The organism is Photobacterium carnosum, assembly GCF_002849605.1.
GTDB lineage: Bacteria > Pseudomonadota > Gammaproteobacteria > Enterobacterales > Vibrionaceae > Photobacterium > Photobacterium carnosum.
Genome location: NZ_NPIB01000001.1, coordinates 461,372 through 576,714 on the forward strand (window position 1 = coordinate 461,372; position 115,343 = coordinate 576,714).

A 115,343-nucleotide genomic window follows, 5' to 3' on the forward strand; every position below is an offset into this window, starting at 1 on the left:
TGTAATAACACCACACGAGTAGAAGCTACGTTGAGAGCTAAACGTAATAAGGTTGCGATAAGTAATACGGTCGGGAAAGCGGCAAAATCGAGGGGGCGACGGGTGTAAACAGTCACTAACAACACCACTAATGACAACGCAATATTAAAGGTAAATGTCATATCCAATAATAATGGCGGCATTGGCAGAATAATCATCGCCAAGGTGGCTAACACCATCACCGGAGCGCCCATTGCAGGCATATTCTGTAAACGCGCTAACGGTAAGCGTGCAGCAAAAGGAATTGAAAGCTTCATTCTATTTTTATTACATCACGATTATTGGCATGAACGTGAAAGTTACAGATTGACGTTAATCTATAACTCATCACAAAGACATTAGCTTAAGCAATTATCATGCCGCATAATCCTGCCATTATTTTGACAGTAAATTTAGACTGTTAGTGTTCAGCTCTATTTTTATTAATGACGTAATTCTTCGGGGATATCCGTGGCAGCAGCTGACAATATTGGCTTTTGTCCTTTACCACGTCGATAGGCTTTTAATTGAAAAACGTAAGCAAGCACTTGCGCTACTGCAACAAACAACCCATCAGGCACTTGCTGATCTAATTCGGTAGTGTAATAAATCGCACGTGCTAATGGTGCAGCTGGCACAATATCAATATTGTGTTTATTGGCAATTTCACGAATTTTGAGTGCTAAATGATCACCACCTTTTGCGATCACTACTGGCGCAGCATCTGATTTAGGATCATAACGCAATGCCACTGAAAAGTGTTCAGGGTTAGTGATCACAACATCCGCCTGAGGGACATCAGCCATCATCCGTCGTTGTGCCATTTCACGCTGTAGCATTCGAATACGACCTTTTACTTCAGGTTTACCTTCTGAGTCTTTATATTCATCTTTAATTTCTTGCTTGGTCATTTTTAATTGATCACTAAAATGCCAAATTTGATAAGGTACATCAATCGCCACTACCACCAGCAACGAACAACAAATTAATAAAATAAAATTCAGCAGAATATCCAAGGCATGGAAGTAATTAGCCGGAAATATTTCTATACTGAGCTGAAAAAAATCATCTAAACTCGAATAAATTAAATAACCTGCCACACTGGCTACTAAGCCAACTTTAAGCACTGATTTAATTAATTCAACCCAACTTTGACTACCAAACATGCGTTTAAGGCCGCTCATTGGATTCATTTTTGATAATTTAGGCATCGCGGCTTCAGAAGAAAAACGTACTCCACCTAAACCAACTGCCCCGATCAAAGCGGCAGTAAATAAAAATACCAAAATAATCACTAATGGTAAAAACACCTGCCATACTGCATTAGAAATCACTGTTAACAATAAATGTACATCAAATACTTCTTCACGGCTTAGAGTAAACATTCTACTCATAACCTTGCCTAATGCCGTCCCTAAACCTTCACCGAACCACATTAAACCCACAGCACCGGAAACCAATACTGCTACGGAGGCTAATTCTCTTGAGCGCGGTACTTGACCTTTTTCTCGCGCCTGCTCACGTTTTCGCGCGGTGGCGTCTTCGGTACGTTCTTGACCGTCAGCATCCGACATGATAGTTCGTCCATGGTAAATTTCAGAAGAAATAAACAGCGAAATAAACCGCTATAAAACAGAGGATTCTCTTTAACAATCAAGCCTAACTAAACGACACACTTGATCTAATCCTGTTTGCCAGATCGCTTCATATTGCGGCACGATCCCCAGCACAATAAACCAACTTATTGCCAATCCAAGTAACAACGCAAATGAAAAACCTAACGAGAAAATATTTAACTGTGGCGCAGCACGGGTCATCACGCCAAATGAAAGGTTAACGGTCAATAATGCAATAACGCCAGCCAGTGCCATATCAACCCCAGCTTTAAATATATGTCCAAACCAACCCGCTAATTGATAATAGTCTGCTGCAACCAACATACTGTTTCCGATGGGGAAAGTAGTAAAACTCATCACCACCACATTGAGCATGGCTAAATGACCATCGGTAGCCAAAAACAATAATATTGCCAGAAACATATAAAATTGCCCCAGTACTGGCGTATTTTGACCATTAGCAGGATCGACCATAGAGGCAAAGCCTAAACTCGACTGCATACCGAGAATTTGTCCTAATAACACAAAAGTTTGTGTAATAAACTGCGTTACCAACCCCATCGCTACCCCAATCATTATTTGTTGGGTAGTAATAATAAACCCAGCCAAAGAGAACAATTCAATATCGGTCGGTACCTTAGGTAACATTGGCATTACAGTAAAAGTAATCGCTAATGCAAGGTATAGCCGAATTTTAGGTGACACAAAGCGCGCTCCAAAAAAGGTCATTGCCATCATCATTGAAGAGATACGAGTAAACGGCCAAAAATAATTGGCAATCCACTCTAATAACACGCTGGAGGTATAGTGCATAAACGGTTGTTACTCACGAAACAAACACGGTGACGTGCTGCTATCAATACAATTAGTACAATAGTTGTGGAATTTGATCGATGATACGAAAAAAATAATCCATCAACATCCGTGTCATCATATGACCAAAAAACATCAACGCTAATAACGTCACAATTAAGCGAGGTAAAAAACTCAAGGTCTGTTCGTTAATCGAGGTTGCCGCTTGGAATACTGCCACCACTAAACCGATTAATAAGCCGGGAATAACAATCACGCACACCATAATCAAGACCATGAACAATGCTTCTTGAAAAATACCGACAAAGGCTTCTGGAGTCATCTTCTGTTTATCCTTACCATTTCAGCTATCTTTATAAGACTCAAAAACTGGCCGCTAACGTAGAAAGAATCAAATTCCAGCCATCGACTAAAACAAACAACATTAACTTAAACGGTAACGATACAATCATAGGTGACAACATCATCATACCCATTGCCATTAATACCGATGCCACCACTAAATCAATAATTAAAAAGGGTAAAAACAACATAAAACCAATCTGAAATGCAGTCTTAAGTTCCGAGGTAATAAATGCTGGCACTAACACCGTAATAGGAACAGTTTGTGGATCTGTGGCGGTTGAGCCTGAAATATTGACAAACGTTTCCAGATCTTTAACCCGCGTTTGTTTTAACATAAATTGTCGCATCGGGGCTTCAGCTTTAGTTAATGCTTGCTGGGCGCTGATCTGCTCATTAATATAAGGCTGGACTGCATCAGTATTAATTTTATCGATAACCGGTGACATCACAAAGAAAGTCAAAAACATCGCGATGCCAATAATGACCTGATTTGACGGTGTTTGTTGTAATCCCATCGCTTGACGCAAAATCGACATCACCACCACAATACGAGTAAATGACGTCATTAAAATCACCACCGCAGGCAAAAACCCCAATGCAGTCATTAACGCTAATATTTGCAATGTAATTGAGTAGTCTTCACTACCATCAGGATTCATGGTGACCGATAATGCGGGAATACCACCATGGCCTGTTCCCGTAATTAAATGGGCGGTACTACTTTCCGCTGCCATTGCAGCTTGAGTAACACTTTCTGTCGCCCAAACGGGTGTTGTTATGATCCAACTGCTGGTCAACAACAGTAATAAGGCTATTTTTAAATACATTGAAGGGCTATTTTTTATCATTAGTGGTCATCAATCGGCTCAGCTGAGAAGCAAAATCCTTGGCTGGCACATCATCCATGATTAAAGGTTGTTCAAGCTTACTCAGCAACGAAATATTATGCTGCGTAATACCGACTAATAGTTGTTCATCACCCACCTGAATCAATGCAATTCGTTCCCGTTGTCCGAGAGTTAACTGCTTCACAATAGTGAGTCGATTATCATTACTATGCACACCCACTAAGCGCATTTTTTTTAGCACCCATGCCAAAAATAGTATAATGACAATGACCAATACCAGTGACGCTAAAGTAGTGGCTAAATTAAGATCGGGCGCTTGCCCTAATGCAACTGACTGATCCATTATTCACTCTTAACGTAATTTTTTAATGCGTTCGGTTTGGCTAATCACGTCGGTTAAACGAATACCAAATTTATCATTAACCACCACCACTTCACCGTGAGCAATTAAAGTACCATTAACCATCACATCCAATGACTCACCGGCAATACGATCAAGCTCTACCACTGAACCTTGATTAAGTTGTAGTAAGTTACGAATGCTAATTTGAGTACGACCCACCTCCATTGAAATAGTAACCGGAATATCCATGATGGTATCCAGTTTACGGCGTTCATCATCAGAGATAGGTGAAGTATCATCGGTTAACTCTTCCAGTGGTGCTGGTTGAACGTTATCTTGTTGCTCAGCAAGGGCGGTAGCCCAGTCATCAGCCATTTGTTGATCAGTTTGAGACATTATTATTCCTCCTAATGATTAGGTTTGTGGGTATTCTTATCGCTATTCATCTCTAATAAGGTCGCGATCTAAAAAAGCCAAGTCGGTTTTTACTATTTCTGGACGTTTCAATTTATCGGTAATTTTAAGTGCAACATTATCGCCACTACGCCCCATTTTGGCGCGATAAGTCGGTAAATCTTCAACGAAAATAGTTGCAGTTTCAGGCATGGTAATTGGAATGACATCGCCCGTTTGCAACTCCATTAAATCGCGTAGTGAGATATCAATATCTAATAATTTTGCCCGTAGATTTACTGGCACATCCATGATCTCATCACGCAAAGCATGACTCCAACGAACATCAGTATCCATCTTGTCGCTTTGCACACCCGCATCGAGTAATTCACGAATTGGCTCAACCATTGAATACGGCATCACCACATGAAAATCGCCACCGCCGCCATCGATCTCAATGTGAAATGAACTCACTACAATGACTTCTGTTGGGCTAACAATATTAGCCATGGTCGGATTAACTTCAGAATCGATATATTCAAACTCAACCGACATCACTGGCGACCATGCTTCACGGTAATCTTCAAATACCAGTTTCAACAGCATCTGGACAATACGGCGCTCAGTCGGAGTAAATTCACGGCCTTCAATTTTGGCGTGAAAACGGCCATCACCACCAAAAAAGTTCTCGACCAAAATAAACACTAATCGTGCTTCCATGGTAATCAATGCCGTCCCTTTTAGCGGCCTAAAGCGCACCATATTTAAACTTGTCGGCACATAAAGCGTGTTTTGATACTCACCAAATTTGATCATTTGCACGCCATTGATCGATACTTCAGCCGTCTTACGTAGCATATTAAATAAACTGATCCGCATATGACGGGCAAAACGTTCATTGATCAATTCAAGGGTCGGCATTCGTCCACGAACAATCCGATCTTGCGAAGAGAAATCAAAAGCCGTTATACCTGAACCTTGATCGTCATCATTCGCATCATCTTCAGGTTCATCCACACCATGTAACAATGCATCAATTTCATCTTGGGTTAATAAATCACTCACAGGGCACCTATTGCATTACAAAGCCAGTAAATAACACCCGTTCAACCACAGGCATATTCGTCATCTTATTCATTGTTGCTTGTACTGCAGTCAATGCCTGCTGACGTAACTGTTCACGTCCTTGTGGTTGGCGTAATTGCTCAACCGTAGTTGCCGCAAAAATCTGCAACAACACACTTTCAACTAATGGCACGTGTTTTTTGGCTAATGCTTCATTTTTTTCACCTCGAACCATCAGTTGTACTTTTATTTGAACCACTCGATCTCGTTCTTTACCACTAACATTAAAAATAAAAGGCTCAGATAATACGATGTAATAAGCCGACATTTTTAATGGTGTTTGGGTTGAGGAAACCTCAGCAGCTTTAACCTCTGTCGACGCTAAAGAAAAAAGCCAAATTCCACCGCCAATCGCTGCAATAACTAATAGAATCACTATGCTAATAACGATCTTTTTTCTATTTCCAACCACCATCATTTATCCTGCTCACTATTTATTACGGTTTTTATTACCACATGACATTGCTGCATGTTTTTCCTTATTGATTAAACGTGCGCTATTAATATGACCAAAAACGCTAAGCGTAATAATCAACTTGGTCTTTGTGCTTTGTTACGAGCATACTGATGGGTAAATCACCGGGATCACTCTCTGTTAGGGATGATCCATCCTCAGACATGACTCTCAAAGAAGATGACTGTCCTGAGTGTGACTGGGAATGCGTTGAATTATTACTTTGATGGCCTGATGATTGCTGACTATTGTCTTGCTGTACTGAACTTTGAGCTAATTGCAGCCCTTGCTGTTGTAGCATTTCTCTTAACCGTGGCATCGCTTGTTCAACAATGTCGCGCGTTTGATGGTTATTCACCGTAAATTGCACCGAGGCTTGATCTTGGTTAATACTCAATTTAATGTGAAGTTTGCCAAATTCAGGTGGATCTAACCGAATATCGACATATTTAAGATTCTTCGCCATCATCATATTAATTCGCTCATGAACCTCTTCGCCAGCTTGTTCACGCGTAAGGACTAAAGGTGATTGAAGAGATTGAGTAATGAGAGGCTGCTCAGGTTTCAGCATTGATGTTGTTGATGTTGGCGTTAATCCCGCCAGCTGTTGAGCCAACGAGTCACCCTGAGCATTACTATTAATACCTTGATGAGATGATCGATTGTCATCATTCAATAAAAGAGAACTATCAACCATAGATGGGTTAATTAACATCTCCGAATTGGATGTTGTCGCAGATAAAGGTCGTGCAGACGTTAATAGTGGCGAATTATTGACACTATCATTAGTAATGAGATTTACGTCACCATCTGCGTCAGATTTTTGTCCATCAGCATTATCAGTCACTTTTGTCGCCGATGACGTTAATATCGCAGTTGTTGTCGCTGATCCTGCCGTTGCAGGCATGATAAACGCAGCACTTCCATCTATAGTTTTAATTGTCGGTTGAGCTGATAACAATACATCCTCAGTCAACACAGCATCGATGGTGGGGATTGCAGAAGATGGCAAGCCATTGCCACTCGCATCATCGCTATTCGTTGCTGTTTTATATGAAGAATTAAGCTGCTGATTAGATTGCATTAGCTGCTGTAAAAACACATTACCAGCCGTAATTAACTCTACTGCATCATCAATCGCGATTACGCTGCCATCAGCACTCATCAACGATTTATCTATTGCTACATCATCTATTGTAGAATCATCTATTGTAGAATCATCAGCTAACGCTTCAGTATCTACATCAATAGTGTCAGGAACATTTGTTGCTGCAGGATTAGTTTTACTATCAATAGTCTGTAAAGTAGGTATTTCATCAATCGCTTGCTGATATTGTTCTGAAAACTCACCATTACTCAACGTTACCATTTCAGATGGTGTGCTAGAAACCGAGCCGACAGCGACGGGTTTTGCCGATGATGCAAATGACACATTAAATAGATTCATAGTAACTCTTTTAATACGTGTCGCAACAGACGACAAATAAATGAATAACTGTTTGATTAAAGCGTCAAAAAAACGTTTCATTCAAAGCTAATGTCTATCCTAATGCAAAAAACAAACCAGTTTTTTAATTCTAGCGTTGTTGACGCCGCGCAAATTGTAATGTCACAAATTCATCCATCATTTTTTGTTCTTGTTTATCCAAAAAAAGCTGTCGTTCACGCTGCTTTTTTTCCAATAACCATTCAATCCCGCGTTTTTTTTGCTGCATGGCTTGCCAGTGCTGGCGGCATTGTTCAATTTGATTAGCGAAGTAGCCACCCGCCTGTTTTTGCTTCTCTAATGTGGTATCAAGTTGGGTTAAGAATTTTTGTAAATGGCTATATTGACTCGCAGTTAACCCTTGTTGTCCACGTTCTGAAAGTTGACGACAATAATCTAATCGGTACTGTTCGATTTTGGCTAATTGCTGTAAATAATTTTGTTGTTCAAGTTGTGCTTGATTAAGCGCAAGGCTGGCTTGATGTTCTTGTTGTTGTGCTTGCTCTATTAATAATTCAAATGTTCTCAATGGCATACTATAACGACCTTGTCTTCGATTACCTTATTGTCGAATCCCGCTAACCGCTTAATGTGGATCGCAACATATTGACGCACATTTCATACGGTACGGCTTCTTTCATTTCTTGTTGTAAATAACTGTCTAACTTAGGTTTAAAGCTAAAAGCTTGATCAATGGTTGCATCAGTTCCCGGTTTATAAGCTCCAATCGCAACCAAATCTTGATTTTTACGACAAATAGATAAAATTTGACGGACGGCTTTAGACATCAGCATGTGTTCATCACTAACAATGGCAGGCATAACACGGCTAACGGAACGTTCAACATCAATCGCAGGATAATGCCCCGCATCCGCCATTTCGCGCGATAACACAATGTGACCATCAAGGATCGCACGTGAAGCATCCGCAATAGGATCTTGCAGATCATCACCTTCACTTAATACCGTGAAAAAAGCGGTGATCGAGCCTTGATTTTCATTACCATTACCCGCCCGTTCCACCAGCGCAGGTAACTTAGCAAATACCGATGGTGGATAACCTTTGGTTGCTGGTGGCTCACCGACGGATAACGCAATTTCACGTTGCGCTTGAGCAAAGCGGGTTAATGAATCCATTAGCAATAACACATCAAACCCTTGATCGCGAAAATACTCGGCAATGGTGAGTGAGGTTTGACAGCCTTTTAAGCGCATCAACGGCGAAGCATCGGCAGGAGCCGCAATCACTACTGCCCGTTCACGCCCTTCTTTACCTAAGATTTCATCAATAAATTCTTTTACTTCTCGACCACGTTCGCCAATAAGCCCCACCACCACAATTTGCGCACTGGTACCTCGAGTCATCATGCCTAACGTGACCGATTTACCCACACCAGAACCAGCAAAAAGACCAATTCGCTGCCCTTTACCTACAGTTAATAAACCATTAATGGCTTTAATACCGACATCAAGTGGTTCTTTAATAGGTTTGCGTGATAAAGGATTTATAGGTGTCGAAGTAAATGCAGCCCGCTGTTCAGTAATAATAGGTCCTAAGCCATCAAGAGGATTACCAATGCCATCAATAACACGCCCTAACAATTCAGGTCCGACGGGAATACCATTGTTATGCAAAATAGGGGTAACTTTAGCGCCCGGCATTACCCCTAATAATTGCTCACTTGGCATTAAAAAAAGCGTTTCTCCGGCAAAACCAACCACTTCAGCTTCTAACTCCCCGTTAAGGGTTTCCACTTTACACACACTACCAACGGGAGCGCGGCAGCCAATCGCTTCAAGGGTTAACCCTACAACACGATCCAAGCGTCCAGAGGCGACGGGTTTACAAGCGGTATTGGTCGTTTGATAGCGACCTAAACGTTCAGCAAGTGTCATAACGAAGGTTCTTTTAAGTTACTGTTCAACTCATTAAACATCGTGAGTGAATGTTGAATACGATCATCGATTAAATAATCAACACTAGAACTGCCGCACGCCAACTGTAAATCCCCTCGTTGTAAACTAGGCTCCGCAATCAATGACCATTTACGTTGTTGCAGATCAGCCTCATCAAAACTGGCATGAATTAACGCAACATCTTCTGGATGTAAATGCATTTTAATTTCTCGCTCAGCTATCGGTAGTGTTGCTACAACTTCGCGAACAGTATTGAGTAAGACTTGAGGATTAGTTTTAACTTCAACGCGAATCAATGCTTTGGTTAAGCCATTCACCAATAACAATAATTGTTGTTCTACTTCACTATCGACTTTGGCAATCGGATCAGTAAATTTATCCATCACCGCAACAAGTAACGCCACTTGTTGATCAATTTGTGCTTGTGCTTGTTCAAGCCCTTGCTGTAATCCTTGCGCAAGCCCTTCATCATGCCCTGCGGTAACACCTTCAGCATGACCTTGACTCAATCCCTCGCTATGCCCAGCTTGACGACCTTGTTCAACCCCTTCGTCATAAGCGGATTGCTGCATGGCTTCAAGTTCTGCAGCGGTTAATGGTGCAGGTACGGGTTCAAGCTCATGTTCTGTCTCGGGTTGTTGCTGTTCAAGATAATATTGATGATCATAATTAAGTGCATTTTCAAGCTCTCGATCACCATCTTGGCTGTAATCAGGATATGCCCAGCGTTCAAGCTCTTGCGCTTGATGTTCTGAGACTCGCATAAAACCACGACGACGTTCATTGCTCATGATAGACATTCACATCGAGTAGCGATGAAGAACATAACCACGCTATTATAAAAAGTCATCAGAGCCACCATTACCCGTTAGTACTAATTCGCCTGAATCAGATAAACGACGCGCAATAGATAAAATTTCTTTTTGTGCCGTTTCGACATCAGCCACACGAATCGGCCCCATGGTTTCTAAATCTTCTTGTAGCATTTCACCCGCACGTTTAGACATATTGCGATAGAACTTATCACGCAACATATCATCGGCCCCTTTAAGGGCTTTTTGTAATAGCTCTTGAGGGACATCTCGCAAAAGAATTTGAATACCGCGATCATCAACTTCAATTAAGTTATCAAATACAAACATGAGATCTTGAATTTGAATCGCTGTTTCTTCATCATTTTCACGAATTTGATCCATTAACAATCCTTCAACGTTATTATCGAGATAGTTCATGATTTCAGCTGCCGCTTTTAAACCACCAATTTTGGCTGCTTGTGCGCCCGCTTGACCCGCAAACTGTTTTTCCATAATGTCGTTTAATTCATGCAATGCTGCTGGCTGTACTTCTTCCAAATTAGCAATACGCATCATCAAATCTAATCGCACTCGTTCAGAAAATTGCGATAAAATTTCAGCCGATTGTTCTGGTTCTAAATAGGACAGTACAATAGTTTGAATCTGTGGGTGTTCATTAAGAATAATGTTGGCAACTTGACGTGGGTCCATCCATTTTAAAGAATCAAGTCCACGCGAACCGCTCCCCATTAGAATTTGATCAACCAAGTTATTGGCTTTATCTTCACCTAATGCTGCCACTAATGCATTACGAACAAAATCTTCACTACCCATACCAATGCTGGTGTATTTTTGAATTTCTTCCAAAAATGATCGATGAACACTAGAAACTTTATCTTGATTTAAGCTCTTCATGCTTGCCATCGATCCCCCCACTCGTTGCACTTGTTTTGGTTCAAGATGGCGAATAATACTAGCCGCATCTTGCTCATTGAGACTTAATAATAAAATCGCGGCTTTTTCCGTACCATTAAGACTTTTAATATCAAATTTATTATCCATTGTTGCTACGTCATTAGCCATCTTCATTCATCCAGCTTTTCACTACTTGTGCCGCAAGATCAGGTTCATTGGCAACCAATGCCCGCACCGCTTTAAGTAAATCTTCATCTTTATGTAAATTAGGTAAATCTAAGTTACTACTGCTTAATTCAAAACTTTCGTGAGAATCTAAATCACCACCAATTAAACTGGTGCCATCACTATGACTATTATGAGTTAAAATCGGTACTCCATTTTCATCTAACAGCGTGCCATTAGCCGTTTGATTTGGATATAACAGTTTATTCATTGCTGGACGCACCAATACCACAATCACAACGATAATAACTAACGCTGCCGCTAACCATCGAACCCAACTACTAAAATTAGGATTTTCCCAAATAGGTACATCCGTCAACAATAACTCTTCCGGCAAAGCAAATGGTACTGATAGCACTTCTAATAAATCACCACGCGCCTCTGAAAAACCAATCCCTCCCATTAATAAACGGCGGATTTTAACAATTTCAGCTTCAGATATTGGCACCCGTGTGATCTCGCCCGTTTTAGGATCAACAATCGATTTATAATCAATCGCAACCGAGACTGTTTGCCGATCAATAACACCAGTTTGAGCACGTTTATGGCTTATCGTGGTGTCTAACTCATAGTTACGGGTGGATTCACGGTGTATGCGACCATTGCCGCTGCTTGTACCAGCTTGCATGTCTTTTATATTTTCAGGAATAGCACTACTGACGGGAGGTTGGTTGCTTAATGCCCCTGGAATACCTGCCACCACTTGACCACTATTGCTATCTTCACGCGTAAACTCACTTCGAGTGGCAGCTGTTGCGGGATTATAACGTTTACGGGTTTCTTCTAGCGCAGAGAAATCCATCGCTATATCGACTTGGGATGTGTAATTACCTAAGCCTAAAACAGGCATTAAAATGGCGTCAATTTTTTCACGTAATGCTTGTTCTTGTTTATGCTCTAATTCGAATTCTTTACGTTTAGCCGTTGAGGAAGGATCTTCAGTACCAGAGCTTAATAAGCGCCCATGTTGATCAGTAACGGTGACACGGGTTGGCCGTAAACCGGGTACTGCGGTGGCTACCATATCAACAATAGAATCAACTTCTTGCTGACCAAGTGCAGCACCTGATGCTAAGGTCAGAAAAACAGTGGCGGTGGCATCTTGATTATGACGAACGAACACACTTTGTTTTGGCATCGCCAGCAGCACTTGTGCCTTGCGTACTTGACTGATTTGTTCAATTGCACGGGCTAATTGACGTTCACGACTTAATTTTAAACGCTCATTTTCGAGCCGCTGTGAAACACCAAACCCCATGTCTTTTAATAAAATATCATCGCCCTCAGCGGCACGACTATTTAGACCACTGCGGGTTAAATCTAATTTAATACTGCTATATTTATCCGCAGGAACACGAATAGTATTACCATCAAGTTGATAATTGATTTTCTTTTGATCAAAGTGATCCAAAATAGGGATCAATTCTTCAGTTTCATAGCTACCCAATGGGCGCATTTCTGGTTCTTTTATCCACACTATCATCATCACGATTAATGCAACACAAATCGCAACCGATAGCACTAAAATAACCTGCCGTAACAGATCAAGATTGCCTAAAATACTGTCAGTACGCGATGCTTTCTTTTCTGTAAGATCGGGATCCTGACCAGCATCGCGTAATATCGGCGAAGTATTACTATTTGCAATCGTAACTTGTTGATTAACAATTTGATCTGACACTTTTATTTCTCACACATATAACAAATTAGGCGCTATCACACCGACAGATAACGACGATACTTATACCGGCATATTCATTAATTCTTTGTAAGCTTGCACCATTTTATTTCGCACTTGTACAGTAGCTTCAAACGCAACACTGGATTTATTACGCGCAATCATGACATCAGATAACGACACACTACGATCACCTTGATCAAAGCGAGTGGCTAAATCACTCGATTGACCTTGAAGCGTATTCACCGACTTAATGGCATCATTTAATAAATTACCAAAATCAGCACTAACTTGTTGCCCCGTCGCAGGGCGAATACTATTTTGAGCATCTAAACGCATCGTCTGCATTTCGGCCGCTAATCCATTAACTTTCATACCAGAATCTCACTATTTTTATTGCTACTAAAAAGATATTCATTGTGTCTCACCAATCACTTTATGCTGGCAGTTCAATACCCGCATCGCGCATTTTGGCTAATTTATAACGTAGTGTTCTCGGACTAATACCCAACCTATCGGCCATGTTTTTACGGTTACCTTGGCAAGTCACTAGCGTGTCTAAAATAATGTTAAATTCTTGGCCGCGTAATTCATTACCTAAGCTATCTGTTGTACTTGATGCCACCACAGCCATCGTTGAAGTGTCGACAACCGCAGTTTTAGACGCTACAGCCATATTAGTCATCTGTAACCAATCAAGCCCTTCAATCAGAATATGTTGCTCAGTTATCATAAGGTTATCGTGAATGATTAACGCGCGTTGAATCACGTTATCAAGTTCACGCACATTTCCAGGCCATGTATATTGTAATAATTTATTGAGCGCACATTGCGCAATTACAGGGATAGCCATCCCTTGTTGACTTGCATGGCGTTGTAAAAATAACTGTGCTAATGGCACAATATCGCCTTTACGTTCGGTTAAGGCGGGCCATGTGATTGGAAAGACATTTAAGCGGTAATACAAATCTTCACGAAAAAGACCATCGGCAACATGATTTTTCAAATCACGGTTACTGGTCGCAATAATACGCACATCCAACTTAATGCTTTTACGTCCGCCTAAACGTTCAACTTCACGCTCTTGTAATACTCGCAATAATTTAGCTTGTAAGTTAACATCCATTTCACTGATTTCATCGAGTAAAATCGTACCAGCTTGGGCTTGTTCAAACTTGCCAGGACACGCTTGTACCGCGCCTGTAAATGCCCCTTTTTCATAGCCGAATAACATCGCTTCTAGCATATTTTCAGGGATCGCCGCGCAGTTAATGGCAACAAAAGGACCATTACTGCGTGAAGAGTGTTCGTGAATATAACGTGACAGCACTTCTTTACCCGACCCACTGGGGCCTAAAACCATTACGCTAGCATCTGTTTTCGCAACTTTTTCAGCCATCGCTAACAAATGCAGACTTTTAGGATCAGCAGCCACAGTATTGGTAGGGTTAGGTCTGATCGGCGCATAACGGCCCACCATATTGAGTAATACTTGTGGGGCGAACGGCTTCGCCATGTAATCAATCGCACCGTCTTTCATCGCTGCAACAGCATCTTCAATATTGGCGTAGGCGGTCATTAATAACACTGGCATTTTCGGCCACTGTAATTTAATACTGCGCAGTAAGGCTAATCCGTCCATACCCGCCATTTGCACATCCGAAATAACGATATCAACTGACTCAGATTTCAGTAGTACTAACGCGTGTTCCGCACTTTCCGCTTCGATCCATTGATAGCCAGCTAATGCTAACGTATCGACTAATGCTTCACGCAAACCTTCGTCATCCTCTACGACTAATACTCGCGTTTGACTCATGCTTTACTCTCCATAGTTAAATCGATTCATTATGCAGTTTAAGCGGATAAAACTAAGGGTAACTGCAAGGTAAAAGTTGCCCCAGATCCAAGTTGTGAACTTAATCTCAAGCTACCGTTATGGGCTGATACCACCATCTGTACAACAGCTAACCCTAATCCTGTCCCTTGTTGGCGAGTGGTATAAAAAGGCTCTAACACCTTTTGATGATCTTCTTCCGCAATCCCAGGGCCATTATCAGTCACACTCAGTAGTAACATTTGATCTTGTTGCTGACAGTACACTGCAACTCGACAACCTTTCCCTGCCATTTGAATTGCATTAGTGATCAAATTACCCACCGCGCTCGCTAACGCATTTTCATTGCCCATTAAGCGTAATGTTTCATCATCACAATCAATACTAAAATCGACATCATGGCTCAGAACTTGTGCTTCTATCATTGCTTCTAAACTGTTGAGTAAACTTTCAATCGTAAATTCACTCACCACTTTATTATCGCCACCCTTGGCAAATAACAGCATATCGTTAACTTGTTTTTCAAGATCGTACAGTCTATCCACTAGCTTAGTTTGAAAACGATGTCGAGTAGCGGAGGTTAACCCTGATGACGCTAAGTTAGCCGCATACAATAATGCACTTGCTAACGGAGTACGCACTTGATGAGCTAAAGATGCCACCATCCGCCCTAGTGATGACAACCGTTGCATTTCACTTAACCGTGATTGTAATTGCCGAGTTTCGGTTAAGTCAGTGATCACAATTAACTGTCCAGCCGCTGACGCTGAAATGGCTAATTTTACTTTACGGCCACTACGCAGGGAAACTTCATGCCCATCATCATCTTGAGGTGCAAAACTGCGTTGAATAATATCGCCCCAACGCTGCCCGATTAATGGCTCGCCAAGTAAGCGTAAGGCTTCTTGGTTAGCTTCACTAATCACGCCTTTTTCATCCAATAAAATGACGGCAACAGGCATCACTTGTAATACTTGTTGATAACGCTCAACTTGTTGGTTTAACGCCAATAATGTTATGGATGGCTCATTCATGATTAACCTACAACAGACAGCAACAACAACAAGATTTAAAGCAATTTACATGCCATTTTTAATCGTTGTTTATCATGTAGTTACAATTAGAAACAATAAAACATAGTGCCATTTTTATGACACCAGTGACATTTTTATGATTATGCGCAGTGTTTTTTATTTTTCAATGCTAATTTATTATCGTGTTAACCCATTAAATATAACTATCAACAATATTTCATCCGTACTTATATAAATATCTATGTTTAAAATGACATAAAAAAAGCCATCGTCAAATTAATGACGATGGCTTTTTTTATCAATATGGAATCTGTAAATTAACTGTCTTTTGATAACCCATATTTACGCATTTTTTCAACTAGCGTTGTACGACGCATACCTAACATATCTGCAGCACGCGCAACAACACCTGATTGCGCATCTAATGCTTGGCGGATCATTTCAACTTCCAACTCAGCCAGCATCTCTTTAAGGTTGAGCCCTTCTGGTGGTAAATCACTACCCAATACGGTGGTATCTGCATCGACAGCTGCAAACATATCAGCTAACGCTTGCTGCTCTTGTTCTTCAATTGAAACAATACTATTTTCAGGTACAAAATCAGGTAGCTGACTATGACGGTATTTCATTGGTAGATGATTAACATCCACCATTTCACCAGGATAAAGAATCGTTAACCGTTCAATTAAATTGGCTAACTCACGAATATTACCCGGCCAATCATGCAGCATTAATGAGGTAATCGCACGAGGCGTAAAGTGGATCCGTTTCGCACCTTCAGCTTCCATTCGAGTTAACAACTCTTGCAATAATAACGGAATATCTTCAATACGATCCCGTAAAGCAGGCATCTCTATTGGAAATACATTTAAGCGGTAATATAAGTCTTCACGGAATAATCTATCCGCGATCATTTTATCAAGATCTCGGTGCGTTGCCGCTACAATACGCACGTTAGCTTTAATGGTGTGATTGCCACCCACGCGCTCAAAACTACGTTCTTGCAATACACGTAATAACTTCACTTGCATCGAGATTGGCATATCACCAATCTCGTCTAAAAATAATGTACCGCCTTCTGCTAATTCAAATCGACCTTTACGGGTTGAAATAGCCCCAGTAAAAGCGCCTTTTTCATGACCAAATAATTCACTTTCAAGTAAATTAGCAGGAATAGCGCCACAGTTAACCGGCACAAACGGACCTTTGCCTCGTTCAGAATGATAATGCACATTACGCGCAACCACTTCTTTACCCGTACCCGATTCACCTAAAATCAACACACTCGCATCGCAAGCAGCCACTTGTTCAACCAAGCGACGAATATTACTAATATCTTTACTTCGCCCTACCATGCTTCTAAACAGCATGTTTTTACGACCTAACGACGGTACTTGATGGGTAAGCTTACCTAAATATTCTTGGCAATGACGAAAGGCATCAGCTAATTGATTATAATGTAACGGGAATTTAAGGTCGCCAATATAATTGGGTAATTCTACCAATAACTCATGGTGATTAGTTAATGCAACTACAGGGATCTGCGGATGCATTTTAAATTTTTCTATAATGCTATTGAGTTTTTTAGTATTGGTAATTGTTCCCAGCAGGCACACACCCCATGGCTGATCCCATAATGACATGGACAAATCTTGCGATGACAGCGCGCTATGATGCTCCCCCATAAAATTAAGAATGACACTTAAATCATGACATTGCTGTGGGTCGTCATCAATAACAAGCGTATTTACTAAACCGTCCATAGATGGATATTGCCTTTATAAGAGTACACCCTGACGGTATATTCAATGTAATGAATAGAACAACAATCAAGAAGAGAGTGGTTACATTGTAATTAATGCATATCATAAGGCAAGATTTGACATGTAAAAGCTGTGACACCAATACAAATAACAATGAAATTGATCATGTTTTATACCAATTTAAAGCTAAAAATACTAAAAAAAAGGGTTATCGATAACACTGATTATGGTTACCGACACCCAAAAACAGTTAATTTGTTTCAGTAAGATAGTGATATTCCGCTGGAATTTGATCCCAAGCTGACTTTATTTCACGTAGCATACCAATGACATCATCAATAGGCTGAGTGACATTTTCAGCATTAGCACGAGAAATTTCACTGCCCATAAAATCATAAAGCGCATCAAGATTTTTAGCGATATCGCCGCCATCTTCCATTGATAAACAATCACGCAGGCTTAATACAATATCTAACGCTTTCGTTAAACGTTCACACTTAACCGCAATATTACCTTGTTCCATTGCAGCCTTGCCCTGAATCAGGCGTTCTATCGCCCCAGCGTATAACATTTGAATGATACGGTGCGGAGAGGCGCTGGCGAGTTGTGCATTCACTGAAACTTGCTTATATGCCTGAAGAGAACCACGCATGTTGTTATCCTTTGTTTAGTTGCGAGACATTATCAATAAACATTGGGTTTAGAGGTTATTGTCCGTGTTGTTGAATATTGCTGTAGAGCGATAATGATTTTTGGCTTTTTTTCGAACGTACTAACTGCGCGCCAATACGATCTTTATGTTGTTGTAATAACGCTTTCATTGCTTGAGTACGTGCCACCACATCATCAAACACTGCCCGTGATAGATCTGCTTGTTTAAGCACAATTTCCACTTGTTGATGACGCAAGGCGACTAAGTTTTCAAGCTGCTGCGGAAAATCATCAGGGTAATCTTCTGCGAGTAATAATTGTTCGATTTGGTGCTCTAATTGGGTTAGTTGATCTAATGTCATGAGTGACTGCATTAATATCCTTAATCAAACGACATCATCAAACTCATCATACTACTGAGCTGATTGTTCATCTGACCGATGGCTTCATCCATCGCTAAAAACTGTTTATAAGTACGATCTTCATAAGCGACCATACGTTTATTAAGATCGGTCATATCATCATCTAATGATTTTTGGCGCTCTTTTAACGTGTCTTCTTTAACAGACAATGAACCATCGGTTTTATCAGTAAAACTGTCTAACAGCTTATCGGCTTTAGCCAGAAATCCGCTGTCTTCTTTGGCAAAAAACTGGCCGATAACCGCGAAATTTTCGCTGATAATGTCATCAAGTTTATCGCTGTCTTCTTCAAGCTCTAACGTGCCATCACGCTGAATCGAAATCCCAAAATCAGACATTTGATACAGCTTGCCATTAATCTCAATCGGCTCATTAAGTAAGTTACGCATTTGGGTGCTCACTGAACGCGTTAAGCTATCACCGTTCAATGCCCCGGCACGATTGGGATCATCTGGCTTCTTATCAGCATCGAAACCAGTTAACTTATCAATCGTTCCCGTCAAGCTGTTATAACTATCAACAAATGATTTTAATGAATCTTTGGTGCTTTTTTCATCACTTTCAATGGTGATTTTAACGGATTTAACATCGATATCATTGGTTCCATTAGGATCAGGAGTAACACCTGATGTGCCCGTAAGCTTTTTAAGATCTAATGTCACCCCTTCAATCACATCTTCAAAGGTATTATTACTGCTGCTAACGGTAGTGAAGTTATCGATCATGATTTGGGCATCTTGCGCTGCCTGCATCTCATCAACTTTACTGTCCACCATGCCGTCTTTATAAGCAAGTGATGCTAATTGCCCCGTCATGGCAGAGGTATCAATCTCAATGGTATTTTTCTCACCGGTTTCTTTGGTTGAAAATACTATTTTAGAGCCGCCATCGTCACCAGTATTGATTAAAGTTGCAGTAACACCGGGGTTATCATTGGCATTATTGATCGCATCTACCACTGACGATAAATCATCATTGTCTTCACCGATATTTAAGGTCATCGATTTATCACCGACCTTAATTACCATATCACCGCTACCAAGAGAGGCTTCTGGATCAGCGCTAAAGAATTCTTTACCCATTAATTTATGTGACTGTGCCATTTGCTGAATGTTAATGTTATACACCCCGCTTTTGGCTTTAGCAGTGGCTTTTATCGATAAATAATCACTGTTATCTGAAGTGGCTTTTTGACCATTAAAAGCTTCATCTTTGCCAAACTTTTCTAGCATTGATTGCATTGCGCTGACAGATGATTTGACCTGACCGTAAGCACTCAGAGAAACATTAACTTGCTTCTGCTGAGTGGTGATTCGATCCGATTTTGGTTTACGTTCAGCGGCAACTAATTGCTGTGTCATACCTGCAATATCTAGCCCAGATGCCATTCCGGCAGCACTTAACCCCATAGTTATGTCCTCTACACTGTTTTACTGATAGAGCCCAGAGCATGCTTGGCTAAATTTTTGTTTAACTCTAGCAATTCTTGTGCCGGAACTTGGCGAATCACATCACCGGTTTTATTATCAACAATGGTGGCAATCTGCTTGCCTGTTTCCTCATCTTGATGGAAACGTAAACTGCGATTACATTGTTGTAATACTTGTTCAATCTGCTTAATGCGTTCTTGCTCTGCAATAGGATCAGGCGTAAATGAATTAAGCGGATTGTCATCAAGAGGTTGATTAACATAACTAATATCATCAACATCCGTTAACGCTGTTATCAGTGGCAATGGCTTGCCGCTAGGTTGTAACTCACCATAAGTTGGATCAGATTTAAACTGATGAGCAGTATCAACCGTCGTAGAAGTGGTGCTATCTAATGGTGTTTGTAGCGCGGTATATTGTCCTGTTACAGCAGAAGTAGAAGTGATCGCCATAGCCAGTTCCTTGAGCATATTTGTTAGCGATTAAAATACAATAATGCCCTACTGATAGAATCAGCAGGGCACAACTTTAACAGCGAATTAGCCTAATAGACTAAGTGCTGCTTGTGGAATTTGTTTTGCTTGCGCAAGGATAGAAGTACCCGCTTGTTGCAGAATCTGACCTTTGGTCATGTTGATGGTTTCAGAGGCGAAATCAACATCTTTGATACGGCTGTTTGACGCATTAACGTTTTCGTTGATATTAGCCAAATTGCTCATGGTGTGGCTCATACGGTTTTGGAATGCACCGATTTCAGCACGCTTTGAATCTACTTGCTCCATTGCTGAATCAAGTACGTCAATCGCGTTTTGTGCGCCTTCTTGGGTTGATAGATCTAGGCTTGCTACAGATTCAGTGGTTACTTTAGTATCAATAGCCATTAACTTAGGTGCAGCAATACCATTGCCACCTAACGTTATATTCTTAATACCAACATCAGCCTTAACATTTGAAAAATCAATATTAAATTTAGCGGCAGCTTCAGCAACAGCGGCTTTACCATTATCAGATGCAATAGCTGCTTGTTTTACATCATCCTTAGCCAGAATATCTTTATTCTCAACAAAAGCACCACCAATCTTAACAGTACCTAAATCTGTTTTAGTAATTGTTGCACCAATATCTAGTGCTTCACCATCAGCTTTACCACTGATAACTAGTTCACCTTTTTCGTTAACTGATGCATTAACACCTTTTAATGTATCCTTGGTTCCTGCTGCATCATTTACAGTCTTAACTACTGCATTAATAGCCGTTGCTTGTTTTTCTGCTGTATCAGCTGTGGCAGTATCTATCTCTACTTTTTGACCTTCAATGTCTAAACTTACCTTTCCAGAAATACCAGAAATAGTCTGAGTTGCTTGCTTAGCATCAGCGCTAGCTACATATTTTGAGTTTTCACTCACTTTTATGTCACTTAAACCATCAATATTATTTAATTTATTTTGAAGAGCATCCGCGTCCATATTAGCTGTAACATCAATATTATGATTTTCACCATTAACATTAACTGTCATCAGGTTATTACCAGCTTGATTACCACCAGTAAATTCATTTGTTGCTGCTGCTTTAGTATCTGTTACTCCACTTGAATCACGACCAACAGCATGAGCAGATACATCCATCAAGCCAAGACTTTGCGTTTCATTTGAGTTAGCACCAATTTGGAATTTTGTCTCACCGTTTTTGTCACCAAATGAACCATCAAGTAGGTTTTGACCACCGAAACTTGTGGTATCAGCAATACGGTTCATTTCGCTTTGCAGATCGCTCATTTCTGTCTGCATTGCGTCACGGTCTTTGTCTGAATTTGAACCGTTAGCAGATTGGAGTGCCAACTCACGCATACGTTCCATGATGGTGGTTGATTCTGACATCGCACCTTCAGCAGTCTGTGCCATTGATACACCATCGTTAGCGTTACGCATAGCGACGTTTAGACCATTACTTTGATTGGTCAAACGGTTTGAAATTTGAAGACCAGCAGCATCGTCTTTCGCAGAGTTAATACGTAGACCAGATGATAGTTTTTGCATGCTGTCTGCAACACTGCTGCTTGCACTGTTAAGGTTACGCTGGGCAGTCATTGCTGTTACGTTGGTATTGATTGTAATAGCCATAAAGGTGACACTCCTTGATATGATCTTTCCCAGACGTAGTGCCGGGTTAAAAAGAGATTTAATTAACTTAGTGCTAAAGTTAACGGCACCTTTTGGCGAAGCTTTAGGATTATTTTTAGAATTTTAAATATGGGGTTAATACAGGAATCACTCCCGCGTCATTCCCCACAGTACGGTTACGAGGGAGATAAGAGATATACTGTTAGTACGTTGTAGAATTAATATTTTGAATACCTATTAAAAGGCTTCACTGGCTTCTTTAAGGCTCAAGCACGCGTGAATAGATCACGGATAGCCCTCGCCCCTAAACCTTAAATATAATTAAACAATGACAATTGCTTGGTTTGCCCAAACGCTTGCTGCGAGGCTTGCAGCGCCATCATTTGTTGATTCATATCCATGATTGCTTTGCTGTAATCGAGATCTTCTAACCCACTTTGGGCCTGCTTTAAGGTCAACTCAAAATCCAGATGCTGCTCTTGTTGGCGATCGACCTGCTGCATGATGGTACCGACTTCTGAACGCTGTTGGTTCATATGCACAAAACCACTGTCGAGATCATCAATCACTCGTTGTAAGTTTGCTTCTGCCGCAGGGGATGAGGTTGGACGCTCTGCGTTATCAATCGCACTCTGAATTGAATCAAAAATATTGATGGTTTGGGCGGGCTTTAAGCTAATATTATCGCCACTGCTGATATCACCAAATTTTAAATTAAGAGTGGCGCTATCGGCAACTGCAGGGTCTTTATAAACGATGCCTTGTTCTGAATCATAAGCTTGATTTGCAGCGACTACTTTGCCCCCAACGGTTAAATTATATTGCATCTCTTTGATTGTTGTACCATCCGCCGCTGCGACATCAACTTCATTGAAGCTCACTTCAATAGCTTTAACTGAACTAAAATCACTGGTAGTGGCAGAGAGTAAATGCAGTTTAGAACCATCGGTTAAGCCACCAGCAGTAGTGGTTTTATCACTAAATACTGGTCGAAAATCACCGTAACTATTAGGAACATCGGTAAATAATTGATCGCCGGGTAAACTGGTTTTTACGTTAACTGATTTATCTATTTGGGCATAACGCGACTGGCTATCACCGTGATAATCCATGCTGCCATCAGTGGATTCCATAAACGGCTTTGTATCAGATTGATTACCGGCAAACACATAGTTACCCGCTTCATCACGGCTATTAGCTAGTTCAAGTAAACCATCACGTAAGCTAATTAATTCATCTTTAAATGCAGTACGGTCGCTACTCGCCATTGCACCATTGATCATGCCGAGCACTTTTTGCTTAGTCGCACCAAGGTTGTCTTCAACCCCCGCAATCGCAGTTTCCATAGTTTGAAGGCGATTATTAGCTAAAGTTATCGCACCGTTATATTGATCGATTTGAGTAAGCTGTTGGCGGTAATTTTGAATCGTCACTGATGACACCGGATCATCCCCTGCGGTTTCAACCCGTTTACCACTGGATAGTTGACCATTAGTTTGATTAAGCTCGCCTTGCTTACGCATTAAGTTGGAGGTCAGATTTTGGTACTGACTGGCGGTTGAGACGCGATTGATCATAACAACTCCTCGTTATACTGCGCGCATTAAGGTATCAAAGGTTTCTTTCGCCACCGACATAATCCGTGATGACGCCATATACGATTGTTGGAACTTCATTAAATTGGCCGCTTCTTCATCAAGATTGACGCCTGATAAATTAGACACTCGCTCTGAGGCTGAATCAAAATCAAGCTGATTCACTTCACTTAATTTATCGGCATTTTTTTTAAGCATACCAACATCAGTGGCTAAGCCTTCAAATAAATCAATCACACTTGATTTACCATTGGCCATGGTTTTTTGATGCTGCACTTGCTGCATCGCTAAGAAATTGCCATTACCACCTTGAGCATTTTTAACGCCCAATTCAATTTCAAAACTATCGTTAGCTTTTGCACCAGCAGATAAGGTCATAACGGGAATTGACGAAGTAGTGCCCGTTTTAAAAGCAATGGTTGCACCTTTCTCCGCAGAGTATTGATTATCGGCTAATTCAACATTGGTGTTAGTTTTTAAATCGGTAACGGTAACTTGATCGCCAGCGGCGTTTAACTGTAGTTGATACCGACCTGCGGCATTATCAGACACAGCAGTCGCTTTGGTGATGGTTGCCGAGCCAAGATTGGATTCAGCCGCTATTGCTGTTAATTGACGGTGACCCGCCAGCCCACGTGGATCAGTTATCGCTAAACTAATATCTGCCGCACCTCGACGCAAAGGTTGAATAATAGTGGTTTCCGTTTCACCAACCATTAACGTCGGGGGTTTATTAATGGTAATGTCTAAACCATCAACCTTCGCTTCAAATTTGCCTTTTGCATTCACTGTTAAGGCTGTTTTATTACCTTGTTGATCAATCAGCGTATGGCTGGTCGCATCACTGACTAATTGATAATCACCGATTTTAAGCTGATTAATATCATCAATTTTAACGCTAATATCACTAGCACTACCAAACGGTTTAAGCGCCCGTTGTTGCATCGCATTAGGGCTATTAATATCATTGAACAACGCTTGCCCTTGCTGACCGTTAAGATCAACACCTTGCTGTTGAAGATCATTCATTTGCGACGCAAAGCCAATCGCCATTTGTCCGAGTTTATCCAAACTTTCATCAATAACATCATCACGCACTGTCAGCATCGCGCCTAAGCTGCCACCAATGGTGTCGCTTTTTATCGGTTTACTGTTATTGCCATTGATTAACGCGATTTGTTTATTGGCAATATCAGGATCGCCATCAACGAGTTTTAACTGTGAAGCACTCACGCCAGAGACTAAGGTATCCCCGCTACCAATTATTACCGTATTGGCTAAACTGCCTTTATCTGCCAAAACTGTCACTTGAGTATATTGGGCTAATTCATTAATCAGAGTACGTTGTTGATCAAACAAATCATTATTGCCATCGCTGCTAGGTTGTTGCTGCAAACTAGTATTCACTGCGGCAAGTTCTTGCCCTAATGCATTCACCCGATCTAAAGACACACTCAATTGCTGATTAACATCAGTGCGAATATTAGTCAGGGTTTCATGAGCATTATTTAAGTTAACCGCCGCTTGATTGGCATGCTCTAACACCGTTTGACGACTACCAAGATCGCTAGGATTATCAGCCAATGAGCGCACTGAATGATAAAAATCATTCATACTGTTAACGCTATTAACGGCACTTTTAGAGGTGAAATCATCTAACATTGCTAAGTGCTGTTGTTTAACGTTAGCTTCTTCTAATTGAGTGGTGGAAAGCGTCAGTTCACGGGCAGCGAATTGGTCATAAGCACGACTAACATTATCAATATAAGCACCTGTGCCATAGTAACTATTACCGTTCCATTGCGCATCATCTGCTTTTTGTTCAACAACTTGACGACTATAACCAGGAGTATTAACGTTGGTTATATTATGACTTGCCACATCTAATTGTTTTTGAGATGTGCGTAAGCCACTCACACCAATTTGCATCAAATCTAACGCCATCGCTTGTTGCTCCCCACTAAAATTAAAACCATTATCGGCAACAATCGTGCGATAACGCTGCTGCTAACAAGCAAGATCTGAACCACTTTTAAATAAATTCCATTTATAACGTCATTGTTTAAATAAATACTATTAATTGGCATTTATTTACTTATACTTTTGCCATTGCTGCCGATATAAATAAAACACCCACAAAAACAATGACAAAAAAGCCCTATAACAAAGGATATCGTTAATGAATATTTTACTTTCTGGATTAATTGGCTACGCAATAAAAGAAATCGTGGTGCCATTAATCACTGACAGCGACGACGATAAACAAGATAAAAAACAAGTCTCTGATAAGGAAGTAGATGGGGCGTTATTTGAGAGTAATGATCTAATTAAAATGGTTTCAAATTTAATTGATATTGTAGTGTGATAACTATTACTTCTTCCTGCTTTGTTCGCCCTGCTATTGTTACACCTTTTAGGTCACAATAAACTTTGCACTTTTTTCATTACCGCTAATACTTTATTGCTGTAATTGGGATCAGTGGCATAACCTGCTTGATGAATTTCACGAATAAATTGTTGTGGTTGATGACTGTGTGTTAATGCTTTTGAATAACGAGGGTTATGTTGTAAAAAGCTCACAAAATCATCAAAACTGTGCTGATAAGAATCATAAGAACGAAATGCCGCCTGCTCTTGTACGGCAATACCATTATGAAATTCCAATGTCTTAGTGGCAACCTTTTGCCCCTGCCAACGTGGATCTGCTTTAATATTAAATAAATTATTGCTGCAACCAAGGGCATTATTAATCACCTTCTTCCCCCAGCCTGTTTCTAATGCTGCTTGCGCAATCAATAATGCGGGATCAGTACCTAATGTACGTGCCGCCTTTTGAGCGTAGGGCTTCATATAACTAACGAAATCTTCTGCAGAAGAAAAACTTGTCGGCTTTTCTGACTTAGTAGGCAAGATTTCTTCTGTAGCCTCAGGGGCTATCTTTAGTGATAACTGCGATTGAGGCAATGGTGGCAGTATTAATGATCTATCTTCCGTACGGGTTAATAGCGGTAAAGCGATCATATCGGCATTTATAGGACGAATAGAGAACGGTTGCGACTGTTGTTGTGGGTACAAATCAGTTGTTGGTTGATGCTGACTAATATCTTGCTGCTCGCCCCCTAACTGCTTAACAATCATATCTGCCAATCCGAGACTACCGGTAGTACTTAACTGAGATGACATTTGTTCATCATGCATCTGTTGATAAAATTTGCCGTTATTGCTGCTCATTAAATCAGATTCAAATGCACTGTTTGCGTCACGCATCGATTTAAATAACATCTGTGTAAAAATAGATTCAAATTGAACCGCGGCTTCACGTAAAGAGCCTTTTTTATCCTTACTAATGCCTGCCCGTAGGCGATCAAGGCTACTTAAATCATGAATAAAACCAGGCTCTATCTGTTTCATTGCCGTTCTCTTAAATATTAGATAATAATAAGCTGGCCTTCAATGGCACCGGCTTGTTTTAATGCTTGTAAAATAGCCATTAAATCTGATGGGGCCGCGCCAACCTGATTAACCGCTCTCACCAATTCATCCAATGTCACTCCGGGTTCAAATTTAAACATGCGTGCATCTGATTCATTAACGGTGATCTGAGAGTTAGGTACCACCACCGTATCGCCACCAGCAAAGGCATTGGGTTGACTCACTTGCGGATTCTCTTTAATTGATACCGTCATGCCACCATGAGTGATTGCTGCTGGGCGTAATTTGACATGTTGCCCAATAACAATTGTGCCAGTCCGTGAATTAACTATAATTTTTGCCGAACCTTCAGCGGGATCAAATTCTAAATTTTCTACCGTAGATAAGAAGGCGACTCGTTGACTGACATCACGCGGTGCACGGACACGAATTGAGGTTGCATCAACTGCAGCTGCCATTTGTGGCCCTAAAAATTGATTAATTGAATCGGACATCCGTTGCGCGGTAGTAAAATCAGACTCATATAAATTAAAGGTTAGGTAATCACCACGACCAAAAGGATTTGAGACTTCTTGCTCAACCATTGCACCATTAGTAATACGACCAACAGTAGGCGTATTGCCAACGACTTTAGAACCATCAGCCCCATCAGCACTAAAACCGCCCACGACTAAACTACCTTGTGCAATCGCATACACTTTACCGTCAAGTCCTTTTAGAAACGTTTGTAGTAATGTGCCACCACGTAAACTTTTCGCCGAACCAATGGAAGACACTGTGATATCAATGGTCTGTCCTTGCTTAGTAAACGCAGGTAAGGTGGCATTCACCGCAACTGCTGCAACATTTTTAGTCTTAGGTTTAGTTCCAACGGGTAATTGAATCCCAAAATTTTGCAGCATCGCATTAAAAGTTTGCTCAGTGAAAGGGGTGGTCTCACCTGTTCCTGGTAAACCGACCACTAAGCCATAACCGACTAATTGGTTACTTCGCACACCTGCAACCGCTGCAACATCTTTAATGCGTGCCGCCTGTGCTGTCGAGGCAAATAAAATGACAGCCAATAAACATATTGTCGAAATTTTCAAGCAACTCTCCGAGACAAATTAAAACGATAAAGCAACCAACCTTATGCAAAGGCGATATGAATAATAAGATTAAAAATTCTATTAAAAAGCGACATTAAAAAAACGGGATAACCAATTTTGCTGCTGAACATCTTGGCGATCACCAGTGCCTGAATATTGAATGCGCGCATTAGAAATACGGGTTGAAGCAATGCTGTTATCTTGATCGATATCATCAGGTCGAATATTGCCACTCACGCGAATATATTCCTCACCAGTATTAAGCAGTAGCCATTTTTCACCTCGAATCACTAAATTACCATTACTAAGCACATCAACAACTTCAACTGAAATAGAACCTTTAATACTATTACTTTGATCAGCCGATGTTGACCCTTCAAAGGTATTATTATTTGCCATTGCATAAGACAGGGTGTAATCGCTTAAAGTAACAGGCTTACCCCCTAGTTCTATCGGCTTCATGTGAAGATCGGTTTTCTTATCAAGATCTGAACTGGCATTTTTCTTAGCGGTCATTTTTTCTTCAAGTAAAATCGTCACAATATCACCGATACCTCGCGGCTTAGTATCATCATATAAATCTTGTGCTTGATCTTGATTAAATAGCGATCCTGTTGCGGTAGCATAATGCTCAGGCTTATCTTGAGGGCGAACCGGATTCCATGCAGGATCATTCATTTGCGCATCTTCACGTGAGCGTAAACGATCAATTAAACTCTTCGATTCAGTCTGCTTTCCTTCAACAGCATCAATATTAGTGGTCGCTTTTTTAATATCACTGCCCACAGCATCAGGCGTTGACATACACCCCGTTAAACTACAAACAAGCGCAACCAACAGCCAGTGACCATAATGATTTGAATGTGTTTTCACAACGATTCCCTAGCCAATAAACTTATAATTGCTGATTAACGTAACTCAACATTTGGTCAACGGTTGAAATCACTTTGGAGTTCATTTCATAGACCCGTTGCGCTTCAATCATATTCACTAACTCTTCAGTCACATTCACGTTTGACGTTTCAAGCATTGATTGACGAATAGAGCCAAAACCTTCTAAACCCGGCGTGCCTTCTTGAGGATCACCACTGGCTCCCGTTGATAAGAATAAATTCTGCCCAATAGGCTCTAAACCTGCGGGATTAATAAAATCAGTGGTGGTTAATTGACCGAGCACTTCGTTCTCTTGTTGATCACGAATACGTGCCGATACTTCACCATCAGTACCCACGGTAATACCCACCGCATTATCAGGCACTACAATTTCAGGCTGAACGGGATAACCGCTACCACTGGTAACTAAAATACCTTGATCATTAATGGTAAATTGACCATTACGGGTATAACCCATATTGCCGTCCGGCAGTAACACTTGAAAAAAACCATCGCCTTCAATCATCATATCCATGGCGTTATTGGTGGTTTGGGTATTACCTTGAGTAAACACTTTTTGGGTCGCGACTACTTTGGCGCCCGCACCAAGCATTAAGCCACTCGGTAAGGTCGTATCTTGAGTCGATTTGCCCCCAGGCTGATTAATATTTTGATAGAATAAATCTTCAAAAACCGCGCGACTCTTCTTAAAGCCGATAGTTGATGCGTTAGCTAAATTGTTAGAAATAGTTGAAATATTAGCTTGTTGGGCATCTAAACCCGTTTTACTAACCCATAATGCTGGATGCATGCTGTTCGTCCTTTAATAATTAACTGATACGCATCAGTGAAGATGAGGATTTATCCATTTCTTCGGCTGTTTTCATTAACTTCACTTGCATTTCAAAATGACGCTGTAAGTCAATCATGCTAGTCATTTCAGCTACTGCATTAACATTACTGCCTTCAAGCATACCTTTCTCTAAGCTAACGCTGGCATCCGCATCTAATGGGTCACGATTGCCAATTACTTTAAATAAACCATCGGTATCTTTAAATAAACTGCGATTATCAGGCTTTACTAATTTAATCCGATCAACCGTTACCATCGTATCTGGCGGTGCGCCCTTAGGTAATACTGAAACCGTACCATCATGACTAATTTCAATTTTATTAACAGGCAGAGGAATAAAAATAGGATTATCGTTACGCCCTAAAACAAGCTGACCATTGCTATTTTGAAGCATACCCATTTGATCAACTTTGAGATGGCCTGCACGGGTATAACCTTCTTGACCACCAACATCTTGGACAGCTAACCAACCATTGCCTTGTATCGCAACATCAAGATCGCGCCCAGTACTGATCACTGAACCTTGAGCAAAATCGTTACCTGTTCGTTCCGCCATGGTAAATACACGACTCGGCACCCCTTCACCAAACACCGGCATACTACGTGCTTGCTGTAAATCAGCACGAAAGCCTGTCGTGCTAACATTAGCAAGGTTATTGGCATGAACTCGCATACCTTGCATATCTTGTTTTGCCCCGCTCATCGCGAGAAACAGCGCCCGATCCATTTTTTTGACACTCCTCTGTGCATTAACCGATTTAAAGCAAAAATTACGCCAAGATGTAGATAAAGAATAACAACTGATGAGAAATGAGAACTGGAGAAACAAAAACGCCACCAATAGCGGTGGCGTTGTTCAACTCACAACAATAATTAACGAATCTGAAGAATGTTTTGTTGAAGTTGATTATTAACATCCAATGCGCGTGAGCTGGCTTGGAAGTTACGCTGAGCACTGATCAAATCCACCAGTTCTTGGGTCATATCAATATTTGATTGCTCTAAGGCACCACTTTTTATTGCACCAAATGAACCTTGAGATGCATCACCCCAAACCACTTCACCTGATTCTTGAGTGGCATTCCACAGCGAACCACCAAGTTGAGTTAGCCCTTGTTCATTGGCAACTCGCGCCATTGCAACACGACCCACAACCAAATCTTTACCATTTGAATAAGACGCCATAATATTGCCATCAGGATCGATATCTACTTTCGATAAATATCCTGTTGAAGCACCATCAACATCTTGAAATTTGCGTACTTCAAACGCAGAAGCATACTGGGTTGGATCTTCATAATTCATAGTGATGGCTTGAGTACCATCAGCACCACCAACATCAATAGCCGCCTCTGCAAAACTTTCCATTTGAATATTTAGAGGTGTTCCTGAAATAGCAGCTTCAGGTGGTACTGCAGGTGTTCCTTTTAGTGGTTGTCCATTAGCATCAAACTTCATCATATAACCTAGATGACCATTTGAACCTGTCACTGAATACCCCGCTGGTAATGATCCAGCTTTAGCGTCTAATGCTTTTTCTTTACCATTATTATCAGTAACAGTTTGATAAACTTCCCATGAATTGGCATTGGTAGGAGTAGGCGTAACGGCATTAGGATCGTATTTAGCCACATAATAAGTGGTCATTTTATATGGCTTACCCAATGAGTCATAAATCGTTGAGGAGGTAGAACGACTAAATGATTCTGGCTTACTAAAATCAAATGGCTGCGTTTTAGGTACGGTTTCTTTATTGGGTAGATTAAGTGACACCTTAATATTTTTAGATGCCGTTGGCTGCCCAAAAACGTCATCAATTTTCAATGACTTAGCCTCATAAGAAGCAATGGTATTTGAATCTTTGTTGACGGGATAGCCAAGTAAAAACTTTCCTTCCGCATTGACTAATTCATTTTCATTGTTTAATTGAAACGCACCATTACGGGTTAAATTACTGTTCGAGGCTTCATTCTTATTATTTGCAACCGCAAAAAAACCAGCACCAGATACCCGTAAATCTAACGGGTTATTAGTATAAATGCTTGAACCTTCATGAAACTGTTGCGCCACGGTTGAGGTTTGTACACCGCCACCCGTGGTCGTTTTAGCATTAGAGAAAATAGAATTAGAGTACACATCACCAAACTCTGCGCGTGACTCTTTAAAACCAAAGGTATTGGCGTTGGCAATATTATTACTGGTGGTATTTAAGTCCTTTTGTGCAGCACCCAAGCCACTTAATGCGATATTCATACTCATGAGTTCAATTATCCTTGTTGTGTACTAAGTGGTGCCGCTGATTGTGTACTTTTACCAATTTGTAAGACTTCAGCTAAATTGACAGGTTTCGTAACACCCGCCAGATTTAGCATCACTTTACCGTCACTATTACCCAGTAAAACACTGTTAACATTGGCATGAGTTAATACTTCAAATTGTTGACTCTCACCGCCTACATTTCCAGATACCGAGAAATTATATTTGCCTTGGGGCATCACATTACCAGCATCGTCTTTACCGTCCCATGCAAACGGGTGTTCCCCTGCGGATTTTGCGCCAAGAGTAACAGTCTTCACTAATACTCCTTGCTCATTTTCAACCCGCAGAATAGCGTTATCAACCCCTTGTTGCATGCGTACCATACCCGCCATTTCACCATCATTAGTTTTCAATGCCGACGCACTTGGAATAAGCACATCTTGCCCAACCAACGATGAAGCTTGCAGCGCTTGGTTTGATGTCATAGCACTATTGAGTGAACCGAATTGTTCATTCATTTTATTGATACCATCAACGGTAGCAAAAGATGCCATCTGGGCGATCATTTGATCATTACCTACAGGCTTAAACGGATCTTGTTGCGCTAACTGTTTAGTTAACAAAGATAAAAAATCGTTTTGTTTTAATTGATTAGTACCCGTTGTAGGTTGTTCTTTTGCAATCTTTTTATCTTGCATACCCTTTAACTGGTCAAGATAAGAAAGAGATTGCCCTGCGCCATTAATGGTTGTCATAACACAAGCTCCTTAGCTTATTTGCCCATCTGCAAGGTTTTCATCAACATTTGCTTACTTGCATCTGCCACTTGAACATTATTTTGATAAGAGCGTGATGCCGAGATCATATTGGCCATTTCTTCCATTACATTAACATTAGGTTTATAAATATAACCGGCACTGTTAGCCAATGGATGCTCAGGGTTATATTCCGCACTTAATGGCTCATTACTTTCAACAATCCCTTGCAGTTGCACTGGCACGCTAGCATCGCCTTGATAAACACTATCAAGCGCTGCCGCAAAAATAGGATAACGCGCTTTATAGGTTTCTTCTGCTGAACTACTAATACTATTAGCATTGGCTAAGTTACTAGAGGTGGTATTAAGTCGTACTGATTCTGCACTCATAGCAGAACCTGTAACATTGAATATATTAAATAAACTCATCCATTATTCCCCTTTCAATGCTTTAGTTAAATTCTTAAATTTAGACCCTAAAAAATCTAACGATGCTTGGTATTCAATACTGTTTTGCATAAACAAGTTTTGTTCTAATTGCGCATCAACGGTATTGCCATCGCCAGTATCAGGTTGAGTTGGCACTCGATAAAGTTGCTCACCACTGGCGGCAGGAGAGGCAGTAATATGCCGCCGATTGGTACGACTAAGGCCAACGTTTGCCCCTGCAGTTGCCGATTGCAGGACGCGGCTAAAGTCGATATCTTTTGCCTTAAAGCCGGGAGTATTGACGTTAGCAAGGTTGCTCGCCAACGTTTCAGCACGTGTTGCACGTACGCCAACGGTATATTGATGAATACCTAATGCTTTATCAAAAGAGATCGACATGCTTTGCCTCTGCGTGAAATTCATTGTCACTATGACAACAACAGTAAAGCAAAGACAATGCCAAGATGGGAACGAGAGAGAAAAAGGTAGGGAAAGCAGGGAAAGCAGGGAAAGCAGGGAAAGAATATAGATATTGGAACAGGGTATCAAAACTCAAAACCTCGTCCCTCTTTCCTCTCCCCTTAATTTTGTTAATGAAATTATTTTAATTTGTAAATAATACCGGGATTACAACGTACCATTTCAAACCGATCACACAGCCCCGTTAATGATTCTGAAGCGCCAAGAAATAAATAACCACCAGGATTTAAACTGGCCGCTAATTGATTTAGCACTTTTACTTTGGTTTCTGGTGAAAAGTAAATTAAAACATTGCGGCAAAATATCACATCAAATTTACCCAATAGAACGTAGCTATCTTTTAAATTTTGAGTGCGGAAATTAACCAGTTGTTTTACGCGTTGATTAACTTGCATACCGCCACTGATATGCGCTTCAAAAAACATTCTTCGACGCTCAACCGATAAGCCGCGACTTAACGCAAGATTGTCATAAACCCCGTTGCGACACATATCAAGCATCGTTTGTGAAATATCTGTCGCAGTGATCTGAATGCTAGGTAATAACCCAGGTCGTTTCAATTGCTGCTCTAAAATAGTCATCGCCATTGAATACGACTCTTGCCCTGATGAACTTGCCGCTGACCAGATCTTTAATGGTCTTCTATTAGCTGCAAGCTCAGGCAATATTTTATCAGCCAACACAGTAAACGGATAACTATCGCGAAACCATAATGTTTCATTCGTTGTCATTGCATCGATTACTGCAACTCGTAATTCACGGTTTCGGCCTTTCAAGGTGTCTTGTAATAAATCGGATAAAGAAAGTAATCCAAACCGTTTAACCAAAGGACTTAAACGGCTTCGCACTAAATATTGCTTACTGTCTCCCAAAACGATGCCACACTGTGCTTCAAGGAAATGACAAAAGTCATAATAATCTTGATAATTTACCGTTAATGTTGTCATTAATCACTCTTTCTTATTTTTGTCATGTATTGCACGTCGACTATATTTATTATTAAGAGCTAACACTAACTGCTGTCACTGTGGTCATAGCATTTTTCACTGCACGTCCTAGCTCATCAGGATTAAATTTAGGAATAAAAGCATTAGCACCCACACGTTCAACCATCGCCTGATTAAATACCCCACTCAATGAAGTATGTAAAATAACATACAGATCTTTTAACACTGGATCGTTACGAATAGCGGCAGTTAAGGTATAGCCATCCATTTCAGGCATCTCAATATCTGATATCACTAAGGCTAATTGTTGATAAATACTGCCATTTCCAGCCATCGATTGTAGTGTTCTAAGTGCTTCTTTACCGTCTTTGACACAAATACAATCACACCCTATTGATTCAATCGCACGTTGTACTTGTTTACGCGCCACCATTGAATCATCAGCAACTAATACGGTTTTTACTGTGGGTATAATCAGGCTAATTTCATCCAGTAATTCAATCGACAAACAGGTATCTACTGGAGAAATTTGATCAAGGATCTTTTCTACATCAAGAATTTCTACTAATTCATTATCAATTTCAGTGACTGCGGTGAGATAATTACTACGTCCAGCACCTTGTGGCGGTGGTAAAATAGCTTCCCAATTTATATTCACAATCCGCTCAACCGCTGAAACTAAAAAACCCTGCACCGAACGGTTAAACTCAGAAATAATAATAAAACAATTACTGATATCGTCGACCGGCCGACCGCCCGTTGCAAGACTCATATCTATCACTGAAATTGTCTGACCGCGAATATAAGCGATTCCTTTAACAAACGGATGTAAATTCGGCATCGATGTTAACTTAGGGCACTGTAAAACTTCTTTAACTTTAAAGACATTAATCCCATATCGCTGACGCCGATTAAGTCGGAAAGTAAGTAATTCTAATCGATTTTGTCCAACCAACTGTGTACGTTGATTGACGGAATCTAAAATACCTGACATGTGAAAGGGTTCCCTGCCTAAAAATATTAACAAGACCAATACAAGCAATTTTTCGAATAATTACTTATGATAAGCCGCTTAATGACCAAATGACTACCACCAACAAAGAGTATAACGCCGTGATCACTCATCGATATTTAAACTTAATTTGCATTATTATCGGCAGTTTATTGCTGAACTTTAGTATTAATGTTCATGCCACACAAATCTCACAACAAAGTATTATTCAGCAAACGGCAGCAGATCATATAAAACACTCATTCACTCCATCTGATTTTGGTAGTGTCAATATTACTGCGGCGACATTAGATTCTCGATTACGGTTTCCAACCTGCTCTAGCCCTCTCGTTGCAACCACGCCGGGTAAACAAACGTTATCAGGTAATGTTACAGTACTGGTGCGGTGTAATAGTGAAGATTGGCAACTCTATGTTCCTGTCAATGTGCAACAAACACTGCCACAAGTGATCGCCACAACACACCTAGGCCGCGGCGCTTTACTCAGTGCTGCCAATATAAAAATTGCTATGATAGAAAACCGTTTTCAACGAGGGGTTAGCTTTACTGATCCACAACAAATTATCGGCTCAAAAGTAAAGCATACCGTGAAAGCAGGTGATGTCATTCAAGCAAATGATATCTGCTTAGTGTGCCGTAATGACAGTGTGTTAATTCGAGCAAGCCAAACAGGATTAGCCATTGTAACCACAGGCAAAGCATTATCAGATGGAGCAATCGGTGATGAGATTCGAGTACAAAACAGTAAATCAAAACGGATCATTGACGGGGTAATTACCGCGGTTGGAGAAGTGTCGGTAAAATATTAATTACCTTATAAAATCGGCTTACTAAACTCAAAATAATAAGCCATAATATTTTGGTGTTAGTAAACAAAAAAAGCTAAAGTTTATAGTCTATACGTCGATAATTGACTATAACTCTATTGGCATCAACAGGTACTAAATTATGACAAACATTAATCATCTTCGAGGTGGACAACCTCTGAATACAACCCGTACGGTTAACCACACCAAAACGGCAACTACGAATACTCCACAAACAACAATCGCTGAACCACAGCATGATGCTGTATCGTTAAGCTCTCAAGGTAAAGCTGTCGGTCAAATTCATCAGCAATTAGCAGCAGAAACCAGTTTTGACTCAGCAAAAGTAGCTGAAATAAAACAAGCTATCGCAAATGGTAGCTATACTATTGATGCCGACAAACTCGCAAGTAATATGATTAAATTTGAAGATGAACTTAATGGTCTTTAATGCTGTTGTTATTAAAAGCTGATGTCATTAACAACTAATGGTTATTAAAAGACGAATGTTATTGTGCATTCACTATAAGGGTCTTGGTTATGAAATACACTATTGAGCAATTGCTTGAGCTTCAACATACAGCTTTGGTATCACTTGCTGAATTACTCAACCAAGAGAAAACAGCCATCGCTCATCGACGTGCATTAGAAATAGAACAATTTGCAAAAGAAAAACTTACACTGATCAATAGTATTCAACAACATGATTATTTGATTGCTAATCACCCGCAACGACAACAGTTGCAAGATGATGAATTACTTAGTCAACATGTTGATGCGATTCAGCAATTAGTGACATTATGTAAACAACGTAATGACATCAATGGCGAAGTATTACAACGGGCACAATTAAGTTTTCATAAACTCAATAACCTGTTCCAACAAAGCCGAGGTCGCTACCAAATGACCTATAATTGTGATGGTAAAGCACAAAATGTTCGCTCATTAGGCACCAACCTTAAAGCCTAAGGATTAGAACATTATTTGCTGATTATTGGGCACATGAAACACTTCACCATGTTGCTTCATACGCTCCATCAAACCTAAATTTAATTCCATTTCAGTTACATAGCTATCACCCACAGGATAGCTACGGATCACTTTTGCACCACGAATAATACCATCAACCGCACCATCAGTATTTTCCGGCCCTAATTGTTGATTTGATAACGATGTCGTCGCAGATATCCGTAAGCCATAAATCTGCTCTGAAAGCTCTCGATAAGCATCAAGCTTTGATGCCCGCATTGCCCGTAAACTTTTCTCTTCTTGAGTACGACCATTTTGCTCACTAATAGATGCATAACCAACCGCAAACACCCTTTCATTACTACGCGTCAAATCGGGATTAGTCGCACTATTTGACGCTGAACACCCAGATATGACAATTAATAACATCACTGCTAGCCATTTACTCATGAAGCTTATCCTTAAGGTCGTAACACGATATTATTAGTGGTTTGCTGTTGTTGTTCAGTACGTATAATAACGCCATTACGTATTTGAATCTTATTCATAAAATCTAAATCACGCCCAATACGTTCAGCAGGTAAAAAGCCTTGCGCAGTGGCAATCACAACATGTGAACGCATTCCAATAATACGCGCATTCACTAACACCCCGCCGCTTTGACGCAACATCGTCCCCGTTAATACATAATCAACAGGTTGTTGTGCTGATAATTCTTGCCAATTACGACTAATACTAAAATCACCATTCTGAGTAACTTTAATCACGCCTGTTGACTTGTAATCAACCACCGTAAACCCGCGTTGTTGCATCTGAAACATAAAATTTTCACTGACTACATTTCCTAGCCAATTAGTCACACCCATATCTTGTAGGTCAACAAACGATGTCACAGCTAACGGCGTACTAGCAGTTAAATATTGATTTGATTCAATCAGCTGATTAGTCAACCCTTCAACGAAATAATCAACCGTATGACGCGGCGTCGTTGTTAACGAGTACCCAGGTAAAGAAAATTGCTCTTTACCGTTATAAACTTGGGGTCCAACACAGGCAGTTAATAGCAGCGCACACACCACTAATATAATTTTGTTCATTTTTAGCCACTCTTACTACGGGTGATAAAAGATATATAACTCACGAATACAATTTCTTTAATGAGAAATACCAATTGGGAACACTCTTTGCATTCCGTTATGGTTATGTCTCGATTAAAGCAAAAAACATACCTAAACTGGCCTTTTATGAATAAAAAATTATTACTCTGTTTAAGCGTCTTATGCCTATTCGTTTCACACTCCATCAATGCACAGTGGGTACAAGTGACGGGTGAGGCGACTATTCTTGAAAGTAAAGCTACCGCACGAGTCAATGCCTTAGAGAATGCGGTCTTCCAAGCGATGAGATTTACTGGCGGTGAGATTGCGAGCCTACCCATGCTTAAAACTTATCTACAAGAAAATCGGCAGCAATACCGTTTTAGCGGCAATGAAATTCGGCATATTAGTGTATTAGAACAGAAAGATATTGGCGGCAAGATGTATGTCACCGCCAGAATAGATATTTACCCATCGGCAAAAAGTTGCCACAAGATACAATATAAGAAAGGGTTATTGCTGGGTAAATTTTCACTGACAGAACCGCAACAAGCAGCAATGGGCAGTATTTATCAATTAGGTAATGATTTTTCAAAGGTTTTACAAAAAAACATTCAACAACGTTCACAAAGTTTTTTAGTGACGGGGGTCACTCAAGTACCGTTTAGTGTCAATCACGCTGATGCGATGATGATGCTAGCAGAAGATAATGACGCACAATATTTGGTTAGTGGTGAGATCACCGATATATCAACAACAATTGATAATCGCCAACACATTAATCGTCAATTTGCGATTACGTTAGATATTATGGATGGAAAAACGGGAGAGATAATCTATCAAAATAGCTACCGAGATATAGGCTTATGGCCTTTTTCTCGCACGAGTTATGTAGATACTAAAACGGCACGCTTTTGGGTATCCCCCTACGGACAAAGTATTCAACGTGTCACTCAAAATATGATGTTAGATATTGAAAGTGCTCTTTCATGCCGAGCAAGTTTACCTGAAATAGTTAATATCCATCAGGGAGTTGCTCAAATCAATGTTGGCCGTGTACATGGCGTTCACAATGGCGATCAACTTAAATTATGGCATAGTGCGGGATTTATCGATCAAAAAGGTATTCCACGCAACCGCATGGTCGAAACAGCAATTACACTAACCGTTGATAGAGTCTATGAAAAATCTGCTGAGCTTAGCGTTAACCAACCACAACTGGCATCTAGCATTCAACCTGGCGATTTACTGACCAAGCAGTTGAATCAATAACACTATTTTCTTAAACTCTGATGATTTTCGCGTATACTGTGCAAATGCTCTCTTAGCTCAGATGGATAGAGCGTCCCCCTCCTAAGGGGAAGGCCGCTGGTTCGACTCCAGCAGGGAGCACCATATTAAAAAAAAGCCAACCACTAGGTTGGCTTTTTTACATTTCATACTTGCATCTCAATTTAATTAATGACACTAATAACTGTGCTTTTTATTACGATAAAATCACGTTCACTTAGGCAATTAAAAATTATCAGTTGCATCATTAAATCAATATAAAACTAATGTATTAACGTCATCTTGAAACATAACGTTACAATATTTGAACATTGTTTTTTATGCACATTTGTTTATACTGCCTAAAATTTATAAATTTCTTCTTATACATTTATTTTGGATATTTTTATGAAAATCAAATTAGCATCTTTTATTGTATCAGCAGTACTTCTTGCCCCTGCAACTGCAATGGCTAACACACCCGTTCAACTTTCTGTACCAGGCGTAAATCTACCAGCAGGTAATGTTTCTGGCGTTCGTTTAAACGTACTTTACGGACAAACAAGTCAAGTTGAAGGTGTTAACTTTTCATTGTTAGGTTTATCGTCTATTAATAACTTTACTGGTCTTAACTTTGGTTTGGCATTTGGTATTAACCACACCACATCAAGCATGACAGGTTTAGAATTTGGTTTAGCTAACTGGAACGAAGGCAATGCTACAGGTGCTGACTTTGGTTTAGTTAACTACACTGGCAACAATTTCACAGGTGCTCAATTTGGTACCTTTAACTATGCTGGTTCTCTTAATGGCCTTCAGTTCGGTTTTGTTAACGCAACAGATCACATTAATAAAGGTGTGCAGATTGGTCTAATTAACTACGATAAGTCAGGTACTTTTGTAAGTAAAAACCTGCCAATCTTCCCAATTATTAATGCGCGTTTTTAATCGTTACTAAACGCAAAAAACCTCGCCAGTTAACTGACGAGGTTTTAAATTTGGTGGAGCTAAACGGGATCGAACCGATGACCTCTTCGCTGCCAGCGAAGCGCTCTCCCAGCTGAGCTATAGCCCCAATATACGGCTTATAATATTGATGTTTTTAAACAATGTCATTATCGTAAAACAAAAAATGTGATCAGCTTTACGTTCGTTATAAAAAAACGGAAGCATCAATGACGACACCTCCGTTCTTATTAACAATAAACTAATGTTTACGCGTTAGCTTCACGAGCTGCAATATAATCTAATGCCATCTTAATACGTGTAACCACACGCTCTTTACCAATCAATTGCATTACTGCATCAACTGATGGTGATTGACCTTGACCTGTAACCGCAACGCGTAGTGGCATACCCACTTTACCCATACCTAATTCAAGCTCTTCACAAACTTGAGCAATAACAGCATGTAGGTTTTCAGTTGTCCACTCTTCTAGAGCTTCGACTTTCACAAGTGCTAATGCCAATGCATCTTTAGCGACTGGGCGTAAATGCTTCTTAGCCGCACCTGCTTCAAACTCACTAAAATCTTGGTAGAAGTAGCGTGATTGCTCAGCTAATTCGATCAGAGTATGGCAACGCTCACCCACTAGAGTGATCACTTCAGTAATTGCAGGACCATTTTCAATTGATATTTGTTTTTGATCTAAATGCCATTGTAGGTATTTAGCAACATATTCAGGTGCTGCTGTTTTAATGTAATGGTTGTTTAGCCATAACAATTTATCAGTATTGAATGCTGATGCTGACTTGCTCACTGACTCAAGCTTAAAACAATCAATCATCTCTTGTAGTGAGAAAATTTCTTGGTCACCATGAGACCAACCTAAACGTACTAGGTAGTTTAATAGAGCATGCGGTAGGAAACCGTCATCACGGTATTGCATTACACCAACAGCACCATGACGCTTAGATAGTTTAGCGCCATCATCACCAAGGATCATTGCACAGTGTGCAAACTCAGGTACTGGAGCACCAAGTGCTTTATAAATATTAATTTGACGAGGGGTATTGTTAATGTGATCTTCACCACGAACAACTTGAGTAATGCCCATATCCCAGTCATCAATAACAACACAGAAGTTATATGTTGGGCTACCGTCAGTACGACGAATGATCAGATCATCTAATTCACTGTTTGAAATTTCGATGTGGCCACGGATCTTATCCTCAAAGATCACTGTGCCTTCTTTTGGATTACGGAAACGAATACAGAATGGAGAATCTGCTGTTGCTGCCGCATTTGCTGCAATAATTTTAGGATGATTAGCATCATAACGTGGCTTAACACCATCTGCCATTTGTTGCTCACGAATCTCATCAAGCAGTTCTTTCGGGCAATAACACTTATACGCTTTATCTTCTGCTAGTAGTTGATCAACCACTTCATTGTAACGATCAAAACGCTTAGTCTGGTAATAAGGACCTTCATCCCAATTTAACTCTAACCATTCCATGCCTTCCATAATCGCATCAATCGCTTCTTGGGTTGAGCGTTCGATATCTGTGTCTTCGATACGTAATACGAATTCGCCGCCCATATGCTTAGCAAATAGCCATGAATACAATGCTGTACGCGCACCACCAACGTGCAAAAAGCCAGTTGGGCTTGGTGCAAAGCGAGTTTTAACCGTCATTGAGATTACCTTATGAATGATGGATGACACAGTAAAAGCTACTGTGCTAAATCTATTGATAGGTATTCTAGCACTGTGAGGTAAATCTACAATAATCAGGAAGACGAGAGCGTAAAATAGTCATGACGAATAAGTAATAATAAAAAATTAGAGAGTCCATTCTCTACTCTCAAATCAAAAGTCGTATGACTCTCCACCATTCTGCTCACATATAAACCAAGGGACAAAAATTGTTTCATTATTTGATAAATGGCAGTATGTCTGACCAAAGCCACCAGCACCATTAGAACCGCCTGATGCAAAAGCTCCCGAGCTAACTGTTAAAACCATCGCAGCCATAATACCAATAATATATTTTTTCATATAATCACCTTCGCTAGTTGAGTTGCCTAACTCAATTGTAGGAAGAAGATGAATAATCCTGTTCTCTTTTTTAAGATAATAAAAAAGCCCATCGAAATGGGCTTTTAAATTCATACCTAACTAATTGTTATATTAGAAAGTATAAGGAATAATAACTTGGAAACGTAAATCTGTTTCATCTGCAGAAGCTGCACCAGCAAACTCATCACGCTCTAGCATTGTTGCGTGTAGACGTAATGTAGAACCTTTAAGTGCACCATTTTGTACTGAGTAAGATACTGTACCATTAACTGCGTACTCGCTTTCGTAATCCCAGTCACCCATAGCGCCATCAGCTGCTGACTTGCTGCCAGAACCGTAACCCAAGCCTAGGTAGTAGTTCCAACCATTGCCTTGGTCATATGATAAACGGTTGTAGATAGATACTTCACCAGATTTGTTCCAATCAGATAGTGCATCCCACCATAGTGAATATGTACCATTTGTCATACCGTAGGTGTAAATCATACGAGGGTTAACATCACGATCGTTATCACTCTTCGCGTACTGAAGATCTGTCATCCATGAGAACTGACCGAACTTAGCGTTGAATGATAGACCCGTGGTGTAACCTAGACCGTCATATTGTACGTCATCATTTACACCGTAGAAATCGTATGCAAGTGACATGTTTTCATTGATATTGTACTTAGCGTAAACCTTGTAACCTGTTGTATCAGTCTTATCATGGTAACTAGTTACCTTATCTGCACCCCAATCAATACCATTTGCATATTGAATATCAGTTACTTGACCAATACCGAATTGTAGATATAACGCGTCAGTTGCATTACCCTGTAAACCTAGAGAGTGTGCAATCCCCCAAGAGGTGTCAGACCATAATGCAGGTGCATAATCATTTTTACTTAGTAACCAAGGAGCAGTGAATTGGTCAGCAATAAAGTAAGTTGCTTTAAAGTTACCAATGTTTGCATTCAGTTCAGCACCACGGTATGTACCAGGAACGAAAGACCATACGTTGCCTAAAACACCATTACCATTTGATTGAGTAAAACCAAAACGACCATCTACATTTTCGCCAGCTTTAAATTTTAATGCTGCTTTAGTGATCTTAACTTGGTTACCTTCACCAGCACCCCAGTCAAGGTTATTTGATGTAGAGATTTCATTCGCTAAATATTCACCTTTAGCATTTTGAAGGCTATCATTGTATAAATCACCAGATAAATAACCACCGATATCGGCACCTAACCAACCGTTATGGTAACCAGAAGTAAAGTCTAAAATTAGGTTATAAGCAGAGTAATTTAGACGACTCCACGTATCGCCATCTTCACCGCCAGGCTCACCAGAAGTTCGAGTACGAGAACGCGTATCAACAACAGCAACACCAGCTAATGTTGAATCATCAAGAAACTCATTAACAGCTACCACATATTCTGGACCCGCGGCACTGTCTGCTGCTGCCATAACTGGCGCAGCAGATAATGCACCGATCATTGCTGCGGTTAAAGCCGAAACTTTAAAAAACTTTGATTCCATGGAATAACTCCTAAAAGATATTAGCTGTTTACTTGCCCCTGAAAGGTTGGCCGCCGAAGGTGGCAAGTAAATCTCCTATATGTCGGTCGAATCATTTCAACCAATTCATATTATTTCTTTTTAAATTGAACTTTTAAGTAACTTCGGTACTAAGACTACTTTCGCAGCGCAAAACATCAATAAGAACTTACTTTTTAATAGTGAAAATATGATTGAGTGCAAACTTTTGGCGCTATAGTGATCAATGTCATAGGTTTTCACTTTTGTGAAAAAAATAAAAATAAATCATTATAAAACAATTAGATATAAAAAATAAAAATGATTAATGTGAGTGGTGTCATATTTTATAAATAGTACAATTAACAAAGCTATAAATAATAAACTATGGCTATTAATTGAAAACTTTTTTCATTGTGACCATTAAATAAATACTAAAAATTAAGTTTTCTCTCGATAATCAGCACACATATTGGTTAAATAGCAGCCACAAAAAAGCCCCACAAAAGTGAGGCTTCAATATTAAATGGTCGTAATTTTATGCATTAGTCATTAAATCAACCAGCTGTTGTTCATCCCAAATTTCAATATTTAACTCTTGAGCTTTAGCTAATTTAGATCCCGCCGCTTCACCAGCAACCAATAAATCAGTTTTCTTAGAAACACTACCCGTTACTTTAGCACCTAAAGCTTGTAAGGCTGCTTTAGCGTCACCACGAGTCAACTGTGATAATGAACCTGTAAGTACTACCACCTTACCCTCTAATGGCAATTCAACCCCTGCTTGAGGCTTTTCAATAGTAGGCCAATGAATACCTTGCGCTAATAACTCTTCAATCACCGTCATATTATGTGGTTCACGGAAGAAATTAAACAAATGCGCGGCAACAACGTCACCCACATCAGGGACTTTAATCAGTTGTTCTTTAGATGCCTGACTGATCGCGTCTAAAGTTTCAAAATAATTAGCGACATTGGCAGCGGTTGCTTCACCCACTTCACGAATACCTAATGAATAAATAAACCGTGCTAACGTCGTTTTTTTCGACGCTGATAACGCATCAATTAATTTTTGAGCTGATTTAGGCCCCATACGCTCAAGTACCGTTACCTCTCCAGCACTGAACTTAAACAAATCAGCTGGCGTTGAAACCATTTCACGATCAACTAATTGCTCAATGACTTTTTCACCACAACCATCAACATCTAATGCTTTACGTGAGACAAAATGTTTAAGTGCTTCTTTACGCTGTGCTTGACAGAATAAGCCACCAGAACAACGCGCAACAGCCTCTCCTTCAACACGTTCAACTTTAGACTGGCACACTGGGCATTCTGTCGGAAACACTATCGCCACGGCATCAGCAGGACGACGAGACTCAACCACGGCAGCAATTTGAGGAATAACATCACCTGCACGACGAATGATCACCGTATCACCAATCATGACGCCTAAGCGTGACACTTCATCTGCATTGTGCAACGTCGCATTACTGACGGTAACTCCGCCAACAAATACAGGTTCAAGTTTTGCTACTGGTGTTATCGCCCCTGTGCGGCCAACCTGAAATTCAACATTATTTAAAATAGTCATTTCTTCTTGGGCTGGGAACTTATAAGCAATCGCCCAACGAGGTGCACGAGCAACAAAACCCAGTTGCTGTTGCAGATCTAATTGATCAACTTTGATCACCACCCCATCAATTTCATAACCTAAAGATTGGCGTTTTTCACCAATCATTTGATGATATTCAATCACCGCCTCAATGCTATCAACACAACGAATTTCTGGGCACATTGGCAATCCCCACGCTTTTAACTGACATAAACGTTGATATTGCGTATCAGCTAACTCTCGCCCTTCTACGACACCCACCGCATAGGCATAAAAACTTAGTGGGCGGGTAGCTGTAATCTTAGGATCAAGCTGACGTAAACTACCTGCTGCCGCATTACGTGGATTAGCAAATGTTTTAAGGCCTTTTTTAAGTGCGTTAGCATTGAGTTTATCAAAGCCTTTTTTGGGCATAAATACTTCACCGCGCACTTCTAGCCGTTGCGGCCAATCATCACCCCGTAACCGCAATGGAATAGCACCAATAGTACGTACATTATGGGTAATATTTTCCCCCGTAGCACCATCACCACGCGTTGCGGCTTGAATAAGCACCCCATTCTCATACAATAAACTAACCGCTAAGCCATCTAATTTAGGCTCACAACAATAACTAATACTGCTGCTGTCACGTAATCGATCTTGAAGTCGCTTTTGAAAATCACGTAAATCATCATCATTAAACGCATTACCTAATGACAGCATCGCAATTTCATGGGTAACTTGAGTAAAACCATCAAGCGCACTACCACCAACTCGCTGGCTCGGTGAATCATTGGTTATCCACTGCGGATGCTCCGCTTCAATCGCTAATAACTGTTGCATTAAACGATCATATTCAGCATCTGGGATCTCAGGGTTATCTTCAACGTAATAACGATGACCATGATAATCGAGTTGTTGTTTTAAGCTGGCAAGTTGTTGCTGAAGGTCGGTGCTCATTTCAATTCCTACCTGAAGAAAATGTCAATTAATGACTCTAAATAACAAAACTTCAAATCATTATGGTTATGACAATAAATACAATAAAATTCAGGCCCCCGAAGGAGCCTGAATTAGCATCACTAAATAATAATCTATTTGATTAACATTGATTATATTTTACTGATTTCTCTCGATATGCTGCGATACGATTAGGCGTTATCATGACCCGATCTTTATCCATCACATCGGCATTAAGTTGATCAGCAATTTGCTGTGCCGTTTGTAACATCATATTAAAATTACTTGATGCTTTTCCATGACATGGCAGCATTAAGAAAAAGCCAATGCCTGGAGTTTCAAAATGCTGGTAATTAATTTCAGGAAATGTACCAGGATTAAGCAAATTAGTTACCGAAAAAATAATTGGCCCTGTACCTGTTAAATCAGCATGGCGGTGAAACACTGAATTTTCACCAAAAATCAAACCATTACGTTCTAAACATGCAAATAATGATGGCCCACGCAATACCTTTCCTTTACGTGCGTGCACGCAAACAGATAAGTAACTTGGTGGTAGTTGTTCAGGCTCAGGTAATACTTCTGGCTCAAGAACCACTTCAGGTTCTGGAATAATTTCAGGCTCAGGTATTACAGTGGTGATCGTCTCAGTTGTCACTGATTCAACAACAGATTGCGACTTATCATCTTCAACGACAGGCGTAAAAATAGGGGTTGGAGCAGTTATAACTTGAGCTGCAACGGTTGGTTGAGCGGCAACGGTTGGTTGAGCGGCAACGACTGGTTGAGCTGCAACGACTGGCTGAGCTGCAACGACTGGCTGAGCTGCAACGACTGGCTGAGCTGCAACGACTGGCTGAGCTGCAACGACTGGCTGGGCTGCAACGACTGGCTGAGCTGCAACGACTGGCTGAGCTGCAACGACTGGCTGAGCTGCAACACTTGGCTGAGCTGCAACACTTGGCTGAACTGCAACACTTGGCTGAACTGCAACACTTGGTTGAGCGACAACACTTGGCTGAGCTGCAGATCCAATATGCATCTGTGGTTCAATACGCTCGTGAGCTACAATTTTTGAGATGGGATTTACACTTTGAGGTACGGTTTCACCTAATAAAGGATCATGTTGAGGACGTTCACCAAAACTAAAACCAGGCTCTTTACGCTTAGCTTCTGGTTTCGTTACAGTAACATCCGCTTGATTTACTTTAGTTTCTGTCACTTCCGATGCATGACTTACTACACGGACGTCACTAACACTCTCTTGGGCAAGATCTTGACTTTCAAGATTTGCTTCATCTATTTTACTTAGTGGTTTTTCACCAAATTTAGCTGGTTTTTCTTTTCTATTTGTCCATAGACCATGAAAAAGAAGCGCTGCAATAGCTAACGCACCAACAATAATAAGAACTAGACGCAATTCCTGCATATGAATACTCTAAATTAACTCGTTATCCCTTTACGGGGTTAATAATAGAAAAAAATCTACTAGGAAACTTAGTATCTAGTTAGAATTTCTCACCGAATGACTTACTGTACCAAAATTCACTTGACAATGAGAAGATGAATATTGAGATTCCATCAAGGATAGTGTCAGCTTGCAGTTTTTTGTACAGATTTACATCATTTTTGTATTGTGACTCATCATTTTTATTTTGTTGTTAAAGTAATGACAACAATTTTGTTATTTGATTCCATCCTACCTCTACCGTTAACATTGATAAAGAAACCTAAACAAATGAGCAGTAAAACACTAAAAAATGCTTGTTCCGGAGAAAGAAATGTCACAACAGCATAATATAAGATCAACGACCAGCGGTGCTGGTTATTTTTTTCAAGGCTTAAAACTCGCCTCTCAACCAGGTACGCGACGTTTTGTTCTCATTCCTCTGCTAATCAATATTGTATTACTTGGTACAGCTTTTGCTACATTATTAAATCATTTAGGCGGATGGATTAACCATTGGTTAAGCTATTTACCTAGCTGGCTGGACTGGCTTTCTTATCTTTTATGGCCATTACTTGCTATTGCCGCCCTCGTCTCATTCTCATACTTTTTCAGTACCATCGCTAACTGGATAGCAGCGCCGTTTAACGGACTGTTAGCTGAATATCTTGAAGCAAAACTTACAGGGCAAACACCACCAGATGATAGTTTCAAAGCATTAATAAAAGATCTACCTCGAACGATGGGTCGAGAATGGACCAAACTTAAGTATTATCTACCCAAAGCCATTGGATTACTCATTTTAATGTGGGTTCCAGTTATTGGCCAAACAGTTGCACCAATATTATGGTTCTTATTCAATGCTTGGATGATGACCATTCAATATGTTGATTATCCATTTGATAACCATAAAGTGCCATTCCCTACTATGCGAGATGCACTCAAACAAAAACGAGGACAAGCATTAAGCTTTGGCGCTGTCGTGATGCTATTAACGATGGTTCCTATTATTAATTTATTTGTCATGCCGATTGCTGTATGTGGAGCAACTGCAATGTGGGTTGATCATTATCGTACCCAATTTAAACGTTACTAGTCATTATTAATATTTCAAATATAAGGTCAATAGCTTCTCGCTGTTGACCTTTTTTATCTTTTAGCGTTACCAATAAATACGATTTCAATAGCAATAAAATGCAACAAATAATAAACAACAATATAAAAATAATAGCAACTATCACATAATAACAATAAGATATAACCATTAATTACTTTGCAAATATAAAGACAGGTATATGCTTAATCTATTCAACATTAAGTCTAATTTGTCACGAAGGAATGAAGTATGAGCAAAATATACGAAGACAACTCTCTCACTATTGGTAACACTCCGCTGGTACGTCTTAATCGTGTCAGTAATGGCAAAGTGCTTGCGAAAATTGAAGCTCGTAATCCTAGTTTCAGTGTCAAATGCCGTATTGGTGCCAATATGGTGTGGGAAGCAGAAAAAAATGGTCTCTTAAAAGAAGGCATTGAACTCGTAGAGCCAACCAGCGGTAATACAGGTATCGCACTTGCTTTTGTGGCTGCTGCCCGTGGTTATAAACTTACCCTGACCATGCCAGAAAGCATGAGTATTGAACGTCGTAAATTATTAAAAGCCCTTGGTGCGAAATTGATTCTCACAGAAGCTGCCAAAGGTATGAAAGGTGCTATTGATAAAGCAGAAGAGATTGTCAATTCAGATCCAAATAAGTATTTACTATTACAACAATTTAATAACCCTGCTAACCCTGCTATTCATGAAAAAACCACCGGCCCTGAAATCTGGGATGCTACCGATGGTGAAATCGATGTTTTTGTCTCAGGTGTTGGTACTGGCGGAACACTAACCGGTGTTAGCCGTTACATAAAACAACAACAAGGCAAAGCAATTACCGTTGTTGCCGTTGAGCCCACAGAATCGCCAGTAATCACTCAAACCGTAAATGGTGAAACGATTCAACCAGGGCCACATAAAATTCAAGGTATTGGTGCAGGCTTTATTCCTGGCAACCTTGACTTAACACTTATCGATGAAATTGAGCTAGTCAGTTCAGAAGATGCTATTGAGATGGCACGTCGTTTAATGAATGAAGAAGGCATATTAGCTGGAATTTCATCCGGTGCAGCCGTTGTTGCAGCAAATAATATTGCCGCTAGACCAGAATTTTCCGATAAAAATATTGTTGTTATTTTACCCAGTTCAGGTGAACGCTACTTATCAACAGCACTTTTTGCGGGTGTCTTTACAGAAAAAGAAACCCAACAGTGATCACACTTTGTGATGTTATATAGGTATATCTACACTCAAAAAGGCCCTTTGCGGGCTTTTTTGTTGCATTTTATTCTCAGCTTTACTATAAAGCTGATGCGCTTTATTTTTAGCATCAAAATAAAAGGACAATTATTAGTCAATTTTGATTAATACCCAAAAAAAAGTTTCTCATAAAACTTTGACTTGGATTAAAGCTAAGACAGCATGTTATTAGGTAGTTTATACTACTTGAACAATATGCTGAGACTATAATCACAGCGGTTATAGTGCATAGAGCAAACTATTAATATAACAATTATATCTAAATCGGGGTGACATATGTATCAGAAGCAAGTTGAAATCACTGCACCAAACGGCCTACACACTCGTCCAGCGGCACAGTTCGTTAAAGACGCAAAATCATTTGAAGCAGACATCACAGTAACTTCAAACGGTAAAAGTGCAAACGCTAAGAGCTTATTTAAGCTTCAAACACTTGGCCTAGTTAAAGGTGCTGTTATTACTATCGCGGCAGAAGGAGCACAAGCTCAAGAAGCAGTAGATAAGCTAGTAACTCTTACAGAGCTACACGACGGTGCTGAAATCGCAATGTTCCGCGAGATCTAAACTAAGTTTGTATACAAACGCGTTTCCAGTTTTTAGTTAATTTAAAGGTAAGGCTATGATTTCAGGTATCCTGGCGTCTCCTGGTATTGCTTTCGGTAAAGCATTGCTATTGCAAGAAGAAGAGATTGTTTTAAACAAAACTCCTATCGCTGCAGACCAGATCGATAACGAAATTCAACGTTTCTTCGACGCTCGAAAAAAATCTTCTGAGCAACTTGAAGTTATCAAAGAAAAAGCACGTGTCACCTTTGGTGAAGAGAAAGAAGCCATCTTTGAAGGTCACATCATGTTGCTTGAAGATGAGGAGCTAGAAGAAGAAATCATAGCCCTTATTAAAGATAAGCATTCAGCTGATTATGCCATCTATTCGATCATTGAAGAACAAGCACAAACCCTTGAATCTCTTGATGATGAATACTTAAAAGAACGTGCAAGTGATATTCGTGATATCGGTAATCGTTTTGTTAAGAACGCATTAGGCATTAATGTTATCAATCTAAGTGCTATTAATGAGCAGGTAATTCTAGTCGCTAACGACTTAACACCATCAGAAACAGCACAAATTAATCTAGAGTTCGTTCTTGGCTTCATTACTAATATTGGTGGTCGTACTTCACACACCTCTATCATGGCGCGTTCACTAGAAATTCCTGCTCTTGTAGGAACAAATAATATTACATCTTTAGTTAAGAATGGCGACATGCTTGTTCTTGATGCAATCAATAACCAGATTGTTATCAACCCAACTGATGATGAACTAAACAAATTTAAAGCTATCCGTGATGCTGATAAAGCAGAGCAAGAAGAATTAGCTAAGCTAAAAGATCTTCCTGCTATTACACTTGATGGTAAGCAAGTTGAAGTATGCGGCAACATTGGTACAGTTAAAGACTGTAAAGGTGTAAGCCGTAACGGTGGTGAAGGCGTTGGTCTATACCGTACTGAATTCTTGTTTATGGACCGTGATTCTCTGCCTACAGAAGAAGAACAGTACCAAGCATACAAAGAAGTTGCAGAAGCAATGCATGGCGAGCCAGTGATTATCCGTACTATGGATATCGGTGGTGACAAAGATCTTCCTTACTTAGATCTTCCTAAAGAAATGAACCCATTCTTGGGTTGGCGTGCAATTCGTATCAGCCTAGATCGTCCTGAAATTCTTCGTGACCAATTCCGTGCTATTTTACGTGCATCCGCTCACGGTAAAGTTCGTATCATGTTCCCGATGATCATTTCGGTTGAAGAAGTACGTACGTTAAAAGCAGCAATTGAAGCGTTTAAGGTTGAATTAACAGCAGAAGGCTTGGCATTTGACGCTGACATCGAGATCGGTGTTATGGTTGAAACACCAGCAGCTGCAGCGATTGCGCACCACTTAGCGAAAGAAGTTTCTTTCTTTAGTATTGGTACCAACGATTTAACCCAGTATACTCTAGCAGTTGACCGTGGTAATGAGCTTATTTCTCATCTCTACAATCCACTATCACCTGCAGTACTTACTGTGATCAAGCAAGTTATTGATGCTTCTCACGTTGAAGGTAAGTGGACAGGTATGTGTGGTGAGCTTGCTGGCGACGAACGTGCTACCCTACTGCTATTAGGTATGGGTCTTGACGAGTTCAGCATGAGTGCTATTTCGATTCCTCGCGTTAAGAAAGTTATCCGTAATGCTAACTTTGCTGACGTTAAAGCAATGGCAGAGTATGCATTAACTCTTCCTACTGCGGCTGAGATTGAAGAACACGTAGAAAAATTCATCGCAGAAAAAACCATCTGCTAATAATATAGTAGCAGATAAAATAACAACGCTTAGGAGCAATGATATGGGCCTGTTTGACAAATTAAAAAAAATGGTTTCTGACGATAGCAGTGAAGCTAGTGTAATTGAAATTATCGCACCACTTTCTGGCGAAATCGTTAACATCGAAGATGTGCCTGATGTAGTGTTTGCTGAAAAGATTGTTGGTGATGGTATTGCTATCAAACCAACTGGCAACAAAATGGTTGCACCAGTAAACGGTACTATCGGTAAGATTTTCGAAACTAACCACGCTTTCTCTATTGAGTCTGACGATGGCATCGAGCTTTTTGTTCACTTTGGTATTGATACTGTTGAACTTAAAGGCGAAGGTTTCACTCGCATCGCTGAAGAAGGCCAAACTGTTAAAGTTGGCGACACTATCATCGAATTCGATCTTGCACTTCTAGAAGAGAAAGCTAAGTCAACATTGACTCCAGTTGTTATCTCTAACATGGACGAGATCAAAGAGCTAATCAAGCTATCTGGTGCTGTAAACGTTGGTGAAACACCAGTATTACGCATCAAGAAATAAGATAACTAATATCTTAATAAAAAACGCAGCTTTCTAGCTGCGTTTTTTTATATCTGCTATAAAGCGACATAGCCTATAACAACCCACCAGATAGCCTCTGTAACACTTTGCTTATTTCACTTGAACAATGTATCTAATAGCAGTAGTTATACTAGCCAATAGGCATATAGGCTCTATTCGTTTTATTAATTAACAGTCATAAAAAAACGCCACTAAAAAATAGTCGCGTTTCTTAAGTATAATTGTCATAAATTATCAATTAATGGCTTATGCAGTCATCACCTCAACTTGTAATTTAACATGTTCACAATTAGGTCCAGCCGATTCAAATAACATTGGCATATTTAATCCAGTCGATAATGTCTGTGCTAGGATAGTCCGCCAACCACCATCGTCTAAGCGTTCTTGTACCTGTAATGCAATACTAACACTTTCAGCTGACACATCTAACAGTTGCGCACTGCCTACCACTTCACGATACAAATGATGATTATCTTGGCTTAAACCTTCAAAAAAGATAGTTTCTTCACCAGGTAACAATGACAATGATGTATTAACTGATTGACGTAATCGACAAGCACTCTGCATTTCAAAACTAACATCTAGTAGCCAATCAGCCATTGCTAATGGACTCAATAATGTACTTAAAAACAATTGCCCTTTACCTATTGCTAATGGTTCCATTACGACTACCTCTCTACAAGCTAATGTGCAAACACATCTTTTACTCGCGAGCTTCGAACTAGATATAATCCTAGCCAAACTGTTAATAACAAGCTTAATGCACCTATCCAAGAAAATGCACCCTGACTCAATACGAGATGATATATTTGCAAAACAAAATCGATGCTGTAAGCAGCTATTAATAATTTTTTTCCATGCTGCCACAGATAATGTATAACTTTATTATTGTTATTGCGCTGACCTGATAACCACATTAATAATAGGGATGGACTTCCCAACACCATGCCTACATAAAGAGTCTCTCGCAGTGGATAAATCAACTCAAGCAATTGTCCGCCTTGCGTTCGACTCACCCCTGCCATGATAAAAATCACCAATGCTTTCGCATTAAAAATCAGCACCAGCCATAGCATTTTATTTAATTTTAACTGCCCATGATCATCGTAGGCATTGATAGGATAAAGCAAACAACTTTCCTCATACGTGTTCAACTCAATACACATCAATCTAGATAACATCAATATACGATGGCTTATTTCGACTCTAATCGATCAATGCATATTTAGTACTATTTAAGCGTTGTTTTTGTGGAATACCGCACTTTTCATTTATGCATATTGCCATGTAAGTCACGTTTTTTGATCTAAAACCAACAAGATGTGGTCATTTATTAACCAATTCATCACGTAAAAATAGACAAGTAAATTCTTTCTAATCATAAAGTTACAATATGAACATAGCATTAATACTATATTCATCTAAAACTGGAATTTTCATACAAAAAACTATAAATATATAAATTCCAACATAAATAACAACAGCCACACATACAGTAACACTGCTGCTAAAATGAAGTAATCAGATATAATCACTCTTATTTATCATTCATCAATAAGGTCACTAGTGCGTATGACGACCATAAAAAAAAATGCAACCCCTTCAGCAGAAACACAAATAGAAGCATTACGGGTTGCGAAGGCCACGCAAAAAGAAGGTCAAACTAAAGAACAAACAAAACTGATCGCACAAGGAATTCAGAAAGGTATTGAGCTATATAAGAAACAACAAAAAGCCAAAGCCAGAGAGCGTGATAAATTAAAGAAAAAAAATACCCAAACTAAAAATAATCAATCAGAAACTATCGATATTTCGCTGCCAGCCCCACAACTTATCTACAAGCAACATTGGTTACCATGGGGTATTGTTATTATCTCTTGGATTGGTTTTGGTGCTTATTTAGTGTATGGCAGCCTACTATGATGAGAAAAAATATGAAGATTATTGGCTTTATAACCGCATTAAGTGGATTAATCAGTGGCTGTGCTGATCCACAATCAACGCCATGGCAGCGTCAAATAGACACACCATGCGATAATAAATCCCATTGTGTATCCACGCTTGAACAGCGTGCAAAATTTAAGCTAGCCCCTTTTACCCTTACTGCTAAAGGTATACAAAAATGGTCCGATATTGTTGCTATTGCTCAAACATTACCAGGGGCAAAACTGATCGAGCAGGATGACCATTATTTTCATATTGAAGTTCGCAGTGCGGTGTTTGGATTTATTGACGATTTTGAAGTGAAACAACAAGCCCAGCAGCTCCAAGTAAGATCTATATCTCGCAGCGGCTATTCTGATTTTGGGGTTAACCGTAAACGAGCACAACAATTTAGAACATTATTAATCGACCAACAATTAATACACGATACATCCACCAGCAACTGATTCACTAACCACAATAAGCATAACAAAAAGCCATGGCCGCCTTAGTGTTAACTATGGCAGCCATGGCTTGACGATCAGACTGTTATGACTATTTAATCCAATTTTTTATCTTTACCTAACGACAATAGCCACACACTTACCGCAGCTACAGCCACAAAACCAGACAAAATAATCATTGGCATCGCGATATAACCCAGCGTATGCCAAATTACCGATTCTAGCGTACTCATCGTTTCTCCTTAGCTTATTGCCATCCAGCTACATCTTTCATATCGGGTAACTTATGGGCAATCCCTTTATGGCAATCAACACAGGTTTTATCACCCGATGCTAATGCGGTTGAGTGCTGTTTTGCACTACGAGGGGCTTGCTCAGAAAAATCCATATAGTTGAACTGGTGACAATTACGACATTCTTGAGAGTCATTATTTTTCATACGTTGCCATTCTCGTTCCGCAAGATGACCACGACGAGCATTGAATTTTTCAGGCGTATCAATCGTACCCATCATATGTGCAAAGATTTCTTTTGATGCCTGTACTTTACGGACAATTTTATCGGTCCAATTATGAGGTACGTGACAATCTGAACAAATAGCTCTGACACCTGAACGATTTGAAAAGTGAATTGTTTCTTGAATTTCTTTAACGATTGGCGCATGACATCCAGCGCAAAATTCTTCTGAGTTGGTTTTTTCCATCACGGTATTAAACCCGCCCCAGAATAATAACCCACCCATAAATCCCATAAAAAGCACTAATCCAACCGCAACTTTACTGGGTGTTTTTAGCCGTAACCAAAATGTTTTTAACCACTTCATAGATAAACCCTTTTACTACTCAGTCACGATTAACGTAATGCGCTTACACGTTTAAAATCATTCTCAACTAATGGCTTAGCGTCGGCTTGAGGCACATGGCACTGCAAACAAAAATAACGGCTTGGCGATACATCAGACAATACTTGACCTTGTTGTGGTGACACGTAATGGGTCACACTGATCTTAGTTGCGCCCATCTCTTTGGCATTTTTCCAACTATGACACGCAAGACATTTATTGGCGTTAAGTGACACTTCATAATGGCGAATGGTATGTGGAATTAATGGCGGTTGGTAAACATAATCACTATCAATTACCCCTTGATCTCGAGGGTAACGTTTCATCAGATCTGCTGGGCGAGTTGCTTCTATTTCAGCAAGACCACGTAATGACTCAAGCCCACCAATACCACCGGGATTGTCTAATTTAGCTGCAGCAGTAATATTCGCTGTTGTCGTGGCAGCTTCAGTTGTTGCTGCTACATTGTTATCGTCACTATGTGCAATACCGCTAAGCATCAACCCTGCAACTAATGCTGCAAAAAATAATCGTTTCATGCTGTTCTCCGTCTCTAGGCATATTCTAGTCACAGTGAACGACCACTGTCGTTCACTGAATTAATGGATTAGATCTTGGTGATCTTAATCGGACATTTTTTAAAATCTGTCTGTTTCGACAATGGATCCGTCGCATCCAAGATCAACTTATTAACTAAAATATTAGCATCGAAAAACGGTACGAAAACGAGTCCAACAGGAGGACGATTACGACCACGGGTTTCTACTCGACAACGTACTTCACCACGACGAGAAGCTAATAACACTTCATCACCACGACGAAGATTTCGTTTTTTTGCATCTTCTGGATTGATATAACACCACGCATCAGGTACGGCTTTATATAATTCAGGAACACGACGCGTCATGGTGCCTGTGTGCCAATGTTCAAGCACGCGTCCAGTGCATAGCCACATATCGTAATCTTTATCTGGCACTTCTGGTGGTGCTTCATAAGGTGCTGAGATAATGAATGCTTTACCGTCAGGTTTACCATAAAAGTCCCAACCAGATCCTTTTTTAGCATAGGGATCAGTGCCTTCTTTAAAACGCCACTGAGTCTCTTTGCCATCAACCACAGGCCAACGTAAACCACGTACTTTATGGTAAACCTCATAAGGGGCTAGATCGTGTCCATGACCACGGCCAAAACTGGCATATTCTTCAAATAAGCCTTTTTGAACGTAATAACCTTGTGCTTGTGCATCATCATTTAATGGCTGCGCTTCGGTTAATGGGTACTTATCAACGTGGCCGTTAAGGAACAAAATATCGTACATTGTTTTACCGCGGTACTGAGGCATCTTATTAAGTAATGCTTCATCCCACACTTCTTCAACTTTAAAGCGCTTAGAGAACTCCATGATCTGCCATAGATCAGATTTAGCCTCACCCGGCGCTTTAACTTGCTGATACCAAACTTGCGTACGACGTTCAGCATTACCGTAAGCACCTTCTTTTTCAACCCACATTGCAGTCGGTAGAATCAAATCAGACGCTTGAGCAGTAACCGTTGGATAAGGGTCAGAACAGACGATAAAGTTATCGGGATGACGGTAGCCTGGTAAACGTTCTTGATTAATATTTGGGCCAGCTTGCATATTGTTATTACACATTACCCAATAAGCATTTAGTTTTCCGTCATTCAGCATTCGATCTTGCTGCACGGCGTGATAACCCGGTTTTGGTGGGATCGTACCTTCTGGTAGCTTCCAAATATTTTCAGCAATAGCACGGTGCTTAGGATTAGTCACAACTAAATCAGCAGGTAAGCGGTGAGCAAATGTACCCACTTCACGGGCAGTACCACACGCAGAAGGCTGACCTGTTAATGAAAACGGACTATTACCTGGTGTTGAAATTTTACCCGTTAATAAATGCAAGTTATAAACTAAACTTTGCATCCACACACCACGGGTATGTTGGTTCATTCCCATGGTCCACAGTGACGTTACTTTAAGGTTAGGATCAGCATAGTATTTGGCTAATTCAACTAATTTTTCAGGTTCGACCCCAGACATTTGTGACGCTTTTTCAAGGGTATATTCCGCTACTGATGCTTTGTATTCCTCAAATGTCATTGGGAATAATTCGCCAGAGTTAGGGTTTGCCGCTTGCTTTTGTAATGGATTATCATCACGTAAACCGTAACCAATATCCGTTTGAGCACGCTTAAAGTGGGTATGTTTATTAACAAAATCCCAATTAACCGCATCATTTTCAATAATGTAATGCGCAATATAATTCGCGATAGCTAAATCAGTTTGCGGGTGGAAAATCATGCCGTTATCAGCTAATTCAAACGAGCGGTGCTCATAGGTCGATAACACATTCACTTTGACATGAGGATGACTCAAACGACGATCAGTCAGTCGTGTCCACAATACAGGGTGCATTTCAGCCATGTTTGAGCCCCAAAGCACAAACACATCCGCATGTTCAAAATCATCGTAACATCCCATGGGTTCATCAATACCAAAGGTACGAATAAAACCAACCACTGCTGATGCCATACAGTGACGCGCATTAGGATCAATATTGTTTGAACGGAAGCCTGCCTTCATCATTTTAGAAGCAGCATAGCCTTCCATAACAGTCCATTGACCAGAACCAAACATACCCACACCCGATGGACCTTGCTTCTTCAATGCCGCTTTCCACTTTTCAGCCATCACATCAAAGGCGTGATCCCATGACACTGGGGTAAATTCACCTTCTTTATGATACTCGCCATCTTTCATGCGTAATAATGGCGTTTGTAAACGATCTTTACCGTACATTATTTTCGATAAAAAATAGCCTTTAATACAATTGAGACCTTTGTTCACCGGTGATTGTGGATCACCTTGCGTTGCGACTACTCGTCCATTTTTAGTTCCGACTAAAACCGAACAACCCGTACCACAAAAACGACAAGGCGCTTTATCCCATTTAATTTCAGTTTCATCAGAACTCACAATTAAATTCGTCGCTGATGCTGGTAACGAAATACCCGCTACCGCAGCAGCGGATGCTGCAGCATTTGCTTTCACAAATGCTCTTCTTGTCATTTTCATAGCTTACCCTCAGCGTGTGTATCGTAATACTCAATATGGTGATAGACCAAAAAAGTGATTAACACATGGTCTAAATTATTAATTTTATCAATTGCATCCGTTACGTAGCCTTGGTTCTCAGTCTCAAGTACTACGATAATTTTACCTTCTTCACTTGTCGCAGGGATTTCTGTATTTGGTATCGCTAAAATTTGTTGGCTAATCGTTGCTAAATATTGTGGCTTAACGTGAACGATAAGGCTTGAGGTATGCACTTCATTTAATGTCATGTTTACTCTCTAATAATTTTTTAAATTTAAGGCGTTATCATTTCAATCGCAGCCACAGGACAACCATTTATACACGCACCACAGCCACTACAATTAGCCTGATTAATAACGGGCTGGGCAACTTTTGCCACTTGCAAAGAAAAGGTAATTGCTTGTGTTTCACATTGATCGCCGCAACTACGACATTCAATGTTTTTCAATGCGATACAAGATGAATTAATGGTAGCGACTTGTGTCCATGGCAGCTGGTGCTGTGGTTCAAATAAAGGTTCAGGGCATATATCTGCACATTGATAACAAAAACTGCACTCACCTTCCCCATGATGAAAATCCACCACCGGAAAGCCACCATCACCTTTTACAATCACCTTTGTTTGACAAGCATCAACACAAGCACTGCAACGCAAACAATGATCAATAAAAGTGTTTTCGTCCTTTATCCAAGGCAAACGTTGTTGTTGAGAGGGCTGCTTACGCGTCAAAAAACCTCGACGTGAACGATTAATCACTGCCAACTCCTTATGCTTACCTATTAATGACAACAAATCACTTTGTTGATAGCCATTCACTTTCTATTAATTTTCTTTTACGTTATTTTTAAATATAGTCATAACTACGAACATACCCATTAAGGGGTAATTAACCCTATTTCTTGTTCTAGATCAAAAAAACGCCACGGATAATCTCTGATTTTTTATAATTTGATCGCATAATCACTCACAACATCATAAATGACGCTCATCTCTATTTATGTATAGCGGTTAAATCTCATTTTTACTCATAACTTTTCATATATTAGGTGGTTTATCATTAATGCAGCACCAAAAAGTAAATTCTGTTACCACTACCATTGGCCGTTCGATGGTTACAATTCTATTTTTAGTTGCAACAACAACTAGCTTAGCGTTATGTATGCTAGTTTCGAGCCTTAACGATGCTGCGGCAATCAACACTGCTGGCTCATTAAGAATGCAAAGTTATCGATTAGCCTTTGATATAGAAACTCAATCTCCATTACTTAATCCTCATACTATTGAGTTTGATCAATCACTGACATCGCCAACAATGCAGGAATTACATCGTTGGTATACCCCTCAAAAAATACAACACCATTACACTGAATTACTCTTAACATGGCAGGCGGTACGTTCAGAATTAGATCAAATAGATAAAGATGGCTATTTAATTCAAGTCGCCCCTTTTGTAGAACGTATCGATCAATTTGTCTTTGAATTACAACAATCATCCGAAAACAAATTACATCTTTTAGCGCTTATTAGTGCGGTAGGTTTATTACTTATTTTGATGGTGGTGTTATTTACGATTCACTTTACACAGCGTCAAATAGTGGTACCGCTCAATCAATTAATGGCAGGATGTAAACGAATTAAACAGCACCAATTTTCATTAACCATCAATAATAATAGTAATAATGAATTAGGTATTCTTGCGCGTACATTTACTCAAATGGCAGCAGATTTAAATAAGTTTTATGCGGATTTAGAACATAGTGTTCGAGAAAAAACACACCGTTTACGTCATGCAAATGAATCACTTAAAGTATTATATAACTGCTCACAACAGCTATCAGTCAGTCGTTTAACTCACCACCATTTTCAACAAATGTTAGAAACATTAATTGCGATTGATGGCTTAACTGCAGCCAAACTAATTATTGAAGAGGCTAATGGCACCACGACTGAAATTACTGTTGGTGAGTACCAATCAACAACGTGGCATCAACAGTCATTATTAATTGATGATGAAATAATGGGACAGCTATGGTGGCAATACCAATTACCTTGTCCTGATCTGGCTTTAATAGAAAATATCGCCAATATTTTAAGTCGTGGTATTTATTACAACCGTGCACAGAAACAAACTGAACAATTATTATTAATGGAAGAACGCGCGACGATTGCTCGTGAATTACATGACTCTCTAGCACAATCATTATCATATCTAAAAATTCAATTAACATTATTGAAGCGCCAACTTGCCACCAATATTAATGATAACCAACAACAAACGGTACAAACCATTGATGAAGAGTTATCAAATGCTTATACCCAATTACGCGAATTATTAAGCACGTTTAGATTAACTATCAAAGAAGCTGATTTTAGTGAAGCTCTCAATCAATTACTCGCACCATTGCGAGAGCAAACCTCTGCGACATTTAGTATTAATAACCAGTTACCCTCAATGGCACTAATTGCACATAACCAAGTCCATCTATTACAAATTATTCGTGAAGCCGTACTCAACGCAATTAAGCATGCTGATGCCAACCAAATTCAAATTCATTGCCACCAGCAACACGGCATTATTAATGTTGAAATTACTGATGATGGGATCGGATTTGATCCTTCAAACTCAAAACTTAATCACTATGGCTTAAATATCATGCAAGAGCGTACCTCTCGCTTAAAAGGGGAATTAATCATCCATTCTCAAATCGGTGTTGGCAGTCAAGTTAAATTACAATTCGCATTATTATAGGAAAATAAATATGACACCTTGGAAAGTAATGATCGTTGATGATCATCCATTAATGCGTAGAGGTATTGGACAATTATTGAGTTTTGATGCTGAGTTTGATGTCATTAGTGAAGCCAGCAATGGTAACGAAGCAATTGCACTTGCTCATAAAATGCCAGCAGATCTAATCTTGTTAGATCTCAACATGAAAGGTATTTCAGGTTTAGATACCCTGATTACATTGCGCAATGAAGGCATAGATGCCTGTATTGTGATCCTTACCGTTTCTGATAATCATGCTGATATTAAAATGCTTCTCGACGCAGGCGCTGATGGTTATTTACTTAAAGATACCGAGCCAGATGAACTGGTCGCATTATTAAAAACGGCCTTAACTGGCACGAAAGCATACAGTAGTGCAGTCGTTGAATTTCTCAACAACACCAGTACTGAAAATACAGTATTTTCGAGCTTAACCGAGCGGGAAAATCAAATACTACAAGAAGTTGCAAAAGGTCATAGTAATAAAGTTATTGCTGACTCACTGTTTATTTCAGAAGCAACAGTCAAAGTGCACATGAAAAGCTTATTACGCAAACTGCAAGTCAAATCACGTACAGCAGCTACGGTACTTTATTTACAAACCTTAGGTTATTAAGACAATAAAAAACCGCAGTAATAAACACACTGCGGTATTTAATCATTATGATAGTTCTAGCTTACAACGCTAAAGACGTAATCAAATCCTGCTCTCGCAATTCAACCCATTGCAGGTCAAACGGTCCCCAGTCACTTAATTTATAATAACCATCATTATGACGTCGCCCATCTTGAATAAAAGTCAATTCAATACCTAGCCCAGGTAAGGCTTTTAATACATCTTGAATTGTCCGTCGGGGCCAACCTGTTTGTTCGATCAAGCGAGGAACATTAGGACGTTCCGTATGCTCAACAAGTAATGCCAAGTAAAGTCTACGAGCAAAAACTGGATTCAGTTCCATTGGGGCCTCCATAATATACTATGCCTATTATTGCCCCTTCTCGTATTAGGGTGTTGCGTTTGATCAACGAGACATTCGGTTTCATCATTATAGATACAAATAAAAGTGAACTTGATCACGTTATTATTATAATTATCGTTCGAATACGTTACCGTAAGTAACACCAAATAAAAGTACAACGGTTGCGATAAGTTAATAATCTCGCTATAAAAGACACCTTACTTACTATAAAAAAAAGCAGTCATAATATGAATACAATTGCTTACGGTATAAAAAATTGCGATACCATTAAAAAAATGAAGCAATGGTTAGCAACCGAAAATATTGCTTACCAATTTCATGATTACCGTATCGATGGTATTGATCTTGCGTTATTAGAAACCTTTGAAGCCGCCTTAGGTTGGGAAGCGATGGTCAATAAACGTGGCACGACTTTCCGCCAATTAACCGCAGAACAAAAAGCCGACTTAAACCGTGAAACAGCGTTACAATTAATGCTAGAACAACCCGCAATGATTAAGCGCCCGTTATTACAGCATAATAATAATTACTACTTAGGTTTCAAACCTGACCAATATAACGCTATTTTTCTTACTAAATAACAAGGATACAAGGATGTCAGACAGTCCCGTTATTACACTAGCAAAAGACTTAATGTCTCGCCCTTCAGTGACACCTGAAGACGCGGGTTGCCAAACTGTAATGATCAAGCGATTACAGGCGCTAGGATTTATTATTGAAACGATGGTGTTTGAAGATACTACGAATTTATGGGCTCGTCGTGGCACCCAAGCGCCGTTATTTGTGTTTGCAGGTCATACTGATGTTGTGCCATCAGGTCCAGTAAACCAATGGCATACCCACCCTTTTGAACCAACGATTATTGATGGCTATTTGCACGGACGTGGTGCTGCTGATATGAAAGGTTCACTCGCCTGTATGATCATTGCGATTGAACGTTTCATCGCAAAAAATCCAAATCATAGTGGTTCGATTGCACTGCTCATCACCTCAGATGAAGAAGGTCCATTTATAAATGGCACCACCCGTGTTATTGATACACTTGAAGCCCGTAATGAAAAAATAGACATGTGTATTGTTGGTGAGCCATCAAGTACCCATGCCGTTGGTGACATTGTTAAAAATGGTCGTCGTGGATCAATCACGGGCGATCTGATTGTTAAGGGCATTCAAGGTCATGTTGCCTACCCGCATTTAGCCAATAACCCCATCCATAAAGCATTACCCGCATTGGCTGAATTAGCCACAACCCATTGGGATAACGGTAACGACTTCTTCCCGCCAACCAGCTTTCAAATTCCTAATGTCGCAGCAGGAACTGGTGCATCAAATGTCATACCGGGTCAATTTGAGGTGCAGTTTAATTTCCGTTTCAGCACAGAATTAACCGATGTTGATATTAAACGTCGCGTCCATTCAATTCTTGACGCGCATGATCTCGACTACGATTTAAAATGGACCTTAAGCGGTCACCCATTTTTAACCGACAGTGGTACATTAGTTGATGCCGTTGTAGAGGCTATTACTGAAATTAATCATACTCCACCACAATTACTGACCACCGGTGGCACATCAGATGGGCGTTTTATCGCATGTACTGGTGCTCAAGTAGTTGAACTTGGACCAGTTAATGCAACTATTCATAAAGTGAACGAATGCGTTAAAGTCTCTGATCTTGAAAAGCTAACGACAATGTATCAGCGTATCCTAAGTAACATTTTATAATCACTGATCATCTTTCTCCATAAAAATAGCTGTTTAGCTAACATCATTGAACAGCTAATCATGCAATATTTGATAGATAATTATGCATTGTTGTGATGCGTTAATCATCGCAGCCAACCCTTATTATTGATATTCTATCTACGTAGTTTGTGGTTCACGATCAATTGCATAAATCGCGGTTGGTAAGTTGAATAAATATTATCACTAGGAGGTGAGTATGGAATGGTTTTTTAATCCTTGGGTTATCTGCGTGATTATTATTGCCGTTATTGCCAGTAATATTGCCGCATTAAAGTACACGGCTTATATGCGAGCAGGACTGAAAAAACGCCAACCGCCTCAACCACCACAAGATGATCCTCAACAATCAGAACACTCGGATAATAGTGACAATCACAACAGCAATAACGCGCAGGATAAAAATGACTGATATAAAAACATTAGACAGCCGCATTGTTTATCAAAATAAATGGATGACGGTACGAGAAGATAAAATCCAGCGTCAAAGTGGTGCCGAAGGTATTTATGGGGTGGTAGATAAGCCTGATTGTGCCGCTATTTTGGCGATTGATAACGGTCGTATTCACTTAGTTCAGCAGTTTCGTTATAGCATTCAGCAACGATGTTGGGAAATTCCACAAGGAGCGTGGGAAGCAAATCCTGATGCGGATCACCTTGATCTTGCGAAAGGAGAACTGCAAGAAGAAACAGGATTAATCGCAGATAATATGGTCTACCTAGGTAGCCAATTTATCGCTTATGGCTTTTTAAACCAAACTTGCCATATTTATTTAGCGACCCAATTACACCCAGCATCAGAGCAACATCGAGACATTGAAGAAGAAGATCTCATTAGCCAATCTTTTTCTATTACTGAATTTGAAGCCATGATCATTAACGGTGAATTAAAAGATAGCGTCACCATTGCCGCTTATGGGTTAGCCAAGCTTAAACAAGCAATTTAAACCCTTAACTCATTATTTTACACAATAAAAAAGCTGCCATTTTGTAGCAGCTTTTTTATGTTTATCATCGTCTGATATCCATAATTTTTGAGTATTATTCAACTCGCGTCTTTTATTATGGACGGCTTAGATAATCAGCAATACCAACCCATTTATAACTGGTCAGTTCTTCTAACCCCATCGGGCCGCGTGCATGCAATTTTTGCGTTGATACCGCAACTTCTGCACCTAAGCCAAATTGCGCACCATCAGTAAAACGGGTAGATGCATTAACATATACTGCTGCGGAACCTGCCGCATTAACAAATCGCTCAGCGGCTTGCAAATTATTAGTTAAAATGGCATCTGAATGACTGGCATTATGTTTACGCATATGAAAAATAGCTTCATCTACATCAGCAACCACTTTAACGCCTAAAGTATAACTTAACCATTCAGTATCAAAATCACCCGCTTCCGCTTTACGTAATAAACTTGCTTTACCTTCAAATAAATTAAATGCCGCATCATCAGCAACTAATGTTACTTGAGCTTTATTCATCCGCTCAACTAAACGTGATAAGAACGTTGCTGCAACGTGTTCATTAACCAATAATGTATCCAGTGAATTACATGCAGAAGGACGTTGTACTTTTGCATTTTCAACCACATCTAATGAACGCGACAGATCCGCACTTTCATCAACATACATGTGGCTAATACCAAAACCACCAATGATCACAGGAATAGTGCTATTTTCTTTGCACATTTTATGTAAACCAGCACCACCACGAGGAATGATCATATCAACATATTGATCAAGCTTTAGTAGCTGCGATACATATTCACGATCCGGCTGTTCGATATATTGCACAGACGCTGCGGGTAAACCGGCTTTGGCTAACGCAGATTGAATCACTTTAACTAACGCCATATTCGAATGGAAAGTCTCACGACCACCACGCAAAATACTCGCATTGCCTGTTTTAAGGCATAACGCAGCGATATCTATAGTCACATTAGGTCGTGCTTCATAAATCACACCAATAACACCTAGCGGTACTCGACGGCGGCTTAAACGCATACCATTTTCAAGTACACGGCTGTCAAGTTCAGCACCAACAGGATCATTTAAGTTGATAACATTACGAACATCATTGGCAATAGCGCGAATACGTTCATCATTAAGTAATAAACGATCGATTAACGCATCAGACATACCACTCGCAATCGCAGCATCAGTATCTTGTTTATTTGCCGCAAGAATCACTGCTTGGTTTGCTTCTAATTCATCTGCAATAATCGCCAATGCGGTATTTTTTACTGCCGTAGCTGTCGTCGCTAATTCAAACGCAGCTTGTTGCGCTGCTTGTCCCATTATTTCAAGATTCACAATAATTCCTTACTTAAATTCGAATTCACTGATTGATAAGTGCTTAATGTGAATAATCACTGCAATTAAATAACAACCATATCATCACGGTGAATGGCAGCATGGCCGTATTCATAACCTAAAACCTGATGAATGTCATGGCTATGCTTACCCGCGATTTTAACCATGTCATCACTTGAATAACGGCTAATACCCCGTGCTAGTAATACATTTTTTCTATCAAAAATTCGAACGACTTCACCACGCTCAAATGTACCTTTAACTTGGGTGATACCTTTAGCCAGTAAACTACTGCCTTTTTGCTGCACCGCGATTACAGCACCATCATCAATCACAATATCACCAGCTGGCGGTGGACCCGCAAGAATCCATTGTTTACGCCCTTCAAGAGGGGATTCTAAAGGAAGAAAACGCGTTCCCACCGCTTTACCTGCAGCAAGATCAATAATCACATCAACCCGACGTCCCGCTGCGATAATTACTTCAATACCCGCCCGACAAGCTACTTCAGCTGCTTGTAACTTGGTCGCCATACCACCAGTACCTAATCCACCAACCGTACCACCCGCTAACTTACGTAACTTATCATCAATGGTATGCACTTCATGAATTAATTCAGCATCAGGATTACTACGAGGATCAGCGGTAAATAAACCCACTTGATCAGTCATTAATAATAGTTTGTCAGCACCACCCAAAATACCTACTAATGCAGAGAGATTATCGTTATCACCCACTTTAATTTCAGTGGTTGCTACCGCATCGTTTTCGTTAACAACGGGGACAATACCATTATCTAATAGTGCCACTAACATATCGCGGGCATTTAAATAACGTTCGCGATCGTTTAAATCAGCGCGAGTTAATAACATTTGACCAATGTTAATCCCATAAATGCCAAACAAGGTTTCCCACTCTTGAATTAAGCGGCCTTGTCCAACAGCGGCAAGTAGTTGCTTACTTGCCATGGTTTTGGGGAGTTCGGGGTAACCTAAATGCTCACGACCAGCAGCAATTGCGCCAGACGTAACAATGATAATTTTATGGCCTTGACTACGTAACATTGCGCATTGGCGCACCAACTCAACCATGTGAGCACGGTCAAGTTTTAGTGTGCCACCAGTTAGCACGCTAGTACCTAGTTTGACGACAATTGTATGTGTTGCAGCACCAGCGGCAACGTCTTGTTGGTGAGCGTTAGATTTTTTTGAATCAGCCATGAGATCAAATAGATTGAAAAAATAAAAGTCCTTTGTTGTATCAATCCCTATCGAAAAGCACAAGAAAAAAACAATAACAAAACCAATATTAACGGGCTTTAGGAGGTTGTTTAAGCATAAACACACTCAATTAATAATCATTGCACCACCTAGCGACAATATTCATACTTATTTATTATCTTTTCATAACAACACCATTCAATGTCGCCAGTGGTAATAATATTTACACTTAATAGTAATCAAATTTACTTAATAGATAATTCAGTCAACGGTGTTTGAGTTAACGTTACAGTAGGCACCAACGTTAAGTCACAGCCATCAATAATAAATGGTGTTAATTTAGCGTAGAAATCGACTAACGATTTTAAGACCGCCGCTTTATGTTTAGCGGGTAATTTACCCGTTGCCCACTCACCTGAAACATTAAAGCGACCAAAATCATACTTATATTCATAACCAGTATCGGTTGCTGTCATCACTAACCACCAGCCCCAAAACTCACGCAGCTCTGGCTCTTTATCCGCATTGATACAACTGGCTAAACAATCAAAAAAGAACCGTTGTGGTTGTGATTTTTTCTCTCGAAGATAAGGACCAATTGCGGTCAATTTAGACATTAAACGTCCATGTGGTGGAAAGCTTGTTGCTATAGTCATTATATTGTCCATCCATAGTCAGTGGTATTTGATACGCAAGTAATACTTACTACCTTTCATTATCCATAACGTATTTAAAAACACGCTTAGTACAATAACAATTGACTATAGTATGGATAACATTTAACAAAATAACAAACCAAACATACCAAATTTGATAACAATATCATGACAATATAGTAGATAAAAAAACGGAACCGTATTAATACGATTCCGTTATTATTCACAATCCTATCTCGCTGCGACAGTTACTTCATTTTGTCATCAAGCCATTCAACCACTTCAGTCATCACTCGGTGATAGCCATCATAGATAGGTTTTTCTGGTAATGTCATCGCCTTACCACCATAACTTGATAATGCAATCAGTTGATTATCTATTTCAGGGCAAACAGGATCATTTTTTAAGCCAATACCTAACATTGGAATATCAACTCGACGACGACCTAAAATACCCTGATTTTTTAATGACCACGCAGGTAAATGTGATTTAATACTCGCTTCTGCTTGACCGTTTTTACCCATGCGAGATGCCAATACATCCAAATACATTCGAGGGATTTTATCTAATAACTTTGGCTGAGTAAGAAAGCTATTGATCGCACCACCAATACTGACACAGGTTTTTAAGCGTGTAGGCTCCATAAAACCAAGTCGAATCGCGGCATTGCCACCCATACGTAACCCAAGCATCGCAACATTACGATTATCGACCCATGGCACATCACGAATTTGTTGTAATAGTGCTTGGTGTAAACGGCTAGTATCTTCCGTTAAATTCCAACGATCACTGTGACCTACCGATGGCATATCAAGTGTGACCATCGCATATCCAGCAGGACCTAAATAATCGGCATATAAACGCCACAAATCACTTTGTAATGTTGCTAAACCACCACTGACAATTACCGTTGGTAAAAGCTTATCAGTGCGCGGTAAATGAATGAATGCCTCAAAGGTCTTATTTTCATATTTAACATCAATTTTACGCATATCATGTGGGCGTAATTCAATCGCTTCACGATAACTTTGATTAGCTTGTAATTCCGCTTGATCAGCCAACTGATCACCTTTTATATAAGGATATGCGGCAATACTGTAGTGAGTGCTAGCTTTAAATAATAACTCTGATGCGGCTAATTTATCGCCATTATTAACTGCCGTACGGGCTAATTGCTGATAATTTGAAGCAAGCTGTGACCATTCATAAGTCCAGTTGCCAGGGCGATAACCAATAACAGTATCTAATAAGTGATCACTTGTACGTGGTGACGTTGAGCCTGCAATCCGCGCTAAAATAGCTTCTTGTTCAATCGGATCAACACCTTGCCAAATCCATTGTGGTCGACGTAATACACGATACCATCCAAGCTGACTTTCACCATCAAGTGCATTGTTTACATCACCACGACGGACATGTGCAATTTTAACAATATTCGATGTCTCTTTACTGGTTTGACGTGGAGCAAATAGCTTCTCTGATAAATTTTGTTTTAATGGTTCCGACATGGCTTCCTCCAACGTATATATCACTTTTATTAATAGACTTAGATAATATACCTAAACCGTAGTCAATAACTAAAAACCATAAAAAAAGACGCCAACAACGTGGCGTCTTCAATAAAACTTAGTTTCCAACTGCGATTATCATTACAATACTATTGTATTAATTGATCTGCATTTAGATAAGTTAATTACTTTTTAGCAATAGGATCAACGAAAGTAACCGCCATATCCCAAGGTTGTTCAATCCATGTATCTTGCGGAATGCTAACAACAAAATCATCAACTAAATGCTGGCCTGCAGGTTTAGCACATACCGTTACAAATTTAGCACGAGGGTACATTTCACGAATCTTTTCAGCTGTACCGCCAGTATCAACAAGATCATCAACAACGATAAAACCTTCACCATCACCGTCTGCTTTCTTGATCACTTTCATATCACGTTGATGATCATGATCATAGCTTGCGATACATACCGTATCAACATGACGAAGACCTAATTCGCGCGCCAAAATAGCAGCTGGCACTAAACCGCCACGGCTAACTGCAATAATACCTGTCCACTGCTCAGCCGGTAGCAATTTTTCTGCTAACTGGCGCGTGTACATTTGCATGTTATCCCAAGTGATGACGAATTTATTACTCATAGTAAAACAACCTCTGAAACAGCGATTTAAAACCGCATAAATTTATGTAAGCATGAAAAATTTCACGCTTATAAGAAAATGATCTTCGCAAGAAACAACGCTGAAATAGCCCAAACACTGATATTAACGTCACGTCCCTTGCCACTCAATGCTTTCACGACCGCAAACGTAATGAAACCAAGACCAATACCTTCTGCAATTGAGTAGGTTAAAGGCATTAATAAACACACAACAACTACAGGAGCCGCTTCCGTTAAATCTCGCCAATCAATCGATACCAAGCCTGACATCATCAAAATAGCGACATAAAATAACGCTCCCGCCGTTGCATACGCAGGTACCATTCCAGCCAACGGTGCAAAAAATAACGCTAATAAGAATAACACGCCAACAGTAACCGCGGTTAGGCCTGTACGACCACCAACTGCGACACCCGACACACTCTCAACAAAAGATGTCGTATTTGACGTACCTAGTAATGCACCAATAGAAGTGGCTGTACTGTCAGCTAATAAAGCACGATTTAAACGCGGTAATTTACCGTCTTCACCAATCAAATTAGCTTTCGTCGCGACACCGACTAATGTCCCTGCCGTATCAAACAAATCAACAAACAAAAAAGCAAATACAATTGAAATTAAACCCACTTCCATAGCACCTGAAAAATCAAGCTGCATAAAGGTAGGAGCAATACTGGGTGGCATTGACATAATACCGTTGTAATCAACTTCACCGACAATAATACTGATTGTTGTTACAACTAAAATCGCAATTAATACTGCCGCTTTAAAACCACGTTGTACTAAAGAAATCGTTAAGAAAAAACCTAAAGCCGCCATTATTGCAGGAAAACTGGTTAAATCACCCGCGGTGACTAACGTCGCAGGACTTGCAACCACAATGCCTGATGTTTGTAGTGCAATAAACGCTAAAAACAAACCAATACCAGCAGAAATACCAATACGTAATGAATGGGGGATCGCATTAATAATCCATTCACGTACTCGCATAACACTCAGAGCAATAAAGCAGAGGCCGGATAAAAATACCGCCGCTAACGCTACTTGCCAAGTATGTCCCATACCTAATACTACGGTATAAGTAAAAAATGCATTAAGACCCATACCTGGCGCTTGTGCTACTGGATAGTTAGCATAAAAACCCATCACAAAACAACCAATCATTGCCGCTAAACAAGTTGCAACAAACACTGCACCTTGATCCATTCCTGTACTGGCTAACATAGTGGGGTTGACAAAGATAATATAAGCCATTGTCAGGAAGGTAGTTACACCTGCCATAATTTCAGTGCGTACGGTCGTTCCATGTTCAGTGAGTTTAAATAACTTTTCTAGCATGCTTCTCGGTTCCTTAGAGAGATACAATAAAGTAACAAACAACGCCAACAAATAGAAAACGATTGCGCAATCCATTTCGGAGCTGATTATAATCATGCGATCACGCAATTTCCAGATTTTATCGCCGAAAAGTGTAAAACAATAACTCACACGATAAACACTACCGAATAAATAATCATATTAAGCTTATTTATCATGATATTAACAACATAATAGGTATGGTTGATTTTTGAACATTTACTTTTTGTAAGTATTAAATACGTGTTAATAAATACCGATAACTAAAGCAAAGAAATGAAGACAATATAAAAGCAGCTAAAAAAAACGCCACTTCAAATAGAAGTGGCGGCAGAATGTTATAGATAACTGGATAGCATTATCGAGATATTCTTAATATAAGGGGACGAACAAACTTGCATTTGTCTTGTTAAAAGCAACAAAACAATAAAATCTAATTAATAACGGTAAGGCGCTGGGTAATGGAAATTACTCGTATAAATAGCGCGGTTATTCCAAAAATGTGTCATCGAAGAAAATATTTTCATTTAAATCACCTTTATCATAAGCTCACCAACGTAATAGATGGTGGGTTGCCGTTATGGCTCACTTATTCTCGGTTCCTTGGAGGCGATATCTCGGGTTCATCCTGAACGTATCGTGTTAATTATTATGCCACTAAAATGGCCTGATCAAACTATAGCCAAAATGATATAAATTTACAACGTTTTTTTTAACCAGATCACACTTTTCACCTTTAATGCTTGAGAAATGGCTTTTACTGTAAATTTATTACATTATTTTTTGATTATTTTTCAATCTATCCGCTTTACATGTTTTTAGCATATTTAATTACATACAATGCATGACCATAGTAATAGCCGCGTATGGCATTAGCAGTAACGTAATAATCGCAGAAATCAGTGCTATAAGATTTTATTATTTGCGCTATCCCCCCTAAAGACAGAATGATATGCTAAAACCAAAGCGATAAAAATATTCGTTATCTATTTGTCATTTTACGGCTAACACCCTACAAAATGACACTAGCCCAATCTCGTATATAAAAAGGAAGGCTACCGTGTCTGAAATTACTCAACTATCACCAAAAGCTGTTTGGCATTTCTTTGATCAGATTTGTTCAATCCCTCACCCTTCTAAATATGAAGAGCAACTAGCACAATACATTGTATCGTTCGCACAAGCTGAAGGGTTAGATGTTCGTCGCGATAATACAGGTAACGTTATTATTAAAAAACCAGCGACTGCTGGCATGGAAAACCGTAAAGGTGTCGTACTTCAAGCACACATTGATATGGTGCCACAAAAAAATGAAGACACCGTACATGACTTTACTCAAGATCCAATTCTGCCCTTTATTGATGGTGAATGGGTAACAGCGACAGGTACAACACTAGGTGCAGATAATGGCATGGGCATGGCAACCTGTCTTGCAATTCTAGCGGCTAAAGACATCGAACATGGTCCATTAGAAATATTATTAACCATCGATGAAGAAACTGGCATGACAGGTGCTTTTGGCTTGGAAGCTGGCTGGCTTGAAGGCGATATTCTATTGAATACTGACTCTGAGCAAGAAGGCGAAATTTACATGGGTTGCGCAGGCGGTGTTGATGTCGCGTTAACCATTGATATTCAACGTGAAGCTATTCCTGCTGAACATCAAGCAATTAAATTAGTCGTTAAAGGCTTAAAAGGTGGTCACTCTGGCTGTGATATTCACACAGGTCGAGGCAACGCTAATAAAATAATGGCGCGTTTCTTAGTCGGTCATGCTAATGAGCTTGATCTACGTATCAATAACTTCACTGGCGGTAGCCTACGAAATGCCCTACCTCGTGAAGCAACGGTAATTGCGACCTTACCAACAGCAAACATCGATAAACTTAATGCATTATTTGCAGAATACCAACAAATCGTTAGTGTTGAGTTAGGCCATGTTGAAACTGACATTACACTATTTACCGAAGTATGTGCACAGCCTAACGATGTTATGGTACTCGCTGATCAAACACGTTTAATCCATACGCTAAATGTTTGTCCTAACGGTGTTATTCGCATGAGCGATGATATTGAAGGAGTAGTAGAAACATCATTAAATATGGGTGTGATCACTACCGAAGCAAATAATGTAACGATCTTATGTCTGATCCGTTCATTGATCGACTCAGGTCGTAGCTACGTTGAAGGTATGTTGCAATCATTAGCGGCACTTACTGGCGCACAATGTGACGTATCTGGTGCATACCCTGGTTGGAAACCTGATGCTGATTCTGAAATCATGCAAGTATTCCGTGATACCTACCAACAAATGTACGGCAATAAGCCGAATATTATGGTGATCCACGCAGGTCTTGAGTGTGGTCTATTTAAAGAACCTTACCCAGAAATGGACATGTTGTCATTTGGTCCAACAATCAAATTCCCTCACTCTCCTGATGAGAAAGTGAAAATTGATACCGTACAAATGTTCTGGGATCAAATGCTAGCGATTCTAAAAAATATTCCTGTTAAAAAATAACACGAATAGCTAATTTGACAACCAGTTCAAAAACGGGCCCTGCGCCCGTTTTTTATTATTCAATATGATCATCCAGACAATCAAAAACCAAACGATAATTGTTGAGCCTTTAATCCTTGCTCTAAACCAACACTTAATCCAATTAAACGAATTTCTCGTCCTTGTTGACGAGTCAGTGCTTCTGTTAATAATGTCACAAATTGCTGTTTATCGAGTTTAGGACAACTATGCTCTACCGTTGTTTGCTGAAAATCTGCAAATTTTAGTTTTATCCCTTGTTTTGCAATATTCAGTTGTGGTCGTACTTTTCGTAACCGCTGTTCAAGCTCTACATGTAGAAGCTCAATTACCTGCCAACATTCATCAAAACTACTAATATTTTTATTAAACGTACGTTCAACTCCAACCGATTTACGCTGGCGCTCCACAATCACTTCTCGTTCATCAATACCATGAGCGCGTAACCATAATGATTGCCCAAACTTACCGAACTGTTGCAATAACTGCTGTTGAGCATAATTTTGCACGTCACGACCAACATATAACCCTTGCTGATGCAGTTTCTGAATAGTGACTTTCCCTACCCCTGGAATTTTCTCCAGTTTAAGCTCGGCGACAAAATCATCCACTTGATCAGGAGTAACGACATATTGACCATTAGGCTTATTAAGATCAGAGGCGACTTTTGCTATAAATTTAACCGGAGCAATCCCAGCAGATGCGGTTAATCGCAGTTCTTGCTCAATCGTTTGGCGAATATGTAGTGCAATCAAGGTTGCAGAACCATGAAGCATCTCGCAATCACTGACATCTAAATACGCTTCATCTAATGACAATGGCTCAATTTTATCGGTATAACGAGCAAAGATAGCCCGTATTTGTTGAGAAACCTGACGATACACTTCCATTCGCCCATGCACTAACGTTAAATGTGGACACAGTTTCATCGCTTGTGCGGTTGGCATTGCAGAATGAATACCATATTTACGCGCTAAATAATTACAAGTACTCACTACGCCACGTTGTTCAGAGCGACCACCAATAGCAATAGGAATATCACGTAAGGCAGGGTTATCGCGCATTTCAACAGCCGCATAAAAACAATCCATATCAACATGGATAATTTTACGTTGGATTGGCAATGGATTGGTCACAGTAAATACTCATCAATGAACACAGCAAATAACTGTTTTTATATACAGTTGTTATACGCTAATTTACTTAATCACTGTCAATATAGCAATGATCTATTTGGATTGAAGATAGCCACTAATGACGCGAGTTAGAGTATCTCAACTTAAATATCCATCACTTTAATCTTAGCTTAAATAACACATATAAAAAAACCTAGATATGACAAAGTCTTTGTCTAACCTAGGCTTTAACGTAAGTAATGACTTACATATTAATATTTAAATCAGTTAAATAATCTGATTTTTCTTCCATTCAGCTTGACGTTCTGCGCGGGCTTCACGCTTTTTACGCGCATCGCACGGTTCTGGGCAATCACATTCTTTCGCGATCCCAATCCCGTCTAAGCCACCACAACTGCCACTAACAGATTTACGTTGAAAAATATAGCCTACTGCCATTGCAATAATAACCAGTAGAAAAGCAGCAAATGTTACTAAATAAATTGCCATGGACGCCTCTATTATTTTTTATCTACGTATTGCTCAAAAGTCTTTGATTTGTATTCAATAAAGCCATCTTTGGTCTTTACAATCAACATGACTGGAATATTTTCTTGGTTTGCAAGCGCAATTGATTCATCCTCTCCCATTACCGAGAAGGTTGTCGCATAAGCATCAGCCGTCATGCATGATGATGCAATAACGGTTACAGACACGACATGATTATCAATCGGACGACCCGTTTTAGGGTTAATCAAGTGTGAGTAGCGTACACCATTCTCATCAAAGTAATTACGGTAATCACCTGATGTTGCAATCGCCATATTGCCCACTTGCAGAATTTCTTGCACTGCACGCTCATTCTCTACTGGTTTTTCAACTGCAATCCGCCATAAAACATTGGCTTGATTTTTACCTTGCAAGCGTAATTCACCACCAACATCGACCATGAAATTTTTAACGTGTAAGTCATCTTTTAGATAATCAGCAACAACGTCAACCCCATAGCCTTTCGCAATTGAAGATAAATCAACATAAAGCTTAGCTTCGTCTTTTACTAATTGATTACCCGCTAACACTTGCAGATGCTGATAACCCACTTCAGAAAGACGAGTAGTCACATCTTTATCAGTTGGAATTGATTCTGGACGCGCTTCAGGACCAAAGCTCCATAAATTAACCACAGGCCCAACAGTGACATCATAAGCACCATGACTAACGTTAGAGATACGTAATGCTTCAGTGATTACTTTTGCTGTCGCTGCTGAGACTGGAAAAGGTTTATTCGCTGGTGATTGATTAAATAGGCTTAATTCAGATTGTGGACGATAGGTCGACATTTGATCATTAACCAACTCTAAACGACGATCAATCTCTTGTTGGATCACTTTCGTTGTTGGTAAACCATCTTGATTAATTATTTTAATTGAATAATAGGTTCCCATTGTCGAGCCATTAATAGTGATTTGCTGACGCTGATCACCACAGCCGGCAAGCGCTAACAATGCTGTAACCACAACTACAGCCCGAATAAGGAACATTTTCATTCAACTACTCCAATGAAATAAAAGGTAATTTTTACTCTAGCGACCATAGTTAGTCGTCACTAACTGATAATAACCACAATAAAAATAACATTACTATTCATTAATAATGAAAAAGGCTGACCTTAATAGGCCAGCCTTTTTTCAAGGCGAAGGGCTAGTAATTAGCCACCGAAATCATCCAATAGAATGTTTTCATCTTCAACACCAAGATCTTTCAGCATGCTGATAACAGCAGCGTTCATCATTGGTGGACCACACATGTAGTACTCACAATCTTCAGGTGCTTCATGATCACGTAAGTAGTTTTCATAAAGAACGTTGTGAATAAAGCCAGTGTAGCCATCCCAGTTATCTTCAGGCTGTGGATCAGACAACGCACAATGCCATACAAAGTTAGGATTTTCAGCTGCTAATGAGTCAAAATCTTCTTCATAGAACATTTCACGCTTAGAACGTGCACCATACCAGTAAGACATCTTACGCTTAGAGTGTAGACGCTTAAGTTGATCGAAGATATGAGAACGCATTGGCGCCATACCTGCACCACCACCGATGAATACCATTTCATTTTCAGTATCTTTAGCGAAGAACTCGCCAAAAGGACCAGAAATAGTACACTTGTCACCTTCTTTAAGTGACCAGATGAATGATGACATTTGACCAGGAGCGACATTAGGATTATTTGGCGGCGGCGTAGCAATACGCACGTTTAGCAAAATAATACCAAACTCTTCTGGGTAGTTAGCCATTGAGTAAGCACGGATGATATCTTCATCAACCTTAGACTCGTAGCGGAACAAGTTAAACTTATCCCAATCGCCACGATACTCTTCTGGTACATCAAAGTCTGAGTATTGAATGTGGTGAGCAGGCGCTTCAATCTGAATGTAACCACCAGCACGGAAAGGTACTGTTTCGCCATCTGGAATTTGAAGCTTAAGCTCTTTAATGAAGGTTGCTTTGTTATCGTTAGAGATAACTGAACATTCCCACTTCTTCACACCAAAAATTTCTTCTGGAAGCACGATTTCCATGTCAGATTTAACGTTAACCTGACACGCTAGACGTTCGCCTTCACGTGCTTCACCTTTAGAAATATGATCAAGTTCTGTTGGTAGAATATCACCACCGCCAGATTTGATTTTTACACGACACTGACCACAAGAGCCACCGCCACCACATGCTGATGATACAAAAATACCGTTAGCAGAAAGTGCTGTCAGTAATTTACCGCCCGCACTTGTGGTGATCGCTTTTTCTGGATCGCCGTTTACTGAGATAGTAATGTCACCTGATGGTACTAGCTTAGATTTAGCGAATAAAATCACTAAAACTAGAGCCAGGATAATCAAGGTAAACATGCCTACGCCAAGAATAATATCCATTGACTATTCCTTCCTTATCCTGATTACAGCTGTACGCCAGAGAAAGACATAAAGCCTAACGCCATAAGACCAACAGTGATAAAAGTAATACCTAAACCACGAAGACCAGCTGGTACATCTGAGTATTTCATCTTCTCACGGATACCCGCAAGCGCAACAATTGCCAACATCCAACCAACACCAGAGCCGAAGCCATAGACAATTGATTCTGTGAAGTTGTAATCACGCTGCACCATGAAAGATACACCACCGAAGATTGCACAGTTAACTGTGATCAACGGTAAGAAAATACCTAGTGCGTTGTATAGCGGCGGGAAAAAACGGTCAAGAACCATTTCAAGGATCTGAACCAATGCCGCGATAACACCGATGAACGTAATAAAGTTCAAGAAGGTAAGGTCAACACCTGGGAAAATCGCACCATCTTTAAGTACATAGTTGTACACAAGATTGTTTAACGGTACAGATAATGTAAGTACTACGATTACCGCAACACCTAGACCAAAAGAGGTCTTAACTTTCTTTGAAACAGCTAAGAAAGTACACATACCCAAGAAGAAAGATAATGCCATGTTCTCGATAAAGATCGAGCGAACCAATAGGCTTAAATAATGTTCCATATTCCTCTTACTCCTTCGCTTCTATTTGTTCTGGACGGAAAGTACGAATAATCCAGATCATGAAACCAATTAGGAAGAACGCAGAAGGAGCCAATAGCATTAGACCGTTCGGGTGATACCAACCGCCATCAGAAGCCAGTGGCAATACCTGCATACCAAATAACTTACCAGAGCCTAAAAGCTCACGGAAGAAAGCAACAGTAATCAATACGAAACCGTAGCCTAAACCGTTACCGATACCATCAATAAATGCAGGTACTGGTGCAGATTTCATTGCATATGCTTCCGCACGACCCATTACGATACAGTTAGTAATGATCAAGCCAACGAATACAGATAGTTGCTTTGATACATCGTAAAGGTAAGCACGTAATACTTCGTCAACCACGATTACCAATGATGCAATAATCGCCATTTGCGCAATAATACGAACGCTATTTGGAATTTGATTACGAACTAATGATACAAAAAAGTTCGAAAATGCAGTTACTAATGTCACTGCAATTGTCATTACAAACGCAGTTTCCAGCTTAGTAGTTACTGCTAATGCTGAACAAACACCAAGAATTTGTAATGCAATTGGGTTATTGCTGATAAAAGGTCCAAATAGGATCTTTTTCATTTCTTTAGTATCAGCCATTATTCAGATCTCCTGCACGTAACTTAGCAAGGTAAGGACCAAAGCCCTGTGCACCGAACCAGAAATCGAAGGTATGCTGTACGCCATTACTTGTTAGCGTTGCACCAGAAAGACCATCAACACCGTGCTCGCCACCTGCAGGCGCGCCACCTTTAAGAATCTTAATTGCAGGTTTGAAGTTCATATCGTACAACTTCTTACCAACAAACTGCTCACGCCATGTTGGGTTTTCAACTTCACCACCCAATCCAGGAGTTTCCGCCTGATCGTAGTAAGTGATGCCGTCAATAGTATTACCATCAGTTGCAACAGCAACGAATGCATACATCATTGACCATAAACCGTTACCGTGAATAGGTAGGATTACTTTAGTAGTTTGATTTGCTGCATCTTTTACAAGATAAACAGTCGCTACGTTTGCACGACGAATGATCTTTGCTAAATCTTCGTTTGCTGGAAGTTTGATAGATTCTTTATCATTCTTCGCTGCGTCACGTTGATTATATTTAGCTGCATTTTCACCAGCAACTTCAGCAACATAATTACCTGTATCAATATTAACAAGCTTAGGCTCGATAAACTGGTTATATGTTTGCTGAATGTTAGTGTCTTTATTTAATAAACCTGCAACAGCAAGAATATTGCGTTGTACGTCAAGTACGGCATTTTCTTGTTGTTTCGGGCGTAGAACCACTGCTGCTGTAGATACGATGATTGAACACACAAGGCTCAATACTACAACAAAAATCAGCGTTCTTGAGAAGCTATCCTTATTACTTGCCATGACGAGCCAGTCTCCGTTTGATGTTGCCTTGAACAACTAGGTTGTCAAATAGAGGTGCAAATAGGTTAGCAAATAGAATCGCTAGCATCATGCCTTCTGGGTATGCAGGGTTAACTACACGTACCATTACAGCCATTGCACCTATCAGTGCGCCGTACCACCATTTTGCTTTATTGGTGAACGCAGCCGACACTGGATCTGTCGCCATAAACATCATACCAAACGCAAAACCACCTAGAACTAGGTGCCATTGCCAAGGCATATTAAACATTGGGTTAGTATCAGAACCAATGATGTTAAATAGCGTTGCAACAACGATCATACCGATCAATGTACCAGCGATAATACGCCATGAAGCAATGCCCATAACAACAATGAATATGCCACCAATAAGGATAGCGAGAGTTGATACTTCACCAATTGAACCTGGAAGATGACCAACGAATGCGTCCATCCAAGAGATTGATTGACCAGTAATAGTGTTAACTACGTCTGCTTGACCACCTTGAGACCACTGACTTAGCGGTGTCGCGCCAGAAAAACCATCCGCCGCATTCCATACTAGGTCGCCAGAAATCTGACCTGGGTATGCGAAGAATAGAAAAGCACGACCAGCAAGTGCTGGGTTAAGGAAGTTACGACCGGTACCACCAAAAATTTCTTTTGCGACAACGACACCAAAAGTAATACCTAAAGCGGCTTGCCAAAGTGGTAGTGTTGGCGGAACGATCAAAGCAAATAAGATCGAAGTAACAAAGAAACCTTCGTTAACTTCATGCTTACGTACCATACAGAACATTACTTCCCAGAAACCACCTACCGCAAATACAACTGCGTAGATAGGTAAGAAGTAAGTCGCACCCAGTAGCATTTTGCTACCCCAACCAGCAGTCGCTGATAGAGTACCGCCTAACATCTGGGTAAACCAGTAATGCCAGTCAGCAGCAATTACTGCTGTTAGTTTGTCTGCTGTGTATAAATGGTTAAGACCAGCAATAGCTTGATCACCCACGTTATACATACCCCAGAACATCGCAGGGAATACCGCAAACCATACCATGATCATGATACGTTTAAGGTCAATACTGTCACGAACGTGCGCAGATGAACGCGTCACTTGTCCTGGCGTATACATAAGAGTGGCAAACGCTTCATACAACGCAAACCAACGCTCATGCTTACCACCTGGTTCAAAGTGGTGCTCGATGCCTTCGAGGAAATTCTTGAAACCCATGAATTACCCTTCCTTCTCAATTTTGTCCAAACACTCACGCATCATTGGACCAAACTCATATTTACCAGGACACACGAACGTACATAGTGCTAGATCTTCTTCATCTAGTTCTAGTAGGCCCAATTGTTGTGCACTGTCAATATCACCTGCACAAATGTCGCGCAGTAATAGTGTTGGTTCAATATCAAGTGGCATTACTTTTTCGTAACTACCAATTGGCACCATGGCACGTTCACTACCGTTAGTCGTTGTTGTCATGTTGAACAACTGACCTGGGAAGAACTGGCTCATGAAAGCACGAGTAACAGAAAACTTGTTTTTACCAGGAACAATCCAGCCTAAGAATTCTTTCTCATAGCCTTCACGTAATGCAGAAACTTGTAAGTGGTAACGACCAAGGTATCCATGAACACCTTCAGCTTTAACACCATTAAGTACTGAGCCTGATAGCACACGCAGTTGACCAGGCATCATTTCTGAATCAGTTAAGTCAGAAATAGAAGCACCGATTTGCGTACGTACTAAACGTGGATTAGTAACCACAGGACCTGCAAGCGCAACTACACGACCAGTGAAAATTTCACCAGTAAGGAATAACTTACCAAACGCAATCACGTCTTGGTAATTAATGTTCCATGCAATGTTCTTAGCGTCTGCACCGAACAACATATGAATATGTGTGCCGGCTAAACCTGCTGGGTGTGGACCATTAAATACGTGCTCTTCAACATTAGCTGCAGTTGAACGAGGCAGGCTTGCACCTGATTTACACACGTAAACTTTGCCACTAGTCAAACGAGAAAGCACAGTTAAACCAGCAATGAACGCTTCACCTTGTTCATTAATGATAACTTCTGGGTTAGCCGCTAATGGATTGGTATCCATTGCAGTAACAAAAATCGCTTTCGATTCTGAACCAACAGCAGGTACTTTACTGAACGGGCGCGTACGAAGCGCTGTCCACATACCTGATTCAACTAATTGATCAACCACAACCGCACGGCTTAACTGTGCTAATTGTGTTGCTTCATACTTGTTAAACGTAATTTGCTCATCACCTTCTACATCAATAACCACTGATTGTAGAACGCGCTTAGCGCCACGGTTAACTTCTATTACCTTACCACTAGCTGGTGCAGTGAATTTAACACCCAGATTCTTTTTATCTTCAAAAAGAACCTGACCTTTTTTCACTACATCCCCTACGCGAGTATGCATTGTAGGACGCATACCAACATATTCTTCGCCAAGCAAAGCGACTTTAGAAATGGCATTACCATCGTGTATCGTCTGGGCAGGAGTCCCGGAAATTGGGATATCCAAACCCCTTTTTATTGTAATCATACGCACTTGCACTACATTAAAGGGAAAAAAGAATTTTCATATTGCGTAATTAAGATACTACGTTCCTTGGCCTGATATCGATGAACAGGCAGTGACAACAATCACTGAACGACTCCGTATCGCAACATCCAGTTAACTACTTCGCTATAAACACTGCTGCGCGAGTAATTTTTCAGCCCGCGATTCTACCATTAATTAACTCATTTTTTCTATGGCAATCCTTCTAATTACGTGTAAAAACCACATAACAAATAAGACGCAATAGGTTTGTTAACTAATAAATATGATCAACTGCACATTTACGGGATCTTTTTACATAAATATGAAATATGAAATTTGACAGTATATTTAACAATATTGCAAAAAATACCACTCGACAACACAGGATATCAACATAAATACAAACTTATCATCAAGCCTGTGATGGTCAGTACTATTTTTACTATGCAATTAACATTTTCACAACAACCATAATAAACCACAATCAACACTGTAACTTATTAAAAACGTCATAAAAATTCATTTTGTTAATGACTTTACAATACTAACATCTTTATCATTTATCTAATGTTGAACCACCATGACATTTTGGAGATACTGGCGCATTAAGTTGTTGCTGCCATTCTAATTCTGTATAAGTATGGATAGCAAGTGCATGAATATGATTTGCTAACTCATCGGCTAAACACTGATTCACCGCACGATGACGGGTAATAAGGCGTTGACCTTCAAATTGAGCACTCACTACCACTACTTTGAAATGGCTTTCTGAACCTTCAGGAACGTTGTGCATATAACTTTCATTAAGAACGTCAAGATGCACAGGTGCAAAGCTATGATTTAACTTTGCTTCGATTTGGGGCTGAATCATAATATCCTCAACTAAAAAAGCAGTTTTTCACCACTAATAATAACAATTCCTTATTATTATGGTGTTAACTTGATAGATTTCCTTTCAAGCGTTTCTCTGTTCTGCGAAAATGCTCTACTATTTCGCCAACATACTCGAAAGTTATTCTTAATGAAACCAGAGCTAACCTTGCACCAACGTACGTTAACGCTAACCCGTTTCCCTGTACGCAAAAATGAAACCCTGCAAGCATGGGATGCCGCAGATGAATACTTGATCAATCATTGTCATACAATCGATATTGATCCTCTACGGCCAATATTAATCCTCAATGATAATTTTGGTGCATTAAGTTGCTGGTTTGCAAACCAAGCACCCGTTACTACAGTGACGGATTCTTTTATCACCCAGCAAGCCATTATTAATAACTTAAATGCCAATAATTTACCGGCAGCCACTATTATTGATTGTCTCGCTGAATTACCCGAAAATCCACAACTAGTATTGATTAAGCAACCTAAAAACAATCGTCTACTTAGCTGGCAATTACAACAACTTTGTCACCTATTACCACAAGATTGTGTAGTGATTACAACAGGTAAAGCGAAAGAAATTCACTCATCAACCTTAAAATTGTTTGAGAAATATTTAGGCACGACCAAAACTTCTCTCGCGGTTAAAAAAGCACGATTGATATTCACTACCGTCAATAAATCACTAGCGATGCCAATGCCACAGCCTACGAGCTGGACAGTACCTGAGCATGATTTAACGATGACTAATTATGCCAATGTATTTTCAAGTGATAGTTTAGATATCGGTGGTCGATTTTTATTAGATTTCATTCCATCAAAACCGCAATATAAAGACATTATTGATCTTGGATGTGGTAATGGTGTGATTGGTATTAAAGCAGCACGCTTAAATCCTCATGCTAATGTGACCGGTGTAGATGAAAGCTTTATGGCCGTTGCTTCTTGCCGTGAAAATGCACAACTAAATCTTGCAAGTACAAAAAACTTCAATGTTATGGTTGCCAACTGCTTAGATGACTTTAATAATCAAAGTGCTGACCTAGTGTTATGTAACCCACCGTTCCATCAAAATAATACTATTACCGATCATATTGCTTGGCAAATGTTCTGTGATGCCCAGCGAGTATTACGTCAAAATGGTGAATTAATTATCATTGGTAATCGTCAATTGCAATATCATGAGAAATTAAACCGCATTTTTACCAAAGTTGATACTATTGGTCATAATGATAAATTTGTTGTATTACGTGCAATAAAATAAACCAATATTTATTGTCGTCTAAATTGATATTTAAACGGCAGTAATTATCTACTTTTACTGATAAGCCAAGGGAATGCTTTATGATCAAAAAATACTTTGTCCTGGTATCAACATTGGTATTAAGTGCATGCGCTGCTACACCACCAGCTCCCCTTGCATTAATGCCTACCGCTGTATTGACTTCACAACCGTGGGCACATAACAAAACACTCAATCTAACCTGCGTTGATCAAGCGCCGAATAGTTATATTGCCGTCATTGATAATGGCAGTACTGAAAATGTAGAAGTGGTCCAGCCACAACAACCACTGTCATTAACATTACGCCACGTATTAGCACAACAACTTACTGGTCAAGGCTTTAGCATTAATAACAATGCAACCTCAACCATGGCAGTTACCGTAGAAAAAGCACTAGTCACAATAAAACAGGGACTGGTGGAATATAACATGCGCAGTGAGCTACAATTGCAATTAACGGTAAATACGCCGAATGGACAGTTTATTAAACACTATTCAGGCAACTCAAGTCGTGAAGATGCACTAACTGCGTCGAATAAAGATATCGCAATAAGCATGAATAAACTCATCAATTCTGTACTCACTGAAGTCGCTAATGACAGTGAACTAAATAAATACCTTACGGAGAACATATAATGTCGCGTTTTTTATTAGCTTTATGCTTATTGGTAGCATTACCCGTTAGTGCTGCGACAAAAGTACTTGTTACAACTAACTTAGGTAACTTTACCGTTGAGTTAAATGAAGCAAAAGCACCGATTACCACTAAAAACTTTTTACGTTACGTTGATGATGGTAGTTATGTCGGTACTATCTTCCATCGTGTCATTCCTGGTTTTATGGCACAAGGTGGCGGTTTTAATCAAGCGTTAAAACAGCGTCCTAGCTACCCGCCAATCAAGAATGAAGCGGATAATGGTTTACCCAATAATATGGCAACCATTGCAATGGCTCGTACTCAAAATCCAAACTCAGCCACCCGTCAGTTTTATATCAATCTTGCAAATAATGATTTCTTAAATACCCAAGGCAACCGAACAGGCTATGCTGTATTTGGTAAGGTAATTAAAGGCTTCCCTGTTGTTGAAAAAATGGCAACGATACCGACAACATCTAACCCACAAACAGGTATGAGTGATATACCCCAGCAACCGATTATTATTGAAGCTATGAAAGTCATTAAATAATGTGATTACGTCATCTGTTATGTGCGTAATCACTCACATAACAGGTGATGTCTATGTTGACACTTGCTTATAATCATCCCGCAATCCCCGCACAAGAACGGCGTTTACAACAGTTTATTGTCGATAACGCACCCATTCTTGCATTCAATGCGATTGCCACCAGCCACGGTGATATTACTTACATTCAACTACAAAATGTATTTAACCATCAATTAGCACAATGGTGGATACTCCCTCATGATAATCCACAACCTGCCAATCAATATGAAGCCAGTTATTGGACTTTAATTCAGACATTAAATGGCATTAGTGATTACCAATTAATGGGAGACAGCTTTATCCAACACAAGGTCGTAACCCTCAGTTGTTATTTACTCAATATTGGCCCTTGCCCCCAAATCGCTACGATAAATCGCCCTTAATATTATTAATTGATATAAATAACCAATAAGACAGAATTAAACAGTAAAATATTTGTCTGAAAATCATCAAGTCAATGCGTAAAAAACTGAGAGCTGATAAGCTTTCATTTTACGATCAACATTTTAAGAATTCAGCACACTCGCGACGAGTATTGTTACCTTGATTTCCAGAGGAATATATGGATAAAGCGGCACCTCAACAAAACACTCAGGGCTGGCGCGTTTACGCTAACTCTAAGTCCTTAATCATGTTAGCACTCGGATTTTCATCAGGATTACCGATCTTATTGGTGTTTGGTACTCTGTCTTTTTGGCTCCGTGAAGCCGATGTGAGTAAAACAAGTATTGGTTTTTTTAGCTGGGTCGCTTTAGCTTACGGTTTTAAATGGGCATGGTCACCGTTAGTGGATCGTTTTCCATTACCGATATTTTCACGCTTATTTGGCCGTCGTCGCGGCTGGATGCTATTTTCACAACTTATTATTATTTTATCATTATGCGGCATGGCGTTAAGTAACCCGCAAACTGATTTATTTCAATTCGCTATTTTTGCCATCATGGTCGCTTTTGCCTCTGCCACGCAAGATATTGTTATTGATGCTTTCCGTATTGAACTTGCAACCGAGCGTATGCAAGCAGCATTATCAGCAACCTATTTAGCCGGTTATCGCTTAGCGATGATCATGGCAGGTGCTGGCACATTAGCTTTTGCGGCTTGGTTTGGTTCAGATACTGACTATGATCCTAGTGGTTGGAAAAGTGCTTACTTTATGATGGCGGCAATGATGCTCATTGGCGTTGTCACCACGTTTATTATCAAAGAACCTATCATTGATAATAGTGCCATCAATAAAATAGAAACCGACTACAAACTACAACTTATTGATAAAGGCTATAATAAACACCATGCTAATTTAAGTGCTTGGTTTTATACCGCCGTTATTATGCCATTTCGAGATTTCTTTCAGCGTTATGGTAAAAATGCCCTCTTGATATTACTTTTAATTAGTTGTTACCGCATTTCAGATATTGTCATGGGGGTGATGGCCAATGTGTTCTATGTTGATATGGGCTTTACTAAAAATGAAGTCGCTTCCGTCTCAAAAATCTTTGGGGTAGCAATGACGATTGCGGGTGCTGGACTGGGTGGTATTTTAGTCAGTAAATTTGGTACGCTTAAAATATTAGCGCTAGGTGCACTATTATCAGCGATTACTAACTTATTATTTATTGTCTTTAGCTATGTCGGTAATAACCTTGAAATGCTAACACTGGTTATTTCAGCGGATAACCTTGGTGCAGGTATTGCGACAGCAGCATTTATTACCTTTATGTCAAGTTTAACCAATGTCGCATTCTCAGCAACCCAATATGCGTTGTTTAGTTCGATAATGGTATTATTTCCTAAATTTCTTGCGGGTTTTTCTGGCATCTATATCGACCACTTTGGTTACAATGCTTTTTTCTTAACCACCGCTTTAATGGGTGTTCCGGTATTAATATTAATTCGAATCTTAGCTAATAATTCGGCGCTAAATATTGTTACCAAACCAACCGAATCATCTTAAAGATAATCATATCGCCACGGAAGTTAGCCATAACTCGCTAACTTCCATCACCGACTTGCTAAAACTCACTACTCTAATTGAGCGTCGTTAGTCTATTAAGACAATTTTAAGTTCATTCTAATCTTTCCTCAGTGGATCAATGTCACATTTTTAATTAATGTAATCGATTACATTAGATCATGATCACAAATGGTAAAGGATTGCGCAATCGTTTCATTCCCAAACGAGTAATAAAGCACTAGAATCAGCGCCAACAAACGGGGCGGCCAGAATCCACCATCTAGATCAACATGAGCGAGATAACAAGATGCGCAAATCACTAGTAGCATTAAGCGTTTTAGCAGCAACTGCATTACCTTCGTTAGCTAATGCAGCAGATTACTCTGACAACATCCACAAAAATGATTATAAGTGGATGCAATTCAACTTAATGTACGCGCTGAAAGAATTACCTCGCCCTGCAGATGCACATTCAGGTCACGATTACCTAGAAATGGAATTTGGCGGTCGTTCAGGAATTTTTGATCTTTATGGTTATGTTGATGTATTTAACCTAGCTAACTCTGATAGCAGCGATAAAGCATCAGCAGATGATAAAATGTTCATGAAATTTGCACCTCGCATTTCTCTTGACGCATTAACTGGTAAAGACCTATCTTTCGGCCCAGTAAAAGAACTTTATGTAGCAACACTATTTAACTGGGGCGGTAACAACGGCGGCGTTAATAACTACTTCGTTGGTTTAGGTTCTGATATTGAAGTGCCATGGTTAGGCAAAATGGGCTTTAACGTTTACTCATTGTATGACATGAACGTTAAAGATTGGAACGGTTACCAAGTATCAACTAACTGGTTCAAACCTGTTTACACCTTTGAAAACGGTACTTTCATTTCTTACCAAGGTTACATTGATTACCAATTTGGTATGAAGAAAGAATACACATCAGCAAGCAATGGCGGTGTAATGTACAACGGTATCGTATGGCACTCAGATCACTACGCAGTAGGTTACGGTCTAAAGGCTTACCATAATGTATACGGTATTGATGACGGTACTTTCGGTCTGAAATCATCAGGTGTTTCACAATACTTCAGCCTATCTTACAAGTTCTAAGCTGATGGTATAACACCATAAAAAAAGGCGCTGATGGCGCCTTTTTTGATCGCTGTAATTAGCCACAATGTTATCATGCAATAAATTAGGCTAATAACGGATTCGACTGTGAACATAACCCTGTTAGGCGCTGGTGCTATTGGTGCATTATGGGCGGTAAAATTAACCCAACAACAGCATACTGTACAATTGTGGACTCGACATTCTGCGACTGAAACAACACTGCATTTTAGTGAATTAACCTCACCAACCACAACCGATAGCCATCACTTCAACTGTAACGATCCTCATGCTCTCGCAGCCAGTGAACTACTTATTGTTACTGTTAAAGCATTTCAAGTTGTTACCGCACTGACGCCGCTATTGCCTTATTTGAATACTGATTGCGTGGTAATTATTATGCATAATGGCATCGGTACTCAGTCGCAGGTTCAACAATTATTGCCGCATAATCCGATTATCTATGCCACTACCTCTCAAGCAGCTTTTAAACCTACCCAGACAACGATCCAGCACACTGGCTTAGGGCAAACCTCACTGGGCGCTATCAATGACCCTGCACAATCTCTGTCCCATATCGCCACTCTGTTTGATGCTGCTTTAGCGCCTGCGCAATGGCAAGCTAATATCTATCAGCCGCTATGGCAAAAACTGGCCATCAATTGTGCCATTAACCCGCTCACCGCGCTTCATCAATGTTGTAATGGTGATTTAGCACAAGCCTGTTATCAATCACAGCTCGATGCTATTTACTTAGAAGTTGCACAAGTCATGACCGCTGAAGGTTTTACTACCACTCAACAACAGCTACGCCACCAAGTCGATAATGTTATTACCGCGACAGCTAATAATTATTCCTCCATGAACCGTGATATTTTTCATCATCGACGCACTGAAATCGATTATATTAATGGATATTTAGTTCAACAAGCCCAACGCCACAAGATTGATACACCAATAAACAATCAATTATGGCAGGCAATTAAACATATGGAGTCACTAAACCATGCCTGAATTATGTCCTCGCGTCGTCGTTTGTATTGCCCCCGGCACTGAAGAAATGGAAGCGATTAATGCTATCGCTATTTTAAAACGGGCTCAATTTGAGGTTATTGTGGCCAGTGCAGCTGAAGATGGTGCATTAATTGTTGATGGGTCACGTGGCATTAAACTAGTCGCTGATACCGCATTAATCGCCATTGCAGATGAACAATTTGATGCAGTGGTATTACCCGGAGGCGTTGCAGGAGCAGAGCATTTTCGTGATAGCCCGTTGGTGGTCGAGTTTGTTAAACAACACCATTATGATGGTAAATTGATTGCCGCTATTTGTGCCACACCTGCCATTATGTTTGCCGCTAATGACATGTTTACTAAAGCGATAATGACCTGTCATCCCGCTTTTCATGATCAAATTCCAGCGCCACAATTACGCCCTAAGCGCGTGGTGTATGATAAACATGCTCGACTACTGACGAGTCAAGGCCCGGGTACAGCACAAGAATTTGCGCTTGATATTGTTACTCAGTTAACCAATAAGGCCAGAACAGCCACGATTGCTGAATCGATGGTGGTGTGGCCAAACATGCATTACGATATTATGCCTGAGCGTTAATGTCGCACCGTCAGCATTAAAAAAAGCCCTCAATGATCAGATCATTGAGGGCTTTTTTGATGTCACAAGCGCGGTATTAGATCCGCGCACATGGCATTAATTATAGCGGACGATATACTTTTACGTTTTCGAAGCCATGCTCTTTCAAGTATAAAGCTTGTAAACGACTCATCACACCATGAGCACAGTAAAGTAAGTAAGTCTTCTCTTTGGGTAAGTCACCAAACTGAGTCGCTAACTTGTAGAATGGAATATGTTTCACTTCCACACCGTCAAGTTCTAGCGGGCTTTCATCTTCTTCATCTGGGCTACGAATATCAAGCACAATAGCATCTTCAGCGATGTGCTCGACTAATTCAATTTCAGGGACTTGTTCTTGGCTCTGTTTTTCGATTTCACGAATATCCATCACTCGTGCCTCATCTATAACGCGATCAAGAATAGTAAAATCAAACTTCTCTTCTTCAATCTCAAGCTTTGATTTTACAGCTTTAATTGTTGGACTCTTTGAAATTACACCACAGAACTCAGGCATAGTTGCCGAAAAATCTTCAGTACCAATCTGGCGTGATACATCGATAATATCTTCTTTATCCCAGTTAATTAGTGGACGAAGAATTAACGTATCAGTCACGTTATCAATCATGCGAAGGTTAGTCAGTGTTTGGCTTGAAACCTGACCTAACGCTTCACCAGTCACTAATGCTTGAATACCGAACTTCTCAGCAATACGACCCGCAGCACGCATAAACATACGCTTTAGGACTACACCCATTTGACCGTTATCGACTTTTTCTAAAATCTCGCCAACAACAGGATCAAAATCAACGGCAATAAATTTAACTTTGGCAGATGAACCGTATTTTTTCCACAAGAAGTGAGCAACTTGCTTCACACCAATCTCATGAACAGGACCACCAAGATTAAAGAAACAGTAATGCACTTTACTGCCGCGTTTAATATGAAGATAACTTGAAACACCAGAGTCAAAGCCACCAGAAATAAGGCTTAATACATCTTCTTGTGTACCAAGAGGGAAACCACCTAAACCTTTGTGGCGGAATAACACTTGGTTAAGTAAATTATTCTCAATCTCAATATTAACCGTAATATCAGGTTTTTTAAGTTTTACTTTTGCAGACTCAACCGCTTGATTAAGACCACCACCAACATAACGTTCTGCTTCAATCGAAGTAAAATCATGTTTACCTACACGTTTAGCACGCACACAGAATGTTTTACCTTCAAGACTGTCACCAACAAGTTCCAGTGTTTTCTCAAAGATATTATGAAGATCAGTAAATTCCGTCTGTTGAACTTCAAGTGAGTGGTGAATACCTGGTGTTTGCATTAGGGCTGTAAGCACCATGTCACGTTTAGTTACGTCAGGTTCGTTCACTTCTAACGAAAAACGACGGTTATAAACACTAACAGATTCAGACTGACGCTTTAAAATAATACGCAGGTTAGACTCAAGAATTTTGATAAAACGCTTACGTACTGAGTCACTTTTAACAAAAATCTCTGGATGTGGTTTAACTATAAATTTCATAACACACTTCGCTTCACTGGGTCTAAAGTACCAAACAGAATAAAGTACCAAACGGAATTAAAGGCGCAAATTATACAGCAAGGTGTCGGCCACTGAAACAAGGATATGCTAACAGCACAACTTATCTTACTCCGTCACGCAATTATTATTAGTATTTGTGCTGTGTTTACCTTAGTCGCAATCTCCCCAACCAGCAAATATACCCATAAAAATTATTAGTTACGGTTGATGGGAACTAATTTCTTTAGAGTAATATGGTTTGCCTTGCACTATTGAAATTTCAACTCGCCGATTACGACGTCTTCCCTGCGGGGTTTTATTATCGGCAATTGGAGCAGTATCAGCCATACCCACCACTCGCATTCGTTTTCGATCAAAACCTTTCACTTGTTCCATTACTTGTGCTACCGACACCGCGCGTTGGGAAGATATATCCCACTTTGAACGGTAAAGTTCAGAATCTAACACTTGATTATCTGTATGACCACTAATACGGATAATCCCTGGTACATCTTTAACTAACTCAGTGACTTGCTTAATAAGCGGTATAAATTTAGGTTGTAAAAATGCAGAGCCTTCAGGAAACGCGCCTTTTTCTTTGATACGAATCACTAATTGCTGTCCAAACGATTCAATCTCCACCGTGTTGTTAGTGATCTCTCGCGCCAATGCTTGAGTTAAAATCTGAGCAGTCAGAGCTTGTGATTTTATTTGTGCTTGTTGCTGGCTCTGTTTCTTCTGCGTAGAACTATCACGGTTACCACGATCCGATGTAGCAGCGTTTTTACGGCTACCTCCATCACGTTCCGCCAGACCGTCATGAAAATCTAATGAGCGTTTAGTGATATCAATCGTCTGTTGCATAATCACCTCAATCGGGGTCGGCTCTGGTCGTCCTGGTCGAAATTCTTGAGCAATAACACTGGTACCTTTAGGGATATCATTAACATTTAATACATTTTGAACCCCAAATGCATTTTTCATTGATCCAGCAATTTGTTGAAATTTAAGGACATCCATTTCAGAAAATGACAGTAGCAATACGAAAAAACACATCAATAGCGTAGCTAAATCAGCAAAAGTCGCCATCCATGCGGGTGCGCCTTTTTTTTGTTGTGGTGGTAAATAATCCATCATCTACCCTTATTCATCAAAATTTAAACGTCGTTTTTTCTCATGCAAATAATTTTTCAAATAACTATCTATCACGCGTGGATTTTGACCTTCTTGAATCGCTAATACACCATCAAGAATCAGTAATCGATTTAAACGCTCTTCATTTTTACGTAACATCAGTTTATCAGCGATAGGTAATGCCACCATATTTGCCAAAATAGAACCATAAAGTGTGGTTAACAATGCCACCGCCATCGCAGGCCCGATAGATTTAGGATCATCCATATTAGATAACATCGCCACCAAACCAATGAGTGTTCCTATCATTCCCATGGCAGGGGCAACATCCCCTAGCGCAGAAAAAATACTTGCGCCTTGCTCATGACGTTCATTGGTTAATGAAATATCTTTTCTTAAAATCATTCGCACCGTATCTGCATCATGGCCATCAACAAGTAAATCAATACCTTTGCGTAAAAAAAGATTTTCTACTTCCATTTCTTCAAGCGCTAAAAAACCACCTTTTCGTGCAGCATCAGCCATCGTGACAATTTGAGCGATAAGATCATCAGGTTTATCGGTTTTAAATATAAATGCCTTAGCCGCAATTTTTGTTGCTCCAAAAAACTGACTGCCATTGTATTTCATCAGCACAATAAACAAACTGCCGCCAAAAACAATCAAGACTGATGAGGTATCAGCAAACATCGCTAAATCCCCCCCCACTAACATTGCCATTACAATAAAAGCAAATGAACCAACCAAACCAATAAGTGTTGCCAAATCCACGCGGCATCTCCTTAACTGTCATTTTTAATTCTTAATTTAACGCTCTGACAGCCAATTAACATAAAACAAAAATTTATAAGGATAATGCCCACTGTTCATCAAATAACAGTGCCATATCAGCCCATAAAATAAAAGATTGCGATCATAGGATAAAACGTCAACAGCACTATCTATCGCAAGCTAACTCTTTATCGACCATAATCACGTTTCATTTAGGGTTTTATTTCTATCATTAAGTGACATTTATCGATCTCTACTATGAAAATTACTGTCTGTGGCACAGATTACTGTGACATAATTTGACCTTAGATAGTCACTACGTTATTTTTCTTGCACTTAGATAAGAGTGAAAATGATATGGCAGCAAAAAAACCAGAAAATATGGCATTCGAAGCCGCACTTGATGAGCTAGACGCCATTGTCAATGAACTAGAATCGGGTGATATCCCACTGGAAGATGCGCTGAAGAAATTTGAGCGTGGTATTTCATTGGCTCGCAATAGTCAGTTAAAGTTAACTCAAGCAGAACAGCGAGTAGAAATTTTATTACGCGCTGACGATAATGCACCATTAACAGACTTTGAGCCAAGCCATGACGAATAGCGTACCGTTATCACAGACACTTAAAACGCTGCAACAACGCAATAACCAATGCTTAATAACTTGGTTAACGAAACAACCTTTTGCAGATCAAACGCTACTAGAAGCCATGAAGCATGGTACTCTGCTTGGCGGAAAACGGGCTCGTCCTTATTTGACATACGTGACAGGCAATATGCTAGGTGTCGATTATGATGATCTCGATACCGCCGCGGCTGCCGTTGAATGTATCCATGCGTATTCATTAATTCATGATGATTTACCCGCAATGGATAACGATGCTTTACGTCGTGGTCAACCGACTTGCCATATTGCTTTTAATGAAGCGATCGCCATTTTAGCGGGTGATGCATTACAAACATTAGCCTTTGAAATTATTGCCCAAGGCCGCTTGAGTCCAGAAGGACATCAACAACGTATTGCTATGGTTAGCGAATTAGCACAAGCCTCTGGGGCGGCGGGTATGTGTCAAGGACAAGCGCTCGATTTAGAAGCAGAAGGTCAACATGTTGGGCTTGAGCAACTAGAATTAATTCATAAACACAAAACAGGTGCATTGATCCGTTGTGCGGTTCGATTAGGTGCACTCGCTGCGGGTGAAAAAGGACGAGAAATTCTGCCACAGCTCGATAAATATGCTGATGCTATCGGCCTCGCTTTTCAAGTTCAAGATGACATTTTAGATGTAATCAGCGACACTGAAACGCTAGGTAAGCCTCAAGGTTCAGATATAGAACTCGATAAAAGTACCTACCCAGCATTGCTTGGATTAGAAGGCGCACAACAAAAATCGCAACAACTTTATCAAGAAGCGCTACAAGCATTAGCAGCAATACCTTACAATACCTATCAATTGGAAGTTTTTGCCCGATATATTATCGAGCGCAACAACTAGAATCAGTAAAAGCGCCGAACTGTTATGACTTTGGATATATCAAAATACCCGCATCTCGCATTAGCTAACACGCCAGATGAATTACGATTATTGCCCGCTGAAAGTCTACCTCAAGTCTGTGATGAGTTACGTACTTATTTACTCAAGACGGTTAGCCAAACCAGCGGCCACTTTGCCTCAGGACTCGGTACAGTTGAACTGACCGTTGCGCTTCACTATGTCTATAATACCCCATTTGATCATGTGATCTGGGATGTTGGCCATCAAGCTTACCCACACAAAATTTTAACTGGCCGTCGTGACAAGATGTCAACTATTCGCCAAAAAGGTGGATTACATCCTTTTCCTTGGCGTGACGAAAGTGAATATGATGTATTGTCAGTAGGCCATTCTTCTACTTCAATTAGTGCTGGTTTAGGCATGGCGATTGCTGCAGAAAAAGAAGGTCAAGGCCGAAAAGTTGTCAGCATTATTGGCGATGGTGCTATCACTGCGGGCATGGCATTTGAAGCCATGAACCATGCTGGTGATATACACAGTGATATGCTCGTCATTCTTAATGACAATGAAATGTCAATTTCGGAAAATGTGGGAGGCTTAAGCAATCACCTCGCCCATTTATTATCAGGTAATTTTTACGCTTCCATTCGTGAAAGCGGCAAAAAAGTACTGTCTAATGCGCCACCGATTAAAGAAATCGTTAAACGCGCAGAAGAACACATTAAAGGCATGGTCGTACCTAGCACCATGTTTGAAGAACTTGGATTTAATTATATCGGCCCCATTGATGGCCATGATATTGATGAGTTAGTGAAAACGCTCAAGAATATGCGCCAGCTTAAAGGGCCGCAATTTCTGCATATCATGACTAAAAAAGGCAAAGGCTATGCACCAGCAGAAGCCGATCCGATCAATTACCATGCAGTTCCAAAATTTGATTTAAGTGAAAAGCCACTGCCTAAAGCCAAAAATACCAGCCCAACGTTTTCTAAAATATTTGGTGACTGGCTGTGTGATATGGCCGCGGTTGACGACAAACTGATGGCGATCACACCTGCCATGCGTGAAGGCTCTGGCATGGTACGCTTTTCAAAAGAATACCCAGACCAATATTTTGATGTTGCGATTGCAGAACAACACGCAGTTACACTAGCAAGTGGGATGGCAATTGGTGGTTATCATCCGATTGTAGCTATTTACTCAACCTTCTTACAACGCGGTTATGACCAATTAATTCATGATGTTGCCATTATGAATTTACCGGTAATGTTTACTATTGATCGTGCAGGTTTAGTTGGCGCAGATGGTCAAACCCATCAAGGTGCATTTGATATTAGCTTTATGCGCTGTATCCCTAACATGGTGATCATGGCGCCGAGCGATGAAAATGAATGTCGCCAAATGCTTTATACCGGCCATCAACATCAAGGACCAACAGCAGTACGTTATCCACGTGGTTGTGGCTTAGGTACGGCAGTTGAAACAACCATGACTGCGCTTGAAATGGGTAAAGGTATTATTCGACGTCAAGGTAAAAAAGTAGCCATTTTAAACTTTGGCGCCATGTTAGGTTATAGCCTAGATGCCGCTGAAAAATTAAATGCTACTGTTGCTGATATGCGGTTTGTAAAACCACTTGATGAAGCCTTAATTCTTGAATTAGCCGCTAATCATGATGTATTGGTCACTGTTGAAGAAAATGTGATTGCTGGCGGCGCAGGTAGCGGTGTCATCGAATTCTTAATGCAACAAAAATGCATTATGCCCGTACTGACTATCGGCTTACCTGATCGTTTTATCGAACAAGGTACTCAAGCTGAGTTACATCAAATGCTGGAAATAGATGGTGCAGGCATCGAAAAACAAATTCTTGCTTATATGGCTAAATAAATTGTCATTAATAGCATAGCAACCAGTACCAACAAAAAAGCCATGAAAATAATCTTTCATGGCTTTTTTATTAACTACTTTGTTCAAACTAAGACTTAAAAACCAAACCAGTAGCCAATAAACCATAATGAAATCATTGCCATAAAGCCAGCAAGAACATCATCAATCATAATTCCAAAACCACCTTCAACATGTTTATCTAGCCAACTGATCGGCCATGGTTTTAACATGTCAAAAAAGCGGAATAGAATAAAACCAGCCAATATCCATTTCCAGGATACGGTGGGTGCAACTGCCATTGTGATCCAAAAACCAACGAATTCATCCCATACAATACTGCCATGATCATGCACTTTCATGTCAGTAGAGGTGATATGACAAATACGTATTCCGATAAGAGCAGCAACCAAAACGGCGACTAAATACCAACCAAAAGGCAATTGAGCAAGAATAAGGTATAACGGAATGGCGGCTAGCGTTCCCATGGTACCAGGAATATATTTAGCTAAACCACTGCCAAATCCTGTGGCTAATAAGTGCCAAGGATTATTCATTTTTAATAAATCTTTTGGATTTGTGCTCACGTTAATACCTTACTTATTTGTGACGACAAAATGATCCCAGCCGGATAATTTCCAACTTACTGGTTTACCTAACTGTAATAACAATAAACCACGCCCTGCGATCACTTGACCAATACAACTATATTTAACATTAGTATGCGCTAAAGCCATCTTCAATGCATCTCGATTAGCTTTTGAAGCGGTAAAGCAAAGTTCATATTCTTCGCCACTGGTTAATGCTAACTGTTGCGCTTGTTGGCAATCACCATCACAAAATGCGAGCAGCTCAGCCGACAAGGGTAATTTTTCAACATCAACCTCAATCGCAACTTGAGAACGCTCACCAATATGTTTTACATCCGCAATCACGCCATCAGAGATATCCAATGCAGCAGAAGCGATACCACGTAAAGCCTCACCAACATTAACCCGAGGGTGGGCTTTAAAATGCCGTTCAACCAGTACCTTCGTTAGACGTTGATCACATTGGGACTGATTTAATATCAGTGCAAGTCCTGCGGCACTATCACCAAGGTTACCCGTAACATAAACATCATCCCCCACTTGTGCGCCACTGCGGGTTAATGCCTGACCGCGAGGCACTAATCCTTGCACAGTTAAGGTAATACTCAACGGGCCTTTAGTGGTATCACCACCAATCAATTGAATATTATATCGATTAGCAAGTTCAAAAAAACTATGGCAAAAAGGCGCTAACCACGCTTCATCAATAGTTGGCAATGTTAACGCTAATGACACCCACGCTGGGGTTGCCCCCATTGCCGCTAAATCACTTATATTAGATGCTAATGCTTTATAAGCGACAAAAGCAGGATCGGCATCGACTAAAAAATGTGTGCCCGCAACTAATGAATCAGTACTTATTGCGACATGATAATTAGCAGGTACATCAACTAAGGCGCAATCATCACCAATCGCTAAAACGACATCATCACGTTGCTGTTGTTGGTGCGCAAAATAATGATTAATGATATCAAATTCATTTTTTGCCATAATTTTCTATTCCTTAAGTAAAAAAAAAGCCAGCTAATAAGCTGACTTCTTTCATCGTACTCAACGTAACAAAAATTTATTTATCTTTTTTACGTAAAGTTGGTGCAGCTTTATCTAACACACCATTGACGAATTTGTGGCTATCTTCAGCACCGAAAAGTTTTGCTAATTCGATGGCTTCGTTGATCACAACTTTAAATGGTACGTCTTCACGTTTAACCATTTCGTACATTGCAAGACGAAGTAGCGCAAGTTCCATCTGGTCTAGATCCTGAAGCGGACGAGACAAGTATGGACGCATTTTGCTATCAAGTTCTTGATGGCTTAATACGACACCTGCGAATAAATCACGGAAATAAACAACATCAGTTTCTGGCGCTGTACATGCAGGCGCCTCCGCTTGATGTTCTTCTTCTTCAAACTTATCGCCTGAAAGGAAATATTGCTCAATATCAGCAACATTACCTTTAGTAAGTTGCCAAGAATAAATTGCTTGTACAGCAAATTGACGTGCATTACGACGCGCGGCTGGTTTCACAGTAACCCCCATTAGGATTCGATTTGGGACAGGACATTTACCATTTCGAGCGCGCTTAGTGCAGCCTCTGCCCCTTTATTACCAGCCTTGGTACCGGCACGCTCAATGGCTTGTTCTATAGAATCAACAGTCAAGACACCAAAAGCAACTGGAGTATTATACTCTAGTGCTACTTGTGCTAGACCTTTATTACACTCACCGGCAACATAGTCAAAATGAGGTGTTCCACCACGAATAACTGAGCCTAATGCTACGATAGCATCATAGCGATCACTCTTCGCGACTTGCTGGGCAACAAGCGGTAGTTCATAAGCACCAGGGCAACGAACAACAGTGATATTATCTTCACTAACCTGGCCTTGACGTTTCAGCGCATCTAATGCACCTGAAAGTAAACTTTCGTTAATAAAGCTATTAAAGCGAGAAATTACGATAGCAATTTTTGCGTTTGGTGCCGCAATGGCGCCTTCAATTACCTTCATGGGCCTTCCTGTGACTATGTTTTTCCAGTTTTAGAAACCGCGGGAGTCTAACACACTTTACGATATGTCTGCTATGAACAACCGTCGGTTTCAGAGGATTTGTTAATATTTATTGCTTATTCGTTGTAGAACCAACCAATAAGCAAGCATTATCAATAAAAATAATGCTCCGTTAATTTATAGTGTCCGCTAAAATTCACGACTATTCGCAAATATATTCAACCACTTCAAGGCCAAACCCTGATAGTGAATGATAACGTTGGGTGCTTGATGACAACAAACGCATTTTAGTAACACCTAAATCAGATAAAATTTGCGAACCAATACCCACTTGACGAGATGGGTTATAAGGACTCACTTTTACTTGCGGACGACCTTCATTTTCAGCTGCAATATTTTTTACTTTATTGATAATATTATTGGCTGACTCTTGTTTACTCAACACCACCAGCACGCCATTTTCAGCACTGATACGTTGCATCGCCGCAGGTAATGTCCACTGTGTGGCACCTGATTGTAAAATATCTTTAAAGGTATCTTGTAAATGCACCCGTACTAATGTGGCTGCATTTGCTTCAACGTCGCCTTTACGCAACGCATAATGAATTTGATCGTCGATTTTATCGCGATACGTGATCATATCAAACTCACCGAATTCGGTATTGAGCTTACATTCACCAACACGCTCAATCGTCGTTTCATGGAGATTACGATATTCAATAAGATCGGCAATTGTACCTAATTTTAGGTTATGTTTTTCAGCAAAAATTTCTAACTGAGGACGACGTGCCATGGTACCGTCTTCATTTAAAATTTCCACAATAACACTTGATGGTTCAAGGCCTGCAAGACGTGCAACATCACAACCAGCTTCAGTATGTCCAGCTCGTGTCAGTACACCACCTTCTTGCGCCATTAGCGGGAAGATATGACCAGGCATAACAATATTAGCCGCGGTAGCATCAGCAGCAACAGCAGCTTGTACTGTACGAGAACGATCAGCCGCTGAAATACCGGTAGTGACACCCGTTGCAGCTTCAATAGAAATAGTAAAAGGCGTCCCAAATTGTTCAGTATTATCTTGAACCATCAACGGTAAACCTAATTTCTGACAACGTGTTTTGCTTAATGTTAAGCAAATTAATCCACGGCCATTCGTCGCCATAAAGTTAATCGCTTCAGGCGTGATATGTTGTGATGCAATAATCAGATCGCCTTCATTTTCACGATCTTCATCATCCATCAGAATAACCATTTTTCCTTGGCGAATATCATCAATGATTTCTTTTGCACTACTTATCATAATACTACCCTTATTCTTATGTCGCTTTATTGAGCATAAAGCAATGCTTAACCGAGAAACCCAGTTCTCGCCAATAAATCCATCGTTACTTTAGATTTTTTCTCTGCCGCTTTATTGCCAAGCATTAAGCGTTCAAGGTAACGCGCGATAACATCAACCTCAAGGTTAATTTTTCGACCGACTTTAAAATCAGCCATGGTCGTTTCGGATGCAGTATGTGGCACAATCGTTAACTTAAACTCATCACCACGAACAGCATTCACAGTCAAGCTAATGCCATCAACAGCCACAGAACCTTTCTCTGAAATATACTTAGCAAGCTGTGGCGGTACTTTAATCCAAAATTCAATCGCACGACCAATATGCTGGCGCTCAATCACTTCAGCAACAGCATCAATATGGCCAGAAACCATATGACCGCCAAAACGTGTCGTTGCCAACATCGCTTTTTCTAAATTAACTACTTGGCCTGCTTTGTAATTTGCAAAAGCCGTACGGTGTAATGTTTCTAAAGAAAGATCCGCAACATAACCTTTACCGGTTAGTTTTACGACAGTAAGACAAACGCCATTTGTTGCAATACTATCGCCTAATTTAACATCTGCTAAATCTAACGATCCTGAATCAACAGTAACAGAAACATCCACACCTTTAGGTGTCAGGGCTGATATTTTACCGACAGCTTCTATAATTCCAGTGAACATGATAAACCCTTAATTTCACTATTTTATTTATTCTTATTTACCGTTGCCATAATACGAATATCATCACCAATCAACCCTACATCAGTGATTGTTAACAGTGGTGTTTGTGCCATTGATGTCAGCCCCGTAATATCAATTAAGCCACGACTATCACGGCCCATCAATTTAGGTGCTTGATATAAAATCAAACTATCAACCAATTGTTGTTGTAGCAATGCACCAGCCAAACCCGCCCCAGCTTCAACCCAAATATGATTAATACCGTAAGTTGCTAACCGTGACATCAACGCCACAAGATCAAGCTGGTTACTGTTAGTTTGAGTAGGAATTTTCCACTGCTGCACAGAATCAGGCCACACTTCAGTACCGAGTGTTGTTCGAGCGAGGATAGTCTTGCCCGGTAAGTTGAAGAGTTGATATTCAGGCGTCAATCGATTCTGACTATCAATAATGACCCGTATAGGTTGGCGCAACGCTGACTGAGGATATTGCTGCTGGACAGATGCATCAAGCTCACTCCAACGTACATTAAGTGATGGATTATCGGCAATCACCGTGGCACTGGTCGATAAAATAGCCCCAGCTTGCGCACGAAAATGTTGTACATCCGATCGCGCTTTAGGGCCTGTTATCCACTTGCTGAGACCATTTGCTAATGCTGTTCGACCATCTAAACTCGCAGCAAGTTTAAGCTCAACATAAGGCATTTGATGTGTCATTTGCTTAATAAAGCCAGGGTTAAGTGCTTGTGCTTCTGATGCTAATACGCCGACATCCACACGAATGCCCGCAGCTTGTAACAAAGCAATACCACGACCAGCAACGGCAGGATTTGGATCAACCATACCACACACAACCCGTGCAACTTTGGCATTAATTAATGCTTCAGCACAAGGCGGCGTTCTTCCATGATGAGAGCATGGTTCTAACGTCACATAGACGGTCGCCCCTTGAGCACGTTGTTGTGCTTGCCGCAATGCAAACACCTCGGCATGGGGTTGTCCTGCTTGATAATGATAACCTTCACCAACAATGTCACCATCATTAACAATCACGCACCCAACATTAGGATTAGGTGCAGTAGTATAACGACCGTATTGGGCAAGCGTTATCGCTCGCGACATCATCTGTTGATCTGTGTGTGTCATTATTGTTGATCTTAACAATGGTAAATCTTAACGTTCCAGCTTGGCAATTTCTTCACCAAACTCACGAATATCTTCAAAACTGCGATAAACAGAAGCAAAGCGGATATAAGCCACTTTATCTAATTCTTTTAATGCTTCCATCACTAAATTACCAATCATCTCCGAAGGAATTTCACGTTCACCTGTTGCTCGAAGACAAGATTTAATACTATTAATCGCACGTTCAATGTCATCAGTACTCACTGGGCGTTTTTCTAACGCACGTTGAATACCACCGCGTAATTTTTCTTCATTAAACGGGTCACGGTTACCATTAGTTTTAACTACGCGAGGCATCACAAGTTCTGCCGTTTCAAACGTAGTATAGCGTTCATTGCACGCTAAACATTGACGGCGTCGGCGCACTTGGTGGCCATCCGCAACCAATCGCGAATCGATTACTTTGGTGTCATTTGCACCGCAAAAAGGACAATGCATTTAGCCTCCTACATTTAATCGGTTCAGTGTAACTCATTTCATCACTTTAATGAGACTATCACCTTCTTTATTTCTAATAAATAGCCTTAAAAGTAATAATTATCATTAATAATGGCGCATTTTATGTTATTTACAAAACAAAAAAAGCTTACCGATAAATGGGTAAGCCTTATTATTAATGCGTCTCGATGCGTATAAACTACCGCATTACTATCAAATTATGCGTAAACGGGAAGACGCTTACAAATTTCAAGCACTTTGACTTTTGTTGCTTCAATAACAGCATGATCATTGATGTTATCCAGCACATCACACATCCAACCTGCAAGTTGACGCGCATCATCAGCATCAAAACCGCGACGAGTAATTGAAGGCGTACCAACACGAATACCAGACGTCACAAATGGGCTACGTGGGTCATTCGGCACACTGTTTTTATTCACGGTAATATTAGCCGCACCAAGCGCTGCATCAGCTTCTTTACCCGTGATTCCTTTATCAATCAAATCAACAAGGAACAAGTGGTTTTCAGTACTACCAGATACAATCTTGTAACCGCGCTTAATAAATTCAGCCACCATTGCTTTTGCGTTTACAACCACATTGGCTTGATAAACTTTAAACTCTGGTTCCATCGCTTCTTTAAATGCTACCGCTTTTGCTGCGATAACATGCATTAACGGACCGCCCTGACCACCAGGGAAAACAGCAGAATTAAGTTTTTTGTAAAGATCTTCGCCTTCATTTGACAGAATCAAACCACCACGAGGGCCAGCTAATGTTTTATGGGTTGTTGTGGTAACAACATGTGCATGAGGCACAGGGTTCGGGTAAACGTCAGCAGCAACTAAACCTGCTACGTGTGCCATATCAACAAACAAGTAAGCGCCAATTTTATCAGCGATTTCACGCATTCTAGCCCAATCAACCACTTGAGAATAAGCAGAGAAGCCACCAATAATCATTTTTGGTTTATGTTCTAATGCCAATGCTTCCATTTCTTGGTAGTCAATTTGACCATTTTCATCAATACCATAAGGAATGATGTTATATAACTTACCAGAGAAATTAACAGGTGAACCATGAGTTAAGTGACCACCATGTGCCAAGCTCATACCTAAAACCGTATCACCCGTATTTAATAATGCCATATAAACAGCATTATTCGCTTGAGAGCCAGAGTGCGGCTGAACGTTTGCATATTCAGCACCAAATAGCTGACACGCACGATCAATCGCAAGCTGTTCTGCTTTATCAACAAACTCACAACCGCCGTAATAACGCTTACCAGGATAACCTTCAGCATATTTATTTGTCAGCTGAGAACCTTGTGCTTCCATTACACGTGGACTAGTGTAGTTTTCAGAAGCAATCAATTCGATGTGTTCTTCCTGACGGGTAGTTTCTTCCTGAATAGCTGCAAATAGTTCTGCATCATAATCAGCAATATTCATATCACGCTTTAGCATCTGTATCTCCTGACTCAGCTAAGTTTTATACTATTTTTAGTAATAAACGAAAAATCACAAACCTAGACGCCTCGTGGACGCAAACGTTTTCGTTTTAATTTTTATCTGCTAACTATATTACATAAATTGATCTAAATCAGAAAGTCTTAAATGTGGTTTATTTGTTATAACAGTAATCTGTCACTAATATCTAATTCATTCATTACGCTCAAGTTAGTAGATATAAAAAAGGGGGTGCATATATGCACCCCCTATGACTATTTTAATCATGACTAACCATCACAAATTAAATCGCATCTTCATCTTCTTCGCCAGTACGAATACGTACTACACGATCAATATCAAACATGAAGATTTTACCATCGCCAATCTTACCTGTTTGTGCGGTTTCGACAATTGTTTCAATACATTGCTCAGCAACTTCATCAGTCACTACAATTTCAATTTTCACTTTAGGTAAAAAATCGACCATGTATTCGGCACCACGATAAAGTTCAGTATGGCCTTTTTGACGACCAAATCCTTTTACTTCTGACACGGTCATGCCAGTGATACCTACTTCCGCTAACGCTTCACGGACATCATCAAGTTTAAATGGCTTAATAATGGCTTCAATTTTTTTCATTATCATCATCCTTTGCTGAGCAGAAGATCGGCACCGTAACTACAAACACCGACTTGATTAAATTAAGGCTATTATCACAGATCCAAGGCAGTAATTTAATACCATTTAATATTCTTTAATGTAATTAGTCTCCATTCGTCGCAAAAGTAGCAACACGGAATACAGTAATACCAAGCCATTGATCACCATCATAACAATATCATGATGTTGAGTAGGGAAAATATTAGGTATGAAAGGAATTAAACTAACGTGTAGAAATAAAGTGGTAGCTGGAATATAAAAATAAAGCGGAATAAATCCCCATTTTTCTCCCAGAAAGAGTCCAACACAAGCCAGTATTCCTGAGATCAATACCACTATAGTGACACCCACGGGCACCATACTAAGTACATCAAATCTTAATGCGTTAATTATTATCTCAATATGCTGAATAAGACTAATAATAACTAATACTGCGAGTAATTTAGTTGCACCGATAAGACGGTAACTTTTGGGAAGATCCAATCCCATTATTTCATCCTTGTAACGACACAAATGCCATTTTATTTATTAGGTTAATTATCCCAATGTTCTTTCAAGGTTAACGTGATCAATATCAACTTCATATTTAATTTTATAATCCACACAGTTACGACATAAAAAAAGCTGCCAATAAATGACAGCTCCTATATGTTTAATGCCTGTAAATATTAACCAAGGTTAACCCGTGCATTACGGAACATACGCATCCATGGGCTATTTTCACTCCAGTCATCTGGATGCCAAGAGTTAGCCACAGTGCGGAATACACGCTCAGGGTGCGGCATCATAATAGTGACACGACCATCTTGGGTAGTTAACCCTGTAATTCCGTTTGGCGAGCCATTCGGGTTAACCGGATAATTTTGAGTCACATTGCCGTAGTTATCAAGGTAACGTAGCGCGATCGTACCGGATTGTTCAATCGCAGCAAGGTGATCAGCATTACGAACTTCCACGCGTCCTTCACCGTGAGAAACCGCAATTGGCATTCTCGAACCGACCATATCATTGAAGAATAACGAATCACTTTTTTGTACTTCAACTAGACTAAAGCGCGCTTCAAAACGCTCTGATTCATTGCGCACAAAACGTGGCCACAAATCAGCACCGGGGATCAACTCATGCAAGTTTGACATCATTTGACAACCATTACATACCCCTAGCGCCAAGGTATCTGGGCGATTAAAGAATGCAGCAAACTGATCACGCGCAATATTATTAAACAACACGGACTTCGCCCAGCCTTCACCAGCACCTAATACGTCACCGTAAGAGAAACCACCACATGCGACTAAACCATTAAACCCGTCTAACTGTATCTTACCGCTAAGAATATCGCTCATATGAACATCTTTAGCGTCAAAGCCAGCACGATCAAACGCCGCTGCCATTTCAACATGCGAGTTAACACCTTGCTCACGTAAAATTGCCATTTGCGGTTTCGCACCAAAATTAATCGCTGGCACAATAAAAGGCGCGGCTACATTATGGTTAATATCAAACGTTAACTTGGTATGTAAACCCGGATCTTGATTGTCTTTCTTTGCTTCAAATTCTTGCAATGCACCCGCTGGATTATCACGCATCGCTTGCATTTGATAAGTTGTTTCTGCCCAAATCGCACGTAATTCAGTGCGGTTTTGCTCAAGCACTACATCGTTACCATTCCAAATACGGACGGTATCTTCATCAATCACAGTACCAATAATATGGCTACAAGCAGCTAAACCATTCGCCGCTAATACCGCTTGTACTGCTTCAACATCGTCACTACACACTTGAATCACAGCACCGAGTTCTTCACTAAAGAGCGCGGCTAATACGTCATCACATCCATCAGTTGCGGCAGTATTAATATCAACTTCGACCCCAGTGTGACCTGCAAATGCCATTTCAGCTAAAGTGACATATAAACCACCATCACCACGGTCATGGTAAGCCAATAACTTCTCATCACGCACCAAGGTTTGCATCGCATAAAAGAAGCCTTTCAATAATTCAGGACTATCAACATCCGCCGCTTTATCACCCAGTTGTTTATAAACCTGAGCCAACGCAGTCGCACCAAGGCGGTTTTGACCACAACCAAGATCCACCAGCAATAAACTTGATTCGCCTTTATCTGTACGTAATTGTGGGGTCACTGTTTTACGAACATCTTCAACACGACCAAACGCGGTGATCACTAATGACAATGGTGATGTCACTTGTTTCTCTTCACCATCCTGTTGCCACTTGGTCTTCATCGACATGGAATCTTTACCAACAGGGATCGTTAACCCTAATGCAGGGCATAACTCTTCACCAATGGCTTTTACTGCTTCATATAAACCTGCATCTTCACCTGGGTGACCTGCTGGTGACATCCAATTAGCCGATAAATTAATCCGCTTCATATCACCAATATCCGTACCGGCAATATTAGTAATCGCTTCACCAACAGCTAAACGTGCAGAGGCTCCAAAGTTAAGTAATGCCACAGGGGTACGCTCACCCATCGACATCGCTTCACCGTGATAAGTATCATAACTTGCTGCGGTAACGGCACAGTTAGCCACGGGCACCTGCCAAGGACCAACCATCTGATCGCGTGCAACCAATCCGGTCACACTGCGATCACCGATGGTGATCAAAAAGGTTTTTTCAGCCACGGCCGGCAAACGCAAGATACGCTGAGTGGCATCTTCAACGGTTATTTCACTGCGATCAAGAGGTTCACCAATCACCGTTAATGTTGTCGCATCACGGTGCATTTTTGGTGCTTTACCCAATAGAATATCCATTGGCATATCAATGGGAGTGTTATCGAAATGGCTATCTTCAAGGCTTAAATGGCGCTCAGCGGTTGCTTCACCTACCACCGCATAAGGGGCACGTTCACGCTGACAAATCGCATCAAAGGTTGCCATATTTTCAGGGGCGATTGCGAGGACATAACGCTCTTGTGATTCATTACACCAAATCTCAAGTGGGCTCATTCCTAGTTCATCATTTGGTACGTTACGTAATTGGAACTTACCACCACGCTCACCATCATTGACTAATTCAGGTAACGCATTAGAAATACCACCTGCGCCAACATCGTGAATAAATGCAATCGGGTTGTCATCACCCATCTGCCAACAACCATCGATCACTTCCTGACAACGACGTTCCATTTCTGGGTTTTCACGCTGTACTGAAGCAAAATCTAAATCTTCTGCTGATTGACCGGATGCCATTGATGACGCCGCACCACCACCAAGACCAATATTCATTGCCGGACCGCCAAGGACAATTAACTTGGCGCCAACAGGAATCTCTTTTTTCTGCACATGATCAGCGCGAATATTACCCATGCCACCCGCTAACATGATTGGCTTATGGTAACCACGGACTTCTTCACCCGCATGAGAGGTCACTTTTTCTTCGTAAGTACGGAAATAACCCAGAAGATTAGGACGACCAAATTCGTTATTAAATGCCGCACCACCAAGAGGACCTTCGAGCATGATATCAAGTGCAGTCACGATACGATCTGGCTTACCAAAATCGGTTTCCCATGGCTGTTCAAAACCCGGCACGCGTAAGTTCGATACTGAAAATCCGACTAAGCCTGCTTTAGGTTTGCCACCAATACCGGTTGCGCCTTCATCACGAATTTCACCGCCAGAACCTGTTGCTGCGCCAGGCCATGGTGAAATTGCCGTTGGGTGGTTATGGGTTTCAACTTTCATCAAGATATGAGTATCTTCTTGATGATAGGTATATTGACGTGAGAGTGGATCAGGGAAGAAACGCCCAACATGAGAACCTTCCATAACCGCGGCATTGTCTTTATAGGCTGACAATACGTACTCGTGATTATGTTCGTAGGTGTTTTTGATCATTTTAAATAATGATTTTGGTTGATCGACACCATCAATCGTCCAATCAGCATTAAAAATCTTATGGCGGCAATGTTCTGAGTTCGCTTGAGCAAACATCATTAATTCAATGTCATTTGGATTACGCTCAAGCTTAGTGAAATTTTCAACCAAGTAATCAATTTCATCGTCTGCTAACGCTAGGCCCAAGGTGATGTTCGCTTGCTCTAATGCTTGGCGACCACCCGTTAAAATATCAACACTTTTAACCGCTGCGGGTTGTGCTTGACTAAATAACGCCGTCGCAGATTCCACATTATCTAACACCACTTCCATCATCCGATCATGAAGTAATGCTTTGAAGTCATGCAATTGTAATGTGGTTAGCGTCGATGATGATTCAACATAATATGCTGTGCCACGCTCAAGACGTTTAATGGTCGTTAAGCCACAATTACGCGCAATATCGGTCGACTTTGAAGACCAAGGAGAAATCGTGCCAGCACGAGGAGTAACAACTAGCAATAAACCTTTAGGCTCATGCTCTGCAATCGTAGGACCATATGTGAGTAGACTTGTTAGTTTAGCTTGTTCATCAGCTGTTAACGTTGCTGCCACATCAGCAAAATGCATAAACTCAGCATAAATACTGGTAATTGGCAGATTTAACTCATGACAACGCTCAAGTAACTTATTAACGCGAAACTCAGACAAAGCGGGTGAACCACGCAAAATTTCCATGTGCAAAGGTCTCTCGATTAGCAGATTAAAAAAAGTGATATTGAGGTAAGTTTCAAGTCATAGAAACTTACCTCAATAGCACTTAGAACAAGACTATTCACTGCTTAACTATCACAACGTTATTCACGAACACCTAGTATAATGGAATTTTTTTTGTGATGTAACACTTGACGCAACCGTTTGCGTCTTTTTTTTCAATCCTCATCAAAATATCAAAAAAATACCACCCGTTGTTATTTTTGGGTTACTTTTTAACCAAAAAATAGTCCAAAGTCGCTTTATTTATTCCAATATCTAAATTATGACTACCAATCAAACAGTTCAACTTTGCGCAATTAACAGGGTTTGATATAAAGAACGTTCATTATTACTATAGGTTCGCTTAGTTGATAAATATTCAGTTCTTCACTCTACTACGTCGTTTTATAAGTCTGCTGTTACTCATGATGTTGACCAATGGCTGTCAATGGCAAGAAAACACGCCCACCAGCCTTGAGAAAATTCGAGAAAGTGGTGTATTACGAGTAGGAACTTTAAATAACCAACTGTCTTATTATATTGGCGCAGAAGGTCCAACAGGGTTGGATTATGAACTAGCACAAGCCTTTGCTAAAAAACTAGATGTTAAACTTGAAATAACCTCCATGTTTACCCTCTCTGAATTATTTCCTGCATTAGAACGTGGCGATATTGATATTATTGCTGCGGGACTCACAGTGACGCCAGATCGTCTTCAAGGCTATCATCCTGCACCAGCTTATTATTACGCGAGCCAAATCCTGGTTTATAAAAAAGGCCAACGTCGACCGCGCAATCTCGCTGAATTAGCGAAAAATAATAAACACTTAGCTGTAGTAAAAGGCTCAAGTCATGAGCAAAAATTAAAGCTTATTCGTAATACCCATCCAACCTTGAAATGGCAGTCAATTCCCGAATCAGATATTAATGATCTGTTAATAAAAGTCGCAGCAGGTGAACTTGATTATACCGTTGCCGATTCTGTCGACGTGGCATTATTGCAACGCATTCATCCTGATATTGCTATCGCTATTGAACTGACGCAAGACGAGCCGGTAAGCTGGTTTGTAAAGCAAAGTAGCAACGATAGTTTGTATGCGTTAATGATTGAGTTTTTTGGTCAAATGAAACAAAACGGCACCATGACGCGACTAGAAGAGAAATATTTAGGCCATATTGATCAATTTGATTATGTCGATACTCGCGCCTTTTTACGCGCAATCAACAATACCTTGCCGCAATGGGAAGCGTTATTTAAACAATATGCTAACGGTTTTGATTGGCGTTTATTAGCCGCTCTCTCTTATCAAGAATCACATTGGGATCCACAAGCAGTATCTCCAACCGGTGTACGAGGTATGATGATGCTCACGTTACCAACAGCAGAATCAGTGGGTGTTACTAATCGTTTAGATCCAGAACAAAGTATTCGTGGAGGCAGTGAGTATCTACGGAAGATGATTGCACGTGTACCAGATAGTATTGAAGAACATGAGAAAGTCTGGTTTGCACTCGCTTCTTATAATGTCGGTTTTGGACATTTAATGGATGCACGTCGATTAACTAAAGCGCAAGGAGGCAACCCTGATACTTGGGTTGATGTGAAACAGCGCTTACCATTACTAGGACAACGTAAATATTACATTCAATCGCGCTATGGTTATGCACGTGGCAATGAAGCACTTAATTATGTAGAAGGGATCCGTCGTTATTACCAAAGCATCATTGGTTATGAAACTACCCATAGCCGTCAATTTACCAGTGATAATTTAAAAATTGTTGATGGACTACAAACTATTACCGCACCACCGATAACGCCAGCAACCGTTGTACCATTAGACGATAAACAGTAAATAATCACTACAATGTGTATCACCGTAGTGTAATAACAGTATTCAATGCTATAGGTTTAGAATAATAGGCTAATTTTTTACACAATGAGAGTTTGATCAACGTTTGACTATTATCCTATAAAGAACACTATCAAAAGATGCACCGCTATGCATAATAAATGACTTGTATTCAATAATGGTATTGTAAACGGTGATAGCGATATTTATCCGCTAGTTTATTATTTTACCGTGATCTCGATTCAATGGATGGACCCATGAAATTCACTAAATTAAAATCAAAAACGCAATATATCGCGAAACATATGACTTCCGCAGCAACACGTAGAAAACGTCTCAGTAGTAATCTGCGTAAGAAAATCCTATGGCGTCAGCGTAGCTGTATTCTAACCACAACATCGGAACATGCTTGTCCAAGAATGTAAGTAATAAGCTCGGAATAATTTATATCATCATAAATAGCAACCGAGCTGATTAGAACGGATAATTACTCAAACATCAGGTTGTTGTCTTGCGGCTATCTTGGCCGCTTTTTTCTCTGCTCGACGACGCTTAAAAAAAGCTTGTAACTGCGCTCGACATTCAGTCGCTAACACATCACCTTGAACCAATACATGATGATTAACGCCTTCATAACTAAGTAAGTTCATGGTACTACCCGCCGCGCCTGTTTTCGCATCATGTGCACCAAACACGACCTTACCTACTCGGCTATGTACCATTGCGCCTGCACACATTGGGCAAGGCTCTAAGGTGACATATAACGTCGTATCGATCAGACGGTAGTTTTTTAGCGTTTGTCCAGCTTGACGTAACGCCATCATTTCAGCATGTGCAGTCGCATCATGATGGCCAATAGAGCGATTCCAGCCTTCGCCAATAATCACCCCATCATGCACAATAACGGCCCCAACAGGCACCTCACCCTCAGCTTCTGCTTGAGCGGCTA

118 protein-coding genes and 2 tRNA genes (2 of these 120 running past the window's edge) are annotated in these 115,343 nt (G+C 40.2%); 34 read left to right on the top strand and 86 right to left on the bottom strand.

Going from position 1 to position 115,343, the window contains the following annotated elements; all coding sequences use genetic code 11:
- The 26 genes from flhA to flgK form a co-directional block, all read right to left on the bottom strand.
- A protein-coding gene (flhA, locus tag CIK00_RS02080; RefSeq protein WP_101767265.1) for a flagellar biosynthesis protein FlhA crosses the window boundary here: on the bottom strand, nucleotides 1-296 show its 5' end (the start). Its footprint begins 1,801 nt before the window's first position; only the first 296 of its 2,097 coding nucleotides appear in the window; it begins with the start codon at nucleotides 294-296; the stop codon falls past the left edge of the window.
- Between the two features lie 165 nt (nucleotides 297-461).
- Nucleotides 462-1,592 carry a flagellar biosynthesis protein FlhB gene (gene flhB, locus CIK00_RS02085; protein WP_101767266.1) on the bottom strand — a complete coding sequence of 377 codons (1,131 nt, stop codon included), beginning with the start codon at nucleotides 1,590-1,592 and terminating at the stop codon, nucleotides 462-464.
- 72 nt (nucleotides 1,593-1,664) lie between these two features.
- Nucleotides 1,665-2,447, bottom strand: coding sequence for a flagellar biosynthetic protein FliR (gene fliR, locus CIK00_RS02090; protein ID WP_101767267.1), 783 nt, complete (start codon nucleotides 2,445-2,447; stop codon nucleotides 1,665-1,667).
- Nucleotides 2,448-2,499: 52 nt separating this feature from the next.
- Nucleotides 2,500-2,769, bottom strand: coding sequence for a flagellar biosynthesis protein FliQ (gene fliQ, locus CIK00_RS02095; protein ID WP_101767268.1), 270 nt, complete (start codon nucleotides 2,767-2,769; stop codon nucleotides 2,500-2,502).
- Between the two features lie 40 nt (nucleotides 2,770-2,809).
- Nucleotides 2,810-3,640 carry a flagellar type III secretion system pore protein FliP gene (gene fliP, locus CIK00_RS02100; protein ID WP_101767269.1) on the bottom strand — a complete coding sequence of 277 codons (831 nt, stop codon included), beginning with the start codon at nucleotides 3,638-3,640 and terminating at the stop codon, nucleotides 2,810-2,812.
- A complete protein-coding gene (gene fliO / locus CIK00_RS02105) occupies nucleotides 3,627-3,983 on the bottom strand; it encodes a flagellar biosynthetic protein FliO (protein ID WP_101767270.1) in 357 nt (118 codons plus the stop codon). Before fliO ends, fliP begins: the two co-directional genes overlap by 14 nt.
- A 9-nt stretch (nucleotides 3,984-3,992) precedes the next feature.
- Entirely contained in the window at nucleotides 3,993-4,379 is a 387-nt protein-coding gene (gene fliN, locus CIK00_RS02110) for a flagellar motor switch protein FliN (protein WP_101767271.1), read from the bottom strand.
- Between the two features lie 42 nt (nucleotides 4,380-4,421).
- Nucleotides 4,422-5,441: a flagellar motor switch protein FliM gene (gene fliM / locus CIK00_RS02115; protein ID WP_101767272.1), complete on the bottom strand. Its 1,020-nt coding sequence runs from the start codon at nucleotides 5,439-5,441 to the stop codon at nucleotides 4,422-4,424.
- 7 nt (nucleotides 5,442-5,448) lie between these two features.
- Complete coding sequence (gene fliL, locus CIK00_RS02120; RefSeq protein ID WP_101767273.1) at nucleotides 5,449-5,916, bottom strand: flagellar basal body-associated protein FliL; 468 nt, start codon at nucleotides 5,914-5,916, stop codon at nucleotides 5,449-5,451.
- A gap of 103 nt (nucleotides 5,917-6,019) precedes the next feature.
- The gene (locus tag CIK00_RS02125) at nucleotides 6,020-7,402 is read right to left on the bottom strand and encodes a flagellar hook-length control protein FliK (protein ID WP_233426522.1); all 1,383 of its coding nucleotides are present in this window, start codon (nucleotides 7,400-7,402) and stop codon (nucleotides 6,020-6,022) included.
- 130 nt (nucleotides 7,403-7,532) lie between these two features.
- The gene (gene fliJ, locus CIK00_RS02130) at nucleotides 7,533-7,976 is read right to left on the bottom strand and encodes a flagellar export protein FliJ (RefSeq protein ID WP_101767275.1); all 444 of its coding nucleotides are present in this window, start codon (nucleotides 7,974-7,976) and stop codon (nucleotides 7,533-7,535) included.
- 43 nt (nucleotides 7,977-8,019) lie between these two features.
- Nucleotides 8,020-9,336, bottom strand: coding sequence for a flagellar protein export ATPase FliI (gene fliI, locus CIK00_RS02135; protein ID WP_101767276.1), 1,317 nt, complete (start codon nucleotides 9,334-9,336; stop codon nucleotides 8,020-8,022).
- On the bottom strand, nucleotides 9,333-10,148 hold the full coding sequence (gene fliH / locus CIK00_RS02140) for a flagellar assembly protein FliH (RefSeq protein WP_101767277.1): 816 nt from the start codon (nucleotides 10,146-10,148) through the stop codon (nucleotides 9,333-9,335). The genes fliI and fliH overlap by 4 nt, the downstream gene beginning before the upstream one ends.
- A 45-nt stretch (nucleotides 10,149-10,193) precedes the next feature.
- Nucleotides 10,194-11,234: a flagellar motor switch protein FliG gene (gene fliG, locus CIK00_RS02145; protein WP_101767278.1), complete on the bottom strand. Its 1,041-nt coding sequence runs from the start codon at nucleotides 11,232-11,234 to the stop codon at nucleotides 10,194-10,196.
- On the bottom strand, nucleotides 11,227-12,972 hold the full coding sequence (gene fliF / locus CIK00_RS02150) for a flagellar basal-body MS-ring/collar protein FliF (RefSeq protein ID WP_101767279.1): 1,746 nt from the start codon (nucleotides 12,970-12,972) through the stop codon (nucleotides 11,227-11,229). The genes fliG and fliF overlap by 8 nt, the downstream gene beginning before the upstream one ends.
- Before the next feature lie 60 nt (nucleotides 12,973-13,032).
- Nucleotides 13,033-13,344 carry a flagellar hook-basal body complex protein FliE gene (fliE, locus tag CIK00_RS02155; RefSeq protein WP_101767280.1) on the bottom strand — a complete coding sequence of 104 codons (312 nt, stop codon included), beginning with the start codon at nucleotides 13,342-13,344 and terminating at the stop codon, nucleotides 13,033-13,035.
- Nucleotides 13,345-13,405: 61 nt separating this feature from the next.
- Nucleotides 13,406-14,788 carry a sigma-54-dependent transcriptional regulator gene (locus CIK00_RS02160; RefSeq protein ID WP_101767281.1) on the bottom strand — a complete coding sequence of 461 codons (1,383 nt, stop codon included), beginning with the start codon at nucleotides 14,786-14,788 and terminating at the stop codon, nucleotides 13,406-13,408.
- Nucleotides 14,789-14,826: 38 nt separating this feature from the next.
- Entirely contained in the window at nucleotides 14,827-15,840 is a 1,014-nt protein-coding gene (locus CIK00_RS02165; protein WP_101767282.1) for a sensor histidine kinase, read from the bottom strand.
- 317 nt (nucleotides 15,841-16,157) lie between these two features.
- Nucleotides 16,158-17,603, bottom strand: coding sequence for a sigma-54 dependent transcriptional regulator (locus tag CIK00_RS02170; protein ID WP_101767283.1), 1,446 nt, complete (start codon nucleotides 17,601-17,603; stop codon nucleotides 16,158-16,160).
- A 250-nt stretch (nucleotides 17,604-17,853) separates the two neighbouring features.
- On the bottom strand, nucleotides 17,854-18,255 hold the full coding sequence (gene fliS, locus CIK00_RS02175; protein WP_101767284.1) for a flagellar export chaperone FliS: 402 nt from the start codon (nucleotides 18,253-18,255) through the stop codon (nucleotides 17,854-17,856).
- 55 nt (nucleotides 18,256-18,310) lie between these two features.
- Nucleotides 18,311-18,628, bottom strand: a complete 318-nt coding sequence (locus CIK00_RS02180) for a flagellar biosynthesis protein FliS (protein ID WP_233426523.1) — start codon at nucleotides 18,626-18,628, stop codon at nucleotides 18,311-18,313.
- 8 nt (nucleotides 18,629-18,636) lie between these two features.
- A complete protein-coding gene (fliD, locus tag CIK00_RS02185) occupies nucleotides 18,637-20,085 on the bottom strand; it encodes a flagellar filament capping protein FliD (protein ID WP_101767285.1) in 1,449 nt (482 codons plus the stop codon).
- 11 nt (nucleotides 20,086-20,096) lie between these two features.
- The gene (locus CIK00_RS02190) at nucleotides 20,097-20,558 is read right to left on the bottom strand and encodes a flagellar protein FlaG (RefSeq protein WP_101767286.1); all 462 of its coding nucleotides are present in this window, start codon (nucleotides 20,556-20,558) and stop codon (nucleotides 20,097-20,099) included.
- An 87-nt stretch (nucleotides 20,559-20,645) separates the two neighbouring features.
- Complete coding sequence (locus CIK00_RS02195; protein ID WP_101767287.1) at nucleotides 20,646-22,226, bottom strand: flagellin; 1,581 nt, start codon at nucleotides 22,224-22,226, stop codon at nucleotides 20,646-20,648.
- Nucleotides 22,227-22,537: 311 nt separating this feature from the next.
- Nucleotides 22,538-23,803: a flagellar hook-associated protein FlgL gene (gene flgL / locus CIK00_RS02200; protein WP_101767288.1), complete on the bottom strand. Its 1,266-nt coding sequence runs from the start codon at nucleotides 23,801-23,803 to the stop codon at nucleotides 22,538-22,540.
- Nucleotides 23,804-23,815: 12 nt separating this feature from the next.
- Entirely contained in the window at nucleotides 23,816-25,765 is a 1,950-nt protein-coding gene (flgK, locus tag CIK00_RS02205) for a flagellar hook-associated protein FlgK (RefSeq protein ID WP_101767289.1), read from the bottom strand.
- A 235-nt stretch (nucleotides 25,766-26,000) separates the two neighbouring features.
- On the opposite strand from flgK, the gene CIK00_RS02210 reads away from it, so the two are divergent.
- Nucleotides 26,001-26,186: a flagellar hook protein gene (locus tag CIK00_RS02210; protein ID WP_101767290.1), complete on the top strand. Its 186-nt coding sequence runs from the start codon at nucleotides 26,001-26,003 to the stop codon at nucleotides 26,184-26,186.
- Between the two features lie 53 nt (nucleotides 26,187-26,239).
- On the opposite strand, the gene flgJ is transcribed toward CIK00_RS02210, so the two are convergent.
- From flgJ to CIK00_RS02265, 11 genes are all read right to left on the bottom strand, one after another.
- On the bottom strand, nucleotides 26,240-27,232 hold the full coding sequence (gene flgJ / locus CIK00_RS02215; protein WP_101767291.1) for a flagellar assembly peptidoglycan hydrolase FlgJ: 993 nt from the start codon (nucleotides 27,230-27,232) through the stop codon (nucleotides 26,240-26,242).
- A gap of 17 nt (nucleotides 27,233-27,249) precedes the next feature.
- A complete protein-coding gene (locus CIK00_RS02220) occupies nucleotides 27,250-28,335 on the bottom strand; it encodes a flagellar basal body P-ring protein FlgI (RefSeq protein ID WP_373322842.1) in 1,086 nt (361 codons plus the stop codon).
- Between the two features lie 87 nt (nucleotides 28,336-28,422).
- Entirely contained in the window at nucleotides 28,423-29,145 is a 723-nt protein-coding gene (locus CIK00_RS02225) for a flagellar basal body L-ring protein FlgH (RefSeq protein ID WP_101767385.1), read from the bottom strand.
- Nucleotides 29,146-29,236: 91 nt separating this feature from the next.
- Entirely contained in the window at nucleotides 29,237-30,025 is a 789-nt protein-coding gene (flgG, locus tag CIK00_RS02230) for a flagellar basal-body rod protein FlgG (protein WP_101767293.1), read from the bottom strand.
- Between the two features lie 19 nt (nucleotides 30,026-30,044).
- Complete coding sequence (gene flgF, locus CIK00_RS02235) at nucleotides 30,045-30,794, bottom strand: flagellar basal-body rod protein FlgF (RefSeq protein ID WP_101767294.1); 750 nt, start codon at nucleotides 30,792-30,794, stop codon at nucleotides 30,045-30,047.
- Nucleotides 30,795-30,940: 146 nt separating this feature from the next.
- The gene (flgE, locus tag CIK00_RS02240) at nucleotides 30,941-32,326 is read right to left on the bottom strand and encodes a flagellar hook protein FlgE (protein WP_101767295.1); all 1,386 of its coding nucleotides are present in this window, start codon (nucleotides 32,324-32,326) and stop codon (nucleotides 30,941-30,943) included.
- An 8-nt stretch (nucleotides 32,327-32,334) separates the two neighbouring features.
- The gene (locus CIK00_RS02245; protein WP_101767296.1) at nucleotides 32,335-33,081 is read right to left on the bottom strand and encodes a flagellar hook assembly protein FlgD; all 747 of its coding nucleotides are present in this window, start codon (nucleotides 33,079-33,081) and stop codon (nucleotides 32,335-32,337) included.
- A 17-nt stretch (nucleotides 33,082-33,098) separates the two neighbouring features.
- Nucleotides 33,099-33,512 (bottom strand): flagellar basal body rod protein FlgC, encoded by a 414-nt coding sequence (gene flgC, locus CIK00_RS02250; RefSeq protein WP_101767297.1) that lies wholly within the window; start codon nucleotides 33,510-33,512, stop codon nucleotides 33,099-33,101.
- Nucleotides 33,513-33,515: 3 nt separating this feature from the next.
- A complete protein-coding gene (gene flgB, locus CIK00_RS02255) occupies nucleotides 33,516-33,911 on the bottom strand; it encodes a flagellar basal body rod protein FlgB (protein ID WP_101767298.1) in 396 nt (131 codons plus the stop codon).
- A gap of 200 nt (nucleotides 33,912-34,111) precedes the next feature.
- On the bottom strand, nucleotides 34,112-34,939 hold the full coding sequence (locus CIK00_RS02260; protein WP_101767299.1) for a CheR family methyltransferase: 828 nt from the start codon (nucleotides 34,937-34,939) through the stop codon (nucleotides 34,112-34,114).
- Between the two features lie 52 nt (nucleotides 34,940-34,991).
- A complete protein-coding gene (locus CIK00_RS02265) occupies nucleotides 34,992-35,933 on the bottom strand; it encodes a chemotaxis protein (protein ID WP_101767300.1) in 942 nt (313 codons plus the stop codon).
- A gap of 89 nt (nucleotides 35,934-36,022) precedes the next feature.
- Here CIK00_RS02265 and flgA point away from each other — a divergent pair, with 89 nt between their 5' ends.
- The 3 genes from flgA (at nucleotide 36,023) to CIK00_RS02280 (ending at nucleotide 37,726) form a co-directional block, all read left to right on the top strand.
- Entirely contained in the window at nucleotides 36,023-36,760 is a 738-nt protein-coding gene (gene flgA / locus CIK00_RS02270; protein WP_193435445.1) for a flagellar basal body P-ring formation chaperone FlgA, read from the top strand.
- Between the two features lie 139 nt (nucleotides 36,761-36,899).
- The gene (gene flgM / locus CIK00_RS02275) at nucleotides 36,900-37,208 is read left to right on the top strand and encodes a flagellar biosynthesis anti-sigma factor FlgM (protein WP_101767302.1); all 309 of its coding nucleotides are present in this window, start codon (nucleotides 36,900-36,902) and stop codon (nucleotides 37,206-37,208) included.
- 89 nt (nucleotides 37,209-37,297) lie between these two features.
- Nucleotides 37,298-37,726, top strand: coding sequence for a flagella synthesis protein FlgN (locus tag CIK00_RS02280; RefSeq protein ID WP_101767303.1), 429 nt, complete (start codon nucleotides 37,298-37,300; stop codon nucleotides 37,724-37,726).
- Nucleotides 37,727-37,729: 3 nt separating this feature from the next.
- Here CIK00_RS02280 and CIK00_RS02285 read toward each other — a convergent pair whose 3' ends face one another.
- Entirely contained in the window at nucleotides 37,730-38,176 is a 447-nt protein-coding gene (locus tag CIK00_RS02285) for an LPP20 family lipoprotein (RefSeq protein WP_101767304.1), read from the bottom strand.
- An 11-nt stretch (nucleotides 38,177-38,187) separates the two neighbouring features.
- Nucleotides 38,188-38,823: a FlgO family outer membrane protein gene (locus tag CIK00_RS02290; RefSeq protein WP_101767305.1), complete on the bottom strand. Its 636-nt coding sequence runs from the start codon at nucleotides 38,821-38,823 to the stop codon at nucleotides 38,188-38,190.
- Between the two features lie 147 nt (nucleotides 38,824-38,970).
- On the opposite strand from CIK00_RS02290, the gene CIK00_RS02295 reads away from it, so the two are divergent.
- The 3 genes from CIK00_RS02295 (at nucleotide 38,971) to CIK00_RS02305 (ending at nucleotide 41,040) form a co-directional block, all read left to right on the top strand.
- Complete coding sequence (locus tag CIK00_RS02295; RefSeq protein WP_101767386.1) at nucleotides 38,971-40,095, top strand: flagella assembly protein FlgT; 1,125 nt, start codon at nucleotides 38,971-38,973, stop codon at nucleotides 40,093-40,095.
- Between the two features lie 46 nt (nucleotides 40,096-40,141).
- Nucleotides 40,142-40,218: transfer RNA gene (locus CIK00_RS02300), tRNA-Arg, on the top strand.
- A 282-nt stretch (nucleotides 40,219-40,500) separates the two neighbouring features.
- On the top strand, nucleotides 40,501-41,040 hold the full coding sequence (locus tag CIK00_RS02305) for a hypothetical protein (RefSeq protein WP_101767306.1): 540 nt from the start codon (nucleotides 40,501-40,503) through the stop codon (nucleotides 41,038-41,040).
- 51 nt (nucleotides 41,041-41,091) lie between these two features.
- On the opposite strand, the gene CIK00_RS02310 is transcribed toward CIK00_RS02305, so the two are convergent.
- The 6 genes from CIK00_RS02310 to zipA form a co-directional block, all read right to left on the bottom strand.
- Nucleotides 41,092-41,167 (bottom strand) — tRNA-Ala (locus CIK00_RS02310).
- Nucleotides 41,168-41,306: 139 nt separating this feature from the next.
- Entirely contained in the window at nucleotides 41,307-42,731 is a 1,425-nt protein-coding gene (gltX, locus tag CIK00_RS02315) for a glutamate--tRNA ligase (RefSeq protein ID WP_101767307.1), read from the bottom strand.
- 174 nt (nucleotides 42,732-42,905) lie between these two features.
- A complete protein-coding gene (locus CIK00_RS21155; protein WP_144043128.1) occupies nucleotides 42,906-43,208 on the bottom strand; it encodes a hypothetical protein in 303 nt (100 codons plus the stop codon).
- 18 nt (nucleotides 43,209-43,226) lie between these two features.
- On the bottom strand, nucleotides 43,227-44,636 hold the full coding sequence (locus tag CIK00_RS02325; RefSeq protein WP_101767309.1) for an OprD family porin: 1,410 nt from the start codon (nucleotides 44,634-44,636) through the stop codon (nucleotides 43,227-43,229).
- Between the two features lie 535 nt (nucleotides 44,637-45,171).
- The gene (gene ligA / locus CIK00_RS02330) at nucleotides 45,172-47,190 is read right to left on the bottom strand and encodes an NAD-dependent DNA ligase LigA (protein ID WP_101767310.1); all 2,019 of its coding nucleotides are present in this window, start codon (nucleotides 47,188-47,190) and stop codon (nucleotides 45,172-45,174) included.
- A gap of 142 nt (nucleotides 47,191-47,332) precedes the next feature.
- A complete protein-coding gene (gene zipA / locus CIK00_RS02335) occupies nucleotides 47,333-48,619 on the bottom strand; it encodes a cell division protein ZipA (protein ID WP_101767311.1) in 1,287 nt (428 codons plus the stop codon).
- Between the two features lie 352 nt (nucleotides 48,620-48,971).
- On the opposite strand from zipA, the gene cysZ reads away from it, so the two are divergent.
- The 5 genes from cysZ to crr all read left to right on the top strand — a co-directional run bounded on the left by cysZ (nucleotide 48,972) and on the right by crr (nucleotide 53,893).
- Nucleotides 48,972-49,733, top strand: a complete 762-nt coding sequence (cysZ, locus tag CIK00_RS02340) for a sulfate transporter CysZ (protein ID WP_101767312.1) — start codon at nucleotides 48,972-48,974, stop codon at nucleotides 49,731-49,733.
- Between the two features lie 249 nt (nucleotides 49,734-49,982).
- Nucleotides 49,983-50,951, top strand: coding sequence for a cysteine synthase A (cysK, locus tag CIK00_RS02345; protein ID WP_101767313.1), 969 nt, complete (start codon nucleotides 49,983-49,985; stop codon nucleotides 50,949-50,951).
- Between the two features lie 321 nt (nucleotides 50,952-51,272).
- The gene (locus CIK00_RS02350) at nucleotides 51,273-51,560 is read left to right on the top strand and encodes an HPr family phosphocarrier protein (protein ID WP_101767314.1); all 288 of its coding nucleotides are present in this window, start codon (nucleotides 51,273-51,275) and stop codon (nucleotides 51,558-51,560) included.
- A 55-nt stretch (nucleotides 51,561-51,615) separates the two neighbouring features.
- Nucleotides 51,616-53,340: a phosphoenolpyruvate-protein phosphotransferase PtsI gene (gene ptsI / locus CIK00_RS02355; RefSeq protein WP_101767315.1), complete on the top strand. Its 1,725-nt coding sequence runs from the start codon at nucleotides 51,616-51,618 to the stop codon at nucleotides 53,338-53,340.
- Between the two features lie 43 nt (nucleotides 53,341-53,383).
- A complete protein-coding gene (gene crr / locus CIK00_RS02360) occupies nucleotides 53,384-53,893 on the top strand; it encodes a PTS glucose transporter subunit IIA (protein ID WP_045037603.1) in 510 nt (169 codons plus the stop codon).
- Nucleotides 53,894-54,160: 267 nt separating this feature from the next.
- On the opposite strand, the gene CIK00_RS02365 is transcribed toward crr, so the two are convergent.
- Nucleotides 54,161-54,577, bottom strand: a complete 417-nt coding sequence (locus tag CIK00_RS02365) for a hypothetical protein (RefSeq protein ID WP_101767316.1) — start codon at nucleotides 54,575-54,577, stop codon at nucleotides 54,161-54,163.
- Nucleotides 54,578-54,597: 20 nt separating this feature from the next.
- Nucleotides 54,598-55,044, bottom strand: coding sequence for a DUF2919 domain-containing protein (locus CIK00_RS02370; RefSeq protein ID WP_101767317.1), 447 nt, complete (start codon nucleotides 55,042-55,044; stop codon nucleotides 54,598-54,600).
- Nucleotides 55,045-55,486: 442 nt separating this feature from the next.
- Here CIK00_RS02370 and CIK00_RS02375 point away from each other — a divergent pair, with 442 nt between their 5' ends.
- Together CIK00_RS02375 and CIK00_RS02380 are read left to right on the top strand one after the other, a co-directional pair.
- Nucleotides 55,487-55,837, top strand: coding sequence for a DUF2956 domain-containing protein (locus CIK00_RS02375; protein ID WP_101767318.1), 351 nt, complete (start codon nucleotides 55,487-55,489; stop codon nucleotides 55,835-55,837).
- Nucleotides 55,834-56,304, top strand: coding sequence for a DUF1499 domain-containing protein (locus CIK00_RS02380; protein WP_232576872.1), 471 nt, complete (start codon nucleotides 55,834-55,836; stop codon nucleotides 56,302-56,304). The genes CIK00_RS02375 and CIK00_RS02380 overlap by 4 nt, the downstream gene beginning before the upstream one ends.
- Before the next feature lie 92 nt (nucleotides 56,305-56,396).
- On the opposite strand, the gene CIK00_RS02385 is transcribed toward CIK00_RS02380, so the two are convergent.
- The 6 genes from CIK00_RS02385 to napF form a co-directional block, all read right to left on the bottom strand.
- Nucleotides 56,397-56,534 carry a TIGR02808 family protein gene (locus tag CIK00_RS02385; RefSeq protein WP_065193058.1) on the bottom strand — a complete coding sequence of 46 codons (138 nt, stop codon included), beginning with the start codon at nucleotides 56,532-56,534 and terminating at the stop codon, nucleotides 56,397-56,399.
- Nucleotides 56,535-56,548: 14 nt separating this feature from the next.
- Complete coding sequence (locus CIK00_RS02390) at nucleotides 56,549-57,124, bottom strand: NapC/NirT family cytochrome c (protein ID WP_101767319.1); 576 nt, start codon at nucleotides 57,122-57,124, stop codon at nucleotides 56,549-56,551.
- Nucleotides 57,125-57,153: 29 nt separating this feature from the next.
- A complete protein-coding gene (locus tag CIK00_RS02395) occupies nucleotides 57,154-57,681 on the bottom strand; it encodes a nitrate reductase cytochrome c-type subunit (protein ID WP_101767320.1) in 528 nt (175 codons plus the stop codon).
- Nucleotides 57,682-57,749: 68 nt separating this feature from the next.
- On the bottom strand, nucleotides 57,750-60,236 hold the full coding sequence (napA, locus tag CIK00_RS02400) for a periplasmic nitrate reductase subunit alpha (RefSeq protein WP_101767321.1): 2,487 nt from the start codon (nucleotides 60,234-60,236) through the stop codon (nucleotides 57,750-57,752).
- A complete protein-coding gene (locus CIK00_RS02405; RefSeq protein ID WP_101767322.1) occupies nucleotides 60,233-60,505 on the bottom strand; it encodes a chaperone NapD in 273 nt (90 codons plus the stop codon). The genes napA and CIK00_RS02405 overlap by 4 nt, the downstream gene beginning before the upstream one ends.
- Nucleotides 60,506-60,531: 26 nt before the next feature.
- The gene (gene napF, locus CIK00_RS02410; protein WP_101767323.1) at nucleotides 60,532-61,014 is read right to left on the bottom strand and encodes a ferredoxin-type protein NapF; all 483 of its coding nucleotides are present in this window, start codon (nucleotides 61,012-61,014) and stop codon (nucleotides 60,532-60,534) included.
- Between the two features lie 304 nt (nucleotides 61,015-61,318).
- Between napF and narQ the strand changes: the two genes are divergently transcribed.
- Together narQ and CIK00_RS02420 are read left to right on the top strand one after the other, a co-directional pair.
- Nucleotides 61,319-63,007, top strand: a complete 1,689-nt coding sequence (gene narQ / locus CIK00_RS02415) for a nitrate/nitrite two-component system sensor histidine kinase NarQ (RefSeq protein ID WP_101767324.1) — start codon at nucleotides 61,319-61,321, stop codon at nucleotides 63,005-63,007.
- A 10-nt stretch (nucleotides 63,008-63,017) separates the two neighbouring features.
- Nucleotides 63,018-63,644, top strand: a complete 627-nt coding sequence (locus CIK00_RS02420) for a response regulator (RefSeq protein ID WP_101767325.1) — start codon at nucleotides 63,018-63,020, stop codon at nucleotides 63,642-63,644.
- Between the two features lie 61 nt (nucleotides 63,645-63,705).
- On the opposite strand, the gene CIK00_RS02425 is transcribed toward CIK00_RS02420, so the two are convergent.
- Nucleotides 63,706-63,987 carry a winged helix-turn-helix domain-containing protein gene (locus CIK00_RS02425; RefSeq protein WP_101767326.1) on the bottom strand — a complete coding sequence of 94 codons (282 nt, stop codon included), beginning with the start codon at nucleotides 63,985-63,987 and terminating at the stop codon, nucleotides 63,706-63,708.
- 248 nt (nucleotides 63,988-64,235) lie between these two features.
- On the opposite strand from CIK00_RS02425, the gene CIK00_RS02430 reads away from it, so the two are divergent.
- The 4 genes from CIK00_RS02430 to CIK00_RS02445 all read left to right on the top strand — a co-directional run bounded on the left by CIK00_RS02430 (nucleotide 64,236) and on the right by CIK00_RS02445 (nucleotide 66,698).
- Nucleotides 64,236-64,589 carry an ArsC family reductase gene (locus CIK00_RS02430; protein ID WP_101767327.1) on the top strand — a complete coding sequence of 118 codons (354 nt, stop codon included), beginning with the start codon at nucleotides 64,236-64,238 and terminating at the stop codon, nucleotides 64,587-64,589.
- A 13-nt stretch (nucleotides 64,590-64,602) separates the two neighbouring features.
- Nucleotides 64,603-65,733, top strand: coding sequence for a succinyl-diaminopimelate desuccinylase (gene dapE, locus CIK00_RS02435; RefSeq protein ID WP_101767328.1), 1,131 nt, complete (start codon nucleotides 64,603-64,605; stop codon nucleotides 65,731-65,733).
- 217 nt (nucleotides 65,734-65,950) lie between these two features.
- Entirely contained in the window at nucleotides 65,951-66,163 is a 213-nt protein-coding gene (locus CIK00_RS02440; protein WP_101767329.1) for a DUF2897 family protein, read from the top strand.
- Nucleotides 66,156-66,698 carry an NUDIX domain-containing protein gene (locus tag CIK00_RS02445; protein ID WP_101767330.1) on the top strand — a complete coding sequence of 181 codons (543 nt, stop codon included), beginning with the start codon at nucleotides 66,156-66,158 and terminating at the stop codon, nucleotides 66,696-66,698. The genes CIK00_RS02440 and CIK00_RS02445 overlap by 8 nt, the downstream gene beginning before the upstream one ends.
- A gap of 115 nt (nucleotides 66,699-66,813) precedes the next feature.
- Here the strand turns inward: CIK00_RS02445 and CIK00_RS02450 are convergent, their stop codons facing one another.
- The 6 genes from CIK00_RS02450 to CIK00_RS02475 all read right to left on the bottom strand — a co-directional run bounded on the left by CIK00_RS02450 (nucleotide 66,814) and on the right by CIK00_RS02475 (nucleotide 73,456).
- Nucleotides 66,814-68,070, bottom strand: coding sequence for a glutamate-5-semialdehyde dehydrogenase (locus CIK00_RS02450; RefSeq protein ID WP_101767331.1), 1,257 nt, complete (start codon nucleotides 68,068-68,070; stop codon nucleotides 66,814-66,816).
- 65 nt (nucleotides 68,071-68,135) lie between these two features.
- Nucleotides 68,136-69,290: a glutamate 5-kinase gene (gene proB / locus CIK00_RS02455; protein WP_167388490.1), complete on the bottom strand. Its 1,155-nt coding sequence runs from the start codon at nucleotides 69,288-69,290 to the stop codon at nucleotides 68,136-68,138.
- A gap of 245 nt (nucleotides 69,291-69,535) precedes the next feature.
- Entirely contained in the window at nucleotides 69,536-69,946 is a 411-nt protein-coding gene (crl, locus tag CIK00_RS02460; RefSeq protein ID WP_101767332.1) for a sigma factor-binding protein Crl, read from the bottom strand.
- Nucleotides 69,947-70,194: 248 nt separating this feature from the next.
- On the bottom strand, nucleotides 70,195-71,454 hold the full coding sequence (frsA, locus tag CIK00_RS02465; protein WP_101767333.1) for an esterase FrsA: 1,260 nt from the start codon (nucleotides 71,452-71,454) through the stop codon (nucleotides 70,195-70,197).
- A gap of 185 nt (nucleotides 71,455-71,639) precedes the next feature.
- The gene (gene gpt / locus CIK00_RS02470) at nucleotides 71,640-72,098 is read right to left on the bottom strand and encodes a xanthine phosphoribosyltransferase (protein ID WP_101767334.1); all 459 of its coding nucleotides are present in this window, start codon (nucleotides 72,096-72,098) and stop codon (nucleotides 71,640-71,642) included.
- 68 nt (nucleotides 72,099-72,166) lie between these two features.
- A complete protein-coding gene (locus CIK00_RS02475; protein WP_101767335.1) occupies nucleotides 72,167-73,456 on the bottom strand; it encodes an NCS2 family permease in 1,290 nt (429 codons plus the stop codon).
- Between the two features lie 1,078 nt (nucleotides 73,457-74,534).
- On the opposite strand from CIK00_RS02475, the gene CIK00_RS02480 reads away from it, so the two are divergent.
- Nucleotides 74,535-75,995, top strand: a complete 1,461-nt coding sequence (locus CIK00_RS02480; RefSeq protein WP_101767336.1) for an aminoacyl-histidine dipeptidase — start codon at nucleotides 74,535-74,537, stop codon at nucleotides 75,993-75,995.
- A gap of 80 nt (nucleotides 75,996-76,075) precedes the next feature.
- Here the strand turns inward: CIK00_RS02480 and dinB are convergent, their stop codons facing one another.
- The 10 genes from dinB to CIK00_RS02525 form a co-directional block, all read right to left on the bottom strand.
- Nucleotides 76,076-77,149, bottom strand: coding sequence for a DNA polymerase IV (dinB, locus tag CIK00_RS02485; protein WP_101767337.1), 1,074 nt, complete (start codon nucleotides 77,147-77,149; stop codon nucleotides 76,076-76,078).
- Nucleotides 77,150-77,416: 267 nt separating this feature from the next.
- Entirely contained in the window at nucleotides 77,417-77,638 is a 222-nt protein-coding gene (nqrM, locus tag CIK00_RS02490) for a (Na+)-NQR maturation NqrM (protein ID WP_101767338.1), read from the bottom strand.
- 11 nt (nucleotides 77,639-77,649) lie between these two features.
- Nucleotides 77,650-78,675, bottom strand: coding sequence for an FAD:protein FMN transferase (locus CIK00_RS02495; RefSeq protein ID WP_101767339.1), 1,026 nt, complete (start codon nucleotides 78,673-78,675; stop codon nucleotides 77,650-77,652).
- Nucleotides 78,676-78,836: 161 nt separating this feature from the next.
- Complete coding sequence (nqrF, locus tag CIK00_RS02500; protein WP_101767340.1) at nucleotides 78,837-80,060, bottom strand: NADH:ubiquinone reductase (Na(+)-transporting) subunit F; 1,224 nt, start codon at nucleotides 80,058-80,060, stop codon at nucleotides 78,837-78,839.
- Between the two features lie 23 nt (nucleotides 80,061-80,083).
- Nucleotides 80,084-80,680 (bottom strand): NADH:ubiquinone reductase (Na(+)-transporting) subunit E, encoded by a 597-nt coding sequence (gene nqrE / locus CIK00_RS02505; RefSeq protein ID WP_045037580.1) that lies wholly within the window; start codon nucleotides 80,678-80,680, stop codon nucleotides 80,084-80,086.
- Between the two features lie 7 nt (nucleotides 80,681-80,687).
- Complete coding sequence (locus CIK00_RS02510; RefSeq protein WP_036795778.1) at nucleotides 80,688-81,320, bottom strand: NADH:ubiquinone reductase (Na(+)-transporting) subunit D; 633 nt, start codon at nucleotides 81,318-81,320, stop codon at nucleotides 80,688-80,690.
- Nucleotides 81,313-82,104, bottom strand: coding sequence for a Na(+)-translocating NADH-quinone reductase subunit C (locus CIK00_RS02515; protein ID WP_101767341.1), 792 nt, complete (start codon nucleotides 82,102-82,104; stop codon nucleotides 81,313-81,315). Before CIK00_RS02515 ends, CIK00_RS02510 begins: the two co-directional genes overlap by 8 nt.
- Entirely contained in the window at nucleotides 82,094-83,338 is a 1,245-nt protein-coding gene (locus CIK00_RS21420) for an NADH:ubiquinone reductase (Na(+)-transporting) subunit B (RefSeq protein WP_193435446.1), read from the bottom strand. Before CIK00_RS21420 ends, CIK00_RS02515 begins: the two co-directional genes overlap by 11 nt.
- Before the next feature lie 3 nt (nucleotides 83,339-83,341).
- Nucleotides 83,342-84,682 (bottom strand): Na(+)-translocating NADH-quinone reductase subunit A, encoded by a 1,341-nt coding sequence (locus CIK00_RS21425; RefSeq protein ID WP_193435447.1) that lies wholly within the window; start codon nucleotides 84,680-84,682, stop codon nucleotides 83,342-83,344.
- Between the two features lie 556 nt (nucleotides 84,683-85,238).
- Nucleotides 85,239-85,553, bottom strand: coding sequence for a BolA/IbaG family iron-sulfur metabolism protein (locus CIK00_RS02525; protein ID WP_101767342.1), 315 nt, complete (start codon nucleotides 85,551-85,553; stop codon nucleotides 85,239-85,241).
- A gap of 150 nt (nucleotides 85,554-85,703) precedes the next feature.
- On the opposite strand from CIK00_RS02525, the gene CIK00_RS02530 reads away from it, so the two are divergent.
- The 8 genes from CIK00_RS02530 (at nucleotide 85,704) to CIK00_RS02565 (ending at nucleotide 92,754) form a co-directional block, all read left to right on the top strand.
- Complete coding sequence (locus tag CIK00_RS02530; protein WP_101767343.1) at nucleotides 85,704-86,828, top strand: methyltransferase; 1,125 nt, start codon at nucleotides 85,704-85,706, stop codon at nucleotides 86,826-86,828.
- Between the two features lie 80 nt (nucleotides 86,829-86,908).
- Nucleotides 86,909-87,484, top strand: a complete 576-nt coding sequence (locus CIK00_RS02535; RefSeq protein WP_101767344.1) for a YajG family lipoprotein — start codon at nucleotides 86,909-86,911, stop codon at nucleotides 87,482-87,484.
- Nucleotides 87,484-88,035, top strand: coding sequence for a peptidylprolyl isomerase (locus CIK00_RS02540; RefSeq protein ID WP_101767345.1), 552 nt, complete (start codon nucleotides 87,484-87,486; stop codon nucleotides 88,033-88,035). The genes CIK00_RS02535 and CIK00_RS02540 overlap by 1 nt, the downstream gene beginning before the upstream one ends.
- A 53-nt stretch (nucleotides 88,036-88,088) precedes the next feature.
- The gene (locus tag CIK00_RS02545) at nucleotides 88,089-88,457 is read left to right on the top strand and encodes a hypothetical protein (RefSeq protein WP_101767346.1); all 369 of its coding nucleotides are present in this window, start codon (nucleotides 88,089-88,091) and stop codon (nucleotides 88,455-88,457) included.
- 179 nt (nucleotides 88,458-88,636) lie between these two features.
- The gene (locus CIK00_RS02550) at nucleotides 88,637-90,025 is read left to right on the top strand and encodes an AmpG family muropeptide MFS transporter (RefSeq protein WP_101767347.1); all 1,389 of its coding nucleotides are present in this window, start codon (nucleotides 88,637-88,639) and stop codon (nucleotides 90,023-90,025) included.
- A gap of 307 nt (nucleotides 90,026-90,332) precedes the next feature.
- Nucleotides 90,333-91,139: a nucleoside-specific channel-forming Tsx family protein gene (locus CIK00_RS02555; RefSeq protein WP_101767348.1), complete on the top strand. Its 807-nt coding sequence runs from the start codon at nucleotides 90,333-90,335 to the stop codon at nucleotides 91,137-91,139.
- 108 nt (nucleotides 91,140-91,247) lie between these two features.
- A complete protein-coding gene (panE, locus tag CIK00_RS02560; protein WP_101767349.1) occupies nucleotides 91,248-92,153 on the top strand; it encodes a 2-dehydropantoate 2-reductase in 906 nt (301 codons plus the stop codon).
- Nucleotides 92,146-92,754 carry a DJ-1 family glyoxalase III gene (locus CIK00_RS02565; protein ID WP_101767350.1) on the top strand — a complete coding sequence of 203 codons (609 nt, stop codon included), beginning with the start codon at nucleotides 92,146-92,148 and terminating at the stop codon, nucleotides 92,752-92,754. The genes panE and CIK00_RS02565 overlap by 8 nt, the downstream gene beginning before the upstream one ends.
- A 100-nt stretch (nucleotides 92,755-92,854) precedes the next feature.
- On the opposite strand, the gene thiI is transcribed toward CIK00_RS02565, so the two are convergent.
- The 3 genes from thiI to pomA form a co-directional block, all read right to left on the bottom strand.
- The gene (gene thiI, locus CIK00_RS02570) at nucleotides 92,855-94,306 is read right to left on the bottom strand and encodes a tRNA uracil 4-sulfurtransferase ThiI (protein WP_101767351.1); all 1,452 of its coding nucleotides are present in this window, start codon (nucleotides 94,304-94,306) and stop codon (nucleotides 92,855-92,857) included.
- Nucleotides 94,307-94,525: 219 nt separating this feature from the next.
- Nucleotides 94,526-95,440, bottom strand: a complete 915-nt coding sequence (locus CIK00_RS02575) for a flagellar motor protein MotB (RefSeq protein WP_101767352.1) — start codon at nucleotides 95,438-95,440, stop codon at nucleotides 94,526-94,528.
- A 9-nt stretch (nucleotides 95,441-95,449) separates the two neighbouring features.
- Nucleotides 95,450-96,211 (bottom strand): flagellar motor protein PomA, encoded by a 762-nt coding sequence (gene pomA, locus CIK00_RS02580; RefSeq protein ID WP_101767353.1) that lies wholly within the window; start codon nucleotides 96,209-96,211, stop codon nucleotides 95,450-95,452.
- A gap of 357 nt (nucleotides 96,212-96,568) precedes the next feature.
- Here pomA and xseB point away from each other — a divergent pair, with 357 nt between their 5' ends.
- Genes xseB through dxs form a run of 3 tightly spaced genes read left to right on the top strand, consistent with a single transcriptional unit; the run spans nucleotide 96,569 to nucleotide 99,596 of the window.
- On the top strand, nucleotides 96,569-96,814 hold the full coding sequence (gene xseB / locus CIK00_RS02585) for an exodeoxyribonuclease VII small subunit (RefSeq protein ID WP_036795796.1): 246 nt from the start codon (nucleotides 96,569-96,571) through the stop codon (nucleotides 96,812-96,814).
- Complete coding sequence (gene ispA / locus CIK00_RS02590; protein ID WP_101767354.1) at nucleotides 96,804-97,706, top strand: (2E,6E)-farnesyl diphosphate synthase; 903 nt, start codon at nucleotides 96,804-96,806, stop codon at nucleotides 97,704-97,706. Before xseB ends, ispA begins: the two co-directional genes overlap by 11 nt.
- A 24-nt stretch (nucleotides 97,707-97,730) precedes the next feature.
- Entirely contained in the window at nucleotides 97,731-99,596 is a 1,866-nt protein-coding gene (dxs, locus tag CIK00_RS02595; protein ID WP_101767355.1) for a 1-deoxy-D-xylulose-5-phosphate synthase, read from the top strand.
- Between the two features lie 95 nt (nucleotides 99,597-99,691).
- Here dxs and pgpA read toward each other — a convergent pair whose 3' ends face one another.
- The 12 genes from pgpA to purL form a co-directional block, all read right to left on the bottom strand.
- Entirely contained in the window at nucleotides 99,692-100,180 is a 489-nt protein-coding gene (pgpA, locus tag CIK00_RS02600; protein WP_101767356.1) for a phosphatidylglycerophosphatase A, read from the bottom strand.
- Between the two features lie 9 nt (nucleotides 100,181-100,189).
- The gene (thiL, locus tag CIK00_RS02605; RefSeq protein ID WP_101767357.1) at nucleotides 100,190-101,173 is read right to left on the bottom strand and encodes a thiamine-phosphate kinase; all 984 of its coding nucleotides are present in this window, start codon (nucleotides 101,171-101,173) and stop codon (nucleotides 100,190-100,192) included.
- Nucleotides 101,174-101,249: 76 nt separating this feature from the next.
- Nucleotides 101,250-101,723 carry a transcription antitermination factor NusB gene (nusB, locus tag CIK00_RS02610; RefSeq protein WP_101767358.1) on the bottom strand — a complete coding sequence of 158 codons (474 nt, stop codon included), beginning with the start codon at nucleotides 101,721-101,723 and terminating at the stop codon, nucleotides 101,250-101,252.
- Nucleotides 101,723-102,193: a 6,7-dimethyl-8-ribityllumazine synthase gene (gene ribH, locus CIK00_RS02615; protein WP_101767359.1), complete on the bottom strand. Its 471-nt coding sequence runs from the start codon at nucleotides 102,191-102,193 to the stop codon at nucleotides 101,723-101,725. The genes nusB and ribH overlap by 1 nt, the downstream gene beginning before the upstream one ends.
- 202 nt (nucleotides 102,194-102,395) lie before the next feature.
- Nucleotides 102,396-103,496, bottom strand: a complete 1,101-nt coding sequence (gene ribBA, locus CIK00_RS02620) for a bifunctional 3,4-dihydroxy-2-butanone-4-phosphate synthase/GTP cyclohydrolase II (protein WP_233462219.1) — start codon at nucleotides 103,494-103,496, stop codon at nucleotides 102,396-102,398.
- Nucleotides 103,497-103,543: 47 nt separating this feature from the next.
- Nucleotides 103,544-104,200 carry a riboflavin synthase gene (locus CIK00_RS02625; protein ID WP_101767361.1) on the bottom strand — a complete coding sequence of 219 codons (657 nt, stop codon included), beginning with the start codon at nucleotides 104,198-104,200 and terminating at the stop codon, nucleotides 103,544-103,546.
- Between the two features lie 23 nt (nucleotides 104,201-104,223).
- Nucleotides 104,224-105,348: a bifunctional diaminohydroxyphosphoribosylaminopyrimidine deaminase/5-amino-6-(5-phosphoribosylamino)uracil reductase RibD gene (gene ribD / locus CIK00_RS02630; protein WP_101767362.1), complete on the bottom strand. Its 1,125-nt coding sequence runs from the start codon at nucleotides 105,346-105,348 to the stop codon at nucleotides 104,224-104,226.
- A 27-nt stretch (nucleotides 105,349-105,375) separates the two neighbouring features.
- Entirely contained in the window at nucleotides 105,376-105,825 is a 450-nt protein-coding gene (nrdR, locus tag CIK00_RS02635; protein WP_101767363.1) for a transcriptional regulator NrdR, read from the bottom strand.
- A 218-nt stretch (nucleotides 105,826-106,043) separates the two neighbouring features.
- Nucleotides 106,044-107,294 carry a serine hydroxymethyltransferase gene (gene glyA / locus CIK00_RS02640; RefSeq protein WP_101767364.1) on the bottom strand — a complete coding sequence of 417 codons (1,251 nt, stop codon included), beginning with the start codon at nucleotides 107,292-107,294 and terminating at the stop codon, nucleotides 106,044-106,046.
- 286 nt (nucleotides 107,295-107,580) lie between these two features.
- Nucleotides 107,581-107,919 (bottom strand): nitrogen regulatory protein P-II, encoded by a 339-nt coding sequence (gene glnB, locus CIK00_RS02645; RefSeq protein WP_101767365.1) that lies wholly within the window; start codon nucleotides 107,917-107,919, stop codon nucleotides 107,581-107,583.
- A 105-nt stretch (nucleotides 107,920-108,024) separates the two neighbouring features.
- The gene (locus tag CIK00_RS02650) at nucleotides 108,025-108,429 is read right to left on the bottom strand and encodes a hypothetical protein (RefSeq protein WP_101767366.1); all 405 of its coding nucleotides are present in this window, start codon (nucleotides 108,427-108,429) and stop codon (nucleotides 108,025-108,027) included.
- A 179-nt stretch (nucleotides 108,430-108,608) separates the two neighbouring features.
- A complete protein-coding gene (gene purL / locus CIK00_RS02655) occupies nucleotides 108,609-112,526 on the bottom strand; it encodes a phosphoribosylformylglycinamidine synthase (RefSeq protein WP_101767367.1) in 3,918 nt (1,305 codons plus the stop codon).
- Nucleotides 112,527-112,921: 395 nt separating this feature from the next.
- On the opposite strand from purL, the gene mltF reads away from it, so the two are divergent.
- Together mltF and CIK00_RS21255 are read left to right on the top strand one after the other, a co-directional pair.
- Nucleotides 112,922-114,397: a membrane-bound lytic murein transglycosylase MltF gene (mltF, locus tag CIK00_RS02660; RefSeq protein ID WP_267893084.1), complete on the top strand. Its 1,476-nt coding sequence runs from the start codon at nucleotides 112,922-112,924 to the stop codon at nucleotides 114,395-114,397.
- A gap of 254 nt (nucleotides 114,398-114,651) precedes the next feature.
- Nucleotides 114,652-114,819: a hypothetical protein gene (locus CIK00_RS21255; protein WP_167388491.1), complete on the top strand. Its 168-nt coding sequence runs from the start codon at nucleotides 114,652-114,654 to the stop codon at nucleotides 114,817-114,819.
- A 66-nt stretch (nucleotides 114,820-114,885) separates the two neighbouring features.
- Here the strand turns inward: CIK00_RS21255 and tadA are convergent, their stop codons facing one another.
- Nucleotides 114,886-115,343, bottom strand: the 3' portion of a protein-coding gene (tadA, locus tag CIK00_RS02665) for a tRNA adenosine(34) deaminase TadA (RefSeq protein ID WP_101767369.1). Its footprint extends 73 nt past the window's final position; only the last 458 of its 531 coding nucleotides appear in the window; its start codon lies beyond the right edge, outside the window; it ends in the stop codon at nucleotides 114,886-114,888.

Excerpts from the sequence above, each read along its gene's own strand:
- zipA (WP_101767311.1), bottom strand. The coding sequence starts at position 48,619 with ATGCAGGAATTGCGTCTAGTTCTTATTATTGTTGGTGCGTTAGCTATT.
- fliJ (WP_101767275.1), bottom strand. The coding sequence starts at position 7,976 with ATGCCATTGAGAACATTTGAATTATTAATAGAGCAAGCACAACAACAA.
- ribH (WP_101767359.1), bottom strand. The coding sequence starts at position 102,193 with ATGAAGGTAATTGAAGGCGCCATTGCGGCACCAAACGCAAAAATTGCT.
- CIK00_RS02420 (WP_101767325.1), top strand. The coding sequence starts at position 63,018 with ATGACACCTTGGAAAGTAATGATCGTTGATGATCATCCATTAATGCGT.
- CIK00_RS02280 (WP_101767303.1), top strand. The coding sequence starts at position 37,298 with ATGAAATACACTATTGAGCAATTGCTTGAGCTTCAACATACAGCTTTG.
- gpt (WP_101767334.1), bottom strand. The coding sequence starts at position 72,098 with ATGAGTAATAAATTCGTCATCACTTGGGATAACATGCAAATGTACACG.
- gltX (WP_101767307.1), bottom strand. The coding sequence starts at position 42,731 with ATGACGGTTAAAACTCGCTTTGCACCAAGCCCAACTGGCTTTTTGCAC.
- flgF (WP_101767294.1), bottom strand. The coding sequence starts at position 30,794 with ATGGATCGGGCGCTGTTTCTCGCGATGAGCGGGGCAAAACAAGATATG.
- CIK00_RS21425 (WP_193435447.1), bottom strand. The coding sequence starts at position 84,682 with ATGATTACAATAAAAAGGGGTTTGGATATCCCAATTTCCGGGACTCCT.
- flgG (WP_101767293.1), bottom strand. The coding sequence starts at position 30,025 with ATGCATCCAGCATTATGGGTTAGTAAAACGGGTTTAGATGCCCAACAA.
- CIK00_RS02405 (WP_101767322.1), bottom strand. The coding sequence starts at position 60,505 with ATGACATTAAATGAAGTGCATACCTCAAGCCTTATCGTTCACGTTAAG.
- CIK00_RS21155 (WP_144043128.1), bottom strand. The coding sequence starts at position 43,208 with ATGAATTTAAAAGCCCATTTCGATGGGCTTTTTTATTATCTTAAAAAA.
- dapE (WP_101767328.1), top strand. The coding sequence starts at position 64,603 with ATGTCAGACAGTCCCGTTATTACACTAGCAAAAGACTTAATGTCTCGC.
- napA (WP_101767321.1), bottom strand. The coding sequence starts at position 60,236 with ATGAAAATGACAAGAAGAGCATTTGTGAAAGCAAATGCTGCAGCATCC.
- CIK00_RS02385 (WP_065193058.1), bottom strand. The coding sequence starts at position 56,534 with ATGAGTACGCTAGAATCGGTAATTTGGCATACGCTGGGTTATATCGCG.
- cysZ (WP_101767312.1), top strand. The coding sequence starts at position 48,972 with ATGTCACAACAGCATAATATAAGATCAACGACCAGCGGTGCTGGTTAT.
- flgC (WP_101767297.1), bottom strand. The coding sequence starts at position 33,512 with ATGAGTTTATTTAATATATTCAATGTTACAGGTTCTGCTATGAGTGCA.
- nusB (WP_101767358.1), bottom strand. The coding sequence starts at position 101,723 with ATGGGGGTTACTGTGAAACCAGCCGCGCGTCGTAATGCACGTCAATTT.
- glyA (WP_101767364.1), bottom strand. The coding sequence starts at position 107,294 with ATGCTAAAGCGTGATATGAATATTGCTGATTATGATGCAGAACTATTT.
- fliH (WP_101767277.1), bottom strand. The coding sequence starts at position 10,148 with ATGAGCAATGAACGTCGTCGTGGTTTTATGCGAGTCTCAGAACATCAA.
- fliR (WP_101767267.1), bottom strand. The coding sequence starts at position 2,447 with ATGCACTATACCTCCAGCGTGTTATTAGAGTGGATTGCCAATTATTTT.
- CIK00_RS02195 (WP_101767287.1), bottom strand. The coding sequence starts at position 22,226 with ATGGCTATTACAATCAATACCAACGTAACAGCAATGACTGCCCAGCGT.
- CIK00_RS02625 (WP_101767361.1), bottom strand. The coding sequence starts at position 104,200 with ATGTTCACTGGAATTATAGAAGCTGTCGGTAAAATATCAGCCCTGACA.
- flgM (WP_101767302.1), top strand. The coding sequence starts at position 36,900 with ATGACAAACATTAATCATCTTCGAGGTGGACAACCTCTGAATACAACC.
- nqrE (WP_045037580.1), bottom strand. The coding sequence starts at position 80,680 with ATGGAACATTATTTAAGCCTATTGGTTCGCTCGATCTTTATCGAGAAC.
- fliD (WP_101767285.1), bottom strand. The coding sequence starts at position 20,085 with ATGGGGTTAAGTGCTGCCGGAATGGCATCTGGGCTAGATATTGCAGGT.
- CIK00_RS02245 (WP_101767296.1), bottom strand. The coding sequence starts at position 33,081 with ATGACAACCATTAATGGCGCAGGGCAATCTCTTTCTTATCTTGACCAG.
- CIK00_RS21255 (WP_167388491.1), top strand. The coding sequence starts at position 114,652 with ATGAAATTCACTAAATTAAAATCAAAAACGCAATATATCGCGAAACAT.
- CIK00_RS02475 (WP_101767335.1), bottom strand. The coding sequence starts at position 73,456 with ATGCTAGAAAAGTTATTTAAACTCACTGAACATGGAACGACCGTACGC.
- ligA (WP_101767310.1), bottom strand. The coding sequence starts at position 47,190 with ATGAGCACCGACCTTCAGCAACAACTTGCCAGCTTAAAACAACAACTC.
- ptsI (WP_101767315.1), top strand. The coding sequence starts at position 51,616 with ATGATTTCAGGTATCCTGGCGTCTCCTGGTATTGCTTTCGGTAAAGCA.
- CIK00_RS02305 (WP_101767306.1), top strand. The coding sequence starts at position 40,501 with ATGAAAATCAAATTAGCATCTTTTATTGTATCAGCAGTACTTCTTGCC.
- nqrF (WP_101767340.1), bottom strand. The coding sequence starts at position 80,060 with ATGGATATTATTCTTGGCGTAGGCATGTTTACCTTGATTATCCTGGCT.
- crl (WP_101767332.1), bottom strand. The coding sequence starts at position 69,946 with ATGACTATAGCAACAAGCTTTCCACCACATGGACGTTTAATGTCTAAA.
- CIK00_RS02515 (WP_101767341.1), bottom strand. The coding sequence starts at position 82,104 with ATGGCAAGTAATAAGGATAGCTTCTCAAGAACGCTGATTTTTGTTGTA.
- thiI (WP_101767351.1), bottom strand. The coding sequence starts at position 94,306 with ATGAAATTTATAGTTAAACCACATCCAGAGATTTTTGTTAAAAGTGAC.
- flgL (WP_101767288.1), bottom strand. The coding sequence starts at position 23,803 with ATGATCAATCGCGTCTCAACCGCCAGTCAGTACCAAAATCTGACCTCC.
- CIK00_RS02440 (WP_101767329.1), top strand. The coding sequence starts at position 65,951 with ATGGAATGGTTTTTTAATCCTTGGGTTATCTGCGTGATTATTATTGCC.
- ribBA (WP_233462219.1), bottom strand. The coding sequence starts at position 103,496 with ATGATAAGTAGTGCAAAAGAAATCATTGATGATATTCGCCAAGGAAAA.
- CIK00_RS02430 (WP_101767327.1), top strand. The coding sequence starts at position 64,236 with ATGAATACAATTGCTTACGGTATAAAAAATTGCGATACCATTAAAAAA.
- narQ (WP_101767324.1), top strand. The coding sequence starts at position 61,319 with ATGCAGCACCAAAAAGTAAATTCTGTTACCACTACCATTGGCCGTTCG.
- CIK00_RS02380 (WP_232576872.1), top strand. The coding sequence starts at position 55,834 with ATGATGAGAAAAAATATGAAGATTATTGGCTTTATAACCGCATTAAGT.
- xseB (WP_036795796.1), top strand. The coding sequence starts at position 96,569 with ATGGCAGCAAAAAAACCAGAAAATATGGCATTCGAAGCCGCACTTGAT.
- CIK00_RS02210 (WP_101767290.1), top strand. The coding sequence starts at position 26,001 with ATGAATATTTTACTTTCTGGATTAATTGGCTACGCAATAAAAGAAATC.
- CIK00_RS02160 (WP_101767281.1), bottom strand. The coding sequence starts at position 14,788 with ATGAGTCAAACGCGAGTATTAGTCGTAGAGGATGACGAAGGTTTGCGT.
- CIK00_RS02285 (WP_101767304.1), bottom strand. The coding sequence starts at position 38,176 with ATGAGTAAATGGCTAGCAGTGATGTTATTAATTGTCATATCTGGGTGT.
- CIK00_RS02295 (WP_101767386.1), top strand. The coding sequence starts at position 38,971 with ATGAATAAAAAATTATTACTCTGTTTAAGCGTCTTATGCCTATTCGTT.
- CIK00_RS02545 (WP_101767346.1), top strand. The coding sequence starts at position 88,089 with ATGTTGACACTTGCTTATAATCATCCCGCAATCCCCGCACAAGAACGG.
- CIK00_RS02190 (WP_101767286.1), bottom strand. The coding sequence starts at position 20,558 with ATGGCGATCACTTCTACTTCTGCTGTAACAGGACAATATACCGCGCTA.
- CIK00_RS02510 (WP_036795778.1), bottom strand. The coding sequence starts at position 81,320 with ATGGCTGATACTAAAGAAATGAAAAAGATCCTATTTGGACCTTTTATC.
- fliS (WP_101767284.1), bottom strand. The coding sequence starts at position 18,255 with ATGCGTGGTTCTCTTCAGGCATATAAGCAAGTTTCAGTGAATGCACAA.
- ispA (WP_101767354.1), top strand. The coding sequence starts at position 96,804 with ATGACGAATAGCGTACCGTTATCACAGACACTTAAAACGCTGCAACAA.
- CIK00_RS02525 (WP_101767342.1), bottom strand. The coding sequence starts at position 85,553 with ATGATTCAGCCCCAAATCGAAGCAAAGTTAAATCATAGCTTTGCACCT.
- CIK00_RS02325 (WP_101767309.1), bottom strand. The coding sequence starts at position 44,636 with ATGGAATCAAAGTTTTTTAAAGTTTCGGCTTTAACCGCAGCAATGATC.
- CIK00_RS02650 (WP_101767366.1), bottom strand. The coding sequence starts at position 108,429 with ATGGGATTGGATCTTCCCAAAAGTTACCGTCTTATCGGTGCAACTAAA.
- nqrM (WP_101767338.1), bottom strand. The coding sequence starts at position 77,638 with ATGGCAATTTATTTAGTAACATTTGCTGCTTTTCTACTGGTTATTATT.
- flgA (WP_193435445.1), top strand. The coding sequence starts at position 36,023 with ATGACTACCACCAACAAAGAGTATAACGCCGTGATCACTCATCGATAT.
- CIK00_RS02445 (WP_101767330.1), top strand. The coding sequence starts at position 66,156 with ATGACTGATATAAAAACATTAGACAGCCGCATTGTTTATCAAAATAAA.
- frsA (WP_101767333.1), bottom strand. The coding sequence starts at position 71,454 with ATGTCGGAACCATTAAAACAAAATTTATCAGAGAAGCTATTTGCTCCA.
- flgK (WP_101767289.1), bottom strand. The coding sequence starts at position 25,765 with ATGGCGTTAGATTTGATGCAAATTGGTGTGAGTGGCTTACGCACATCT.
- flgB (WP_101767298.1), bottom strand. The coding sequence starts at position 33,911 with ATGTCGATCTCTTTTGATAAAGCATTAGGTATTCATCAATATACCGTT.
- CIK00_RS02350 (WP_101767314.1), top strand. The coding sequence starts at position 51,273 with ATGTATCAGAAGCAAGTTGAAATCACTGCACCAAACGGCCTACACACT.
- fliG (WP_101767278.1), bottom strand. The coding sequence starts at position 11,234 with ATGGCTAATGACGTAGCAACAATGGATAATAAATTTGATATTAAAAGT.
- fliO (WP_101767270.1), bottom strand. The coding sequence starts at position 3,983 with ATGGATCAGTCAGTTGCATTAGGGCAAGCGCCCGATCTTAATTTAGCC.
- CIK00_RS21420 (WP_193435446.1), bottom strand. The coding sequence starts at position 83,338 with ATGGGTTTCAAGAATTTCCTCGAAGGCATCGAGCACCACTTTGAACCA.
- CIK00_RS02555 (WP_101767348.1), top strand. The coding sequence starts at position 90,333 with ATGCGCAAATCACTAGTAGCATTAAGCGTTTTAGCAGCAACTGCATTA.
- CIK00_RS02365 (WP_101767316.1), bottom strand. The coding sequence starts at position 54,577 with ATGGAACCATTAGCAATAGGTAAAGGGCAATTGTTTTTAAGTACATTA.
- flhB (WP_101767266.1), bottom strand. The coding sequence starts at position 1,592 with ATGTCGGATGCTGACGGTCAAGAACGTACCGAAGACGCCACCGCGCGA.
- CIK00_RS02530 (WP_101767343.1), top strand. The coding sequence starts at position 85,704 with ATGAAACCAGAGCTAACCTTGCACCAACGTACGTTAACGCTAACCCGT.
- purL (WP_101767367.1), bottom strand. The coding sequence starts at position 112,526 with ATGGAAATTTTGCGTGGTTCACCCGCTTTGTCTGAGTTTCGCGTTAAT.
- CIK00_RS02180 (WP_233426523.1), bottom strand. The coding sequence starts at position 18,628 with ATGCAGTCACTCATGACATTAGATCAACTAACCCAATTAGAGCACCAA.
- CIK00_RS02225 (WP_101767385.1), bottom strand. The coding sequence starts at position 29,145 with ATGTCAACGCCTGATGCTGTGGGCAGTGATATTAAAAAAGCGACCACT.
- CIK00_RS02565 (WP_101767350.1), top strand. The coding sequence starts at position 92,146 with ATGCCTGAATTATGTCCTCGCGTCGTCGTTTGTATTGCCCCCGGCACT.
- flgE (WP_101767295.1), bottom strand. The coding sequence starts at position 32,326 with ATGAGTATGAATATCGCATTAAGTGGCTTGGGTGCTGCACAAAAGGAC.
- CIK00_RS02575 (WP_101767352.1), bottom strand. The coding sequence starts at position 95,440 with ATGGATTATTTACCACCACAACAAAAAAAAGGCGCACCCGCATGGATG.
- CIK00_RS02535 (WP_101767344.1), top strand. The coding sequence starts at position 86,909 with ATGATCAAAAAATACTTTGTCCTGGTATCAACATTGGTATTAAGTGCA.
- flgJ (WP_101767291.1), bottom strand. The coding sequence starts at position 27,232 with ATGAAACAGATAGAGCCTGGTTTTATTCATGATTTAAGTAGCCTTGAT.
- CIK00_RS02425 (WP_101767326.1), bottom strand. The coding sequence starts at position 63,987 with ATGGAACTGAATCCAGTTTTTGCTCGTAGACTTTACTTGGCATTACTT.
- glnB (WP_101767365.1), bottom strand. The coding sequence starts at position 107,919 with ATGAAAAAAATTGAAGCCATTATTAAGCCATTTAAACTTGATGATGTC.
- CIK00_RS02390 (WP_101767319.1), bottom strand. The coding sequence starts at position 57,124 with ATGAAGTGGTTAAAAACATTTTGGTTACGGCTAAAAACACCCAGTAAA.
- CIK00_RS02260 (WP_101767299.1), bottom strand. The coding sequence starts at position 34,939 with ATGACAACATTAACGGTAAATTATCAAGATTATTATGACTTTTGTCAT.
- dxs (WP_101767355.1), top strand. The coding sequence starts at position 97,731 with ATGACTTTGGATATATCAAAATACCCGCATCTCGCATTAGCTAACACG.
- CIK00_RS02395 (WP_101767320.1), bottom strand. The coding sequence starts at position 57,681 with ATGAAACGATTATTTTTTGCAGCATTAGTTGCAGGGTTGATGCTTAGC.
- fliI (WP_101767276.1), bottom strand. The coding sequence starts at position 9,336 with ATGACACTTGCTGAACGTTTAGGTCGCTATCAAACGACCAATACCGCT.
- CIK00_RS02170 (WP_101767283.1), bottom strand. The coding sequence starts at position 17,603 with ATGGACGGTTTAGTAAATACGCTTGTTATTGATGACGACCCACAGCAA.
- CIK00_RS02265 (WP_101767300.1), bottom strand. The coding sequence starts at position 35,933 with ATGTCAGGTATTTTAGATTCCGTCAATCAACGTACACAGTTGGTTGGA.
- fliP (WP_101767269.1), bottom strand. The coding sequence starts at position 3,640 with ATGATAAAAAATAGCCCTTCAATGTATTTAAAAATAGCCTTATTACTG.
- fliL (WP_101767273.1), bottom strand. The coding sequence starts at position 5,916 with ATGGTGGTTGGAAATAGAAAAAAGATCGTTATTAGCATAGTGATTCTA.
- proB (WP_167388490.1), bottom strand. The coding sequence starts at position 69,290 with ATGGCTGATTCAAAAAAATCTAACGCTCACCAACAAGACGTTGCCGCT.
- CIK00_RS02495 (WP_101767339.1), bottom strand. The coding sequence starts at position 78,675 with ATGAAAATGTTCCTTATTCGGGCTGTAGTTGTGGTTACAGCATTGTTA.
- CIK00_RS02290 (WP_101767305.1), bottom strand. The coding sequence starts at position 38,823 with ATGAACAAAATTATATTAGTGGTGTGTGCGCTGCTATTAACTGCCTGT.
- CIK00_RS02165 (WP_101767282.1), bottom strand. The coding sequence starts at position 15,840 with ATGAATGAGCCATCCATAACATTATTGGCGTTAAACCAACAAGTTGAG.
- cysK (WP_101767313.1), top strand. The coding sequence starts at position 49,983 with ATGAGCAAAATATACGAAGACAACTCTCTCACTATTGGTAACACTCCG.
- thiL (WP_101767357.1), bottom strand. The coding sequence starts at position 101,173 with ATGGCAAAAAATGAATTTGATATCATTAATCATTATTTTGCGCACCAA.
- CIK00_RS02550 (WP_101767347.1), top strand. The coding sequence starts at position 88,637 with ATGGATAAAGCGGCACCTCAACAAAACACTCAGGGCTGGCGCGTTTAC.
- fliE (WP_101767280.1), bottom strand. The coding sequence starts at position 13,344 with ATGAAAGTTAATGGATTAGCGGCCGAAATGCAGACGATGCGTTTAGAT.
- fliQ (WP_101767268.1), bottom strand. The coding sequence starts at position 2,769 with ATGACTCCAGAAGCCTTTGTCGGTATTTTTCAAGAAGCATTGTTCATG.
- CIK00_RS02125 (WP_233426522.1), bottom strand. The coding sequence starts at position 7,402 with ATGAATCTATTTAATGTGTCATTTGCATCATCGGCAAAACCCGTCGCT.
- crr (WP_045037603.1), top strand. The coding sequence starts at position 53,384 with ATGGGCCTGTTTGACAAATTAAAAAAAATGGTTTCTGACGATAGCAGT.
- nrdR (WP_101767363.1), bottom strand. The coding sequence starts at position 105,825 with ATGCATTGTCCTTTTTGCGGTGCAAATGACACCAAAGTAATCGATTCG.
- CIK00_RS02375 (WP_101767318.1), top strand. The coding sequence starts at position 55,487 with ATGACGACCATAAAAAAAAATGCAACCCCTTCAGCAGAAACACAAATA.
- CIK00_RS02540 (WP_101767345.1), top strand. The coding sequence starts at position 87,484 with ATGTCGCGTTTTTTATTAGCTTTATGCTTATTGGTAGCATTACCCGTT.
- fliN (WP_101767271.1), bottom strand. The coding sequence starts at position 4,379 with ATGTCTCAAACTGATCAACAAATGGCTGATGACTGGGCTACCGCCCTT.
- ribD (WP_101767362.1), bottom strand. The coding sequence starts at position 105,348 with ATGACACACACAGATCAACAGATGATGTCGCGAGCGATAACGCTTGCC.